This window comes from Enterobacter sp. 168J2, from assembly GCF_034107265.1.
Classification (GTDB): domain Bacteria; phylum Pseudomonadota; class Gammaproteobacteria; order Enterobacterales; family Enterobacteriaceae; genus Enterobacter; species Enterobacter nematophilus.
Genome location: NZ_JAWNEB010000010.1, coordinates 56,036 through 136,811, shown reverse-complemented (window position 1 = coordinate 136,811; position 80,776 = coordinate 56,036). Strand labels below are relative to the sequence as shown.

General features: G+C 57.3%; 73 protein-coding genes and 2 pseudogenes (1 of these 75 only partly in view). 58 read left to right on the top strand and 17 right to left on the bottom strand.

Going from position 1 to position 80,776, the window contains the following annotated elements; genetic code table 11:
* Positions 1-235: 235 nt before the first annotated feature.
* The 4 genes from metA (at position 236) to aceK (ending at position 6,253) form a co-directional block, all read left to right on the top strand.
* Positions 236-1,165: a homoserine O-acetyltransferase MetA gene (metA, locus tag USG84_RS20255; RefSeq protein WP_151413575.1), complete on the top strand. Its 930-nt coding sequence runs from the start codon at positions 236-238 to the stop codon at positions 1,163-1,165.
* Between the two features lie 270 nt (positions 1,166-1,435).
* Positions 1,436-3,037, top strand: a complete 1,602-nt coding sequence (aceB, locus tag USG84_RS20250) for a malate synthase A (RefSeq protein ID WP_151413576.1) — start codon at positions 1,436-1,438, stop codon at positions 3,035-3,037.
* A 31-nt stretch (positions 3,038-3,068) separates the two neighbouring features.
* A complete protein-coding gene (aceA, locus tag USG84_RS20245; protein WP_045328956.1) occupies positions 3,069-4,373 on the top strand; it encodes an isocitrate lyase in 1,305 nt (434 codons plus the stop codon).
* A gap of 116 nt (positions 4,374-4,489) precedes the next feature.
* Complete coding sequence (gene aceK, locus USG84_RS20240; RefSeq protein ID WP_151413577.1) at positions 4,490-6,253, top strand: bifunctional isocitrate dehydrogenase kinase/phosphatase; 1,764 nt, start codon at positions 4,490-4,492, stop codon at positions 6,251-6,253.
* Here aceK and iclR read toward each other — a convergent pair.
* Positions 6,207-7,034: a glyoxylate bypass operon transcriptional repressor IclR gene (gene iclR / locus USG84_RS20235; protein ID WP_072201792.1), complete on the bottom strand. Its 828-nt coding sequence runs from the start codon at positions 7,032-7,034 to the stop codon at positions 6,207-6,209. The two genes, aceK and iclR, sit on opposite strands and share 47 nt — an antisense overlap.
* 193 nt (positions 7,035-7,227) lie before the next feature.
* Here iclR and metH point away from each other — a divergent pair, with 193 nt between their 5' ends.
* From metH to rluF, 5 genes are all read left to right on the top strand, one after another.
* Complete coding sequence (gene metH / locus USG84_RS20230) at positions 7,228-10,911, top strand: methionine synthase (RefSeq protein WP_320738437.1); 3,684 nt, start codon at positions 7,228-7,230, stop codon at positions 10,909-10,911.
* 113 nt (positions 10,912-11,024) lie between these two features.
* Positions 11,025-12,656 carry a Na/Pi cotransporter family protein gene (locus tag USG84_RS20225; protein WP_320738436.1) on the top strand — a complete coding sequence of 544 codons (1,632 nt, stop codon included), beginning with the start codon at positions 11,025-11,027 and terminating at the stop codon, positions 12,654-12,656.
* A 95-nt stretch (positions 12,657-12,751) separates the two neighbouring features.
* Positions 12,752-13,045: a type II toxin-antitoxin system CcdA family antitoxin gene (locus USG84_RS20220; RefSeq protein WP_119916526.1), complete on the top strand. Its 294-nt coding sequence runs from the start codon at positions 12,752-12,754 to the stop codon at positions 13,043-13,045.
* Positions 13,045-13,362, top strand: a complete 318-nt coding sequence (locus tag USG84_RS20215) for a CcdB family protein (RefSeq protein ID WP_151413580.1) — start codon at positions 13,045-13,047, stop codon at positions 13,360-13,362. Before USG84_RS20220 ends, USG84_RS20215 begins: the two co-directional genes overlap by 1 nt.
* Positions 13,363-13,416: 54 nt before the next feature.
* Positions 13,417-14,289, top strand: a complete 873-nt coding sequence (gene rluF / locus USG84_RS20210; RefSeq protein ID WP_151413581.1) for a 23S rRNA pseudouridine(2604) synthase RluF — start codon at positions 13,417-13,419, stop codon at positions 14,287-14,289.
* On the opposite strand, the gene USG84_RS20205 is transcribed toward rluF, so the two are convergent.
* The 3 genes from USG84_RS20205 to lysC form a co-directional block, all read right to left on the bottom strand.
* On the bottom strand, positions 14,290-14,562 hold the full coding sequence (locus USG84_RS20205; RefSeq protein ID WP_003860346.1) for a DUF3811 domain-containing protein: 273 nt from the start codon (positions 14,560-14,562) through the stop codon (positions 14,290-14,292).
* A gap of 50 nt (positions 14,563-14,612) precedes the next feature.
* The gene (panS, locus tag USG84_RS20200; RefSeq protein WP_253540336.1) at positions 14,613-15,557 is read right to left on the bottom strand and encodes a ketopantoate/pantoate/pantothenate transporter PanS; all 945 of its coding nucleotides are present in this window, start codon (positions 15,555-15,557) and stop codon (positions 14,613-14,615) included.
* 93 nt (positions 15,558-15,650) lie between these two features.
* Positions 15,651-17,000, bottom strand: a complete 1,350-nt coding sequence (gene lysC / locus USG84_RS20195) for a lysine-sensitive aspartokinase 3 (protein ID WP_041911575.1) — start codon at positions 16,998-17,000, stop codon at positions 15,651-15,653.
* A gap of 374 nt (positions 17,001-17,374) precedes the next feature.
* On the opposite strand from lysC, the gene pgi reads away from it, so the two are divergent.
* The 6 genes from pgi to psiE all read left to right on the top strand — a co-directional run bounded on the left by pgi (position 17,375) and on the right by psiE (position 23,770).
* On the top strand, positions 17,375-19,024 hold the full coding sequence (gene pgi / locus USG84_RS20190) for a glucose-6-phosphate isomerase (protein WP_061099586.1): 1,650 nt from the start codon (positions 17,375-17,377) through the stop codon (positions 19,022-19,024).
* Between the two features lie 366 nt (positions 19,025-19,390).
* Positions 19,391-19,633: an exopolysaccharide production protein YjbE gene (yjbE, locus tag USG84_RS20185; protein WP_013095034.1), complete on the top strand. Its 243-nt coding sequence runs from the start codon at positions 19,391-19,393 to the stop codon at positions 19,631-19,633.
* Positions 19,634-19,696: 63 nt separating this feature from the next.
* Entirely contained in the window at positions 19,697-20,335 is a 639-nt protein-coding gene (locus tag USG84_RS20180) for a YjbF family lipoprotein (protein ID WP_151413582.1), read from the top strand.
* Positions 20,332-21,072 (top strand): capsule biosynthesis GfcC D2 domain-containing protein, encoded by a 741-nt coding sequence (locus USG84_RS20175; protein WP_080442042.1) that lies wholly within the window; start codon positions 20,332-20,334, stop codon positions 21,070-21,072. Before USG84_RS20180 ends, USG84_RS20175 begins: the two co-directional genes overlap by 4 nt.
* Positions 21,069-23,165, top strand: coding sequence for a YjbH domain-containing protein (locus tag USG84_RS20170; protein WP_151413583.1), 2,097 nt, complete (start codon positions 21,069-21,071; stop codon positions 23,163-23,165). The genes USG84_RS20175 and USG84_RS20170 overlap by 4 nt, the downstream gene beginning before the upstream one ends.
* A 194-nt stretch (positions 23,166-23,359) precedes the next feature.
* A complete protein-coding gene (gene psiE, locus USG84_RS20165; RefSeq protein ID WP_000202963.1) occupies positions 23,360-23,770 on the top strand; it encodes a phosphate-starvation-inducible protein PsiE in 411 nt (136 codons plus the stop codon).
* Positions 23,771-23,866: 96 nt separating this feature from the next.
* Here the strand turns inward: psiE and malG are convergent, their stop codons facing one another.
* The 3 genes from malG to malE form a co-directional block, all read right to left on the bottom strand.
* Positions 23,867-24,757 (bottom strand): maltose ABC transporter permease MalG, encoded by an 891-nt coding sequence (malG, locus tag USG84_RS20160; protein ID WP_006810496.1) that lies wholly within the window; start codon positions 24,755-24,757, stop codon positions 23,867-23,869.
* A 14-nt stretch (positions 24,758-24,771) separates the two neighbouring features.
* Positions 24,772-26,316 (bottom strand): maltose ABC transporter permease MalF, encoded by a 1,545-nt coding sequence (malF, locus tag USG84_RS20155; protein WP_061099582.1) that lies wholly within the window; start codon positions 26,314-26,316, stop codon positions 24,772-24,774.
* Between the two features lie 125 nt (positions 26,317-26,441).
* Positions 26,442-27,632, bottom strand: coding sequence for a maltose/maltodextrin ABC transporter substrate-binding protein MalE (gene malE, locus USG84_RS20150; RefSeq protein WP_032644952.1), 1,191 nt, complete (start codon positions 27,630-27,632; stop codon positions 26,442-26,444).
* Positions 27,633-28,002: 370 nt separating this feature from the next.
* Here malE and malK point away from each other — a divergent pair, with 370 nt between their 5' ends.
* The 8 genes from malK (at position 28,003) to USG84_RS20110 (ending at position 36,139) form a co-directional block, all read left to right on the top strand.
* Entirely contained in the window at positions 28,003-29,112 is a 1,110-nt protein-coding gene (malK, locus tag USG84_RS20145; RefSeq protein WP_028015130.1) for a maltose/maltodextrin ABC transporter ATP-binding protein MalK, read from the top strand.
* Positions 29,113-29,183: 71 nt separating this feature from the next.
* A complete protein-coding gene (locus USG84_RS20140; RefSeq protein ID WP_139784212.1) occupies positions 29,184-30,521 on the top strand; it encodes a maltoporin in 1,338 nt (445 codons plus the stop codon).
* Positions 30,522-30,634: 113 nt separating this feature from the next.
* Positions 30,635-31,588 (top strand): maltose operon protein MalM, encoded by a 954-nt coding sequence (malM, locus tag USG84_RS20135; RefSeq protein WP_061099580.1) that lies wholly within the window; start codon positions 30,635-30,637, stop codon positions 31,586-31,588.
* 180 nt (positions 31,589-31,768) lie between these two features.
* Entirely contained in the window at positions 31,769-32,266 is a 498-nt protein-coding gene (gene ubiC, locus USG84_RS20130) for a chorismate lyase (protein WP_014882105.1), read from the top strand.
* Between the two features lie 12 nt (positions 32,267-32,278).
* Positions 32,279-33,148, top strand: a complete 870-nt coding sequence (gene ubiA / locus USG84_RS20125; protein ID WP_080329933.1) for a 4-hydroxybenzoate octaprenyltransferase — start codon at positions 32,279-32,281, stop codon at positions 33,146-33,148.
* Positions 33,149-33,348: 200 nt separating this feature from the next.
* Positions 33,349-34,320, top strand: a complete 972-nt coding sequence (locus USG84_RS20120; protein ID WP_041911564.1) for a TRAP transporter substrate-binding protein — start codon at positions 33,349-33,351, stop codon at positions 34,318-34,320.
* Positions 34,321-34,332: 12 nt separating this feature from the next.
* Positions 34,333-34,842: a TRAP transporter small permease gene (locus tag USG84_RS20115; RefSeq protein WP_061099578.1), complete on the top strand. Its 510-nt coding sequence runs from the start codon at positions 34,333-34,335 to the stop codon at positions 34,840-34,842.
* Positions 34,843-34,852: 10 nt separating this feature from the next.
* Positions 34,853-36,139, top strand: coding sequence for a TRAP transporter large permease (locus USG84_RS20110; RefSeq protein ID WP_061099577.1), 1,287 nt, complete (start codon positions 34,853-34,855; stop codon positions 36,137-36,139).
* 83 nt (positions 36,140-36,222) lie between these two features.
* Here USG84_RS20110 and zntA read toward each other — a convergent pair whose 3' ends face one another.
* Both zntA and USG84_RS20100 read right to left on the bottom strand, forming a co-directional pair.
* A complete protein-coding gene (gene zntA, locus USG84_RS20105) occupies positions 36,223-38,394 on the bottom strand; it encodes a Zn(II)/Cd(II)/Pb(II) translocating P-type ATPase ZntA (RefSeq protein WP_253540338.1) in 2,172 nt (723 codons plus the stop codon).
* Between the two features lie 76 nt (positions 38,395-38,470).
* Positions 38,471-39,097, bottom strand: coding sequence for a lysoplasmalogenase (locus tag USG84_RS20100; protein WP_013099145.1), 627 nt, complete (start codon positions 39,095-39,097; stop codon positions 38,471-38,473).
* A gap of 129 nt (positions 39,098-39,226) precedes the next feature.
* Between USG84_RS20100 and USG84_RS20095 the strand changes: the two genes are divergently transcribed.
* On the top strand, positions 39,227-39,583 hold the full coding sequence (locus USG84_RS20095; protein WP_266179892.1) for a DUF2500 domain-containing protein: 357 nt from the start codon (positions 39,227-39,229) through the stop codon (positions 39,581-39,583).
* Positions 39,584-39,643: 60 nt separating this feature from the next.
* On the opposite strand, the gene USG84_RS20090 is transcribed toward USG84_RS20095, so the two are convergent.
* Positions 39,644-39,925, bottom strand: a complete 282-nt coding sequence (locus USG84_RS20090; RefSeq protein WP_014882110.1) for a DUF1145 family protein — start codon at positions 39,923-39,925, stop codon at positions 39,644-39,646.
* Positions 39,909-40,511 carry a 16S rRNA (guanine(966)-N(2))-methyltransferase gene (gene rsmD / locus USG84_RS20085; protein WP_253540343.1) on the bottom strand — a complete coding sequence of 201 codons (603 nt, stop codon included), beginning with the start codon at positions 40,509-40,511 and terminating at the stop codon, positions 39,909-39,911. Before rsmD ends, USG84_RS20090 begins: the two co-directional genes overlap by 17 nt.
* Positions 40,512-40,638: 127 nt before the next feature.
* On the opposite strand from rsmD, the gene ftsY reads away from it, so the two are divergent.
* From ftsY to livJ, 6 genes are all read left to right on the top strand, one after another.
* Entirely contained in the window at positions 40,639-42,099 is a 1,461-nt protein-coding gene (ftsY, locus tag USG84_RS20080; RefSeq protein ID WP_253540345.1) for a signal recognition particle-docking protein FtsY, read from the top strand.
* Between the two features lie 2 nt (positions 42,100-42,101).
* Positions 42,102-42,773 carry a cell division ATP-binding protein FtsE gene (ftsE, locus tag USG84_RS20075; protein ID WP_003861525.1) on the top strand — a complete coding sequence of 224 codons (672 nt, stop codon included), beginning with the start codon at positions 42,102-42,104 and terminating at the stop codon, positions 42,771-42,773.
* The gene (ftsX, locus tag USG84_RS20070; RefSeq protein WP_028015142.1) at positions 42,760-43,815 is read left to right on the top strand and encodes a permease-like cell division protein FtsX; all 1,056 of its coding nucleotides are present in this window, start codon (positions 42,760-42,762) and stop codon (positions 43,813-43,815) included. Before ftsE ends, ftsX begins: the two co-directional genes overlap by 14 nt.
* Before the next feature lie 251 nt (positions 43,816-44,066).
* Positions 44,067-44,924, top strand: a complete 858-nt coding sequence (rpoH, locus tag USG84_RS20065; RefSeq protein WP_253540347.1) for an RNA polymerase sigma factor RpoH — start codon at positions 44,067-44,069, stop codon at positions 44,922-44,924.
* Positions 44,925-45,060: 136 nt separating this feature from the next.
* Complete coding sequence (locus USG84_RS20060; RefSeq protein ID WP_253540351.1) at positions 45,061-46,326, top strand: 4-aminobutyrate--2-oxoglutarate transaminase; 1,266 nt, start codon at positions 45,061-45,063, stop codon at positions 46,324-46,326.
* Between the two features lie 197 nt (positions 46,327-46,523).
* Positions 46,524-47,624 (top strand): branched chain amino acid ABC transporter substrate-binding protein LivJ, encoded by a 1,101-nt coding sequence (gene livJ / locus USG84_RS20055; protein WP_151412697.1) that lies wholly within the window; start codon positions 46,524-46,526, stop codon positions 47,622-47,624.
* A 109-nt stretch (positions 47,625-47,733) separates the two neighbouring features.
* Here the strand turns inward: livJ and panM are convergent, their stop codons facing one another.
* Entirely contained in the window at positions 47,734-48,123 is a 390-nt protein-coding gene (gene panM, locus USG84_RS20050; protein ID WP_028015145.1) for an aspartate 1-decarboxylase autocleavage activator PanM, read from the bottom strand.
* Positions 48,124-48,547: 424 nt separating this feature from the next.
* On the opposite strand from panM, the gene livK reads away from it, so the two are divergent.
* The 10 genes and pseudogenes from livK (at position 48,548) to ugpQ (ending at position 58,610) form a co-directional block, all read left to right on the top strand.
* Positions 48,548-49,657, top strand: a complete 1,110-nt coding sequence (gene livK, locus USG84_RS20045; RefSeq protein ID WP_061099570.1) for a high-affinity branched-chain amino acid ABC transporter substrate-binding protein LivK — start codon at positions 48,548-48,550, stop codon at positions 49,655-49,657.
* A 46-nt stretch (positions 49,658-49,703) separates the two neighbouring features.
* Positions 49,704-50,630, top strand: coding sequence for a high-affinity branched-chain amino acid ABC transporter permease LivH (livH, locus tag USG84_RS20040; RefSeq protein ID WP_028015147.1), 927 nt, complete (start codon positions 49,704-49,706; stop codon positions 50,628-50,630).
* Positions 50,627-51,904: a high-affinity branched-chain amino acid ABC transporter permease LivM gene (locus USG84_RS20035; protein WP_061099569.1), complete on the top strand. Its 1,278-nt coding sequence runs from the start codon at positions 50,627-50,629 to the stop codon at positions 51,902-51,904. Before livH ends, USG84_RS20035 begins: the two co-directional genes overlap by 4 nt.
* A complete protein-coding gene (gene livG / locus USG84_RS20030; RefSeq protein ID WP_061099568.1) occupies positions 51,901-52,668 on the top strand; it encodes a high-affinity branched-chain amino acid ABC transporter ATP-binding protein LivG in 768 nt (255 codons plus the stop codon). The genes USG84_RS20035 and livG overlap by 4 nt, the downstream gene beginning before the upstream one ends.
* A 1-nt stretch (position 52,669) precedes the next feature.
* A complete protein-coding gene (gene livF / locus USG84_RS20025; RefSeq protein WP_061099567.1) occupies positions 52,670-53,383 on the top strand; it encodes a high-affinity branched-chain amino acid ABC transporter ATP-binding protein LivF in 714 nt (237 codons plus the stop codon).
* 250 nt (positions 53,384-53,633) lie between these two features.
* Positions 53,634-54,950: a sn-glycerol-3-phosphate ABC transporter substrate-binding protein UgpB gene (gene ugpB, locus USG84_RS20020; protein WP_023326491.1), complete on the top strand. Its 1,317-nt coding sequence runs from the start codon at positions 53,634-53,636 to the stop codon at positions 54,948-54,950.
* 115 nt (positions 54,951-55,065) lie between these two features.
* The gene (ugpA, locus tag USG84_RS20015) at positions 55,066-55,953 is read left to right on the top strand and encodes a sn-glycerol-3-phosphate ABC transporter permease UgpA (protein WP_151412698.1); all 888 of its coding nucleotides are present in this window, start codon (positions 55,066-55,068) and stop codon (positions 55,951-55,953) included.
* Positions 55,950-56,795 (top strand): annotated as a pseudogene (ugpE, locus tag USG84_RS20010) (sn-glycerol-3-phosphate ABC transporter permease UgpE). Before ugpA ends, ugpE begins: the two are co-directional and overlap by 4 nt.
* A gap of 1 nt (position 56,796) precedes the next feature.
* Positions 56,797-57,867 (top strand): sn-glycerol-3-phosphate import ATP-binding protein UgpC, encoded by a 1,071-nt coding sequence (locus USG84_RS20005; protein WP_047362620.1) that lies wholly within the window; start codon positions 56,797-56,799, stop codon positions 57,865-57,867.
* Entirely contained in the window at positions 57,864-58,610 is a 747-nt protein-coding gene (gene ugpQ / locus USG84_RS20000) for a glycerophosphodiester phosphodiesterase (protein WP_253540354.1), read from the top strand. The genes USG84_RS20005 and ugpQ overlap by 4 nt, the downstream gene beginning before the upstream one ends.
* Here ugpQ and USG84_RS19995 read toward each other — a convergent pair.
* The gene (locus tag USG84_RS19995; RefSeq protein WP_151412699.1) at positions 58,594-58,971 is read right to left on the bottom strand and encodes a DUF2756 family protein; all 378 of its coding nucleotides are present in this window, start codon (positions 58,969-58,971) and stop codon (positions 58,594-58,596) included. The two genes, ugpQ and USG84_RS19995, sit on opposite strands and share 17 nt — an antisense overlap.
* A gap of 123 nt (positions 58,972-59,094) precedes the next feature.
* Between USG84_RS19995 and ggt the strand changes: the two genes are divergently transcribed.
* A complete protein-coding gene (ggt, locus tag USG84_RS19990; RefSeq protein ID WP_320738435.1) occupies positions 59,095-60,840 on the top strand; it encodes a gamma-glutamyltransferase in 1,746 nt (581 codons plus the stop codon).
* Between the two features lie 93 nt (positions 60,841-60,933).
* On the opposite strand, the gene yhhY is transcribed toward ggt, so the two are convergent.
* On the bottom strand, positions 60,934-61,422 hold the full coding sequence (yhhY, locus tag USG84_RS19985; protein ID WP_253540360.1) for an N-acetyltransferase: 489 nt from the start codon (positions 61,420-61,422) through the stop codon (positions 60,934-60,936).
* Positions 61,423-61,677: 255 nt separating this feature from the next.
* Here yhhY and USG84_RS19980 point away from each other — a divergent pair, with 255 nt between their 5' ends.
* The 5 genes from USG84_RS19980 (at position 61,678) to gntU (ending at position 66,619) form a co-directional block, all read left to right on the top strand.
* Complete coding sequence (locus tag USG84_RS19980) at positions 61,678-62,715, top strand: oxidoreductase (protein WP_061099560.1); 1,038 nt, start codon at positions 61,678-61,680, stop codon at positions 62,713-62,715.
* Between the two features lie 123 nt (positions 62,716-62,838).
* The gene (locus USG84_RS19975) at positions 62,839-63,534 is read left to right on the top strand and encodes a pirin family protein (protein WP_003861565.1); all 696 of its coding nucleotides are present in this window, start codon (positions 62,839-62,841) and stop codon (positions 63,532-63,534) included.
* A 91-nt stretch (positions 63,535-63,625) separates the two neighbouring features.
* Positions 63,626-64,621, top strand: coding sequence for a gluconate operon transcriptional repressor GntR (gene gntR / locus USG84_RS19970; protein ID WP_014882133.1), 996 nt, complete (start codon positions 63,626-63,628; stop codon positions 64,619-64,621).
* Positions 64,622-64,747: 126 nt separating this feature from the next.
* A complete protein-coding gene (gene gntK, locus USG84_RS19965) occupies positions 64,748-65,275 on the top strand; it encodes a gluconokinase (RefSeq protein ID WP_008503362.1) in 528 nt (175 codons plus the stop codon).
* 3 nt (positions 65,276-65,278) lie between these two features.
* Complete coding sequence (gene gntU, locus USG84_RS19960) at positions 65,279-66,619, top strand: gluconate transporter (protein ID WP_151412700.1); 1,341 nt, start codon at positions 65,279-65,281, stop codon at positions 66,617-66,619.
* Positions 66,620-66,736: 117 nt separating this feature from the next.
* Here gntU and plsB read toward each other — a convergent pair whose 3' ends face one another.
* Entirely contained in the window at positions 66,737-69,157 is a 2,421-nt protein-coding gene (gene plsB / locus USG84_RS19955) for a glycerol-3-phosphate 1-O-acyltransferase PlsB (protein WP_028015161.1), read from the bottom strand.
* A gap of 154 nt (positions 69,158-69,311) precedes the next feature.
* On the opposite strand from plsB, the gene USG84_RS19950 reads away from it, so the two are divergent.
* The 5 genes and pseudogenes from USG84_RS19950 to USG84_RS19930 all read left to right on the top strand — a co-directional run bounded on the left by USG84_RS19950 (position 69,312) and on the right by USG84_RS19930 (position 72,128).
* Complete coding sequence (locus USG84_RS19950) at positions 69,312-69,680, top strand: diacylglycerol kinase (RefSeq protein WP_014830281.1); 369 nt, start codon at positions 69,312-69,314, stop codon at positions 69,678-69,680.
* Between the two features lie 108 nt (positions 69,681-69,788).
* The gene (gene lexA, locus USG84_RS19945; RefSeq protein ID WP_028015162.1) at positions 69,789-70,397 is read left to right on the top strand and encodes a transcriptional repressor LexA; all 609 of its coding nucleotides are present in this window, start codon (positions 69,789-69,791) and stop codon (positions 70,395-70,397) included.
* A 63-nt stretch (positions 70,398-70,460) separates the two neighbouring features.
* A complete protein-coding gene (dinF, locus tag USG84_RS19940; protein ID WP_151412701.1) occupies positions 70,461-71,798 on the top strand; it encodes an MATE family efflux transporter DinF in 1,338 nt (445 codons plus the stop codon).
* A pseudogene (locus USG84_RS19935) lies at positions 71,795-71,869 on the top strand (hypothetical protein); the annotation flags it as partial. The gene dinF and the pseudogene USG84_RS19935, both read left to right, overlap by 4 nt.
* 49 nt (positions 71,870-71,918) lie before the next feature.
* On the top strand, positions 71,919-72,128 hold the full coding sequence (locus USG84_RS19930; protein WP_003860314.1) for a CsbD family protein: 210 nt from the start codon (positions 71,919-71,921) through the stop codon (positions 72,126-72,128).
* Between the two features lie 48 nt (positions 72,129-72,176).
* On the opposite strand, the gene zur is transcribed toward USG84_RS19930, so the two are convergent.
* A complete protein-coding gene (gene zur, locus USG84_RS19925; protein ID WP_047345602.1) occupies positions 72,177-72,689 on the bottom strand; it encodes a zinc uptake transcriptional repressor Zur in 513 nt (170 codons plus the stop codon).
* A 115-nt stretch (positions 72,690-72,804) separates the two neighbouring features.
* Here zur and USG84_RS19920 point away from each other — a divergent pair, with 115 nt between their 5' ends.
* The 4 genes from USG84_RS19920 (at position 72,805) to pspG (ending at position 76,235) form a co-directional block, all read left to right on the top strand.
* Positions 72,805-73,293: a cupin domain-containing protein gene (locus tag USG84_RS19920; protein WP_061099557.1), complete on the top strand. Its 489-nt coding sequence runs from the start codon at positions 72,805-72,807 to the stop codon at positions 73,291-73,293.
* Positions 73,294-73,518: 225 nt separating this feature from the next.
* Positions 73,519-74,778 carry a conjugal transfer protein TraF gene (gene traF / locus USG84_RS19915; RefSeq protein ID WP_277614689.1) on the top strand — a complete coding sequence of 420 codons (1,260 nt, stop codon included), beginning with the start codon at positions 73,519-73,521 and terminating at the stop codon, positions 74,776-74,778.
* Positions 74,779-74,860: 82 nt separating this feature from the next.
* Entirely contained in the window at positions 74,861-75,856 is a 996-nt protein-coding gene (gene dusA, locus USG84_RS19910) for a tRNA dihydrouridine(20/20a) synthase DusA (RefSeq protein WP_151412703.1), read from the top strand.
* Positions 75,857-75,992: 136 nt separating this feature from the next.
* Positions 75,993-76,235 carry an envelope stress response protein PspG gene (gene pspG / locus USG84_RS19905; protein WP_028015168.1) on the top strand — a complete coding sequence of 81 codons (243 nt, stop codon included), beginning with the start codon at positions 75,993-75,995 and terminating at the stop codon, positions 76,233-76,235.
* Positions 76,236-76,419: 184 nt separating this feature from the next.
* Here pspG and USG84_RS19900 read toward each other — a convergent pair whose 3' ends face one another.
* Entirely contained in the window at positions 76,420-77,403 is a 984-nt protein-coding gene (locus USG84_RS19900) for a quinone oxidoreductase (RefSeq protein WP_151412704.1), read from the bottom strand.
* 66 nt (positions 77,404-77,469) lie between these two features.
* Between USG84_RS19900 and dnaB the strand changes: the two genes are divergently transcribed.
* The 3 genes from dnaB to tyrB form a co-directional block, all read left to right on the top strand.
* Positions 77,470-78,882, top strand: coding sequence for a replicative DNA helicase (gene dnaB / locus USG84_RS19895; RefSeq protein WP_008503375.1), 1,413 nt, complete (start codon positions 77,470-77,472; stop codon positions 78,880-78,882).
* Between the two features lie 16 nt (positions 78,883-78,898).
* Positions 78,899-79,978, top strand: coding sequence for an alanine racemase (gene alr, locus USG84_RS19890; protein WP_320738434.1), 1,080 nt, complete (start codon positions 78,899-78,901; stop codon positions 79,976-79,978).
* Between the two features lie 119 nt (positions 79,979-80,097).
* On the top strand, positions 80,098-80,776 hold the 5' portion of the coding sequence (tyrB, locus tag USG84_RS19885) for an aromatic amino acid transaminase (RefSeq protein ID WP_151412705.1). 515 nt of this gene lie beyond the right edge of the window; only the first 679 of its 1,194 coding nucleotides appear in the window; the start codon lies at positions 80,098-80,100; its stop codon lies beyond the right edge, outside the window.

The window sequence follows — 80,776 nt, the reverse complement described above, 5'->3', positions numbered from 1 at the left end:
ACGCCGTAGCGCCGATGGTAGTGTGGGGTCTCCCCATGTGAGAGTAGGGAACTGCCAGGCATTAATTAAGAAGAACCCCGTACCGTAAGGTGCGGGGTTTTTTGCTTTTGTTTTCTCCCTCACCCTGAAACTTTCTCACCTTCGACTTGCAGGCTCGACATTCATACCATTTCTGGGTATCGTTAGCTGTCTGGATGTCTAAACGTTTATACGTATACTGTGAGGAAGTAAGGTTATGCCGATTCGGGTGCAGGACGAGCTACCAGCCGTCAATTTCTTACGTGAAGAGAACGTCTTCGTGATGACGGCTTCACGCGCGACAGGTCAGGAAATTCGCCCGCTGAAGGTACTCATCCTCAACCTGATGCCGAAAAAGATCGAAACGGAGAATCAGTTCCTGCGTCTTCTGTCGAACTCACCGCTGCAGGTGGATATTCAGCTGCTGCGTATTGATGCCCGTGAGTCACGTAACACGCCCTCTGAGCATCTTAATAACTTCTACTGTAACTTCGAAGATATTCAGGGGGAAAACTTCGACGGACTGATTGTGACCGGCGCGCCGCTCGGTCTGGTTGAATTTAACGATGTTGCCTACTGGCCGCAGATCAAACAAGTGCTGGAGTGGGCAAAGGATCACGTCACGTCAACGCTGTTTGTCTGTTGGGCGGTACAGGCCGCACTCAACATTCTCTACGGTATTCCCAAGCAAACCCGCACTGAAAAGCTCTCCGGCGTATACGAACACCACATTCTTCATCCACACGCGCTGCTGACGCGTGGGTTTGACGACTCCTTCCTGGCCCCGCATTCTCGCTACGCCGATTTCCCGGCCCAGCTGATTCGTGATTACACCGATCTGGAGATCCTGGCTGAAACGGAAGATGGGGATGCCTACCTGTTTGCCAGCAAGGATAAACGCATTGCTTTTGTGACCGGGCATCCTGAGTACGATCCGCATACCCTCGCGTCAGAGTATTTCCGTGATGTCGAGGCGGGTCTTAATCCGGATGTACCGTACAACTATTTCCCGAAAGACGATCCGCAAAACAAACCGAGAGCGACCTGGCGCAGCCACGGCAATTTGCTTTTCACTAACTGGCTCAACTATTACGTCTACCAGATTACGCCGTACGATCTTCGCCACATGAATCCGACGCTGGAGTAATCTTCTGCATTAAACGATCCTAAAGCGTTTCAGCTATTCAGATAAGGCACCTTCGGGTGCCTTTTTTATTTCCGAAATTCCATTCAACACCCAATAAAACTTTAATCTCATAATAATCAAAAAGTTAACTGAACAAATTAAATAAAATGGAAATTGTTTTTGATTTTGGAAAAATTATAGATAGTCTTAATTCTGCTGAGCGAAAACTACACAACGATCTTTCGTTCGCATTGGGGGCGTGATTTTGGATCTTTGATGAGGAGCAGAAAGATGACTCAACAGGCAACAACGGTCGATGAGCTGACCTTTACCCAGCCGTATGGCGAGCAAGAGCTGCAAATTTTGACGGCGGAAGCGGTAGAATTTCTGACTGAACTGGTGACCCGCTTTACGCCGCAGCGTAATAAGCTGCTGGCGGCACGCATTCATCAGCAGCAGGAAATTGACGACGGCAAGTTGCCTGGATTTATTTCGGAAACCGCTTCCATTCGTCGCGGCGAGTGGAAAATCCGCGGCATCCCTGAAGATTTACAGGATCGTCGCGTTGAGATCACCGGTCCGGTCGAACGCAAAATGGTGATCAACGCCATGAACGCGAACGTTAAAGTCTTTATGGCCGATTTTGAAGACTCGCTGGCCCCGGACTGGAACAAAGTTATCGACGGGCAGATCAACCTGCGCGATGCCGTGAACGGTACTATCAGCTATACCAACGAAGCCGGGAAAATCTACCAGCTCAAACCGAATCCGGCGGTTCTGATCTGTCGCGTACGCGGTCTGCACCTGCCTGAAAAACATGTCACATGGCGTGGGGAAGCCATTCCGGGCAGCCTGTTTGATTTCGCACTCTATTTCTTACACAACTACAAGAACCTGCTGGCAAAAGGTAGCGGCCCCTATTTCTATCTGCCAAAAACGCAGGCCTGGCAGGAAGCCGCCTGGTGGAGTGAAGTATTCAGCTACGCGGAAGATCGTTTCAACCTGCCGCGCGGCACCATCAAGGCCACGCTGCTGATTGAAACGCTGCCCGCCGTGTTCCAGATGAATGAAATTCTGCATGCCCTGCGCGACCACGTTGTCGGGCTGAACTGCGGACGCTGGGACTATATCTTCAGCTACATCAAAACCCTGAAAAATTATCCCGACCGCGTGCTGCCGGATCGCCAGGTCGTGACCATGGATAAACCGTTCCTGAGCGCCTACTCGCGCCTGCTGATTAAAACCTGCCACAAGCGCGGTGCCTTTGCGATGGGCGGCATGGCGGCCTTTATCCCGAGCAAAGACGCGGAGCGCAACAATCAGGTGCTCAATAAGGTGAAAGCCGACAAAGAGCTTGAAGCCCGCAACGGTCACGACGGCACGTGGATTGCCCATCCGGGTCTGGCCGATACGGCGATGGAAGTCTTCAACCGCGTACTCGGCGATAACAAAAACCAGCTGTTTGTCACGCGCGAAGAAGATGCCCCAACGGCTGAAGAACAGCTGCTGGCTCCGTGCGCAGGTGAGCGTACGGAAGAGGGCATGCGCGCCAATATCCGCGTCGCGGTCCAGTACATCGAGGCGTGGATCTCCGGAAACGGCTGCGTGCCTATCTACGGCCTGATGGAAGATGCCGCCACGGCGGAAATCTCCCGCACCTCTATCTGGCAGTGGATCCACCATCAAAAAACGCTCAGCAACGGCAAGCCGGTGACAAAAGCGCTGTTCCGCCAGATGCTGGCCGAAGAGATGCGGGTGATCCAGGACGAGCTGGGCGAACACCGCTTCAGCAGCGGACGTTTTGACGACGCAGCGCGCCTGATGGAGCAAATCACCACCTCAGATGACTTAATCGACTTCCTGACCCTGCCGGGCTACCGCTTCCTGGCGTAACTCACCACATAACAATATGGAGCATCTGCACATGAAAACCCGTACCCAACAAATCGAAGAATTAAAAAAAGAGTGGACTCAACCGCGCTGGGAAGGCATCCGCCGTCCTTACAGCGCGGAGGAAGTGGTGAAATTACGCGGCTCGGTCAACCCGGAATGCACGCTGGCGCAAAATGGCGCGGCGAAAATGTGGAAGCTGCTGCACGGTGGTTCCAAAAAGGGTTATATCAACAGCCTCGGCGCGCTGACAGGCGGTCAGGCACTGCAGCAGGCAAAGGCCGGCATTGAAGCCATCTACCTTTCCGGCTGGCAGGTCGCGGCGGACGCCAACCTGGCCTCCAGCATGTACCCGGATCAGTCGCTCTATCCGGCTAACTCCGTGCCGTCGGTCGTGGATCGGATCAACAACACCTTCCGCCGTGCGGATCAGATCCAGTGGGCCGCCGGTATCGAACCTGACGATCCGCGCTTTATTGACTACTTCCTGCCGATCGTCGCGGATGCGGAGGCGGGATTCGGCGGCGTGCTGAACGCCTTCGAGCTGATGAAATCGATGATTGAGGCCGGTGCAGCGGCCGTTCACTTCGAAGACCAGCTGGCGTCAGTGAAGAAGTGCGGACACATGGGCGGTAAAGTGCTTGTTCCAACGCAGGAAGCCGTGCAGAAGCTGGTTGCCGCGCGTCTGGCTGCTGACGTGCTCGGCGTGCCGACGCTGGTGATTGCCCGTACCGATGCGGACGCGGCGGACCTGATTACCTCTGACTGTGACCCGTACGACAGCGAATTCATTACCGGCGAGCGCACCAGTGAAGGCTTCTACCGCACACATGCCGGCATTGAACAGGCGATCAGCCGCGGCCTGGCGTACGCGCCTTACGCGGACCTGGTCTGGTGTGAAACCTCCACGCCGGACCTGGCGCTGGCAAAACGGTTTGCAGATGCCATCCACGCGAAATACCCGGGCAAGCTGCTGGCCTACAACTGCTCGCCGTCCTTCAACTGGCAGAAAAAGCTGGATGACAAAACCATCGCCAGCTTCCAGCAGCAGCTGTCCGACATGGGCTACAAATACCAGTTCATTACCCTGGCGGGCATCCACAGCATGTGGTTCAACATGTTCGATCTGGCGCACGCCTACGCGCAGGGTGAGGGCATGAAGCACTACGTTGAGAAGGTCCAGCAGCCGGAATTTGCGGCGGGCAAAGACGGCTACACCTTCGTGTCTCACCAGCAGGAGGTAGGAACCGGCTACTTCGACAATGTGACCACGATTATTCAGGGCGGCACCTCCTCCGTCACCGCCTTAACGGGTTCAACCGAAGAAGCACAGTTCTAATTTTTTCCCCCTCACCCCGGCCCTCTCCCCGAAGGGGCGAGGGGGAAAAAAGATTCGCACCAGACCGTTCCCTCTCCCCTTGGGGAGAGGGCTAGGGTGAGGGGTAAGGGGAATATATGTCGCGTGGCCTGGAATTACTGATTGCCCAAACTATTTTGCAGGGCTTCGATGCCCAGTATGGCCGTTTTCTGGAAGTGACATCCGGCGCGCAGCAGCGCTTCGAACATGCAGACTGGCATGCGGTTCAGCAGGCCATGAAGCAGCGTATTCATCTCTACGACCACCATGTGGGTCTGGTGGTGGAACAGCTGCGCTGTATTACCGACGGTAAAAGCCCGGACGCGGAATTTTTACTGCGCGTGAAAGAGCATTACACCCATCTGTTACCCGACTATCCGCGCTTCGAGATTGCGGAGAGCTTTTTCAACTCCGTCTATTGCCGGTTATTTGACCACCGCTCATTATCTCCTGAGCGGTTATTTATCTTCAGCTCCCAGCCCGAGCGACGCTTTCGCACCATTCCGCGTCCGCTGGCGAAGGATTTCTTTCCCGATCGCGGATGGGACAAGCTCCTGCACCGCGTATTAACCGATTTGCCGCTGCGCCTGCCCTGGGAGAATAAAGTCCGGGACATCGGCTATATCCACGCGCATCTCAATGAAACCTTCGGCGCTGAGGTGCTCAGCCAAAGCCATTTGCAGGTTGCCAACGAGCTTTTCTACCGCAATAAGGCCGCCTGGCTGGTGGGAAAACTGGTTACGCCGACGGCCATCGTGCCGTTTCTGTTACCGATCCATCGAACCGACGACGGGGAACTGTTTGTTGATACCTGCCTGACTACCAGCGCCGAGGCCAGCATAGTGTTTGGCTTCGCCCGCTCCTATTTCATGGTGTACGCCCCGCTGCCTGCCGCCCTGGTGGAGTGGCTGCGCGAGATCCTGCCCGGTAAAACCACCGCCGAGCTGTATATGGCGATTGGCTGCCAGAAGCACGCCAAAACGGAAAGCTACCGGGAATACCTGCGCTATGTCACCACCGCCGATGAGCAGTTTATCGAGGCGCCCGGCATTCGCGGTATGGTGATGCTGGTCTTCACGCTGCCGGGCTTTGACCGGGTCTTTAAGGTGATAAAAGACAGATTCGCGCCGCAGAAAGAGATGACCGCCGCGCACGTCCGCGCCTGCTATCAGCTGGTTAAAGAGCACGACCGCGTCGGGCGCATGGCGGATACCCAGGAGTTTGAAAACTTTGTGCTGGATAAACAGCAGATCGACCCGGCGCTCATGGCGCTTTTAATGCAGGAAGCACCCGCCAAAATCACCGATCTTGGCGACAAAATAGCAATTAGCCATCTTTACATTGAACGCCGCATGGTGCCGCTGAATATCTGGCTGGAGCAGTCAGACGGTCAGGCTTTACGAGACGCCATTGAGGAGTACGGTAACGCGATTCGCCAGCTGGCCGCCGCCAATATTTTCCCGGGCGACATGCTGTTTAAAAACTTCGGCGTCACCCGTCACGGGCGGGTGGTGTTCTACGATTACGATGAAATTTGCTATATGACCGAAGTGAACTTCCGCGATATCCCGCCGCCCCGCTACCCGGAAGATGAGCTCTCCAGCGAGCCGTGGTACAGCGTTTCGCCGGGAGATGTGTTTCCTGAAGAGTTTCGCCACTGGCTGTGCGCCGACCCGCGTATCGGGCCGCTATTCGAAGAGATGCATGCCGATCTGTTCCGCGCCAGCTACTGGCGCGGGCTGCAAACGCGGATCAAAAACGGGCACGTGGAGGATGTGTACGCTTACCGCCGCAAGCAGCGGTTTTGTGTGCGGTTTAACGAATCCCACCATACGCCAGCGTCACCTCTTTCGCGGCCTTAATCACCAGCGCGCCCAGCTCGGTCACCCGGTCGTCGGTCATGCGTGAAATCGGCCCGGAGATGGAGATCGCGGCGAACGGCTCGCGGTGCTCGTCAAAAATGCAGGACGCCAGGCAGCGCAGGCCCAGCGCATGTTCTTCATCATCAAACGAATAGCCGCGCTTGCGGGTTAACGCCAGATCTTCTTTCAGATGCACCGGCGACACCAGCGTGGCGTGGGTGTAGGCGTGCAGCCCTTTTCGGTGCAGCAGCCCCGTCACCTGCTCTTCACTGAGCTGCGAGAGAAACGCTTTCCCCGCCCCGGAGGCGTGCATCGGCAGCTTGCCGCCAATCGGCGCGGACATACGCATCAGCTGCGTGCACTGCACCTGGTCAATGATAATCGCCTGGTGGTCGCTCTGGTCCAGCACCGCCAGGTTCACCGTCTCGCCGGACTCCTCCATCAGTTTGCGCAGAATAGGGTGCACAATCGCCAGCAGGTTACGGCTCTGCAGGAAGCTGCTGCCCACGATAAACGCGTGCGCGCCCACCGCCCAGTGACCCAGCTCGCCTACCTGGCGAACAAAGCCCAGCTGCTGCATGGTGGTCAACAGGCGGTGCGTGGTGGAGTTCGGCAGGCCAGCCTGCTGAGCCAGCTCCGTCAGGGCCACGCTGCCGTGCGACTCGGCTATCCACTCCAGCAGCTTCAGACCGCGCGTCAGGGATTGGACCTGTCCGCCGGGTTGTGCGGCGGCGGTGGCGGCAGGTTTTCTGCCGCGTTTGGCGGGAACGGTCGCGACCATGAAGATCTCCTTTTTCTGTATCGTGGAAATCATTTTCGTTTTATTTGGTGATTTTGCAACCGCTTTCCTGACTGATCGGAGGAGTGATGGTGAACATGTCTCATGTTACCGCGGTGTGACTTTTCCACCCCGCGAGATTGTGCCAGTATGGAACGCAGCCTTTTGGCCTTGTTGAGCGTTGTCGGGAGCAAGTGTGAGCAGCAAAGTAGAGCAACTTCGTGCGCAGTTAAATGAACGAATTCTGGTGCTGGACGGCGGCATGGGCACCATGATCCAGGGCTATCGCCTGAGTGAAGACGATTTCCGCGGCGAGCGCTTCGCCGACTGGCCCTGCGACCTGAAAGGCAACAACGACCTGCTGGTGCTCAGCAAGCCGTCCGTCATTAAGGATATCCACAACGCCTACTTCGAAGCGGGTGCGGATATCGTTGAAACCAACACCTTCAACTCGACAACCATCGCCATGGCGGATTACCAGATGGAATCCCTGTCGGCGGAAATCAACTTTGAAGCGGCCAAACTCGCCCGCGCCTGTGCCGACGAGTGGACGGCCCGCACGCCGGACAAGCCGCGCTACGTTGCCGGGGTGCTGGGCCCGACGAACCGCACCGCGTCGATTTCACCGGACGTCAACGACCCGGCGTTTCGCAATATCACCTTCGATCAGCTGGTCGCGGCCTACCGTGAATCGACCAAAGCGCTGGTGGAAGGCGGTTCCGACCTGATCCTGATTGAAACCGTCTTCGACACCCTCAACGCCAAGGCCGCGATTTACGCGGTGAAAGAGGAGTTCGAGGCGCTGGGCGTTGAGCTGCCTGTCATGATTTCCGGCACCATCACCGACGCCTCCGGCCGCACCCTGTCCGGCCAGACCACCGAAGCGTTTTATAACTCCCTGCGCCACGCTGAAGCGCTCTCCTTCGGTCTGAACTGCGCGCTGGGGCCGGACGAACTGCGCCAGTACGTGCAGGAACTTTCGCGCATCGCCGAATGCTACGTTACCGCGCACCCGAACGCCGGTCTGCCGAACGCGTTTGGTGAATACGATCTCGATGCTGACACCATGGCGGCGCAAATCCGCGAGTGGGCCGAGTCAGGCTTCCTGAACATCGTCGGCGGCTGCTGCGGCACCACGCCGGAGCACATCGCCGCCATGAGCAACGCCGTGGCCGGGCTTCCGCCGCGCAAGCTGCCAGAGCTTCCTGTTGCCTGCCGCCTCTCCGGCCTTGAGCCGTTGACCATCGGCGACGACAGCCTGTTTGTGAACGTGGGTGAGCGTACAAACGTTACCGGCTCCGCAAAGTTCAAGCGCCTGATCAAAGAAGAGAACTACAGCGAGGCGCTTGACGTTGCCCGCCAGCAGGTGGAAAACGGCGCGCAGATTATCGATATCAACATGGACGAGGGGATGCTTGACGCCGAAGCGGCGATGGTGCGTTTCCTCAACCTGATTGCCGGTGAGCCGGACATCGCCCGCGTGCCGATCATGATTGACTCCTCCAAGTGGGAAGTTATCGAAAAAGGGCTGAAGTGCATTCAGGGCAAAGGCATCGTTAACTCCATCTCGATGAAAGAGGGCGTGGATATCTTTATCCACCACGCGAAGATGGTGCGCCGCTACGGTGCCGCCGTGGTGGTGATGGCCTTCGATGAAGTGGGCCAGGCGGATACCCGCGAGCGTAAAATCGAGATTTGCCGCCGCGCGTACAAGATTTTGACCGAAGAGGTGGGCTTCCCGCCGGAAGACATCATCTTCGACCCGAACATCTTCGCCGTCGCGACCGGCATCGAAGAGCACAACAACTACGCCCAGGACTTTATCGGCGCGTGTGAAGACATCAAGCGCGAGCTGCCGCATGCGCTGATCTCCGGCGGCGTGTCGAACGTCTCGTTCTCGTTCCGCGGCAACGACCCGGTGCGTGAAGCGATCCACGCCGTGTTCCTCTACTACGCCATCCGCAACGGGATGGACATGGGGATCGTTAACGCCGGCCAGCTGGCAATTTATGACGATCTCCCTGCCGAGCTGCGCGATGCCGTAGAGGACGTGATCCTTAACCGCCGCGACGACGCCACCGAGCGCTTGCTGGACCTGGCGGAGAAATACCGCGGCAGCAAAGCGGATGAGTCGGCCAACGTTCAGCAGGCCGAGTGGCGTTCCTGGGACGTGAAAAAGCGTCTGGAATACTCGCTGGTAAAAGGCATTACCGAGTTCATCGAGCAGGATACAGAGGAAGCGCGCCAGCAGGCAGCCCGCCCGATTGAGGTGATTGAAGGCCCGCTGATGGACGGCATGAACGTGGTCGGCGATCTGTTCGGCGAAGGTAAGATGTTCCTGCCGCAGGTAGTAAAATCAGCCCGCGTTATGAAGCAGGCCGTGGCCTATCTGGAACCCTTCATCGAAGCCAGCAAAGAGAAAGGCTCCAGCAACGGCAAGATGGTCATCGCCACCGTGAAGGGCGACGTGCACGACATCGGCAAGAATATCGTCGGCGTGGTGCTGCAGTGTAATAACTACGAGATTATTGACCTCGGCGTGATGGTCCCGGCGGATAAAATCCTCAAGACCGCGCGCGAAGTGAACGCCGACCTGATCGGCCTCTCCGGGCTGATTACTCCGTCGCTGGACGAGATGGTCAACGTGGCTAAGGAGATGGAGCGTCAGGGCTTCACCATTCCGCTGCTGATTGGCGGGGCGACCACCTCGAAAGCGCACACGGCGGTGAAGATCGAGCAGAACTACAGCGGACCGACGGTTTACGTGCAGAACGCCTCGCGCACGGTGGGCGTGGTGTCCGCGCTGCTCTCCGAGACTCAGCGCGACGAATTTGTGGCGCGCACCCGTCAGGAGTACGAAACCGTCCGCATCCAGCACGGCCGTAAGAAACCGCGCACCCCGCCGGTTTCACTTCAGGCTGCGCGCGATAACGACCTGGCCTTTGACTGGTCCAGCTATACGCCGCCGGTCGCGCACCGTCTGGGCGTGCAGGACGTGACGGCCAGCATCGAAACGCTGCGTAACTACATCGACTGGACGCCGTTCTTTATGACCTGGTCGCTGGCGGGCAAATACCCGCGCATCCTGGAGGATGAGGTGGTAGGCGAGGAGGCGAAGCGCCTGTTTAAAGACGCCAACGATATGCTGGACACGCTGAGTGCAGAGAAAACCCTCAACCCGCGCGGCGTAGTGGGGCTGTTCCCGGCGAACCGCGTGGGTGACGACGTGGAAATCTACCGCGATGAAACCCGCACCCACGTGCTGGCGGTGAGCCACCACCTGCGGCAGCAAACCGAGAAAGTGGGCTTTGCCAACTACTGCCTGGCGGATTTCGTTGCGCCGAAGCTGAGCGGTAAGGCCGACTATATCGGCGCCTTTGCGGTTACCGGTGGTCTTGAAGAAGACGCCCTGGCGGACGCGTTCGAAGCGCAGCACGATGATTACAATAAGATCATGGTGAAAGCGATTGCTGACCGCCTGGCGGAAGCCTTTGCTGAATATCTCCACGAGCGCGTGCGCAAGGTGTACTGGGGCTACGCGGCGAATGAGAACCTCAGCAACGAGGAGCTGATCCGCGAAAATTACCAGGGCATTCGTCCGGCGCCGGGCTATCCGGCCTGTCCGGAACACACCGAAAAAGGCACCATCTGGAAACTGCTGGACGTGGAAACGCATACCGGCATGAAGCTCACCGAGTCGTTCGCCATGTGGCCGGGCGCGTCCGTGTCGGGCTGGTACTTCAGCCATCCGGACAGCAAGTACTTCGCCGTGGCGCAGCTGCAGCGCGATCAGATCGAAGATTACGCCCTGCGCAAAGGCATGAGCGTGTCAGAGGTCGAGCGCTGGCTGGCGCCGAATTTAGGCTACGACGCGGACTAACGTCACTTTTCCTTACAACAAACAGGGCACCTCAACGGTGCCCTGTCTCTTTCTTACGTTTAAACCCTTATACTCAATCATAAAATCTATAACGATAAGGAGAACCCACTTCCGTGCTGACGTTGTTACATTTGCTTTCGGCAGTCGCACTGCTCGTATGGGGCACCCATATTGTCCGCACCGGCGTGATGCGCGTGTTTGGCGCGCGCTTACGTACCGTTCTCAGCAGCAGCGTTGAGAAGAAGCCGCTCGCCTTCTGTGCGGGCATCGGCGTGACGGCGCTGGTGCAAAGCAGCAATGCCACCACCATGCTCGTCACCTCGTTTGTGGCGCAGGATCTGGTCGCGCTCGCCCCGGCGCTGGTGATCGTGCTGGGTGCCGACGTCGGCACCGCGCTGATGGCGCGTATCCTGACGTTCGATCTCTCATGGCTGTCGCCGCTGCTGATTTTCATCGGCGTGATCTTTTTCCTTGGCCGCAAGCAGACCCGGGCCGGGCAGCTTGGCCGCGTGGGCATTGGCCTCGGACTGATTCTGCTGGCGCTGGAGCTGATTGTGCAGGCGGTGACGCCTATTACCGAGGCCAACGGCGTGCAGGTCATCTTCGCCTCGCTGACCGGTGACATCATGCTGGATGCGCTGATCGGGGCAGTATTTGCCATCATCAGCTACTCCAGCCTGGCCGCCGTGCTGCTGACGGCCACGCTCACTGCCGCGGGCGCGATCTCCTTCCCGGTGGCGCTGTGTCTGGTGATCGGCGCTAACCTCGGCTCTGGCCTGCTGGCGATGCTCAACAACAGCGCGGCCAATGCCGCTGCCCGCCGCGTGGCGCTGGGGAGCCTGCTGTTTAAGCTGGTGGGCAGCCTGATTATTCTGCCGTTTGTCCATCCGCTGGCGAACCTGATGGACAACCTCCCGCTGCCGAAAGCGGAGCTGGTGATCTACTTCCACGTCTTCTACAACCTGGTGCGCTGTCTGGCTATGGTGCCGTTTGCCGCGCCGATGGCCCGCTTCTGCGAGCGTCTAATCCGTGATGAACCGGAGCTGGACGCGCGCCTTAAGCCGAAGCATCTGGATACTTCCGTGCTGGACACGCCGGCGCTGGCTATCGCCAACGCCGCCCGCGAAACGCTGCGCATGGGCGATGCGATGGAAACCATGCTTGAAGGCCTGCAGAAGGTGATGCACGGCGAGCCGCGCGAGGAAAAAGAGCTGCGCAGGCTGGCGGACGACATCAACGTACTGTACACCGCCATCAAGCTCTATCTGGCGCGTATCCCGCAGGACGAGCTGGCGGAGGAGGAATCCCGCCGCTGGGCGGAAATCATCGAGATGTCGCTTAACCTTGAGCAGGCCTCGGATATCGTCGAGCGTATGGGCAGCGAGATCGCCGATAAATCGCTGGCCGCGCGTCGGGCATTTTCTGTTGAAGGGTTAAAAGAGCTGGAAGCGCTCCACGAGCAGCTGATGAGCAACCTCAAGCTGGCGATGTCGGTCTTCTTCTCCAGCGACGTGCCGAGCGCCCGCCGCCTGCGCCGCAACAAGCATCGTTTCCGCATCCTCAACCGCCGATACTCGCATGCCCACGTTGAGCGTCTGCACCAGCAGAACGTGCAGAGCATCGAGACCAGCTCCCTGCACCTGGGGCTGCTGGGGGATATGAAACGTCTTAACTCCTTGTTCTGCGCGGTGGCCTATAGCGTGATGGAACAGCCGGATGAAGACGACGAGCGGGACGAGTATTAATCTCTGAAAGCGCCTCGCAAAACCGTTTTGCGAGGCGTGACACCTTATAAAGCAGCATTTACTCTTCAGACCTTACATTTTGAAGGGAATAGAAAATGCTCGTTTATTACGCTACACTTCGTCAATTCATGCGCATTCCGATGGGGGTTCTCATGCGCACTACTCCTGGCATTAAAAAATCAGTCAATGTGTCGTTAGCACCAGACATTCTTGAAGAGGCGCGACGGCTTAAACTTAATCTTTCCGCTGTGCTCACGGCTGCACTGCAGGAACAGTTTCGTGCGCATCAGCGCGCAGAGTGGTTAGCAGAAAATAAAGCTTCTATCGAGGCCATTAACCACTGGGTTGATGAAAACGGCTCCTTTAGTGATTTTCAGAGGTCGTTTTGATGGAGCAATATTTTGCTTATGAGAATGAAGGTAGGGGAAAAACTGCCTATCCCTGGCTAATCAATATGCAGCATCCCGTGGCTAATGTGATGAAGCATGTTCTGGTCGCCCCCGCAGTTGAGCTTAGCCACCTGGGAGGCATTCAGCCGCCTGCGAAAGTGTGCCCCGTCGTTGAGATAGCGGGTAAGCCCTGCGTGGTCATGATGCACATGATGGCTGGCATATCGCCAAGAGAGTTAGGTGAGCGTGTTGCCGATCTTACGCAAAACCGGGCTTCATTGCGGGATGCACTCGTTTTTTTAATCAACGGTTACTAACACTTTTTTGTCAGCCGCAAGGTAAGGTATATTTCGCCCTTCACAGGAGAAACTATGCTGCCAACTCAATCAACCCGATTAAACAAATACATTAGCGAGAGCGGGATCTGCTCACGTCGCGAGGCGGACCGTTACATTGAACAAGGTAACGTGTTCCTCAACGGCAAACGCGCCACTATCGGTGACCAGGTGGTCCCTGGCGATGTGGTTAAAGTGAATGGTCAGCTCATCGAACCGCGCGATGCAGAAGACCTGGTGTTTATCGCGTTGAACAAGCCGGTTGGGATTGTCAGCACCACGGAAGATGGCGAGCGGGACAACATCGTTGATTTCGTGAACCACAGCAGCCGCATCTTCCCGATTGGCCGTCTGGATAAAGACTCTCAGGGGCTGATTTTCCTCACTAACCACGGCGATCTGGTCAACAAAATCCTGCGTGCCGGTAATGACCACGAGAAAGAGTACATTGTGACGGTAAATAAGCCGGTCACGGACGAATTTATTCGCGGCATGGGAGCCGGTGTGCCGATCCTCGGCACCGTCACGAAGAAGTGTAAGGTCAAGAAAGAGGCGCCATTCGCGTTCCGCATTACGCTGGTGCAGGGCCTGAACCGTCAAATCCGCCGCATGTGCGAACACTTCGGCTATGAAGTGACGAAGCTGGAACGCACGCGCATCATGAACGTTAGCCTGTCCGGGATCCCGCTGGGCGAGTGGCGTGACTTAACGGATGACGAGCTGATTGAGCTGTTCAAGCTTATCGAGAACTCGTCGTCAGAAGCGAAGCCGAAGGCCAAAGCAAAACCGAAAACCCAGGCGATTAAGCGTCCGGTCGTGAAGGCGCCGCAGGCGGAAGAGAAAGGACGAGGCAAGCCGGGCAACGGAAAACGCTTTACCCAGCCGGGGCGCAAAAAGAAAGGGCGCTGATTAGCGCCTTCCACGGGTTGATGTATTGGCGGACCAGGAAAAGGTCGCCTCTGCATCCGGCTTATAAGCCTGCTCTTTTTTCAGCTTGCGGGCTTTTTTCGCCGCAGCCTCACGTTGCGCCATCAGCTTATCGATGTACTCTTTTTTAACCTGATTGGTTTCGGCGTTCGTCAGCGTGCGGCCATGCGCGATGCGGGCGCGGTCGAGTAGCGTTTTCAGTTCACGCTGCTCGGCTTCCGTCATGTCTTTCTGGGTCAAACGTGGTGTAGCCATTGCTGAAGCCTCCTGATGGGGAGGCTTCAGTGTAAAGCAAGCCGCGTAAATTAACCCTGCTTCACCGCATCTTTTTTCGTTTGTTCATCAATCGGTTTACCGGACCAGTAGCCCGCCAGCAGCGAGCCGGACAGGTTGTGCCAGACGGAGAACAGCGCGCCCGGCAGGGCCGCTAGCGGCGAGAAGTAGATTTTACCCAGCGCCGCGGCCAGGCCCGAGTTCTGCATGCCCACTTCGATTGCCAGCGTGCGGCAGGTGGACTCGTCAAAGCCAAACAGCTTCCCGCCCCAGTAGCCGCCCAGCAGGCCAATGGTGTTATGCAACACTATCGCGATGATCACTACAAATCCCACGGAGGCAATGTGCGACGCGGAACCGGCCACCACGGCGCTGATGATCGCCAGGATGCAGAGCATCGAAAACGCGGGCAGGTACGGCTCAACCGCTTTCACCACGCGCGGGAAAAGATGGTGAATGACCAGCCCCAGCGCAATCGGGATCACCACGATTTGCAGAATGCTGAGCAGCATGCCCATCACGTCCACCTGAATATGCGCGTCCACGTACAGGCGGGTTAGCAGCGGTGTGGCAATGACGCCAACCAGCGTGGAAACGGAAGAGATGGTCACGGAGAGCGCCACGTCGCCTTTCGCCAGATAGATCATCACGTTAGATGCCGTACCGCTGGCGACGCTGCCCACCAGCACCATCCCGGCGGAGAGGTCGGGCGGCATCTTAAAGGCCATTGCCAGCAGCCAGGCCGCGAGCGGCATCACCAGGTAGTGCAGGAAGATCCCTGCGGCCACCGGCGCCGGGCGCGACAGCACGCGTTTAAAATCGTCGATTTTCAGGTGCACGCCCATGCCGAACATAATCAGCATCAGCAGCGTGGTGACCCACGGACCAATACCGGTGAACGTGGTGGGCGTGTAATACGCGAGTATGGAGAGCAGCAGCGCCCATAGCGGGAACAGCCGGGTGATAGCGGATAACATAATGAATTCCTTGCAGTATTGTCGTGTTGTTTAGTTATGAAAAAGCCGGGTCTGTGCCCGGCTTATAGGTATTGTTTATCGTGCTAACGAATTTTATTCAAACAAATTCTGATGAAGTTTCTGCACTACCTGCTCGGCCTGATCGGCAGGGACCAGGAAGCAGAGGTTATAGCTGGAGGCTCCGTAGCAGATCATGCGGATGTTGAACGGGTCAAGCACGCCAAACACCTCTTTGCCCACGCCGCAGGCGCGAGACAGCTTGTTACCGATGATGGCCACCAGCGCCAGGTCTTCTTCCACCTCCACGCGGCACAGCTCAGACAGCTCAATCAGCAGCGATTGCGTCAGCAGGGTGTCGCCGGTGGAGGTGGAGCCGGTGGTGTCCAGCGTCAGCGCAATGCTCACTTCGGAGGTGGTAATCAAATCTACAGAAATGTTATGGCGCGCGAGGATGCCAAACACTTCCGCCAGGAAGCCGCGGGAGTGGAGCATATTATGGCTGTGCAGCGTCACCAGCGTCTGGCGGCGGCGCAAGGCCAGCGCGCGGAACAGCGGCGGGTTCTCGGTTTTCTTGCAGACCAGCGTGCCGCCCGCTTTTGGATCTTTACTGGAGCCAACGAAGACCGGAATATCGCTGCGCACGGCAGGCAGCAGCGTTGCCGGATGCAGCACTTTCGCGCCGAAGGTGGCCATTTCCGCCGCTTCTTCAAACGCAATCACATCAATGCGTTTTGCCGCGGAAACGACGCGCGGATCGGTGGTGTAAATACCCGGCACGTCAGTCCAGATATCCACGCGCGTTGCGTGCAGGGCTTCGCCCAGCAGCGCGGCGGTGTAGTCGCTGCCGCCACGGCCAAGCGTTGTCGTGCGTCCTTTTGCTTCGCTGCCGATAAAGCCCTGGGTGATCACCATGCCTTCTGCCAGGCGCGGCGCCAGCTGCTGGTTGGTGAGCTCGGCCAGCATCTCAACGTCCGGTTCGGCGCGCCCAAAACGATCGCTGGTGCGCATCACTTTACGCACGTCAAACCACTGCGCCTGAACGTTACGCTCGCGCATAATTTCAACGAACAGCAGGGTAGACATCAATTCACCGTGGCTGACCAGTTCATCGGTCAGGGCGGTAGAGGTGGCCAGAGACGCCGCTTCTGCCAGGGTGGTGATATTTTCCAGCAAGCGCTCCACTTCTTCGCGGATCACGTTTGGATTTTGCAGACGTTCAAGAATGTCGAACTGAATTTTGCGCAGTGCATCCAGCTTCACGAAACGTTCTGTCGCTTCCAGTCCTTCAGACAGAGAAACCAGCAGGTTCGTCACGCCGGCGGATGCAGAGAGCACCACCAGGCGGGTATTCGGATCGGCCAGCACCACATCGGCGCTGCGGTTCATGGCATCGTAATCGGCCACACTGGTGCCGCCAAACTTGGCGACCACAAAACTCGTCATAACAACCTCGTGTCAGGGAATGAATAAGCGACCTTGGCACAAGAATGAAACGAAAACAGGTGCAGGCGCAAAATACGGCCCTATAAATAAAATGCGGGGGAGGTCCTGTCAATGCTGGGATTATGCGGATTTTTTATGGGGGGGTACCCCTGAGAAACAGGACTTATAACAGGGCCATATTTTATGCTCCATTTTACCCTGTTTTGACCGACATTTCGCCGCCCCGGGAGGGCTCTTCAGCAGCTATACTTTTCGGGTCTTTTCACCTGTGTTTGATACAGGCCAGGGCAATGGCATAAAAACCATCACAATTTTTATTTGCAGGCGCTACAATCGACCGCAGTCACAATTCTCAAATCAGAAGAGTATTGCTAATGAAAAACATCAACCCAACGCAGACCGCTGCCTGGCAGGCACTACAGAAACATTTTGATGAAATGAAAGACGTCACCATCGCGGATCTGTTCGCGAAAGATGCCGATCGTTTCACTAAGTTCTCCGCGACCTTCGATGACCTGATGCTGGTGGATTTCTCCAAGAACCGCATTACCGAAGAGACGCTGGCAAAACTGCAGGACCTGGCGAAAGAGACCGAGCTGGCCGACGCCATCAAATCCATGTTCTCCGGCGAGAAGATCAACCGCACCGAAGACCGTGCCGTGCTGCATGTGGCCCTGCGTAACCGTAGCAATACGCCAATCATCGTTGACGGCAAAGATGTGATGCCGGAAGTGAATGCGGTGCTGGAAAAGATGAAAGCTTTCTCCGAAGCGATCATCTCAGGCCAGTGGAAAGGCTACACCGGCAAACCAATTACGGATGTTGTTAACATCGGTATCGGCGGCTCTGACCTCGGTCCGTTCATGGTGACCGAAGCGCTGCGTCCGTATAAAAACCACCTCAACATGCACTTTGTCTCTAACGTCGACGGTACCCACATCGCCGAAGTGCTGAAGAACGTAAACCCGGAAACCACCCTGTTCCTGGTGGCGTCCAAAACCTTCACCACCCAGGAAACCATGACCAACGCCCACAGCGCGCGCGACTGGTTCCTGAAAACCGCTGGCGACAACAAGCACGTGGCGAAACACTTTGCGGCGCTGTCCACCAACGGTAAAGCCGTCAGCGAGTTCGGTATCGACACCGCGAACATGTTCGAGTTCTGGGACTGGGTTGGCGGCCGCTACTCTCTGTGGTCTGCAATCGGTCTGTCCATCATCCTGTCCGTGGGCTTCGACAACTTCGTTGAGCTGCTCTCCGGCGCGCACGCGATGGATAAACACTTCTCCACCACCGCACCAGAGAAAAACCTGCCGGTGCTGCTGGCGCTGATTGGGATCTGGTACAACAACTTCTTCGGCGCTGAAACCGAAGCTATCCTGCCTTACGACCAGTACATGCACCGCTTTGCGGCCTACTTCCAGCAGGGCAACATGGAATCCAACGGTAAGTACGTTGACCGTAACGGCAACGCGGTGGATTACCAGACCGGCCCAATCATTTGGGGCGAGCCGGGCACCAACGGCCAGCACGCGTTCTACCAGCTGATTCACCAGGGCACTAAAATGGTACCGTGCGATTTCATCGCGCCGGCAATCACGCACAACCCGCTGTCCGACCACCATCCGAAGCTGCTGTCCAACTTCTTCGCGCAGACCGAAGCGCTGGCGTTCGGTAAATCCCGCGAGGTGGTAGAGCAGGAATACCGTGACCAGGGTAAAGATCCGGCCACGCTGGACCACGTTGTGCCGTTCAAAGTGTTCGAAGGCAACCGTCCAACCAACTCCATCCTGCTGCGCGAAATCACCCCGTTCAGCCTGGGCGCGCTGATTGCGCTGTACGAGCACAAGATCTTCACTCAGGGCGCTATCCTGAACATCTTCACCTTTGACCAGTGGGGCGTAGAGCTGGGCAAACAGCTGGCAAACCGCATTCTGCCAGAGCTGGGTGACGATAAAGCGATCGACAGCCACGACAGTTCTACAAACGGTTTGATTAACCGTTATAAAGCATGGCGTGCGTAATTAATATGTCATGAAAAATGCCGGCGATATGCCGGCATTTTTTTATCGGATAATTCCTGATGTCTGTTAGTTAACTCAAATTCTGACTCTGAGTTTAATCTGAAAAAGGCGGTTAACCTGCTAATTGCTGCGGTTTATTTTAAGAAAATACGTAGAAGTAAGATAAAGAGATCATATTATAAATATTTGATTTTATTTGTTTATTTATTTTAATTTTTTATTTTTCATTTCCTTTTTATCCATTAGTCCGAAAACCATCACCCTATTTCCCCCCACGGTAAACCCTCTGCTGTAGTTGTGTATACTCGATTCCGCCTGAATTTCTTTTCGGGCAAATCTCCATTCATTCATTGAAGGGAAATTGTTATGAAGAAAGTACTGTATGGCATTTTTGCCATATCTGCACTTGCGGCGACGTCTGTCTATGCAGCTCCGGTCCAGGTCGGAGAAGCAGCAGGGTCGGCAGCGACGTCTGCGTCTGCGGGAAGTTCTACCGCAGCCAGTACCAGCACCGTAAGTTCAGCCGTGGGTGTCGCGCTGGCGGCAACCGGTGGCGGTGATGGCTCCAATACCGGAACCACGACCACTACGACAACCAGCACCCAGTAATACCGGGTGTTTTAATCATAACCACACTTCGGTGTGGTTATTTCGCCCCTTCGGAGAAGAGTCGTGAAGCGACCTGCAATCATTCTGATTTGCCTGCTGTTGCAGGCGTGCTCAGCCACCACCAAAGGGCTGGGACATTCACTGTGGGACAGCCTGTTCGGCACGCCGGGCGTACACCTGACCGATGACGAACTTCAGAACATGCCGTACGCCAGCCAGTACATGCAGCTTAATGATGGCCCGCAACTGTTTGTGGTGCTCGCTTTCGATGAAAACGGGCAGCAGAAATGGGTGACGCAGGATCAGGCCACCATCGTGACGCAGCATGGACGAATAGTGAAAACGCTGCTCGGCGGCGATAACTTGCTCGAGGTGAATAATCTCGCCGAAGACCCGCTCAACAAGCCAAATCAGATCGTCGACGGCGCAAGCTGGACGCGCACGATGGGCTGGACCGAGCACAAGCAGGTGCGCTATGCCACGGCCCGCTCCACCTTCCGCTGGGACGGTACGGACAGCGTGAAGGTCGGCAGCGACGAAACCCAGGTGCGCGTGCTGGATGAGAAGGTGACAACCGACCAGGCCACCTGGCATAACCGCTTCTGGATCGACGAGGAAGGGCAGATCCGTCAGTCCTTGCAGTATCTCGGTGCCGGTTTCTTCCCGGTGAAAACCACCCTGATCAAGGCGGCGAAATCATGAAAATGCTCATCCACGCTGCGCTTCTCGCCAGCCTTGCCGCACCGCTGGCATGGTCCGCAGGAACGGTAAAGGTCTACACGCCGGACAGTGAAAAACCCAAAACCTTAACTAATGCCGAGCATCTTCTCGATCTCGTCGGGCAGCCAAGGCTTGCCAACAGCTGGTGGCCGGGAGCGGTGATCGGCGAGCGTCAGGCGACGGTTAAGGCGGAGCAGGAACACCTTGCCCTGCTGGCCCGCCTGACGGGTCTGGCGGAGCAGGAAGACGGCGACGATGCCGCAGCCATTAACAGCGTTCGCCAGCAGCTTCAGGCGCTGAAGGTGACAGGCCGCCAGAAAGTCAATCTCGATCCAGATGAAGTGCGCGTCACGGAAAAGGGCAACCCCACGCTTGAAGGGGAGTACACCCTCTGGCTTCCGGCGAAGCCGACGACGGTGACCGTGATGGGGCTTATCAGTAGCCCCGGTAAAAAGCCCTTTACGCCCGGTCGTGACGTGGCGAGCTATCTCGACGAACAAAGCCTGCTGAGCGGCGCGGATAACAGCTACGCATGGATTATTTATCCAGACGGGCATACGCAAAAAGCGCCGGTGGCGTACTGGAATAAACGCCATGTCGAACCCATGCCGGGCAGCATCATTTTTGTCGGTTTTGCCGACCATTTCTGGACGAAGGCATATGACGGGCTTAACGCCGATATCCTTCACTCCCTGACACAGCGGATACCGGAAGAATGAAAAAAACCTATCTCTACAGCATGCTGGCGCTCTGCGTAAGCGCTGCCTGCCACGCAGAAACGTATCCGGCTCCTGTTGGCCCGTCTCAGTCAGACTTCGGCGGCGTCGGTTTACTGCAAACACCCACCGCGCGCATGGCGCGTGAAGGGGAAATTAGCCTGAACTACCGCGATAACGACCAGTATCGCTACTATTCCGCCTCCGTACAGCTTTTCCCGTGGCTCGAAACCACGCTGCGTTACACCGACGTGCGTACGAAACAGTACAGCAGCGTCGACGCCTTCTCCGGCGATCAGACCTACAAAGATAAAGCCTTCGACGTCAAACTGCGCCTGTGGGAAGAGAGCTACTGGATGCCGCAGGTCTCCGTGGGGGCAAAAGATATCGGCGGGACCGGCCTGTTCGACGCGGAATACATTGTGGCCAGCAAGGCCTGGGGACCGTTTGATTTTTCTCTCGGTCTTGGCTGGGGCTATCTCGGCACCAGCGGCAACGTCAAAAACCCGTTCTGTACCTACAGCGACAAATACTGCTACCGCGATAACAGCTACAAGAAAGCGGGCTCCATCAACGGCGACCAGATGTTCCACGGCCCGGCCTCGCTGTTCGGCGGCGTGGAATACCAGACGCCGTGGCAGCCGCTGCGCCTGAAGCTGGAGTACGAAGGAAACGACTACTCCCAGGATTTCGCCGGGAAGATTGAGCAGAAGAGCAAGTTTAACGTCGGCGCCATTTATCGCGTCACCGACTGGGCCGACGTTAACCTCAGCTACGAGCGCGGCAACACGGTGATGTTTGGCTTCACGCTGCGCACTAACTTTAACGACATGCGGCCGCACTACAACGACAACGCGCGGCCTGCCTACCGGCCGGAGCCGCAGGATGCGATTCTGCAGCACTCCGTGGTGGCAAACCAGCTGACGCTGTTGAAATACAATGCCGGCCTGGCCGATCCGAAAATTCAGGTGAAAGGCGATACGCTGTACGTCACCGGCGAGCAGGTGAAATACCGCGACTCGCGGGAAGGGATCGAACGCGCCAACCGGATCGTGATGAACGATCTCCCGGACGGGATCCGCACGATCCGCGTGACGGAGAACCGCCTGAATCTGCCCCAGGTCACAACCGAAACCGATGTCGCCAGCCTTAAGCGCCATCTTGAAGGCGAACCGCTCGGGCATGAAACCGAGCTGGTGCAAAAACGCGTAGAGCCGATCGTGCCGGAAACCACCGAGCAGGGCTGGTATATCGATAAATCGCGCTTTGATTTCCATATCGATCCGGTGCTGAACCAGTCCGTCGGCGGGCCGGAAAACTTCTACATGTATCAGCTGGGTGCGATGGCGACGGCGGATCTGTGGGTCACTGACCATCTGTTGACCACCGGCAGCCTGTTCGGCAACATCGCGAACAACTACGACAAGTTTAACTACACCAACCCGCCAAACGACTCGAAGCTGCCGCGCGTGCGTACCCGCGTGCGTGAATACGTGCAGAACGATGTCTACGTGAACAACCTGCAGGCCAACTACTTCCAGTACTTCGGCAACGGCTTCTACGGCCAGGTTTACGGGGGCTATCTGGAAACTATGTTCGGCGGCGCGGGGGCGGAGGTGCTGTATCGTCCCGTCGACAGCAGCTGGGCGTTCGGGATTGATGCCAACTACGTTAAGCAGCGTGACTGGCGCAGCGCGCAGGACATGATGAAGTTCACCGACTACAGCGTCAAAACTGGCCACCTGACCGCCTACTGGACGCCGTCGTTCGCGCAGGACGTGCTGGTGAAAGCCAGCGTCGGCCAGTATCTGGCGGGCGATAAGGGCGGCACGCTGGATATCTCCAAACACTTCGACAGCGGCGTCGTGGTGGGCGGCTACGCCACCATCACCAACGTCTCGCCGGACGAGTACGGGGAAGGGGACTTCACCAAAGGGGTTTACGTGTCGATTCCGCTGGATCTGTTCTCGTCAGGCCCAACCCGCAGCCGCGCGGCTGTGGGCTGGACGCCGCTGACGCGTGACGGCGGCCAGCAGCTTGGGCGTAAGTTCCAGCTGTATGACATGACGAGCGATAAGACCATTAACTTCCGCTGATGCCCCTCACCCTAACCCTCTCCCCAAAGGGGAGAGGGGATCGCTCGGCGCTGTCTTTTCCCCCTCGCCCCTTTGGGGAGAGGGCCGGGGTGAGGGGTAATCCTCACCATTGCGCCAAACATAAACAAAAAATATAGATCCCCGTCACATTTTTGCGTTATACAGGAATCTCGCCCTGGAGAATGAGGTGCTGTATGACATCCCTGACTCGCCCGCGCGTTGAGTTTATCTCAACCATCCTCCAGACCGTGCTGAACCTCGGTCTGCTGAGCCTTGGCCTGATCCTGGTCGTCTTTCTCGGTAAAGAGACGGTGCATCTGGCGGATGTGCTGTTTGCCCCTGAGCAAACCAGCAAATATGCGCTGGTGGAAGGCCTGGTGGTCTACTTTCTCTACTTTGAATTTATCGCCCTGATTGTGAAGTACTTTCAGTCCGGCTTTCACTTCCCGCTGCGCTATTTCGTCTACATTGGCATCACCGCCATTGTGCGGCTGATCATCGTCGATCATAAATCCCCGCTCGACGTGCTGATCTACTCGGCGGCGATCCTGCTGCTGGTGATCACCCTCTGGCTGTGCAACTCAAAGCGGCTGAAACGGGAATAAAAAAATGGCGCTCCGAAGAGCGCCTAATAACAGTCACAAGTTGGGTCAATACAATACGTCTAAAGTTGAGGGTTGCAGTGGCATAACAGATGAAACTTAACCTTTCACGCCGCCCGCCGTCAGGCCGTTAACCAGCCAGCGCTGGGCCAGCAGGAACACCACGGTAATCGGGATGGCGGAGAGTACGGCCGCCGCGGCAAAGTCGCCCCACAGGTAGTTTTGCGGGTTGAGGTATTGCTGCATACCCACGGCCAGGGTGTAGCTGTTCACATCGCGCAGTAACAGTGAGGCAACCGGTACTTCGGTGATCGCCGCAATAAACGACAGGATAAACACCACCGCCAGAATCGGCACGGACAGCGGCAGCAGCACCAGACGGAACGCCTGCCACGGGGTAGCGCCGTCCAGCGACGCCGCCTCTTCCAGCGAGCCGTCGATGGTTTCGAAATAGCCTTTGATGGTCCACACGTGCAGGGCAATACCGCCGAGATAGGCGAAGATCACGCCGCCGTGGGTGTTCAGGCCGATAAACGGCACGTACTGGCCGAGACGGTCAAACAGGGCATACAACGCGACCAGAGATAGCACGGCCGGGAACATCTGGAAAATCAGCATGCCTTTCAGCAGCGTTGCTTTACCCGGGAAGCGCATACGGGCAAAGGCGTAGGCACAGGTGGTGGAGAGCGTCACGATGCCGATCGCCGTGATGGTCGCCACTTTCACCGAGTTCCACAGCCACAGCAGCACCGGGAACGGCGGCGGGGTGACGCGGCCATCCGCGTGCTCCACGCTGAAGCCCAGCGCGAGCTTCCAGTGCTCCCAGGAGATTTCATCCGGGATCAGGCTCCCCGTCGCAAAGTTACCCGAACGCAGGGAGATGGCGATGACCATCAGCAGCGGGAACATGATCGCCGCGATGAAAATCAGCAGGCCTAAGTGCGTCGCCAGAAGGCGCAGTTTCTGAGATTTGGGTTGTACCATTGCCATGTTCAGTGCCCTCCTTAGTCAAATTTCATTCGTGTGGCTTTCAGGTTCACAATCGCCAGGGCGCCAACCAGCAGGAAGATCAGGGTGGCTATCGCCGCCGCCAGGCCGAAGTCCTGACCGCCGCCGCCCTCGAAGGCGATACGGTAGGTGTAGCTCACGAGCAGGTCGGTATAGCCTGCCGGCGTGGTGGTGCCGAGACGGTCCGGGCCACCGTTGGTCAACAGCTGAATCAGCACGAAGTTGTTAAAGTTAAAGGCGAAGCTGGCAATCATCAGCGGCGTCAGCGGCTTAATGAGCAGCGGCAGCGTAATTTTAAAGAAGTTCTGGAACGGACCCGCGCCGTCCATCGCCGAGGCTTCGTACAGATCGTCCGGGATAGCCTTCAGCAGGCCCATGCACAGGATCATCATGTACGGATAACCCAGCCAGGTGTTGACGATGATAATCATCGAGCGGGCGGTGGTCGGGTCGCTGAACCAGGCCGGTTTGATACCGAACAGCGCGCTCAGCATCATGTTGATTTCACCGAAGCTCTGGTTAAACAGCCCTTTGAAAATCAGAATCGAGATAAACGACGGCACGGCGTACGGCAGAATCAGCAGCACGCGGTAAATCGCTTTGCCTTTCAGGGACTCCCACTGCACGAGACAGGCCAGCACCATGCCCACGGCCACGGTCAGGATCACCGTCAGCACCGAGAAGACCACCGTCCAGACGAAGATGGCAAAGAACGGTTTCTGAATGCCTTCGTCGGTAAACACGCGGGTAAAGTTGTCCCAGCCGATGGTGACGGTATAGCCCGGGCTGAGCTTGTCATCACCCCATTTTCCGTCGGCGGTAATGGACTGATAGAAACCAATGTCGTTATTCGGACGGTACTTAACGCCGCTCTGGTTGTTGGTCAGCGTGCCGTCGTCCGCCAGAGTATAAAGCGGCTGCGTGCCGGAGAACTGGCGCAGCGAGCTCATGGTCACTTTGCTGTCATCGGGCAGTACGGCGGTGAGCTGGGTCAGCGCCTGGCGGTTCTGGGTGATGATACGCAGGTTGGCGCGTTCACCTTCCGGCAGGGCCGCGGCCTCTTTTAAGGCCAGCTTCTGCTCGCCGCCAAATTTGAACGCGTCGGAAATATAGTTTTTGCCGCTCTCACCGTCAGTAAGCGCTAACTTCCACTCGTCACCCGCAGGATACAGGCCGAAGTTAAAGGTTTTACCCGCCTGATAAGAGCGATCCAGAAGCACCTGAGTGGCGCGCTCCTGCGCAAGCTGGTTGGTGCTGCTGTAGTTGGTGAACGCAATGGCGATGGTGCAGATCAGCGGGAACAGGACAAACAGCCCCATCCCGGCGACGCCCGGGTAGACATAGCGCCAGGCATAGGCTTTACGGTTGGCGAAAATATACAGGCCAGCAGAGCTTAAGATCAGCGTCATGATGGCAAACAGATATTCCCCTTGTACGTACATTAAAACAACAAGGTAACCCACCAGCAGACACAGCAGGCCGATCGCTGACCACTTCAGCGCGTCGCTTTGCCACCAGTGCTTCTTTTTAATGACATCCATGGGGTTCTTCCTCTACAACGTTTGATCTTTTCTCCCTCTCCTGGGGGAGAGGGCCGGGGTGAGGGCGTGCGGATAGCGACAACCCTCACCCTAACCCTCTCCCGGAGGGAGAGGGGACTACGGCATTACTTGGTAATACGACCCTGCGCATCCTTCAGCGCGGCATCGACAGTCTGACGACCGCTTGCAGCGTTGATGACCGCAGTACGGGTGGCGTACCAGAACGCAGCCATCTGTGGGATGTTCGGCATGATTTCGCCTTTCTGGGCGTTATCCATGGTCGCCGCGATGCGTGGGTCTTTCGCCAGCTGATCCTGGAAGGATTTCAGCGCCACGGCGCCCAGCGGTTTGTCCTTGTTCACTTCACCCAGACCCTGATCGGTCAGCAGGTAGTTTTCCAGGAACTCTTTCGCCAGCTCTTTGTTCGGGCTGGCGGCGTTGATGCCCGCGCTCAGCACGCCCACGAACGGTTTAGACGGCTTGCCGTTGAAGGTTGGCAGCAGCGTCACGCCGTAGTTGATTTTGCTCTTGTCGATGTTGGTCCAGGCCCACGGACCGTTGATGGTCATCGCGGTTTCGCCTTTGTTGAACGCCGCTTCCGCGATGGAGTAGTCGGTATCCGCGTTCATGTGTTTGTTCTTAATCAGGTCAACCAGGAAGGTCAGGCCTTTTTTCGCACCCGCGTTATCCACGCCCACGTCTTTCACGTCATATTTGCCGTTTTCAAACTTGAACGCGTAACCGCCGTCGGCAGCAATCAGCGGCCAGGTGAAGTACGGCTCTTGCAGGTTGAACATCAGGGCGGATTTACCCTTCGCCTTCAGTTCTTTATCCAGTTTCGGGATCTCTTCCCAGGTTTTCGGCGGGTTTGGCACCAGGTCTTTGTTGTAAATCAGAGACAGGGCTTCAACTGCGATTGGGTAAGCAATGAGCTTGCCGTTATAGCGAACGGCGTCCCAGGTGAACGGGAACAGCTTGTCCTGGAAAGCTTTGTCCGGGGTGACTTCAGCCAGCAGGCCAGACTGCGCGTAACCACCGAAACGGTCGTGCGCCCAGAAGATGATGTCCGGACCGTCGCCGGTTGCTGCAACCTGCGGGAACTTCTCTTCCAGTTTGTCCGGGTGTTCTACGGTGACTTTGATACCGGTGTCTTTTTCGAATTTTTTGCCCACTTCGGCCAGGCCGTTATAGCCCTTGTCGCCGTTAATCCAGATAACCAGCTTGCCTTCTTCAATTTTGGCGAGCGCTGGGGCGGAAACCATCATTGCTGCAAGGGCGGACAATGCGAAAACGCGTGCGCCAGTCTTGATATTCATATCTGCCATCCTTTTTGGTGATGTGCTCGTGGATACATAAGGTGGTTCAACGTGACTCAGTCTCCTTATTTGACATCCTCTTTCCATCCTCCCAACCCCTACGCCCCACCCCCCGTTTGTGTGATCTCCGTTGCATAAATTTAAGTTATGAGTGCTGGCGCACATAAAAACCCACCGAATTTTGCAGGCCGCTTCACGAATTTCGCCTCAGCCCCCCGGCTGCGGTCGCAGAGCCTGCTCTCTCATCCTCCCGCCTCCTCCCCCATAAAAAAGCCGGGGGGTGGAGGATTCACGAAAGTAATGGATACCCCATAGTGAACTTATCTTGAATGTTTCTGTCGGTGACAGGTTGTAACGAAGGGAGAAGGGCATGGCGAGCGTACAGCTGCGTAATGTAACGAAAGCCTGGGGCGACGTAGTGGTGTCGAAAGACATCAATCTGGACATCACTGAAGGCGAGTTTGTGGTGTTTGTGGGCCCATCAGGCTGTGGTAAATCTACTCTGCTGCGTATGATTGCCGGTCTTGAAACCATCACCAGCGGCGATTTGCTGATCGGTGATACCCGAATGAACGACATCCCGCCAGCCGAACGCGGCGTAGGCATGGTGTTCCAGTCTTATGCGCTTTATCCCCATCTTTCCGTTGCCGAGAACATGTCCTTTGGCCTGAAGCTGGCCGGGGCGAAAAAAGAGGTCATTAACCAGCGCGTCACGCAGGTGGCGGAAGTGTTGCAGCTGGCGCACCTGCTGGAGCGTAAACCGAAAGCGCTTTCCGGTGGTCAGCGTCAGCGTGTGGCGATTGGCCGTACGCTGGTGGCCGAGCCGCGCGTGTTCCTGCTCGATGAACCTCTCTCTAACCTGGATGCCGCCCTGCGCGTCCAGATGCGTATCGAAATCTCCCGTCTGCACAAGCGCCTTGGCCGCACGATGATTTACGTCACCCACGATCAGGTCGAAGCGATGACCCTGGCCGACAAGATCGTGGTGCTGGACGCCGGTCGCGTGGCGCAGGTGGGCAAACCGCTGGAGCTCTATCACTACCCGGCAGACCGCTTTGTTGCGGGCTTCATTGGCTCGCCAAAGATGAACTTCTTGCCCGTCAAAGTGACGGCGACAGCCATTGAACAGGTACAGGTGGAGCTGCCAAACCGCCAGCAAGTCTGGCTGCCGGTGGACAGCGCCAACGTACAGGTAGGGGCAAATATGTCCCTCGGTATCCGTCCTGAGCATCTACTGCCAAGCCACATTGCGGATGTGACGCTGGAAGGTGAAGTTCAGGTCGTTGAACAGCTTGGTCACGAAACACAGATTCATATCCAGATCCCCGCCATCCGTCAGAACCTGGTCTACCGCCAGAATGACGTGGTGTTGGTAGAAGAGGGTGCCACATTCGCTATCGGCTTGCCGCCAGAGCGTTGCCATCTGTTCCGTGAGGATGGCACAGCATGTCGTCGGCTGCATAAAGAGCCAGGCGTTTAAGCAATCCCAAAAGAAGACACGAAACCGACAGGTGAAGTGTTCAAAGAAAAGCAATGATCTCAGGAGATAGAATGATGATTACTCTGCGCAAACTTCCTCTGGCAGTTGCCGTCGCAGCGGGCGTAATGTCTGCTCAGGCGCTGGCCGTGGATTTCCATGGTTATGCTCGTTCCGGTATCGGCTGGACGGGTAGTGGCGGCGAACAGCAGTGCTTCCAGGCAACCGGTGCCCAAAGTAAATACCGTCTTGGTAACGAATGTGAAACCTATGCGGAACTGAAGCTGGGCCAGGAAGTGTGGAAAGAAGGTGACAAGAGCTTCTACTTCGACACCAACGTAGCGTACTCCGTGGCGCAGCAGAACGACTGGGAAGCCACTGACCCGGCGTTCCGTGAAGCTAACGTGCAGGGTAAAAACCTGATCGAATGGCTGCCAGGTTCCACCATCTGGGCCGGTAAGCGCTTCTATCAGCGTCATGACGTCCACATGATCGACTTCTACTACTGGGATATTTCAGGTCCTGGTGCGGGTCTGGAAAACATTGACGTCGGTTTCGGTAAGCTCTCTCTGGCTGCAACCCGTTCTTCTGAAGCAGGCGGTTCTTCATCCTTCGCCAGCAACAGCATCTATGATTACACCACCCGCACAGCGAACGATGTCTTTGACGTCCGTTTAGCGCAGATGGAGATCAACCCAGGCGGTACGCTGGAGCTTGGCGTTGACTACGGTCGCGCAAACCCACGTGATGATTATCATCTGATCGATGGTGCATCCAAAGATGGCTGGATGTTCACCGCTGAACACACGCAGAGCATGCTGAAAGGCTACAACAAGTTCGTTCTGCAATATGCAACTGACTCTATGACCTCTCAGGGCAAAGGTTTGTCGCAGGGTTCGAACATCGGTACCTCCGACGATATCAACTACGGCATCAACAACAACGGTCACCTGTGGCGCGTACTTGACCACGGTGCTATCTCTCTGGGCGATAGCTGGGACCTGATGTATGTCGGTATGTACCAGGATATCAACTGGGATAACAACAACGGTACCAAATGGTGGACCGTGGGCGTTCGTCCTATGTACAAATGGACGCCAATCATGAGCACCCTGCTGGAAGTGGGTTATGACAACGTCAAATCCCAGGAAACCGGCGAAACCAACGACCAGTATAAAATTACCCTGGCCCAGCAGTGGCAGGCAGGCGACAGCATCTGGTCACGTCCGGCAATCCGCGTATTCGCAACCTATGCGAAGTGGGATGAGAAGTGGGGCTATGCGCCAACCGGTAAAAACTCCGTTGCGGGTTACACCCCAGGCATGGCCTATAGCGATACCACTGCGAAAAGCTTCAGCCGCGGCGACAACGACGAGTGGTCCTTCGGCGCCCAGATGGAAATCTGGTGGTAATCCCGTCTTAACCTGACGTAATGACCAAACTGAGGGGCGCAAGCCCCTCAATCCTTGGGACGGCGCGCTATTGCCTGGCTACCGCTGAACCTGTGCATTTTGAGGTGATAACAATGAAAATGAACAAAACTCTCCTTGCCCTTTGTTTGTCCGCAGGACTGCTGGCAAGCGCGCCTGCCGTAACGCTCGCTAACGTCAACTTCGTTCCGCAAAACACAACATCTGCGCCTGCTATTCCAACAGCGGCACTGCAACAGCTTGTCTGGACGCCTGTCGATCAGTCTAAAACCCAGACCACCCAGCTCTCAACGGGCGGCCAGTCGCTTAATGTTCCAGGAATTACCGGCCCGGTCGCTGCGTATAGCGTACCCGCCAATATCGGTGAGCTGGCCATTACCCTGACCAGTGAAGTCAACAAGCAGACGAGCGTATTTGCGCCTAACGTGCTGATTCTCGATCAGAACATGACGCCATCTGCCTTTTTCCCAAGCGAATACTTTACCTACCAGGAGCCTGGCGTGATGAGCGCCGATCGCCTGGAAGGCGTCATGCGCCTGACGCCTGCGCTGGGCCAGCAAAAACTCTACGTTCTGGTCTTTACCACCGAGCAGGATCTCCAGAAGACCACCACGCTGCTCGATCCGGCTAAGGCCTACGCAAAAGGCACCGGTAACGCGGTTCCGGATATTCCGGACCCGATCGCCCGTCACGTCACCGACGGAACGTTAAAGCTGAAGGTGAAGACGAACAGCGGTTCCAGCGTGCTGGTCGGCCCGCTGTTTGGCTCCTCCGGTAACGGCCCTGTTACCGTGGGCAATACGGCTGCACCTGCTTACGCTGCGCCTGCTGCCACGGCAGCCGCACCGGTCGCCGCCGCAGCGCCAGCCCCGGCGAAGAAAGCCGAGCCCGTGCTGAACGACACCGAAGAATACTTCAACAACGCCATTAAGCAGGCGGTGAAGCGCGGCGATGTCGATAAAGCGCTGAAACTGCTTGATGAAGCCGAACGTTTAGGTTCAACCACTGCCCGTTCCACCTTTATCAGCAGTGTAAAAGGCAAGGGGTAACCGTTCCCCACAGTGCTGATTTGTTAGTAGTTTAGTGCGCCTGAGTGGGCGCACTTTTTTTCGTATTCGCCAGGCTGTTGCGCCCATGTTGCGATAGTGATCGTTAAATAACGTTTGGCCCCCCCTCATTGCCCGTTTCTGCGATACAATGCCATTACGTTATGTATCGGAGAGTCTGGCATGTCACACCCCGCGCTAACGCAACTGCGTGCGCTGCGCTATTTCGACCAAATACCTGCGCTTGATCCGCAGCAGCTGGACTGGTTGCTGCTGGAAGATTCCATGACGAAACGTTTTGAACAACAGGGTAAAACGGTCACGGTGACCCTGATACAGGAAGGGTTTGTCTCCGGTGATGAGATCGCCAGCGAGCTGCCGCTGTTGCCGCAAGAGGAACGCTACTGGCTGCGCGAAATTTTGCTCTGTGCCGATGGCGAACCCTGGCTTGCCGGGCGCACGGTGGTGCCCGAATCTACCCTTTCCGGGCCCGAGCTGGCGCTGCAGCGGCTGGGGAAAACGCCGCTGGGACGCTATCTTTTCACCTCGTCTGAGCTGACCAGGGATTTCATTGAGATTGGGCGTGATGCCGAACTGTGGGGGCGCCGTTCCCGCCTTCGCCTGAGCGGTAAGCCGTTAATCCTGACGGAGCTATTTTTACCGGCATCACCGTTGTACTAAGAGGAAGAAAAAATGGAGTGGAGCCTGACGCAGAATAAGCTGCTGGCGTATCACCGCTTAATGCGTACCGATAAACCCATTGGCGCGTTGCTGCTGCTGTGGCCGACCTTATGGGCGCTGTGGGTGGCTACGCCGGGCGTGCCGCCGCTGTGGATCCTGGGCGTGTTTGTTGCCGGCGTCTGGCTGATGCGCGCGGCGGGCTGCGTGGTGAATGACTATGCCGATCGTAAATTTGACGGCCACGTAAAGCGTACTGCCAACCGTCCGCTACCCAGCGGCCAGGTGACCGGAAAAGAAGCCCGCGTGCTGTTCATCGTTCTGGTGCTGCTCTCTTTCCTGCTGGTGTTAACCCTGAACACCATGACGATTCTGCTGTCCGTCGCGGCGCTCGCTCTGGCCTGGGTTTACCCCTTTATGAAGCGCTATACCCATCTGCCTCAGGTGGTGCTGGGGGCGGCGTTTGGCTGGTCGATTCCGATGGCGTTTGCAGCAGTTAGTGAGTCCTTACCGCTTAGCTGCTGGCTGATGTTCCTGGCGAACATCCTCTGGGCCGTGGCGTATGACACGCAATATGCGATGGTTGACCGCGACGACGACCTGAAAATTGGCATTAAATCCACCGCCATTCTCTTTGGACGCCAGGACAAACTTATCATTGGCATTCTGCAGGTTGCGGTACTGGCGCTGATGGTCGCGATTGCGCGCCTAAACGGACTGAACTGGGAATTTTACTGGTCGATACTGGTGGCCGGGCTGCTGTTTGCCTACCAGCAGAAGCTGATTGCAAAACGCGAACGCGAAGCCTGCTTTAAAGCGTTTATGAACAATAACTATGTCGGTCTGGTGCTGTTTTTAGGGCTGGTCATGAGCTATTTTTCCTGATTGACGCGCGGTCATGCCCCGCCGGGTATGACCGCATCGTTACCCGGCACTACCGCCCTCACAAATTTAAACCATCGTTTCATAAATTCGCGCTTTTGTGAGGCGCTTCACCTACGCTTCTCCCGGGCTAGTCTATTTTCTAAGCGTAAAAAAATAAAACACTGTTTTAACGCTGACATCACTACCCTGGAGCTGACTCAATGAAAACGACCCTCAAGCCGTTACTGGCCGCGCTGTGCCTGTCTGCTTTTGCCTGCACCGTTTCTGCCCAAACCATCAAAGCTGCCGATGTGCATCCTGAAGGCTACCCGAACGTGGTCGCGGTTCAGCACATGGGTGAAAAACTCAAACAGCAAACCGACGGCAAGCTGGAGATTAAGGTCTTCCCCGGCGGCGTGCTGGGGGATGAAAAGCAGATGATTGAGCAGGCGCAGATGGGGGCGATTGACATGATCCGCGTCTCTATGGCGCCGGTTGCCGCCATCCTGCCGGATATCGAAGTCTTCACGCTGCCGTACGTTTTTCGCGATGAGGACCACATGCACAAGGTGATCGACGGGGATATCGGCAAGCAGATCGGCGACAAGCTGACCGCGAACCCGAAATCCCGCCTGGTGTTCCTCGGCTGGATGGATTCCGGCACCCGTAACCTCATCACCAAAGAGCCGATCGTGAAGCCGGAAGATCTGAAAGGGAAGAAAATCCGCGTGCAGGGCAGCCCGGTGGCGCTCGCCACGCTGAAGGACATGGGGGCGAACTCGGTGGCGATGGGCGTTAGCGAGGTTTACAGCGGCATGCAGACCGGCGTGATTGACGGCGCGGAGAACAACCCGCCCACCTTTATCGCCCACAACTACATGCCGGTTGCTAAAAACTACACCCTCAGCGGTCACTTTATCACCCCGGAAATGCTGCTCTATTCAAAAGTGAAATGGGACAAACTGAGCGCTGATGAACAGCAAAAAATCCTGACCCTGGCCCGCGAAGCGCAGTTTGAACAGCGCAAGCTGTGGAATGCGTATAACGACCAGGCGCTGGCGAAAATGAAGGCGGGCGGCGTGCAGTTCCACGATATCGATAAGACGGTATTCATCAAGGCCACAGAGCCGGTGCGCGCCCAGTATGGCGACAAGCATCAGGATCTGATGAAAGCCATTGCTGACGTCCAGTAAGCCGGAGCACGTATGTCCGAACTCTACCTGAAGTGGATGGACCGTCTGTACCTGCTCGCCATGGCGGTGGCGGGTATTTCGCTGCTGGTGATGACGATTGTCATCCCCATCGGCATCTTTTCACGCTACGTGCTCAATCGCGGCGAATCCTGGCCGGAACCGATCGCCATTATCTGCATGGTGACGTTCACCTTCATCGGCGCGGCGGTGAGCTACCGCGCCGGGTCGCACATTGCGGTTAATATGCTCACCGACCGTCTGCCCGCGTCGCTGCAACGACTTTGCGCGCGGGTGGTGGATCTGCTGATGCTGCTGATCTCCGGCCTGATGTGCTGGTACAGCTACTGGCTGTGCGTCGAGCTCTGGGAGCAGCCGGTAGCGGAGTTCCCGATCCTGACCTCCGGCGAAAGCTACCTGCCGCTGCCGATCGGGTCGGCGATTTTGATCCTGTTTGTGCTTGAACGCCTGCTGTTTGGCTCGCAGGAAAACCGTCCGGTCGTGCTGATCGGCAATCACAGTTAAGGGGTGAACGATGGATGCTTTTGTTTTGTTATTCACCCTCGCCATTTTGCTGGCGCTGGGGATGCCGGTGGCCTTTGCCGTCGGCCTGAGCGCCGTGGCGGGGGCATTGTGGATTGACCTGCCGCTGGAAGCGCTGATGATCCAGATAACCAGCGGGGTGAACAAATTTACCCTGCTGGCGATCCCGTTCTTCATTCTCGCCGGGGCGATCATGGCGGAAGGGGGCATTGCCCGGCGGCTGGTGAATTTCGCCTACGTGTTTGTCGGCTTCATTCGCGGCGGGCTGTCGCTGGTGAACATCGTCGCCTCAACCTTCTTCGGCGCGATTTCCGGCTCGTCGGTGGCGGATACGGCGTCCATCGGCAGCGTGATGATCCCGGAGATGGAGAAGAAGGGCTATCCGCGCGAATACGCGGCGGCGGTCACGGCCAGCGGGTCGGTGCAGGCGATTCTGATCCCGCCCAGCCATAACTCGGTGATTTACTCCCTGGCGGCGGGGGGCACGGTCTCCATCGCCACGCTGTTTATCGCGGGCGTGCTGCCGGGCCTGCTGTTGGGTATGGGGTTGATGGCGCTCTGCCTGTGCTTCGCCCGCAAGCGCGGCTATCCAAAAGGGGAGCGAATTCCGTTAAGGCAGGCGCTGAAAATCATGCTCGACGCGCTGTGGGGACTGATGACGGTGGTGATTATCCTCGGCGGGATCCTGTCCGGGATATTTACCGCCACCGAATCCGCCGCCGTGGCCTGCCTGTGGGCGTTCTTCGTCACCATGTTTATCTACCGCGACTACAAGTGGAATGAACTGCCGAAGCTGATGTGCCGCACGGTCAAAACGGTCACCATCGTGATGATTTTGATTGGCTTTGCCGCGGCGTTTGGCGCGGTGATGACCTACATGCAGCTGCCGATGCGCATCACCGAGTTCTTCACGTCGCTCTCAGATAACAAGTACGTGATCCTGATGTACCTCAACATCATGCTGCTGCTGATCGGCACCCTGATGGACATGGCGCCGATCATCCTGATCCTGACCCCGGTTCTGCTGCCGGTGACCAACTCGCTGGGGATCGACCCGGTGCATTTCGGGATGATCATGATGGTTAACCTGGGGATCGGGCTGATCACCCCGCCGGTCGGGTCGGTGCTGTTCGTGGCAAGTGCGGTGAGCAAGCAGAAGATCGAGCACGTTGTGCGGGCGATGCTGCCGTTTTACGGCATGTTGCTCCTGATCCTGGGAATGATTACGTATATTCCGGCGATCTCATTATGGTTGCCGGGGGTTTTAGGGATGCAGTGACGCCGCCCTTCTCCCTCTCCCCGTGGGAGAGGGAGAAGGGTGAGGGCATCAGGCCGCACCCCGACCCAACCTGCCCGGCGTTTTTACCGACGGCGCAATAATCGCAGCGCGTTCGCCGTCACCAGCACCGTCGCCCCGGTATCTGCCAGCACCGCCAGCCACAGCCCGGTCAAACCGAGCAGCGTGGTGACGAGAAATATCCCCTTCAGACCCAGCGCAATGCCGATGTTCTGGCGAATATTGGCGCGCGTCGCCCGCGCAAGATCTATCATCTGCGCCAGCCCGGTCAGGCGGTTGTGCGTCAGCGCCGCATCCGCCGTCTCCAGCGCTACGTCGGTGCCGCTGCCCATCGCAATGCCGATGGTTGCGGCCTTCATCGCCGGGGCATCGTTAATCCCGTCACCGACCATCGCCAGCGGCGCGCGGCTGTTCAGTTCGGTTACCGCGCTGACCTTATCCGCTGGCAACAATCCAGCCTTAAACTCCAGCTCAAGCTCGCCGGCAATCGCCGCCGCCGCGCGCGGGTTATCGCCGGTGAGGATCACGCCCTGTACGCCCAGCTGATGCAGCGCCGCTACCGCGTCTTTGGCGTCATCGCGCAGGGTGTCGCGCAGTGCCAGCATGCCCTTCGCCACGTCGTCCTTCATCACGGCAACGACCGTCTGCCCGGCCTGCTCTAACGCCTCAACCTGTGGATGGGAGGACGTGCCCGCCGCGACAATCAGCACCTTTTTGCCGTCGACGACGGCCTCAATCCCAGACCCGACCAGCGCCCGCTGGGCGGTTGCCGAAGGGATAGCCAGCCCGCGCCCCTGCGCTTCACGCACTATCGCCTGCGCCAGCGGGTGAGTTGAACCCTGCTCAACGGCGGCGGCCATTATCAGCAGTTCGTCTTCACTGATGTCCTGCGGATAGACGCCGGTGACCTGCGGCTTGCCAACCGTCAGCGTGCCGGTTTTATCGAAGGCGATGTGCTGAACCTGGCTCAGCTGTTCCAGCGCCGCGCCGCCCTTAATCAGCGCCCCGCGACGTGCCGCCGCCGCCAGCCCCGAGGTAATCGCCGCGGGCGTGGAGATCACCAGCGCGCACGGGCAGCCGATCAGCAGCAGGGTCAGCCCTTTATAAATCCAACCCTCCCACGGCGCGCCGAAAAACAGCGGTGGAATCACGGTAACCAGCAGGGCAACCAGCATGATGGCGGGGGTGTAAATCCGGCTGAAGCGATCGATAAAGCGTTCGACCGGCGCGCGGCGCTCTTCGGCTTCTTCGATCAGCTTCAGGATGCGGTCGATGGCGCTGTCGCCCGGCTCGGACAGGACTTTGAGCTGCACCAGGCGGTCAACGCTGGTGGCACCGGCAGGGACTTTTTCGCCTGCCGCACGCTCCACCGGAATGGATTCCCCGGTCAGGGCGCTTTCGTCAAAGCTCGCGGTGGCGGTAACGAGAGCCCCATCGGCAGGCAGACGCCCGCCCGCGGCAACTTCAATCACGTCGCCCGGTCGCAGCGTGCTGATGGCGACCGTTTCACGTTTGCCTTCATTAACCCGCGTGGCGGTTTCAGGCTTCAGCGCCATCAGCGCGCTCACCCCTTTGCGTGCCCGGCTCGCCGCCCAGCCCTCAAGCCGTTCGCCAATCAGGAACAGCAGCAGCACCATCGCTGCTTCCGCCGTCGCGCCAATGAACAGCGCGCCAATGGCCGCCACGCTCATCAGCGTTTCAATGGCGAACCAGCTGCCGCTTCTTATCAGGCGCAGCGCCTGGCGGGCAATCGGGAACAGCCCGACCAGCGTGGTGGCGATAAACGCCAGATTGCCGAACGGGTGGTTAATCTGCTCCAGCCCCCAGCTCAGGGCCATCATGATGATGAGGGTAATAAGCGGCAGGTTTTCCTTCAGGGGAGAGGTTTTTTCGGCAGGGGCCGTTTCGCTGCGCAGGGCATAGCCCGCCTTGCTGACGGCGGCTTCAACCTGTTTGCTGACGTCGTTATCGGCGCTGACCAACAGCTTTTCGGTGGCGAACAGCACCTGAACGTGGTTTACGCCCGGCACCTGCTTCACCGCGTTTTCCACTTTGCGGGCGCAGGCCGCGCAGTCCATGCCGTTGACGACCCAGCTGTAGCGGTTGCCGTTTTCAGGCAGCGATTCGACCTGCGTTTCGCACGCGCCCTCGCAGCAGCAGTCGTCTTTCGGCGGAACCGGGGTGAGCTTAAGTGCCGAGAACTGTGGGATTTTTTTTGGTGTTTCTGGAGTCGACATGGCAGTCTCCGGTAATGATAATTTTCTCATTAACCGCAGCATACACTCTGGAGTCGACTCCAGAGTCAAGCGTTATTTAGATATACAATGAACGCACGATCAGGAAGTGCCCGGCAAAGTAGCAGGCGGACGCAATCGCGTTATCGGCGCGGAAGCGGCGGCGATAGTGGCTGCCCAGCCAGACGATATTGCCGATTAACAGGAGCGCCGCCCCGAAGAACGCGGACATCGCCTGAGATGTTGGACGGAAGAACCACAGCTCCCCGGCCAGCCACACCATCACCAGCGTCATGGCGATAAACGTGCATACCGGCAGACGCATCTCTTCCAGACGCGACCAGATCACCGCAATCAGCAGCGCGCCAATCACCAGCAGCACCAGCGGCAGCGGCCAGAAGAAGGAGAGCGTCATCTGGCTGGCAAAGTAGATGGTATACAGCAGATGGGAAAGGAAGAATGCCCCCACGGCATACAGCAGGCGCTGACGCGGCAGCAGGGTTAAGGCATCACCAATCAGGGAGGCACACAGCCCGGCGAGCACCAGATAGCTGATGGCGTTAAACATCGGGGCCTGCCAGGCGAGCAGCAGAAGCAACAGCAGCGTGACGGGTTTAAACAACCAGCGCTGCCAGGCTGGACCGCGATAGGACGCATCGACATAAAGCCATGCGGAAAAACAGACAGCGATAAATGACCAAAGCATATTAACTCCCTGTAACTGTTGAGGCTGAATAATCAGTTTCTGATCCAGTGTAGTGACGCGGGCAGGCGTTTGGCAATGCCTGGGCAGGCGAGGTATCCTGAATTCCGCATAATCTGATGGGATGTTTCAATGAGCAAGATGCCGCTGTTTTTCATTATCGTGGTGGCGATTATCGTCATTGCCGCCTCGTTTCGCTTCGTGCAGCAGCGCCGCGAAAAGGCGGACAACGACGCCGCGCCGCTGGTGCAAAAGCGTGTGGTCGTAACGAACAAGCGCGAGAAGCCGCTTAACGATCGCCGCTCGCGCCAGCAGCAGGTAACGCCTGCGGGATCCGGTATGCGCTATGAAGCGAGCTTTAAGCCAGAAACGGGCGGCCTGGAGATGACCTTCCGCCTGGAGGCGCAGCAGTACCACCAGCTGACGGTAGGGGAGAAAGGAACCCTGAGCTATAAAGGGTCGCGGTTTGAAGGGTTCAGGACGGAATAATGCACGAACGGTTCCCTCTCCCCGTGGGAGAGGGTTAGGGTGAGGGCATCAGGCCGCACCTTACTTCTTCACCTGCGCCTTAAACTTCTTCATCCACACCAGCAGTTCAAACACGCCGAAAATAAACACCCGCAGCTGCTGCCAGCCGGTCATCGGCGGGCCATCTTTCGGCAGGCCGTTTTTCAGCATCACCATCTGCAGAGCGTGCATGAACGAGGTGAAAATCAGCGCCACGTTAACGAAAATATTCAACGGGCGCGGGAACGGGTGCACCAGATTCAAAATCAAAAATGCCCAGACGCCCAGCATCAGCAAGCGTCCCAGGTTAATCAGTACCGGCATCGGATCCTCCTTGTGCCTGACGGTGATAAAGACGATAAGCCACCTGGCCTGCAACCTTTTCGCGGTGCAGATCCCAGTGAACGGGAACGGGTGGCAGGCCGTTTTCCACTTCGCTTTCTACATAAATTAGCGCGTCATCCGCCAGCCAGCCATTGTGCTCCAGCAGGGTTAGCGTCTCTTCCAGCAGCCCCTTGCGGAACGGCGGGTCGACAAAGACCACGTTATGCGGCGTGCCCTGCTGCGCGAGGAAGCTCAGCGTATTGGTATTTACCACTTTCGCATTCGTCGCCTTCAGCGTCGCCAGATTTTGCTGCAGAGTCTGTGCGACGCCGCGCTCCATCTCCAGCAGCGTGGCGCTGGCAGCATAGCGCGACAGCGCCTCCAGACCTAAGGCACCGCTTCCGGCGAAGCAGTCCAGGCAGTGGGCGTCTACCATTGACGGGGCAAGCCAGTTAAACAGCGTCTCGCGAACGCGGTCGGTGGTGGGGCGTAAACCGGGGCTGTCCGGCACCGGTAATTTCCGGCCTCGCCACTGGCCGCCGATAATGCGAATTTGACCGGCCGGGGCGCGGGTGGGTTTCTTCATCTCAGGAAAGCTCTGTTAACCATAGCCCTGCGATTGCGGGCGGTGATGTCAATTAAGTAAAGTGTTAGACTATTTCATCATTTTTTTAGCTTCCCTGTATATAGCGCCGCGAGGAGTGTAGTCGCAGATGGCAAAACAAAAAAAACGTGGCTTCTTTTCCTGGTTGGGTTTCGGTGAAAAAGAGCAAGAAACAGAACAGAAAACCGAAGAACAACAGGTTGCAGAAGAGCAGTCACAGCCTGAAACGCCAGTAGAAACCGCTGCGGTTGTCGAAGCGGAAGAGCCTGCCCACAGCAAAGAAGAGATCGAGTCCTTTGCTGAAGAGGTGGTTGAGGTCACTGAGCAGGTTCAGGAGAGCGAGAAGCCAGAACCTGTCGTCATCGAAGCCGTTACCGAGGCGCCGCAGGCTGTAATCGAACACGAAGAGCTGCCGCTGCCGGAAGAGGTCAACGCCGAAGAGGTGTCTGCCGAAGAGTGGCAGGCCGAAGCGGAAACCGTTGAAATCGTTGAGGCGGTGGAAGAAGAAGCGGCACTTGAGCCAGAGCTGACCGACGAAGAGCTGGAAGCCCAGGCGCTGGCGGCGGAAGCGGCTGAAGAAGCGGTAATCGTCGTGCCGGTGGAAGAGCAGGCCGAAGAAGAGATCGTGCAGGAGCAGGAAAAACCGACCAAAGAAGGTTTCTTCGCGCGCCTGAAGCGCAGCCTGCTCAAAACCAAAGAAAACTTAGGTTCCGGATTTATCAGTCTGTTCCGCGGCAAGAAGATCGACGACGATCTCTTTGAAGAGCTGGAAGAACAGCTGCTGATTGCGGACGTCGGCGTGGAGACCACCCGTAAGATCATTGCCAACCTGACCGAAGGGGCGAGCCGCAAGCAGCTGCGCGACGCCGAGGCGCTGTACGGCCTGCTGAAAGACGAGATGGGCGAAATTCTCGCAAAAGTTGACGAACCGCTTAATATTGAAGGCAAAACGCCATTTGTTATTCTGATGGTTGGCGTCAACGGCGTGGGTAAAACCACCACCATCGGCAAGCTGGCGCGCCAGTTTGAGCAGCAGGGTAAATCGGTGATGCTGGCGGCGGGCGATACCTTCCGTGCGGCAGCGGTTGAGCAGCTCCAGGTATGGGGCCAGCGCAACAACATTCCGGTGATTGCCCAGCACACTGGCGCGGATTCCGCGTCCGTGATTTTCGACGCCATCCAGGCGGCGAAGTCGCGCAACGTGGACGTGCTGATTGCCGACACCGCAGGGCGTTTGCAGAACAAATCGCACCTGATGGAAGAGCTGAAGAAAATCGTTCGCGTCATGAAGAAGCTGGACGAAGATGCACCGCATGAAATTATGCTGACTATCGACGCCAGCACCGGGCAGAACGCCATTAGCCAGGCGAAGCTGTTCCATGAAGCGGTAGGGCTGACGGGGATCGCGCTGACCAAGCTGGACGGCACCGCGAAAGGCGGGGTGATCTTCTCCGTGGCCGACCAGTTCGGCATTCCTATCCGCTACATCGGTGTGGGCGAGCGTATTGAGGATTTGCGTCCGTTTAAGGCGGACGACTTTATTGAGGCATTATTTGCCCGAGAGGACTAACAATGATTCGCTTTGAACACGTCAGCAAGGCCTATCTCGGTGGGAGACAAGCGCTGCAGGGGGTGACGTTCCACCTGCAGCCAGGCGAGATGGCATTCCTGACCGGCCATTCCGGCGCGGGGAAAAGTACCCTGCTCAAGCTTATCTGTGGGATCGAACGGCCAAGCGCCGGGAAAATCTGGTTCAGCGGCCACGAAATTAGCCGTCTGAAAAACCGTGAAGTGCCGTTTCTGCGTCGTCAGATCGGCATGATTTTCCAGGATCACCACCTGCTGATGGATCGCACCGTTTTCGATAACGTGGCGATCCCGCTGATTATTGCCGGCGCCAGCTATGACGATATCCGCCGTCGCGTCTCTGCGGCGCTGGACAAGGTCGGGCTGCTGGACAAAGCGAAAAACTTCCCGATCCAGCTTTCCGGCGGTGAACAGCAGCGCGTGGGCATCGCCCGCGCGGTGGTGAACAAGCCTGCCGTACTGCTGGCGGATGAACCGACCGGTAACCTGGACGATGCCCTGTCCGAAGGGATTTTGCGTCTGTTTGAGGAATTCAACCGCGTAGGGGTAACGGTACTGATGGCGACGCACGATATGGGGCTGATTTCCCGACGTTCGTACCGCATGCTGACCCTGAGCGACGGGCATTTGCACGGAGGCCACGGTGAACAAGCGTGATGCAATGAACCAGATTCGGCAGTTCGGGAACCGGTTTGACCGTTTCCGTAAGCCGCAGGGCGGCGGTGACGGCAATCGTAATGCGCCTAAGCGCCAGAAAGCGGCGCCGAAGCCGGCTTCCCGCAAGACCAACGTGTTTAACGAGCAGGTGCGCTACGCCTTCCACGGCGCGCTGCAGGACCTGAAAAGCAAGCCGCTGGCGACGTTCCTGACGGTGATGGTGATTGCCATCTCCCTGACGCTGCCAAGCGTCTGCTACATGGTCTATAAGAACGTCAACCAGGCGGCGTCGCAGTATTATCCGTCACCGCAGATCACCGTTTATCTGGATAAAGCGCTCGACGATAACGCGGCGGCGCAGGTGGTCGGGCAAATCCAGGCCGAGCAGGGCGTGGAAAAGGTCAATTATCTCTCCCGTGAAGAAGCGCTGGGCGAATTCCGTAACTGGTCAGGCTTTGGCGGCGCGCTAGATATGCTCGAAGAGAACCCGCTGCCCGCCGTGGCGGTGGTGATCCCGAAGCTTGATTTCCAGGGAACCGATTCGCTGAATACCCTGCGCGACCGCATCACCCGCATCAACGGGATCGATGAAGTGCGCATGGACGACAGCTGGTTCGCCCGTCTTGCGGCGCTGACCGGGCTGGTGGGGCGCGTGTCGGCGATGATCGGCGTGCTGATGGTGGCGGCGGTGTTCCTCGTCATCGGTAACAGCGTGCGTCTGAGCATCTTCGCGCGTCGCGATACCATCAACGTGCAGAAACTGATTGGCGCAACGGATGGTTTCATCCTGCGTCCGTTCCTTTACGGTGGCGCACTGCTCGGTTTCTCCGGCGCATTTCTTTCACTGATATTGTCAGAAATTTTGGTGATGCGGCTTTCATCTGCCGTCACTGAAGTGGCACAGGTTTTCGGAACTAAGTTTGATATCAGTGGGTTAGGCTTCGATGAGTGCCTGCTGTTGCTGCTGGTGTGCTCCATGATCGGCTGGATTGCCGCATGGCTGGCAACGGTTCAACATTTACGCCACTTTACTCCCGACTAATAAAAGCGTGATATAATCTTTCCCTGCACCGAGATGTTCGCTCTGCAGGGAAAGCGTCCCTGTTGTCTCTTCCCCTGTTATCATCTCCATGTCACATTTTGTGCGTAATTTATTCACCGTTGCACCTGGAACTTGTGGATAAAATCACTGTCTGATAAAAGAGTGAATGCTAATCTCGTTGCTCAAACGCTTTGGCATGGTTGTTGCCTGACGGGGACAGCCTGGACCAGAAGAAACATTGAGAGGAATGAATGACCAAAGAAATGCAAACTTTAGCTTTAGCCCCTGTTGGTAACCTGGAATCTTATATCCGGGCTGCGAACACCTGGCCGATGTTAACGGCCGAGGAAGAAAAGGAGCTTGCTGAAAAGCTGCATTACCAGGGCGATCTGGAAGCAGCGAAAAAGCTGATCCTGTCTCACCTGCGCTTTGTTGTTCACATTGCTCGTAACTATGCGGGCTATGGCCTGCCGCAGGCGGACTTGATTCAGGAAGGTAACATCGGCCTGATGAAGGCTGTACGTCGCTTTAACCCGGAAGTGGGCGTGCGACTGGTCTCCTTCGCCGTGCACTGGATCAAAGCAGAAATTCATGAATACGTGCTGCGCAACTGGCGTATCGTGAAGGTCGCCACGACAAAAGCGCAACGTAAGCTGTTCTTCAACCTGCGTAAAACCAAGCAGCGTCTGGGCTGGTTCAATCAGGATGAAGTGGAAATGGTGGCGCGCGAGCTGGGTGTATCCAGTAAAGACGTCCGTGAGATGGAATCCCGTATGGCCGCGCAGGACATGACCTTTGATATGTCCTCCGACGACGACGCATCCGACAGCCAGCCGATGGCACCGGTTCTGTATCTACAGGATAAAACCTCTAACTTTGCCGAGGGCATTGAAGAGGACAACTGGGAAGATCAGGCCGCGAACAAGCTGACCCATGCGATGGAAGGTCTCGACGAACGTAGCCAGGACATTATCCGCGCCCGCTGGTTGGATGAAGACAACAAGTCCACGCTGCAGGAGCTGGCCGACCGCTACGGCGTTTCTGCGGAACGTGTCCGTCAGCTTGAGAAGAACGCCATGAAAAAACTTCGCGCCGCTATCGAAGCGTAATTACCGCGAAGTACACCGAGAACCCCTGGATGCGAGTCCGGGGGTTTTGTTTTTTTAGCGCCCGCTCTGGCGAATTCCCTCCCCCTGGCAAACACTTACTGATGCGCTAAGCAGGCGACTTTCTCAGGGGGACAGGGTGAAAAATACCGAACTGAACGACCGGCGTTTACAGGCGACGCCGCGCGGCATCGGCGTGATGTGTAACTTCTATGCCGACAAAGCCGAAAACGCCACGGTGTGGGACGTGGAAGGCAATGAGTATATCGACTTCGCCGCCGGGATCGCGGTGCTGAATACCGGCCATCGCCATCCCAAAGTCATCTCCGCTATTGAAAAACAGCTCCACGCGTTTACCCACACGGCCTACCAGATTGTGCCGTACGAAGGCTATGTCGCGCTTGCCGAGCGCATCAACCAGCGCGTTCCGATTGACGGCCCTGCCAAAACCGCCTTCTTCTCCACGGGCGCTGAAGCGGTCGAAAACGCGGTCAAAATTGCCCGCGCGTACACCAGACGCCCAGGCCTGATCGCCTTTGGCGGCGCGTTCCACGGGCGTACCTTTATGACCATGGCGCTGACCGGTAAGGTCGCGCCGTACAAGCTGGGCTTCGGCCCGTTCCCCGGCTCTGTGTATCACGCGCAGTATCCGAACGAACTGCACGGCGTCAGCACGGCGGAAGCATTAAAAAGCCTGGAACGCATCTTTAAAGCGGATATCGCCCCAGACCAGGTGGCGGCCATTATTCTCGAACCGGTTCAGGGGGAGGGCGGTTTCAACATCGCGCCCGCTGATTTTATGCAGGCTCTGCGCGCCCTGTGCGATACCCACGGTATCTTGCTGATTGCCGACGAGGTGCAAAGCGGCTTCGCCCGCACCGGCAAGCTGTTCTCGATGGAGCACCACTGCGTGAAGCCGGACCTGATCACCATGGCGAAAAGCCTCGCGGGCGGGATGCCGCTCTCAGCGGTATCGGGCCGCGCCGAGGTGATGGACGCGCCCGCGCCTGGCGGACTGGGCGGTACCTACGCGGGTAACCCGCTGGCGATTGCCGCGGCCCACGCGGTGCTGGACGTGATTGACGAGGAAGATCTCTGCACGCGCTCGGCGCATCTCGGCCATCATCTGGTAGAAGTGCTCAACAAAGCGAAGGAACACTGCCCGTTCATCGCCGACATCCGTGCCCAGGGCTCGATGGTGGCGGTAGAGTTTAACGATCCGCAATCCGGACAACCGTCGCCGGAATTCACCCGGCAGGTGCAGGAACGCGCGTTGAACGAAGGGCTGCTGCTCCTGAGCTGCGGCGTTTACGGCAACGTGATCCGCTTCCTTTATCCGCTTACCATCCCCGAAGCGCAGTTCCGTAAAGCGCTGGACATTATCTTCGCGTCGCTGACACGTTAAAGCCGCCAGCCCGGCGTTAAATCCTGTCGGGCTTATCATATTTTCATTTCAAATTAGCTATTCCAAAATCATAAAAATGGGGTATGTTTTAGCAGAGTATGCTGAAAAAGCGCGAACAGCACACCAATAACTGAAATAAAGCGCTGCACAACAACATCACAACAATCGTAATAACCATAATAATGGGGAATCTCAGGATGAACATGAAGGGTAAAGCGTTACTGGCAGGATGTATCGCGTTGGCATTCAGCACCATGGCGCAGGCAGATATTAAAGTGGCCGTGGTGGGCGCAATGTCCGGTCCGGTAGCACAGTACGGCGACCAGGAATTTACGGGCGCTGAACAGGCGGTTGCAGACATTAATGCCAAGGGCGGCATCAAGGGCGAAAAACTGCAGATCGTAAAATACGATGATGCCTGTGACCCGAAGCAAGCGGTCGCGGTGGCGAACAAAGTGGTCAACGACGGGATCAAATACGTTATCGGTCACCTGTGCTCCTCTTCCACTCAGCCAGCGTCTGACATCTACGAAGACGAAGGCATTCTGATGATCACCCCGGCCGCAACTGCACCAGAGCTGACCGCGCGCGGCTATAAGCTGACCCTGCGCACCACCGGTCTGGATTCCGATCAGGGCCCAACGGCGGCTAAGTACATTCTGGATAAAGTGAAGCCGCAGCGTATCGCGATTGTTCACGACAAACAGCAATATGGCGAAGGTCTGGCCCGTGCGGTGCAGGACGGTCTGAAGAAAGGCAATGCCAACGTGGTCTTCTTTGACGGGATCACCGCCGGTGAGAAAGACTTCTCCACGCTGGTGGCGCGTCTGAAGAAAGAGAATATCGATTTCGTTTACTACGGCGGCTACCACCCGGAAATGGGCCAGATCCTGCGCCAGGCGCGTGCGGCGGGTCTGAAAACCCAGTTCATGGGACCGGAAGGCGTGGCGAACGTTTCCCTGTCTAACATCGCGGGTGAATCTGCTGAAGGTCTGTTGGTGACCAAGCCGAAGAACTACGACCAGGTCCCTGCGAACAAACCAATCGTAGATGCCATCAAGGCGAAGAAACAGGATCCAAGCGGCGCGTTCGTCTGGACCACCTACGCTGCGCTGCAGTCTCTGCAGGCGGGTCTGAACCAGTCAGCCGATCCGGCTGAGATTGCCACCTGGCTGAAAGCGAACACGGTCGAAACCGTCATGGGGCCGCTGTCCTGGGACGCGAAGGGCGACCTGAAGGGCTTCGAATTCGGCGTGTTTGACTGGCATGCTAACGGTACTGCTACTGACGCAAAATAAAAGCAAATGGCAACCGTAAGGTTGCCATTTTAGTGTTTGCACCCTCTCCCCGTGGGAGAGGGCCGGGGTGAGGGCATCAGGCCGCACCGCACACATCACCCCGCACAAATCACCCCAAACGCTTCTCCCACCCGCTCTCCTGCGCCGTAAACCCTAACGCCTGCATAAACGCCGCCATCACGCCGCGGTCTTCCACGCCCACGTCGGCCATCCACCATGAGTTCACGTTCGGGTTTTCGCGGATCACTTCTTCAATTAAATACTGTCCTACACCGCGACGACGGGTCACGTCACGCACGCGCAGCGAATCCAGCGCTCCCTCCGTGCCGCTCAGGGTCACGCGAACCGCGGCCAGCAGGCGCTCGTTGAAGCGCGCGGCATAAATGCGGTGGTTCTCGTCAACATGCAGCGACGAAGGGGAATATTCCGGCCAGATCTTGCCCAGGTCGATATGATCCTGGTCGCTAAAGGTCACCAGACGCACGATAGTCAGTTTCATTAGCAGCTTGTCCAAATCAAATTGAGTAGAGGCAGTGTACTCAATTTATTCACTCAGCGGCTTCCTCTTTTTATTCTCATTAACCAGGTGATTAGTTTTTTAGCAATGCAATGGGCAGTGTGAAAACACATGGATCGAAAAATAAGCAGAATTTTAACCTGAATGGCAGCGATTTATTCGGCGCTTTGTACCGTTATTTTATGCTGCAAACTGCACTTTTATTTGTTTATCTCTGCCTGATTTCAGAATATTATCTTTCCTTAATCGCCTGAAAAATAGAGATTTTAGTCTGGTTTTTGACAAAAAACTGCGCTAAACCATTAAAGGCACTGGTAAAAATAGCGTTGTTCATTAAAAGTACAGAATGCTTTTTAACCATAATAAAACAAAATATAAACACGACATCACGAATGGGGATTCTGAGATGAAAAGGAACGCGAAGACATTTATCGCGGGAATGGTTGCACTGGCGATCTCGCATGCGGCCATGGCGGAAGAGATTAAAGTGGCGGTAGTCGGTGCGATGTCCGGCCCTGTTGCCCAGTGGGGTGACATGGAGTTTAACGGCGCGCGTCAGGCCATCAAAGACATCAACGCCAAAGGCGGCATCAAGGGCGACAAGCTGGTGGGCGTGGAGTATGACGACGCCTGCGATCCGAAACAGGCCGTTGCGGTCGCCAACAAAATCGTCAACGACGGCATCCAGTACGTCATCGGTCACCTGTGCTCATCCTCCACCCAGCCCGCGTCCGATATCTACGAAGACGAAGGTATTTTGATGATCACTCCGGGTGCCACCAACCCGGAGCTGACCCAGCGCGGCTATCAGCACATCATGCGTACCGCCGGTTTGGACTCCTCGCAGGGGCCAACCGCAGCGAAATACATCCTCGACACCGTTAAGCCAAAGCGTATTGCCATCATTCATGACAAACAGCAGTACGGCGAGGGCCTGGCGCGTTCCGTGCAGGACGGTCTGAAAAAAGGGGGCGCGAACATCGTCTTCTTCGACGGCATTACCGCCGGTGAGAAAGACTTCTCCGCGCTGATCGCCCGTCTGCAAAAAGAGAACATCGACTTCGTCTACTACGGCGGCTACTACCCGGAAATGGGGCAAATGCTGCGCCAGGCGCGCGCCACCGGTCTGAAAACCCAGTTTATGGGGCCAGAGGGCGTGGGCAACGCCTCCCTGTCAAACATCGCGGGGGATTCTGCCGAAGGCATGCTGGTAACGATGCCAAAACGCTATGACCAGGATCCGGCCAACAAGGCTATCGTGGATGCGCTCAAGGCGCAGAAGAAAGATCCGAGCGGTCCATACGTCTGGATCACCTACGCGGCCGTGCAGTCTCTGGCGACGGCCCTGGATCGTACCGGCAGCAAAGAACCGCTGGATCTGGTGAAAGATTTAAAAGCGCACGGGGCGAACACCGTGATTGGGCCGCTGAACTGGGATGAGAAAGGCGATCTGAAGGGATTTGAGTTTGGTGTCTTTAAGTGGCACGCCGACGGTTCGTCCTCGGTCGCCAAATAATTATCCCACCGCCCGGCTCACCGGGCGGGTATAAAAAGGTTTGCATATGTCCGAGCAGTTTCTCTATTTCCTGCAGCAGATGTTTAACGGCGTCACGCTGGGAAGCACCTACGCGCTGATCGCCATCGGCTACACGATGGTTTACGGCATTATCGGCATGATCAACTTCGCCCACGGCGAGGTGTACATGATCGGTAGCTACGTCTCCTTTATGATTATCGCCGCGCTGATGATGATGGGCATCGACAGCAGCTGGCTGCTGGTCGCCGCCGGGTTTGTCGGCGCGATTGTAATTGCCAGCGCCTACGGCTGGAGCATTGAGCGTGTGGCCTACCGGCCGGTGCGCAGCTCCAAGCGACTGATTGCCCTGATCTCCGCCATCGGGATGTCCATCTTCCTGCAAAACTACGTCAGCCTGACCGAAGGTTCGCGCGACGTGGCGCTGCCAAGCCTGTTTAACGGCCAGTGGATTGTGGGCGCCAGCGAAAACTTTTCTGCCTCTATTACCACTATGCAACTGGTGATCTGGGTCGTGACCTTTGTCGCCATGCTCGCCCTGACGCTGTTCATTCGCTACTCCCGCATGGGACGCGCCTGCCGCGCGTGCGCGGAAGACCTGAAGATGGCGAGCCTGCTCGGTATCAACACCGACCGCGTAATTGCGCTCACCTTCGTGATCGGCGCGGCGATGGCTGCCGTCGCAGGTGTGCTGCTCGGCCAGTTCTACGGCGTAATCAACCCGTACATCGGCTTTATGGCCGGGATGAAAGCCTTCACCGCGGCGGTTCTGGGCGGCATCGGCAGCATTCCGGGCGCGATGATCGGCGGCCTGATCCTGGGCGTGGCGGAAGCGCTCTCCTCGGCGTACCTGAGTACGGAATATAAAGACGTGGTGTCGTTTGCCCTGCTGATTCTGGTTCTGCTGGTTATGCCTACCGGTATTCTGGGCCGTCCGGAGGTAGAGAAAGTATGAAACCGATGCATTTTGCAATGGCGCTGCTCTCTGCTGCCATGTTCTTCGTGCTGGCCAGCGTCTTTATGGGCGTCCAGCTTGAGCTGAATGGCACCAAGCTCGTTGTCGATACTGCAGCTGATATTCGCTGGCAATGGGTATTTATCGGCACCGCCGTGGTGTTCCTGTTCCAGCTGCTGCGCCCGCTGTTCCAGAAGACGCTGAAAAATGTCTCCGGACCGAAATTCGTCCTGCCGGCGATCGACGGTTCTACCGTTAAGCAGAAGCTGTTCCTCGTGGCGCTGCTGGTGGCCGCCGTGGCGTGGCCGTTTATGGTGTCGCGCGGCACGGTGGATATCGCCACCCTGACCATGATTTACGTGATCCTCGGCCTGGGTCTGAACGTGGTAGTGGGGCTGTCTGGCCTGCTGGTACTGGGCTACGGCGGTTTCTACGCCATCGGCGCCTACACCTTCGCGCTGCTAAACCACTACTACGGCCTCGGCTTCTGGACCTGCCTGCCGCTGGCGGGGCTGGTCTCTGCCGCCGCGGGCTTCCTGCTCGGCTTCCCGGTGCTGCGCCTGCGCGGTGACTACCTGGCGATTGTGACCCTGGGCTTCGGCGAAATCGTCCGTATCCTGCTGCTGAATAACACCGAAGTGACCGGCGGCCCGAACGGCATCAGCCAGATCCCGAAGCCGACCTTCTTCGGCCTGGAGTTCAGCCGTACCGCCCGCGAAGGCGGCTGGGATACCTTCAGCAACTTCTTCGGCATCAAATATGACCCATCTGACCGCGTGATCTGGCTCTACCTGGTGGCGCTGCTGCTGGTGGTGATTACCCTGTTCGTGATCAACCGCCTGCTGCGCATGCCGCTGGGCCGCGCGTGGGAAGCGCTGCGCGAAGATGAGATCGCCTGCCGCTCGCTGGGCCTGAACCCGACCCGCATCAAGCTGACCGCGTTTACCATCAGCGCCGCGTTTGCCGGTTTCGCCGGAACGCTGTTTGCCGCGCGTCAGGGCTTCGTCAGCCCGGAATCGTTCACCTTTGCCGAATCCGCCTTTGTGCTGGCGATTGTGGTGCTCGGCGGGATGGGATCGCAGTTCGCCGTTATCCTCGCGGCCATCCTGCTGGTGGTCTCCCGCGAGCTGATGCGCGACTTTAACGAATACAGCATGCTGATGCTGGGTGGTTTGATGGTGCTGATGATGATCTGGCGTCCGCAGGGTCTGCTGCCGATGACGCGTCCACAGCTGAAGCTTAAGAGTGCGGAAGCGAAAGGAGAGCAGGCATGAGTCAGCCATTATTATCCGTTAACGGTCTGATGATGCGTTTTGGCGGCCTGCTGGCGGTCAACAACGTGAATCTGGATCTGCACAAGAAAGAGATTGTCTCCCTGATTGGCCCGAACGGGGCGGGGAAAACCACGGTCTTTAACTGCCTGACCGGCTTCTACAAGCCGACCGGCGGCACCATCATGCTGCGCGACCAGCATCTTGAGGGGCTGCCGGGCCAGCAGATTGCCCGCATGGGCGTGGTGCGTACCTTCCAGCACGTGCGTCTGTTCCGCGAGATGACGGTAATTGAGAACCTGCTGGTGGCTCAGCATCAGCAGCTTAAAACCGGCCTGTTCTCCGGCCTGCTGAAAACCCCGGCCTTCCGCCGCACGCAGGAGGAGGCGCTCGACCGCGCCGCCACCTGGCTCGACCGCATCGGCCTGCTGCAGCACGCCAACCGTCAGGCGAGCAACCTGGCCTACGGCGACCAGCGTCGCCTGGAGATTGTGCGCTGCATGGTGACCCAGCCGGAAATCCTGATGCTCGACGAACCGGCGGCGGGCCTCAACCCGAAAGAGACCAAAGAGCTGGACGAGCTGATTGCCGAGCTGCGCGATAGTCACGACACCACTATCCTGCTGATTGAACACGACATGAAGCTGGTGATGGGCATTTCGGACCGTATCTACGTGGTAAACCAGGGCACGCCGCTGGCAAACGGCACGCCGGAAGAGATCCGCAATAACCCGGACGTGATCCGCGCATACCTTGGTGAGGCATAAGATGGAAAAAGCGATGTTAACGTTCGACAAGGTCAACGCGCACTACGGCAAGATCCAAGCGCTGCACGACGTAAGCCTGCACATCAATCAGGGTGAAATCGTCACCCTGATTGGCGCCAACGGCGCGGGCAAAACCACGCTGCTCGGCACCCTGTGCGGAGACCCGCGCGCCACCAGCGGGCGGATTGTGTTTGATGATAAAGACATTACCGACTGGCAGACCGCAAAAATCATGCGCGAGGCGGTGGCGATTGTCCCGGAAGGGCGCCGCGTCTTCTCCCGCATGACGGTGGAAGAGAACCTGGCGATGGGCGGCTTCTTTGCTCACCGGGATGAATACCAGACCCGCATAAAATGGGTATACGAACTCTTTCCGCGCCTGTGGGAGCGCCGCATCCAGCGCGCCGGCACCATGTCCGGCGGTGAGCAGCAGATGCTGGCGATTGGCCGCGCGCTGATGAGCCAGCCGCGCCTGCTGCTGCTGGATGAACCGTCGCTCGGCCTGGCGCCGATCATCATCCAGCAGATTTTCGACACCATCGAGCAGCTGCGTAAAGAGGGAATGACTATCTTCCTCGTCGAGCAGAACGCCAACCAGGCGCTGAAGCTCGCTGACCGCGGCTACGTGCTGGAGAACGGCCGCGTGGTGCTGGAGGATACCGGCGATGCGCTGCTGGCGAACGAAGCGGTGCGGAGCGCGTATTTGGGCGGATAGGTAAAAACAAAAAGGCAACGAAAGTTGCCTTTTTTAGTGTTTGCTCCCTCTCCCTGTGGGAGAGGGACGGGGTGAGAGCACCCAACCGCACCCAACCAAAAACCCCTTCACACAACCATCATCCCCCTGACGCCTGGCTGTCACTTATCTGTAAGCAAACAGTTATTTTTCTGTCATTCGAGCATGTCATGTTACCTCGCGAGCATAAAACGCGTGATATCGCGCATCCGGCACAATAAGAGAGATGACAATGACATCGTTACGACACACAGCTTTGGGTCTGGCACTGGGTCTGGCTTTTGCGACGAACGCAATGGCTGTGACCACCATTCCGTTCTGGCATTCCATGGAAGGGGAGTTGGGTAAAGAGGTTGACTCCCTGGCGCAGCGTTTCAACGACACCCACCCGGATTACAAAATTGTGCCGGTGTACAAAGGTAACTACGAGCAGAGCCTGAGTGCGGGCATCGCTGCCTTCCGTACCGGCAACGCGCCGGCGCTGTTACAGGTTTATGAAGTGGGCACCGCCACCATGATGGCCTCCAAAGCCATCAAGCCGGTGTATGAAGTGTTCAAAGAGGCGGGCATCAACTTCGACGAGTCGCAATTCGTGCCGACCGTCGCGGGTTACTACACCGATTCCAAAACCGGCCACCTGCTGTCCCAGCCGTTTAACAGCTCCACGCCGGTGCTGTACTACAACAAAGACGCCTTCAAAAAAGCCGGCTTAGATCCGGAGCAGCCGCCAAAAACCTGGCAGGACCTGGCCGAATACACCGCGAAGCTGAAAGCCGCGGGCATGAAGTGCGGCTACGCCAGCGGCTGGCAGGGCTGGATCCAGATTGAAAACTTCAGCGCCTGGCACGGCCTGCCGGTTGCGACTAAAAACAACGGCTTCGACGGCACCGACGCGGTACTGGAGTTCAACAAGCCGGAGCAGGTGAAGCACATCGCGCTGCTGGAAGCACTGAACAAGAAGGGCGACTTCAGCTACTTCGGGCGTAAAGACGAATCCACCGAGAAGTTCTACAACGGCGACTGCGCCATAACCACCGCCTCGTCCGGCTCGCTGGCGGATATCCGTCACTACGCCAAATTCAACTACGGCGTGGGCATGATGCCGTATGACGCCGACGTGAAGGGCGCGCCGCAGAACGCCATCATCGGCGGGGCGAGCCTGTGGGTGATGCAGGGTAAAGACAAGGGCACCTACAAAGGCGTCGCCGAGTTCCTCGACTTCCTGGCCAAGCCGGAAAACGCCGCCGAATGGCATCAGAAGACCGGCTACCTGCCGATCACCAAAGCCGCGTACGACCTGACCCGCGAGCAGGGCTTCTACAGCAAGAACCCAGGGGCAGATATCGCGACGCGTCAGATGCTGAACAAGCCACCGCTGCCGTTCACCAAAGGCCTGCGTCTGGGCAACATGCCGCAGATCCGCACCATCGTGGATGAAGAGCTGGAAAGCGTCTGGACCGGGAAGAAAACGCCTCAGCAAGCGCTGGACTCCGCGGTAGAGCGCGGGAATCAGCTGCTGCGCCGCTTTGAGCAGTCGACGAAGTCGTAATTCAAACTAATCCCCTCACCCTAACCCTCTCCCCAAAGGGGAGAGGGGACGATTACACCCTCGCCCCTTTGGGGAGAGGGCCGGGGTGAGGGGGGTATACCTACAGAGCAAACCTATGTCCTCATCCCGTCCGGTGTTCCGTTCCCGCTGGCTGCCTTATCTTCTGGTCGCGCCGCAGCTGGTCATCACCGTTATCTTCTTTATCTGGCCTGCGGGCGAAGCGCTTTGGTACTCGGTACAAAGCGTCGATCCGTTCGGGCTTTCCAGCCAGTTTGTCGGGCTGGACAACTTCACCGCGCTGTTCCACGACAGCTACTACCTGGACTCCTTCTGGACGACGATGAAGTTCAGCGCGCTGGTGACCGTCAGCGGGCTGGTCGCGTCGCTGTTCTTCGCCGCGCTGGTAGATTACGTGGTGCGCGGCAGCCGTCTGTACCAGACCCTGATGCTGCTGCCCTACGCCGTGGCGCCAGCCGTCGCCGCCGTGCTGTGGATCTTCCTGTTTAACCCGGGGCGCGGGCTGATTACCCACTTCCTGGCAGAGTTCGGCGTTGAGTGGAACCACGCCCAGAACAGCGGTCAGGCGATGTTCCTGGTGGTGTTCGCCTCGGTGTGGAAGCAGATCAGCTACAACTTCCTGTTCTTCTTTGCCGCGCTGCAGTCCATTCCGCGCTCGCTGGTGGAGGCCGCGGCAATTGACGGCGCAGGGCCAGTTCGTCGCTTTTTCAGGCTGTCGCTGCCGCTGATTGCCCCGGTGAGCTTCTTCCTGCTGGTGGTAAACCTCGTGTACGCCTTCTTCGATACTTTCCCGGTGATCGATGCGGCCACCGCAGGCGGCCCGGTGCAGGCGACCACCACGCTGATTTACAAAATCTACCGCGAAGGCTTTGCGGGGCTGGATCTCTCCGCTTCTGCCGCCCAGTCCGTCGTGCTGATGTTCCTCGTCATCATCCTCACGGTGGTGCAGTTCCGCTATGTTGAAAGTAAGGTGCGCTACCAATGATTGAGAACCGTCGCGGGCTGACGATTTTCAGCCATACCATGCTGATTTTAGGGATTATCGTCATCCTGTTCCCGCTGTACGTGGCGTTTGTCGCCGCCACGCTGGACACCAAAGCGGTGTTCGACACGCCGATGACGCTGATCCCAGGCGGGCATCTCTTCGAAAACATGAAGACCATCTGGACCCAGGGCGTGGGCACCAACAGCGCGCCGTTCTAGCTGATGATGCTCAACAGCTTCATCATGGCGTTCGGCATCACCGTTGGCAAAATTACGGTGTCGATGCTCTCGGCCTTCGCCATCGTCTGGTTCCGCTTTCCGCTGCGTAACCTGTTCTTCTGGATGATTTTTATTACCCTGATGCTGCCGGTGGAAGTGCGTATCTTCCCGACGGTGGAGGTGATCGCCAACCTGAAGATGCTCGACAGCTACGCGGGCTTAACCCTGCCGCTGATGGCCTCGGCGACCGCCACCTTCCTGTTCCGCCAGTTCTTTATGACTCTGCCGGACGAGCTGATTGAAGCCGCGCGCATCGACGGTGCCTCCCCGATGCGCTTCTTCCGCGACATCGTGCTGCCGCTGTCGAAAACCAACCTCGCGGCGCTGTTTGTGATCACCTTTATCTACGGCTGGAACCAGTACCTGTGGCCGCTGCTGATTATTCAGGACGTCAATCTCGGCACCGCCGTGGCGGGCATTAAGGGCATGATCGCCACCGGCGAAGGCACCACCCTCTGGAACCAGGTGATGGCGGCGATGCTGCTCACACTTATCCCCCCGGTCGTTATCGTTTTAGCCATGCAGCGTGCGTTTGTGCGTGGTTTAGTGGACAGTGAGAAATAAGATGGCAGGTTTAAAATTACAGGCAGTAACCAAAAGCTGGGACGGCAAAACCCAGGTGATTCAGCCGCTGACGCTCGACGTGGCGGACGGGGAATTCATCGTGATGGTCGGCCCGTCCGGCTGCGGAAAATCCACCCTGCTGCGCATGGTGGCGGGGCTGGAGCGCGTGACGTCCGGGGATATCTGGATTGACCGCCAGCGCGTCACCGAGATGGAGCCGAAAGACAGAGGCATCGCGATGGTGTTCCAGAACTATGCGCTCTATCCGCACATGAGCGTGGAGGAGAACATGGCCTGGGGGCTGAAAATTCGCGGCATGGGCAAAGGCCATATCGACGAGCGGGTGAAAGAGGCGGCGCGCATTCTGGAACTCGACGGCCTGCTGAAGCGCCGCCCGCGCGAGCTCTCCGGCGGCCAGCGCCAGCGCGTGGCGATGGGGCGCGCTATCGTGCGCGATCCGGCGGTATTCCTCTTCGACGAGCCGCTCTCAAACCTCGACGCCAAGCTGCGCGTCCAGATGCGTCTTGAGCTGCAGCAGCTGCACCGTCGTCTCAAAACCACCTCCCTGTACGTGACCCACGATCAGGTTGAAGCCATGACCCTCGCCCAGCGCGTAATGGTGATGAACAAAGGCGTTGCCGAGCAGATTGGCACCCCGGTGGAAGTGTACGAAAAACCGGCCACCCGCTTTGTGGCGAGCTTTATCGGCAGCCCGGCGATGAACCTGCTGGAAGGGCGCATCAGCAGCGCGGGCACGCATTTTGAGCTGGAAAGCGGGATGGCGCTGCCGATCAACTGGTACTATCGTGGCTACGCCGGGCGTAAGATGACGCTCGGTATCCGCCCCGAGCATATTGGTTTAACCTCTCAGGCGGACGGCGGCGTGCCGCTGGTGATGGACACGCTGGAGATGTTGGGTGCAGATAACCTGGCGCACGGGCGCTGGGGCGAGCAAAAAATGGTGGTGCGTCTGGCGCATCAGGAGCGCCCGAAAGCGGGCAGCACGCTGTGGCTGCACCTGCCGGAAAACCATCTGCACCTTTTTGACGGTGAAACAGGACAACGAGTATGAGCAACTGGCCTTATCCCCACGTCGTCGCCCACCGCGGCGGCGGTAAGCTGGCCCCGGAAAACACCCTGGCGGCGATTGATGTCGGCGCGCGCTACGGCCACACGATGATCGAGTTCGACGCCAAGCTGTCAAAGGACGGCGAAATTTTCCTGCTGCATGACGACAACCTCGAACGCACCAGCAACGGCTGGGGCGTGGCGGGTGAACTGCCGTGGCGCGATCTGCTGAAGGTGGACGCCGGAAGCTGGTACAGCGGTGAATTTAAAGGCGAACCGCTGCCCCTGCTGGCGGAAGTGGCCGATCGCTGTCGCCAGCACGGCATGATGGCCAACATCGAAATAAAACCGACCACCGGCACCGGGCCGCTGACGGGCAAAGTGATTGCCCTTGCCGCGCGCGAGCTGTGGGAAGGGATGACCGCGCCGCTGCTGTCGTCCTTTGACGTCGACGCGCTGGAGGCCGCACAGGCGGCCGTGCCTGAGCTACCGCGCGGGCTGTTGCTGGACGAATGGCGCGAGGACTGGCGCGAGCTAACGACGCGCCTGGGCTGCGTCTCGATCCATCTGAACCACAAGCTGCTGGATGCGGCGCGGGTGAAAATGCTGAAAGACGCGGGTATGCATATTCTGGTTTACACCGTTAACAAACCCCAGCGTGCAGCCGAACTGCTGCGCTGGGGCGTGGACAGTATCTGTACCGATGCAATCGACCTGATCGGCCCGGACTTTAATTCTGCGGATTAAGCATTCTGCCATTCGACTGCGGCGGCAGCATGTGCTGCTGTCCGCTGCCTGTAGACGTCATGCCACCTAACATCCCGCCGTTTTTATTCGGCAGCGGCTGCTCGCGCACCTGCCCCTGCTGCACGCGCTGGGTGTTGGCGTTCATCTGGTTTTGCAGGCTTTGCTGCTGCATCTGGGTCTGCGTTCTCAGCTGCTGATTCAGCATCCCTTTTTGCTGTTGCTGCTGGCTCATCATCTCCGTCTGCATACGCTGCTGGCTCGGGATAACGTAACCCTGCTGGTTCGGGTTGTTCATGGTGTTGAGTGGCTGTGCGAGCGCGGCAAACGGGATCAGCGCCGTAAGAATCATCAAGCGTTTCATTGTCATTTCCTCCTCTTGAGGCCTCTCTTAAGTTTACCCTGATTTCACCATGACGATGATTTTTTAGGAGTTGTGAACCAGGCTTAAGCGGGGAATATGGATCCCTTCACCTGGAGAACAATAATGATGAAACCAACCTTCTTGCGCTGGGTCGCCATCGCCGCGCTGATGGCAGGCGGTACATTTAGCGTGGCGGCCAACTCGCCGGCGGCTCCTCCGGTCTCTTACGGCGTGGAGGAAGATGTTTTTCATCCCGTGCGGGCAACCCATGGCATGGTGGCATCGGTGGATGCGCTGGCAACCCGCGTGGGCGTCGATATTCTCAAGCAGGGCGGTAACGCGGTGGATGCGGCGGTCGCTGTCGGCTATGCGCTGGCGGTGACGCACCCGCAGGCGGGGAACCTGGGCGGCGGCGGCTTTATGATGCTGCGCACCAAAGACGGGAAAACTACCGCCATCGACTTCCGTGAAATGGCGCCTTCGCAGGCGTCCCGCGATATGTTCCTCGACGACCAGGGCAACCCGGACAGCAAAAAATCTCTCACCTCGCATCTTGCCTCCGGCACGCCGGGCACCGTTGCGGGCTTCTCGCTGGCGCTGGAAAAATACGGCACGATGCCGCTGAACAAGGTGGTGCAGCCTGCCATCAAGCTGGCGCGGGAAGGTTTTGTGGTGAATGACGCCCTGGCGGACGACCTCAAAACCTACGGCAGCGAAGTGATTCCAAACCATGAAAACAGCAAGGCCATCTTCTGGAAAGACGGCGAGCCGCTGAAGAAGGGCGATAGGCTGGTGCAGAAGAACCTCGCCAAAAGCCTGGAGCTGATTGCGGAGCATGGTCCGGATGCGTTCTACAAAGGAGCGATTGCCGACCAGATTGCGCAGGAGATGCAAAAGAACGGCGGGCTCATCACCAAAGCGGATCTGGCGGAATACAGGGCGGTGGAGCGCGAGCCGATTAGCGGCACCTACCGCGGCTACGAGGTCTTCTCCATGCCGCCGCCGTCCTCCGGCGGGATCCACATCGTGCAGATCCTCAACATTCTTGAAAACTTCGATATGCACAAGTTCGGCTTCGGCAGCGCGGATGCCATGCAGGTGATGGCGGAAGCGGAAAAACGCGCCTACGCTGACCGCTCTGAATACCTCGGCGATCCGGACTTCGTGAAGGTGCCGTGGCAGGCGCTGACCAACAAGGCGTATGCCAAATCCATTGCCGATCAGATCGACATCAACAAGGCTAAGCCGTCGAGCGAGATCCGCCCCGGCAAGCTGGCGCCGTATGAAAGCAACCAGACGACGCACTTCTCGGTGGTGGATAAAGAAGGCAATGCGGTGGCGGTAACCTACACGCTCAACACCACCTTCGGTACCGGGATTGTGGCGGGCAACAGCGGCATTCTGCTGAACAACGAGATGGACGACTTCTCCGCCAAGCCGGGCGTGCCGAACGTCTACGGGCTGGTCGGCGGCGATGCGAATGCGGTAGGGCCGAAGAAGCGTCCTCTGTCGTCCATGTCGCCCACCATCGTGGTGAAAGACGGGAAAACCTGGCTGGTGACCGGTAGCCCGGGTGGGAGCCGTATTATCACCACCGTGCTGCAGATGGTGGTCAACAGCATCGACTTTGGGATGAACGTCGCCGAAGCCACCAACGCCCCGCGTTTCCACCACCAGTGGCTGCCGGACGAGCTGCGCGTGGAGAAGGGCTTTAGCCCGGACACCATCAAGCTGCTGGAGCAGCGCGGGCAGAAGGTGGCGGTGAAAGAGGCGATGGGCAGCACCCAGAGCATTATGGTCGGGCCGGACGGCGCGCTGTTTGGGGCGTCGGACCCGCGTTCGGTGGATGATTTAACGGCGGGATATTGAACATCCCCCTCACCCCGGCCCTCTCCCCAAAGGGGAGAGGGTGTAATCGTTCCCTCTCCCCTTTGGGGAGAGGGTTAGGGTGAGGGGTCTATGTCACTTCATTCTCGCCATATAATACGCATCCACATACTCGCCGTTGCGCAGGCCGTAGCGCTTGCCGGTGCCTTCAATCTCAAACCCATGCTTTTTGTACACCGCGATAGCCGGTTCGTTATCCACAAACACCGTTAACTCGATGCGGTCGACGCGCAGCCAGTTGTCGCACATATCAATCATGGTTCGCATCAGCGCGCTGGCAACGCCCCGATTTTGCCACTGCGCACCCACACAAATACCGAAATCGGCAACGTGGCTGCGGCGCGGGCGTTGTGCGACGGCAATGCACAAATGCCCGGCGACGGTATCGTCGATGCAGGCGACCAGCTGCTTGATGCCGGGCTGGTCGGTTAGCCGGTCATGCCACATCTGCTCTGAGGGATGAGGAACCTGTAGCGTGTTGTGGTACACCTCCGGCTGGGCGTGGATCTGACGAATGGCGTCGTAATCTCTCGGTTCAGCGTGGCGTATCACTATCTCACTCATTCCTTGTTCCTCAGTCGGTTAAAAGTCCCCTCCAACATCAATGACTTTAAAATTTGAGTCAACCGCTATTTTTTGCAAAAAGTATTGGACAAGTGCGAATGAGAATGATTATTATTGCTTTGCATTCAGGAAGACCCCTACGGGAACCTGAAAGCACGACATTGCTCACATTGCTTCCAGTATTACTTTAGCCAGCTTCTCGCTGGCTTTTTTTTTGTTATGGTTAGACTCAGTAACCTTAAAAAGGACTGAGCCATGACACTACATTGCGCATTTATTGGATTTGGCAAAAGCACCACGCGTTACCACCTTCCATATGTCCTCCACCGTAAAGACACCTGGCACGTCGCCCACATCTACCGCCGCAGCGCGAAGCCGGAAGAGCAGTCTCCGCAGTATTCCCACATTCACTTCACCAGCGATCTTAATGAAGTATTGAATGACCCGCAGGTAAAGCTGGTGGTCGTCTGCACCCACGCCGACAGCCACTTCGACTACGCGAAGCGCGCGCTCGAAGCGGGTAAAAACGTGCTGGTCGAAAAGCCGTTCACTCCGACCATTGCCGAAGCGAAGGAATTGTTCGCGCTGGCGAAAAGCAAAGGGTTGACCGTCACCCCGTATCAGAACCGTCGCTTTGATAGCTGCTTCCTGACGGCGAAAAAGGCGATTGAGAGCGGCAGGCTGGGCGACATCGTGGAAATTGAAAGCCACTTCGATTACTACCGCCCGGTGGCGGAAACCCAGCCCGGTCTGCCGCAGGACGGCTCGTTCTACGGCCTGGGCGTACATACCATGGACCAGATCATCTCCCTGTTTGGCCGCCCGGACCACGTGGCGTATGACATCCGCAGCCTGCGCAATAAAGCCAACCCGGACGATACCTTTGAAGCGCAGCTGTTCTACGGCGACCTTAAAGCCATCGTCAAAACCAGCCATCTGGTAAAAATCGACTACCCGAAATTTATCGTTCACGGCACCAAAGGCTCGTTCATTAAGTACGGCATTGACCAGCAGGAGACCAGCCTGAAGGCCAACATCATGCCGGGCGAGCCGGGCTTTGCAGCTGACGATTCCGTGGGCGTGCTGGAGTATGTGAACGATGAGGGCGTTACGGTCAAAGAAGAGCTGAAACCGGAAACCGGCGACTATGGCCGCGTCTACGATGCGCTGTATGAAACCCTCACCAGCGGCGCGCCGAATTACGTCAAGGAATCTGACGTTCTGACCAACCTTGAAATCCTTGAGCGGGCCTTCGAGCAGGCTTCTCCTGCCACGGTAACCCTCGCGAAATAAGCAAAAACGGCTCCTCTGCGCTTGTTCATAATTTTTGAACAGAGGAGTCAATTTTCACCCTCTATGATCCCCGACCGTTTGAGTCCACACTTACTCCATCGAAACGAACTGAGGGTGAAAACAATGATCTACTTACGCAAAGCAAACGAACGTGGTCACGCAAATCATGGCTGGCTGGACTCATGGCATTCATTCTCGTTTGCCGACTACTACGACCCGAACTTCATGGGCTTCTCCGCACTGCGCGTGATTAACGACGACGTGATTGATGCAGGCCAGGGCTTCGGTACTCACCCGCACAAAGACATGGAAATCCTGACCTATGTGCTGGAAGGGGCGGTTGAGCACCAGGACAGCATGGGCAACAAAGAGCAGGTTCCGGCGGGCGAGTTCCAGATTATGAGCGCGGGTACCGGGGTGCGTCACTCCGAGTACAACCCGAGCAAAACGGAAAAACTGCACCTGTATCAAATCTGGATCATTCCAGAAGAGACCGGCATCACGCCACGCTACGAGCAGCGCCGCTTCGACGCGAAACAGGGCAAACAGCTGGTGCTGTCCCCGGACGCGCGTGAAGGTTCTCTGAAAGTGCATCAGGATATGGAGCTGTACCGCTGGGCGCTGGCGAAAGACGAACAGTCAGTGCACCAGATTGCCGCTAATCGCCGCGTCTGGATCCAGGTGGTGAAAGGTGAAGTGTCTATTAACGGCACCAAAGCCACCACCGCCGATGGTCTGGCCGTCTGGGATGAGCAGGCGCTCTCCGTGCATGCCGACAGCGAAAGCGAAATCCTGCTGTTTGACCTGCCTCCGGTCTAAATAATTTCTCAACCTTCCCTTTAAACGGGGAAGGTTGAGCTTTGTCCGTGATAAACTGAGCAAATCTCTCACTTCAAGATTTCTCAGGACGATGAAAAAGAAACGCCCCGTACTTCAGGATGTCGCCGATCGCGTCGGTGTGACCAAAATGACGGTCAGCCGTTTTTTACGTAACCCGGAACAGGTTTCCGTGGCGTTGCGTGGCAAGATTGCTGCCGCCCTTGATGAACTGGGTTATATTCCCAACCGCGCACCCGATATTCTCTCCAATGCGACCAGCCGTGCGGTGGGCGTCCTGCTTCCTTCCCTGACCAACCAGGTTTTCGCTGAAGTTCTGCGCGGCATTGAAAGCGTCACCGATGCTTTTGGCTACCAGACCATGCTCGCTCACTATGGGTACAAGCCGGAACTGGAAGAGGAACGTCTTGAATCAATGCTTTCCTGGAACATTGACGGCCTGATTTTAACCGAACGTACCCACACTGCCCGCACGCTCAAAATGATTGAAGTCGCCGGTATTCCGGTGGTGGAGCTCATGGACAGCCAGTCGCCGTGCCTCGACATCGCCGTTGGGTTCGATAACTTTGAAGCCGCTCGTCAGATGACGGCGGCCATCATTGCCCGCGGTCATCGTCATATTGCCTATCTGGGTGCGCGTCTTGATGAACGTACTATCATCAAACAGAAGGGATACGAGCAGGCGATGCTCGACGCGAACTTAACCCCGTACAGCGTGATGGTGGAGCAGTCCTCATCTTACACCTCGGGTATTGAGCTGATGCGCCAGGCACGACGCGAGTATCCGCAACTGGACGGTATTTTCTGTACCAACGATGACCTTGCGGTCGGTGCAGCGTTCGAATGCCAGCGTCTGGGGCTGAAGATCCCTGAGGATATGGCAATTGCCGGCTTCCACGGCCACGATATTGGTCAGGTGATGGAGCCGCGTCTGGCGAGCGTTCTGACACCGCGTGAACGCATGGGCCGCATTGGCGCAGAACGCCTGCTGGCGCGCATTCGTGGAGAGACGGTTACCCCTAAAATGTTAGATTTAGGTTTCACCTTGTCACCGGGTGGATCTATTTGAACTGACAAATTTGAAGTAGCTCACACTTATTCACTTCGCGCACGTTTGGATATTGCTTCTCTTTTGCCCCAGCAGGACAATGTTACCGATAACTGTTACCCGTAACAATTGACTGAGGGACACCCTTTGAGCACGACTAATCACGATCACCACGTTTACGTCCTGATGGGCGTGTCCGGTAGCGGTAAATCTGCCGTGGCGAGCGAAGTGGCGCATCAACTTCAGGCTGCGTTTCTTGATGGTGACTTCCTCCATCCGCGCAGCAACATCATGAAAATGGCCTCCGGCGAGCCGCTGAACGATGACGACCGCAAACCGTGGTTGCAGGCGCTGAATGACGCCGCGTTCGCGATGCAGCGCACCAATAAAGTTTCCCTGATCGTCTGCTCCGCGCTGAAAAAAACCTACCGCGACCTGCTGCGCGACGGCAATCCGAACCTCTCCTTCATCTATCTGAAGGGCGATTTCGAGGTCATTGAAAGCCGTCTGAAGGCGCGTAAAGGCCACTTCTTTAAAACCCAGATGCTGGTGACGCAGTTTGAAGCGCTTCAGGAGCCGGGTGAAGATGAAAAAGACGTCTTAGTGGTTGATATCGATCAGTCACTGGAGGGTGTTGTAGCCAGCACCATCGAGGTCATTAACAAAAGGCAGTAAGTTTTGAGTACATTAACGCTAGTTTTGACAGCAGTGGGTTCGGTATTGCTGCTGCTGTTTTTAGTGATGAAGGCGCGTATGCACGCTTTCGTTGCTTTGATGGTGGTTTCTATTGGTGCAGGTCTCTTTTCCGGCATGCCGCTCGACAAGATCGCCGCGACGATGGAAAAAGGGATGGGAGGCACGCTGGGCTTCCTGGCGATTGTGGTCGCGCTGGGCGCGATGTTTGGCAAGATCCTGCATGAGACGGGCGCGGTCGACCAGATTGCCGTCAAGATGCTCAAATCCTTCGGTCACAGCCGCGCGCACTACGCGATTGGCCTGGCCGGTCTGATTTGCGCGCTGCCGCTGTTCTTCGAAGTGGCGGTGGTGCTGCTCATCAGCGTCGCGTTCTCCATGGCGCGCCATACCGGCACTAACCTCGTGAAGCTGGTTATTCCGCTGTTTGCGGGCGTGGCGGCGGCTGCGGCGTTTCTGCTGCCCGGGCCAGCGCCGATGCTGCTGGCCTCCCAGATGCACGCCGATTTTGGCTGGATGATCCTGATTGGCCTGTGCGCCGCTATCCCCGGGATGATAATCGCCGGTCCGCTGTGGGGCAATTTCATCAGCCGTTACGTTGAGCTGCATATTCCGGACGACATCACCGAGCCGCATCTGGGCGAAGGTAAAATGCCGTCCTTCGGCTTTAGCCTTTCTTTGATCCTGCTCCCGCTGGTGCTGGTGGGCCTGAAAACCATCGCCGCGCGCTTTGTGCCGGTCGGCTCTACCGCGTACGAATGGTTTGAGTTCATTGGTCACCCGTTCACGGCGATTCTGGTGGCGTGTCTGGTAGCGATTTACGGCCTGGCGATGCGCCAGGGAATGCCGAAAGACCGCGTGATGGAGATCTGCGGTGCGGCGCTGCAGCCTGCGGGGATTATCCTGCTGGTGATCGGTGCCGGCGGCGTGTTCAAGCAGGTGCTGGTGGATTCCGGCGTGGGCCCGGCTCTGGGTGAAGCGCTGACCGGGATGGGCCTGCCGATTGCGGTAACCTGCTTCGTGCTGGCTGCGGCGGTGCGTATCATTCAGGGTTCTGCAACCGTGGCGTGCTTAACCGCCGTAGGTCTGGTGATGCCGGTAATTGAACAGCTCAACTACACCGGTGCGCAGATGGCCGCGCTGTCTATCTGCATTGCGGGCGGTTCGATTGTCGTCTCGCACGTTAACGACGCCGGCTTCTGGCTGTTCGGTAAGTTTACCGGCGCGACCGAAGCGCAAACCCTGAAAACCTGGACGCTGATGGAAACCATCCTCGGCACCACCGGGGCCATTGTCGGGATGATTGCCTTTACGCTGCTGAGCTAAATGCGGTGATTTAACAAGGCTCAAAAATAAGGCCCGGTAGCGTTAGCGCTTACCGGGCCTTTTTATTATGCAGAACGTCAGGCCGGGCAAGGTGAAGCACTACCCGGCTTTTTTACATCACTCGCCCTGCGTCGCGCTCTCAATCGTCAGGCGCACATCCGACGTAATCAGTTCAGCCAGCATCTGGTAAACCTTGAGCGTCTCTTCCGGCTCGGCATCGCCCGTATCGCTGATGAAGCCTTCGTCACGCAGCGTCAGCACCAGCGAGCTGAAGACCGCCTTGTCGAAGAATTCAGGGGCGTTAATGCCGTGCAGAACGGACAGACGCTGCGCCAGCGTCCGGCTCTCTTTCTCCAGCGTGCCGCGGTTGATCGACGGGTTCGCGCTCAGTAGCCAGAACGTAATGGCGTAGCGCTGCAGCGTTTCGCGCGCGCCGGCCGCGAGCAGTTGCAGGGTGCGGGAGCGTGACGGATTGATGTGCAGCTCGTCGTTCGCAACGGTGATCAGCCCCTGACGGCGCAGCTCTTCCGTCAGTTTATCCAGCTCAACGGCCAGCTCTTCCTTGCTCCAGCGCAGGAACAGCTCCGCTTTCAGCATCGGGTAGAGCGTCTCAACGTGGCGCAACAGCTCCTGACGTGAGATGCGGCGATGCTGGGTAATAATGGCCGCCATGAGCGACGGCAGCATCAGCATATGAGCGATGTTGTTGCGGTAGTACGTCATCAGCACCGCCTGCTCGCGCGGCAGAATGATGATGTCGCCGATCGTGTCTTTCTCGACTTCGAACTTGTTCATCTGCAGCGCGTGATCGATAAGCTCGCTGGCGGTAGCAGAAGGGGCTGTCGAATCAACCGAGTACGGCACGTTACGCATCATGTCCAGGTAGCAGTCCAACTGCTCCGTGAGCTGTTCACGGGTCAGGGAACGCTGACGGGAAGCCAGCAGCGCCGTACAGCACAGGTTCATGGCATTGGCCGCACCGGCGTTGTTAATGCGCACCATCAGCTCGGACGCGATGCCGTTCACCGTTGGCGTCAGCCAGGCCGGACGAACCGCTTCGATAGGGTCGATGGATTCGCGCCAATCCGGAACATGATGGTTCAGATACGTCATCAGCGGCATCGGCTCGCCAAAGTTTACGTAGCCCTGACCCAGGTTGCGTAACTTGCTCAGGCCGCGCAGCATCTGCGGCAGGCTCTCTTTCTCTTTGGTCGCACCACGCAGCTCTTTGGCGTACGTGCCCACTTCCATCACGTGCTCATAGCCAATGTAAATTGGCACCAGCGTGATTGGACGGGTTCCTCCGCGCAGCATCGCCTGAATGGTCATCGACAGCGTGCCGGTCTTCGGATCGAGCAGACGACCGGTACGGGAACGACCGCCCTCCACGAAGTACTCCACTGAATAGCCGCGGCTGAACAGTTCGCCGAGATACTCGCGGAAGACGGTGGAGTAGAGCTTGTTGCCCTTAAAGGTACGACGAATAAAGAACGCACCCAGGCGGCGGAAGATCGGGCCTGCTGGCCAGAAGTTCAGGTTAATACCGGCGGCAATGTGCGGCGGTACCAGCCCCTGATGATAGAGCACGTAGGAGAGAAGCAGGTAGTCCATGTGGCTGCGGTGGCAGGGGACATAGACAATCTCATGGCCGTCGTGCGCCAGCTGCCGCACACGTTCGGCGTTATGCACGTTGATGCCCTGATAAAGGCGGTTCCAGGTAAATCCGAGAATACGATCGGACAGGCGAATCATCTCATAAGAGAAGTTCGCTGCGATCTCTTCCATCAGCGCAATGGCGTTCTGCTGGGCTTTCTCATGGGAAATTTTCTTGCTGCGCGCTTCGTCTTCAACGGCGCGAGCAATCGCTTTAGAGGCCAGCAGCTTGTTGAACAGGTCCTGACGCGCAGGGAGACGCGGTCCTACGGCCGCCAGGCGCTGACGGGCGAAGTGCATACGCGCCACGCGCGCCAGTTTTTGCGCGATGATCTTGTCCGTGCCGTGCTCGTCCGCCATTCGGCGAAGGGAGACGGAAGGGGAGAAGCGCACAAAGCTGTCGCGTCCCAGCCAGGAGACCGCGAAGAACTTCTGGATGCCGTTAAGCATGCGCAGCGGCGGGTTCTCTTCGCCTTTTTCGCGGCCCGGACGGCGACCAAACATCACCGATACTGGCACCATCTGCACATCCAGGTCAGGATTGCTGCGGTGCAGGTCGAGATAGTCGTGGAACAGTTTGATGGACTCTTCTTTCGGCGTGTAATAGGTAAACACGCGCGGCCCGCCGTGGATGAACACGTAGCGCGGCAGCAAAGTGCCGTCAACTTCCAGCGGTTCAAGCGGGTCGGGTAAATCATGCGCCAGACACTGGGCGCGAAGCGTTAGCAGGTCTGCCTTCGAGTTATAAGGCAAAACGTACATAATAGGGCGCGACGTATCGAGCCCCAGTTCCAGCGCGGGTTCTGCTGGGATAGACTTGCTTTTTACCAGTATGCTTAATGGTAAATTAAGTAATTTGTAGTAAATTCGTGGCCAGCCGGACATAAACGATGTAAAGCCTCTGGTTAATAATGCAATTGCGGCGCAAGGATAACAGAAAGCGCGCAAAATTTCTGTTGTTACCCGTCATACTTCAGGCGGCAGCGAAACGCGCTGCAGCTCCTGTTACTGACGCTCTTTTTTAAAAAAGGTTCTTTTAATGGCCAATAATACCACTGGGTTAACGCGTATCATCAAAGCTGCCGGCTATTCGTGGAAAGGTTTCCGTGCCGCCTGGGTTAATGAAGCTGCTTTTCGCCAGGAAGGTGTCGCCGCTATCGTCGCGGTTATCATCGCCTGTTTCCTTGATGTAGATGCCATTACCCGCGTGCTTCTCATCGGTTCCGTACTTCTGGTGATGATAGTGGAAATTCTCAATAGCGCTATTGAGGCCGTGGTCGACCGGATCGGCTCTGATTTCCACGAGCTTTCTGGCCGCGCGAAAGATATGGGCTCCGCCGCTGTCCTGCTGGCGATTATCACAGCAGCCATTACCTGGGTCACTCTGCTTTGGTCACATTTCCGATGAGCCTCGAGGAATAATTAAGTCCCTGGTTTTTTGTGCAGTTTTTGGTTCCAAAATCGCCTTTGACTGTATATACTCACAGCATAACTGTATATACACCCAGGGGGCGGAATGAAAGCATTAACGACCAGGCAGCAAGAGGTGTTTGATCTCATTCGGGATCATATCGGCCAGACGGGTATGCCACCCACGCGTGCGGAAATCGCGCAGCGTCTGGGCTTCCGTTCTCCGAATGCTGCCGAGGAACACCTGAAAGCGCTGGCGCGTAAGGGTGTAATTGAGATTGTGTCAGGCGCGTCGCGTGGTATCCGCCTGCTGGTGGAAGAAGAGACGGGCATTCCGCTGATTGGCCGCGTTGCCGCAGGTGAACCGCTGCTGGCACAACAGCATATTGAAGGTCATTACCAGGTCGATCCTGGTATGTTCAAGCCGAGTGCTGATTTCCTGCTGCGCGTTAGCGGGATGTCGATGAAAGACATCGGCATTCTTGATGGCGACCTGCTGGCCGTTCACAAAACGCAGGATGTGCGAAACGGCCAAGTGGTGGTTGCGCGCATTGATGACGAAGTGACCGTTAAGCGCCTGAAAAAACAGGGTAACACCGTTCAGCTGTTGCCTGAAAACAACGAGTTCACCCCGATTGTGGTCGACCTCCGCGAACAGAGCTTCTCTATTGAAGGTCTGGCGGTTGGCGTGATTCGCAACGGCGAATGGCTGTAATCTCTTCCTGACAGGCTACGCTTCCGCTGTAGCCTGCTTCATTTTCCATTCCCGGTATTTCTCATGTCACTGCTGACGGCATCTGATAAGGCATTGTGGCGTCTTGCCCTGCCGATGATTTTCTCCAATATCACCGTGCCCTTGCTGGGTCTGGTCGATACGGCCGTTATTGGTCATCTCGATTCCCCTGTTTATCTTGGCGGCGTGGCGATTGGCGCGACGGCAACCAGCTTCCTGTTTATGCTGCTGCTGTTTTTACGTATGAGCACTACCGGGCTCACGGCACAGGCGTATGGTGCGAAAGACCCGTTACGTCTGGCGCGTGCGCTGGTGCAGCCGCTGATCCTGGCGCTAGGCGCGGGGATGTTGATTGTTTTACTGCGCACGCCCCTGATTGACCTTGCGCTCCATGTTGTTGGCGGTAGTGAGGCGGTACTGGAGCAGGCGCGTCGCTTCCTGGAAATCCGCTGGCTCAGCGCGCCCGCTTCGCTGGCAAACCTGGTTCTGCTGGGGTGGCTACTGGGCGTGCAGTACGCCCGTGCGCCAGTGATTTTGCTGGTCGTGGGAAACCTGCTCAACATTGCGCTCGATCTCTGGCTGGTGATGGGTCTGCATATGGACGTACGCGGGGCGGCACTGGCGACGGCGATTGCCGAATACGGAACCTTTTTCATTGGTTTGTGGATGGTCTGGCGCGTGCTGGCGATGCGCGGGATCTCCCTTGCGTTGCTCAAAAACGCATGGCGCGGCAATATCCGTAAACTGCTGGCGCTTAACCGTGACATCATGCTGCGCTCGCTTCTGCTACAGCTCTGTTTTGGCGCGCTGACGGTTTTTGGTGCCCGCCTTGGGCCTGAGATCGTCGCGGTGAATGCGGTCCTGATGACATTACTGACCTTTACCGCCTACGCGCTGGACGGCTTCGCCTACGCCGTTGAGGCGCATTCCGGGCAGGCGTACGGCGCGCGGGAAGGTGGGCAGCTTCGGGATGTCTGGCGGGCAGCCTGTAGACAAGCGGGACTGGTCGCGCTGGCGTTCGCACTGATTTACGCCTGTTTTGGCCGTGACATTATTGCATTACTCACTTCGTTACCGGCTTTACGCGAATTGGCGGACCGCTACATCGTCTGGCAGGTGATCTTGCCGGTGGTGGGCGTCTGGTGCTATCTGCTGGACGGCATGTTTATTGGTGCAACGCGCGGGGCGGAAATGCGTAACAGTATGGCGGTTGCGGCGGCGGGGTTTGGTTTGACGCTGCTGACGCTTCCCTGGCTGGGTAATCACGGTTTGTGGCTGGCGCTTGCGGTCTTCCTCTCCCTGCGCGGCCTGTCGCTTGCCTTTATCTGGCATCGGCACTGGCAAAATAATACCTGGCTTCCTTCCCGTCACGATATATCGTGACGGTTAAAGATTCCGAATATGAAATTAACCGCCGAATCCTTAGCTACAATTATTATCACGTCCAGCAGAAAAGAACGTAACGGACGTTACGACCCGACGCTTAACTAAGAGGACACGATGATGAATAAAGACGAAATCGGCGGCAACTGGAAGCAGTTCAAAGGTAAAGCGAAAGAACAGTGGGGTAAGCTGACTGATGACGATATGACCGTCATTGAAGGCAAACGCGATCAGCTTGTCGGTAAAATTCAGGAACGTTACGGCTACGAGAAAGATCAGGCGGAAAACGAAGTCAAAGACTGGGAAACCCGTAACGACTACCGCTGGTAACGCTGAATAACCCACACAGGCGGCTCTAAGCCGCCTTTTCTTTTGCCCTTAACGCGGCTTTTTCTTCACCAGAATAGAGTGGTCGTGCTGACACGCATCCTGATGCCGACAGGCTTCAACCTCAACGCATGCTGAACACAACCCGTGTGCTTCAATCACGTTATGGCGCAGGGCAAAACCCATTTTTGCCGCCAGCGAATGCATGATGTCTTCCACGCCTTCCGCACCCTCTTCTTTTACCACGCCGCAACGATCGCAGATAAACATGGCCGATGTGTGCGTTGGCTGATCGAAAAGATGGCACAGGACATAGCTGTTTGTGGATTCAACCTTATGCACAAACCCTTGTTCCAGCAGGAAATCCAGCGCGCGATACACCGTCGGCGGTTTAGCCTGCGGCTCGCTTTCGCGGAGCAGGTCGAGCAGATCGTAGGCGCTGATCGCCCCCTGTTGCAGGCTCATCAGGCGTAAGACTTCAAGGCGCTGCGGGGTCAGGCGCACATTGCGTTGCGCGCACAGCTTTTCGGCCTGCGCTAACAGCTCTTTTGTGGACTTATCCATTTAGCACCTCGGACGTTCTGGGACGTAAAACCCTCACTTTATCATGTTCTGGCAAAAACACCGATATCCGCCAGGCTGTGCTATACCTGACGCATCGCAAACCGGGAATGTAACCATGAAAAAACCAGACTGTATCAAGCACTGGCGCGACGTAGAAGGGCCAGATGACGCCACCTACCCCGACAGTAATGAGCTTTTTTCCATCGGTGCACCGCTGGCGCGCAGGCTGGGCCTCAGGCGCATAGGCATTCATCATGAGCGTTTACCGCCGGGGCGTCGAACGTCCTATCCCCATGCGGAAAGTGACGAAGAAGAGTTTATCTACGTGCTTGAGGGCTATCCTGAAGCCTGGATTAATGGCTATTTGTGGAAGCTTGAACCCGGCGACAGCGTGGGCTTTCCCGCCGGAACGGGCGTGTGCCACACCTTTATCAACAATACGGACGAAGAGGTGCGGTTACTGGTGGTGGGTGAGGCCAACAAGAAGCAAAACCGCATCTACTATCCGCTTAATCCGGTCTATGCCGCCACGCGAGAGGACCGCTGGGTAGATCATCCCCCTCAATTTTTCGGGCCACATGATGGAAAACCTGTGAAAAAATAATTTCCTCTTCTATAAATATTGAGGGCCGTCACAAATTACAACAGGCCGTAAGGAAGTTTTACTTAGGGAATGAATTAGCGGGTCTTTTTATCTTTATTCACAGCAATAGTTCGCGCCTGTTTGGGAGATAACAGACAGGGGTTATTTCATAACAGACTATAAGACGGGCATACTGTGAAAAAACATTTTAAATTTTCGGTGGTTAGCATCGCTGTCTCCTTGTTTATGGCAAATCAGGCGGGAGCAGCCAATACCTGGACAGAATCACGTAGCGACGCGATGGGGGGGACCGGCGTTGCTTCGGGCAGCTATGGTAGCGGGGCGTTAATCAACCCCGCGCTGCTGGCAAAGGCAAAACCGGACGATGATGTGACGGTCATTTTGCCGTCCGTTGGCGTACAGGTGACGGATGAGGACAATCTTCAGGACGAGATTGATACCATCAACGACAAAATCAATCATTATAAGGATGTGGTTGATAACCTTACGCCAGTTGAGGTCATCACCAATCCGCTAGGCTCGATTAACCAGTTCCAGGGCGCGGCCAAAGATCTGGCCGATGAGCTGGACTATCTCAAGGGTAAAACCGCACGCGCGACGGCAGGGGCAGGGCTTGCCGTGAGTATCCCTAACGATGTGCTTTCCGTGGCTTTTATGGCGAAAGGGTATGCCCATGGTCGGGTGAGTTCGTCTATCGACCAGCAGGATATTGATTATCTGCGCGGTATTCAAAGAAGCAATCTGGTGGCTGCCGGCGTTGCTCTGGACGCTGCGCTGAACGGCACGGACCAGATCACTAAAAACCTCAACTCAACGGCGTCCGGTCGGGCGGCGATTGTCTCCGACTACGGTATTGCCGTTGCGCGTCAGTTTGACCTGGGCGGCGTTCCGGTTTCCGTGGGCGTGACGCCAAAACTGCAAAAATCCTGGATCTATAACTACACCACCTCAATCTACGATTACGACAGTAATAAGTGGAACGACAGCCGCTACCGTACAGACGATACCGGCTTTAACGTCGATGCCGGTATTGCCGCTGATTTTGGCGAAAACTGGACGGTCGGCGTGAGCGGGCAAAACCTGATGTCGCGCGATATCGACACCAAAGATATCCGCATCCGCAACGGGCGTACGGGGGAAGTGGTGAGCTATAAAGACACCTACCAGATCCGTCCGCTGGTGACCGCGGGCGCGGCCTGGCACAACGATCTGGTGACGCTGACCGCCGATGGCGATCTGACCGAAACCAAAGGCTTCAAGAGCGAAGATACGTCGCAGTATGTTGGGGTCGGTGCTGAAGTGACTCCGCTGAGCTGGCTGGCGGTACGCGCCGGTTATCGCGCGGACATGAAAGGGAACGACAGCAACGTCTTTACCGGCGGTGTCGGTTTCGCGCCGTTTAATACCGTGCATGTTGACCTGATGGGCCTGTATGGCGAGGACGAAACCTGGGGCGCAGGGGCTCAGCTGAGCATGACGTTCTAAAGTGCACCGGAGGCGCTGCGCCTCCGGCTTTTCTTTGTGCTATAGTAGCGCCCCTTTTCCACCAGATGCTTAAAACTTCGCCATGTTGTCAGAACACCAGACCGCTTTTCCTGCACACCGTTTCTCCATTGCGCCGATGCTCGACTGGACGGACAGACACTGTCGCTATTTCCTGCGCCAGCTCTCCCGCCATACGCTGCTGTACACCGAAATGGTGACCACGGGCGCAATTATTCACGGGAAGGGCGACTACCTGGCATACAGCGAAGAAGAGCATCCGGTTGCCCTGCAGCTGGGGGGGAGCGATCCGGCCGCGCTGGCGCAGTGTGCAAAGCTGGCGGAAGAACGCGGCTACGATGAGATCAACCTCAACGTTGGCTGCCCTTCCGACCGCGTGCAAAACGGCATGTTTGGTGCCTGCCTGATGGGCAACGCACAGCTGGTGGCGGACTGCATCAAAGCGATGCGCGATGTGGTCTCCATTCCGGTGACGGTCAAAACCCGTATCGGCATTGACGACCAGGACAGCTACGAATTCCTGTGCGATTTCATCAACACGGTTTCAGGGAAAGGCGAGTGCGAGATGTTTATCATCCACGCCCGCAAAGCCTGGCTTTCAGGCCTGAGCCCGAAAGAGAACCGTGAGATCCCGCCGCTGGACTACCCGCGCGTGTATCAACTGAAGCGTGATTTCCCGCACCTGACGATGTCGATCAACGGCGGTATCAAGTCGCTGGAGGAGGCGAAGGCGCACCTTGAGCATATGGATGGCGTGATGGTCGGCCGCGAGGCGTATCAGAACCCGGGCATTCTGGCGACGGTCGACCGCGACATCTTTGGCGCAGCAGGCGCAGAAGCCGATCCGGTCGCCGTCGTGCGCGCCATGTACCCCTACATTGAGCGCGAGCTGAGCAGCGGCACGTATCTTGGCCACATCACTCGCCATATGCTTGGCCTGTTCCAGGGGATTCCGGGCGCGCGCCAGTGGCGTCGCTACCTCAGCGAGAACGCGCATAAAGCCGGTGCCGATATTGAGGTACTTGAACATGCGCTGCGGCTGGTGGCGGATAAGCGATAATTTTCGCTAAAAGATCGTCAAATTCACCACGCCCTGCGAATTCTCGCGGGGCGTTTTGCTTTAAGAACAATACGTTAGCTTTGGCATGATTCTTGTAATGATCGCAGCATCATTCGGGAACTTGTGGGAGAGCACCATGCTTGAACTACTTTTTGTGATTGGCTTTTTTGTCATGCTGATGGTCACGGGCGTGTCGCTGCTCGGCATTCTGGCCGCGCTCGTTGTGGCCACGGTGGTAATGTTCATTGGCGGATTGTTTGCCCTGACGATCAAACTGCTGCCGTGGCTGCTGCTGGCTATCGCCGTGGTGTGGGTAATACGGGCGATTAAAGCGCCAAAACTGCCGACTTATCAGCGCAATAACCGCTTCCGTTACTAAGGTATTGAGGGGTTCGTCACATACTTGTAACTTTTCCGGCAGCATGGCTTAGAACAGAATAGGATTTACTTATCGAATCTGTCACTATGACTGCCGCTACAGAATTCATCGAGCTGTACCCTACATACAGCCGAACTAAAAAAAGAAAGGGCTTCCCACGGGAAGCCCAATTTCTTTTTAGGGCTCAGGGAATTAGCAAACTTGAACCCTGCGTCGCCCGGCTTTCCAGCACCTCATGCGCACGCTGCGCATCGGTTAGCGGGTATTTTTGCGCATCCGCCACATCCACCTTAATCACGCCGCTGGCGATCAGCGAGAACAGCTCGTTGCTGGCTTCCTCCAGTTCTTCACGGTTGGTGATGTAACCCTGCAAAGAAGGGCGCGTCACGTACAGAGATCCTTTCTGGTTCAGAATGCCCAGATTAACGCCGGTTACAGCGCCTGAGGCGTTACCGAAGCTCACCATCAGCCCGCGACGCTGCAGGCAGTCCAGCGACGCCTCCCAGGTATCTTTCCCCACCGAGTCATACACGACGCGTACTTTTTTGCCGCCAGTAATCTCTTTTAGCCGCTCGACGATGCTCTCTTCCCGGTAGTTGATCACCTGCCACGCGCCCGCGTCCAGCGCCCGCTGCGCTTTTTGCGCACTGCCTGTGGTGCCGATGAGCTTCGCGCCTAAGGCTTTCGCCCACTGGCAGGCAATCAGCCCCACGCCACCGGCGGCAGCGTGGAACAGGAACTGCTCATCGGGCTTAATTTCGTAGGTTTTGCGCAGCAGGTAATAGACCGTCAGCCCTTTCAGGAATGAGGCGGCCGCCTGCTCAAAGGAGATGGCGTTCGGCAGCAGGGCGGCTTTGTCCGCCGGGACGTTGTGGACGGAACTGTAAGCGCCCAGGGCAGACTGTGCATACACCACACGATCGCCTTCTTTGATGTGCTTAACCGCACTGCCCACTTTACTGACAATGCCGGCCGCTTCGGTGCCCAGGCCGCTCGGCATTGACGGAGGCGGGTAGAGGCCGCCGCGAATATAGGTATCAATGTAGTTAATGCCGATAGCTTTGTTTTCAACCTGAATTTCGTTCTCGCCAGGCGCAGCGGGGGAAAACTCCACCGCTTTCAGCACTTCAGGACCGCCGTGTTTCTGGAACTCAATGCGCGTTGCCATGCTCCCTCCGTAAGAAAAATATGGTAATCTTTCGACCCACTCTTTATCTCGGTAACTCCATTCACTATGGCAGGAAACAAACCCTTCAACAAACAGACTGAACCTCGCGAGCGTGATTTCCAGGTCGCAGGGTTAAAAGTCCCGCCGCACTCGATTGAAGCGGAACAGTCGGTGTTGGGCGGTTTAATGCTGGATAACGAACGCTGGGACGACGTCGCCGAGCGCGTGGTGTCTGAAGATTTCTACACCCGCCCGCACCGCCATATCTTTACCGAAATGGCGCGCCTGCAGGAGTCGGGCAGCCCGATTGACCTGATCACGCTCGCGGAATCGCTGGAGCGTCAGGGTCAGCTGGACAGCGTCGGTGGCTTTGCCTATCTGGCAGAACTGTCAAAAAACACGCCAAGCGCGGCGAACATCAGCGCTTACGCCGACATCGTGCGCGAACGTGCCGTTGTTCGCGAGATGATCTCGGTGGCGAATGAGATTGCCGAGGCCGGATTCGACCCGCAGGGCCGCACCAGCGAAGACCTGCTCGATCTTGCCGAGTCCCGCGTCTTTAAAATCGCCGAAAGCCGTGCGAACAAAGACGAAGGCCCGAAAAACATCGCCGACGTGCTTGACGCCACCGTGGCGCGTATCGAACAGCTGTTCCAGCAGCCGCACGATGGTGTCACCGGGGTGAACACCGGCTATGACGATTTGAACAAGAAAACCGCCGGTTTACAGCCCTCGGATTTGATCATCGTCGCGGCGCGTCCGTCGATGGGTAAAACGACATTTGCGATGAACCTCGTCGAAAATGCGGCGATGCTGCAGGATAAGCCCGTGCTGATTTTCAGCCTTGAGATGCCCTCCGAGCAGATCATGATGCGTTCTCTGGCGTCGCTGTCGCGCGTGGATCAGACCCGCATTCGTACCGGCCAGCTCGACGATGAGGACTGGGCGCGCATCTCCGGCACCATGGGCATTCTGCTGGAAAAACGGAACATCTACATTGATGACTCCTCCGGCCTGACGCCGACGGAGGTCCGTTCCCGCGCGCGCCGTATCGCCCGCGAGCACGGCGGCATCGGCCTTATCATGATCGACTACCTTCAGCTGATGCGCGTCCCGTCGCTATCGGACAACCGTACGCTGGAAATTGCAGAGATCTCCCGCTCGCTCAAGGCGTTAGCTAAAGAGCTGCACGTGCCGGTGGTGGCGCTGTCGCAGCTGAACCGCTCTTTGGAACAACGCGCCGACAAGCGCCCGGTCAACTCCGACCTGCGTGAGTCCGGCTCCATCGAGCAGGATGCCGACTTAATCATGTTTATCTACCGTGATGAGGTTTATCACGAGAACAGCGACCTGAAGGGGATCGCCGAAATTATTATTGGTAAGCAACGTAACGGCCCAATCGGTACGGTGCGACTGACCTTTAACGGACAGTGGTCGCGTTTCGACAACTATGCCGGTCCTCAATATGATGATGAGTAATTTCTAAGGAATTCAAATGCAAGCGGCAACTGTTGTAATTAACCGCCGCGCTCTGCGACACAACCTGCAACGTCTGCGTGAACTGGCGCCCGCCAGCAGGCTCGTTGCAGTCGTGAAAGCGAACGCTTACGGACACGGTCTTCTTGAGACCGCGCGAACGCTCCCCGATGCCGACGCCTTTGGCGTCGCCCGTCTCGAAGAAGCTCTCCGCCTGCGCGCAGGCGGCATTACTCAACCAATTCTGCTCCTCGAAGGCTTTTTTGAAGCCAGCGATCTGCCGACCATTGCCGACCAGCGTCTGCACACGGCGGTGCACAACGAAGAGCAGCTGGCCGCGCTGGAATCCGCCGAGCTGAGCGAGCCGGTGACCGTCTGGATGAAGCTCGACACGGGCATGCACAGGCTGGGCGTGCGTCCGGAAAACGCGGAAGCGTTTTATCTGCGTCTGAGCCAGTGCAAAAACGTGCGCCAGCCGGTGAACATCGTCAGCCATTTTGCCCGTGCCGATGAGCCCGAGTGCGGAGCAACCGAACAGCAGCTCGATATCTTCAACACCTTCTGCGAAGGCAAGCCGGGGATGCGCTCGATTGCGGCCTCCGGCGGGATCCTGCTGTGGCCGCAGTCCCACTTCGACTGGGCGCGTCCAGGCATCATCCTTTATGGCGTTTCCCCTCTGGAGAACAAACCCTGGGGGCCGGACTTAGGCTTTAAGCCGGTGATGTCGCTGGTTTCAAAGCTGATTGCCGTGCGTGAGCACAAAGCGGGAGAGCCGGTGGGTTATGGCGGTACCTGGACCAGCGAGCGCGACACGCGGCTCGGCGTGGTGGCGATGGGCTACGGCGACGGCTATCCGCGCGCGGCGCCAACGGGTACGCCGGTGCTGGTTAACGGTCGTGAAGTGAAAATTGTCGGCCGCGTGGCGATGGACATGATTTGCGTTGATCTGGGGCCTGAAGCCCAGGATAAAGCGGGCGACGATGTGGTGATGTGGGGCGAAGGTCTGCCCGTTGAACGCATTGCTGAAATAACGAAAGTAAGTGCTTACGAACTTATCACGCGCCTGACGTCGCGGGTGGCGATGCAATACATTGATTGAACCGTCGGTGAAGTGAGGTAATTAACCTCACTTCAACTTTACTAACATCCTCTCGACCTTCTTCCACTTCCGGTTTATTGTTGAAATTCCTGCCTCATCGAATTCCGGAGAACCATCGCGTGTTTCAGAAAGTTGACGCCTATGCCGGCGACCCTATTCTCTCCTTAATGGAGCGTTTCAAAGAAGATCCTCGCAGCGACAAAGTGAACCTCAGCATTGGCCTGTATTACAACGAGGATGGCATCATCCCGCAATTAAAAGCCGTTGCCGAAGCCGAAGCGCGCCTTAACGCTGTTCCACACGGTGCGTCTCTTTATCTGCCGATGGAAGGGCTAAACACCTACCGCAATACCATCGCGCCTCTGCTGTTTGGGGCCAATCACGCGGTACTCGCGCAGAAACGCGTGGCGACCATCCAGACGCTGGGCGGCTCAGGGGCGCTGAAAGTCGGTGCTGACTTCCTGAAAAAGTATTTCCCGGATTCCGGCGTGTGGGTCAGCGACCCGACGTGGGAAAACCACGTTGCGATCTTCGAGGGGGCAGGCTTCAAGGTCGAGACCTATCCGTGGTTCGACAGCGAAACTAACGGCGTGCGCGTTGAAGCGCTGCTGGAAAAACTGAACACGCTGCCGGAGCGCAGTATCGTATTGCTGCATCCGTGCTGCCATAACCCAACGGGTGCGGACCTCACCAATGCCCAGTGGGATGCGGTGATCGAGGTGCTGAAGGCACGTAATTTGATCCCGTTCCTCGACATCGCCTATCAGGGCTTTGGCGCAGGCATGGAAGAAGATGCTT

What these genes read in the sequence shown, in the direction of transcription:
- USG84_RS20120 (WP_041911564.1), top strand. Translation starts at nt 33,349, where the DNA reads ATGAAAACGACCCTCAAGCCGTTACTGGCCGCGCTGTGCCTGTCTGCT.
- ggt (WP_320738435.1), top strand. Translation starts at nt 59,095, where the DNA reads ATGATGAAACCAACCTTCTTGCGCTGGGTCGCCATCGCCGCGCTGATG.
- USG84_RS20035 (WP_061099569.1), top strand. Translation starts at nt 50,627, where the DNA reads ATGAAACCGATGCATTTTGCAATGGCGCTGCTCTCTGCTGCCATGTTC.
- malE (WP_032644952.1), bottom strand. Translation starts at nt 27,632, where the DNA reads ATGAATATCAAGACTGGCGCACGCGTTTTCGCATTGTCCGCCCTTGCA.
- lysC (WP_041911575.1), bottom strand. Translation starts at nt 17,000, where the DNA reads ATGACGAGTTTTGTGGTCGCCAAGTTTGGCGGCACCAGTGTGGCCGAT.
- USG84_RS20100 (WP_013099145.1), bottom strand. Translation starts at nt 39,097, where the DNA reads ATGCTTTGGTCATTTATCGCTGTCTGTTTTTCCGCATGGCTTTATGTC.
- psiE (WP_000202963.1), top strand. Translation starts at nt 23,360, where the DNA reads ATGACATCCCTGACTCGCCCGCGCGTTGAGTTTATCTCAACCATCCTC.
- USG84_RS20220 (WP_119916526.1), top strand. Translation starts at nt 12,752, where the DNA reads ATGCTCGTTTATTACGCTACACTTCGTCAATTCATGCGCATTCCGATG.
- USG84_RS19975 (WP_003861565.1), top strand. Translation starts at nt 62,839, where the DNA reads ATGATCTACTTACGCAAAGCAAACGAACGTGGTCACGCAAATCATGGC.
- dinF (WP_151412701.1), top strand. Translation starts at nt 70,461, where the DNA reads ATGTCACTGCTGACGGCATCTGATAAGGCATTGTGGCGTCTTGCCCTG.
- ubiA (WP_080329933.1), top strand. Translation starts at nt 32,279, where the DNA reads ATGGAGTGGAGCCTGACGCAGAATAAGCTGCTGGCGTATCACCGCTTA.
- aceB (WP_151413576.1), top strand. Translation starts at nt 1,436, where the DNA reads ATGACTCAACAGGCAACAACGGTCGATGAGCTGACCTTTACCCAGCCG.
- ugpA (WP_151412698.1), top strand. Translation starts at nt 55,066, where the DNA reads ATGTCCTCATCCCGTCCGGTGTTCCGTTCCCGCTGGCTGCCTTATCTT.
- livJ (WP_151412697.1), top strand. Translation starts at nt 46,524, where the DNA reads ATGAACATGAAGGGTAAAGCGTTACTGGCAGGATGTATCGCGTTGGCA.
- lexA (WP_028015162.1), top strand. Translation starts at nt 69,789, where the DNA reads ATGAAAGCATTAACGACCAGGCAGCAAGAGGTGTTTGATCTCATTCGG.
- pgi (WP_061099586.1), top strand. Translation starts at nt 17,375, where the DNA reads ATGAAAAACATCAACCCAACGCAGACCGCTGCCTGGCAGGCACTACAG.
- USG84_RS19920 (WP_061099557.1), top strand. Translation starts at nt 72,805, where the DNA reads ATGAAAAAACCAGACTGTATCAAGCACTGGCGCGACGTAGAAGGGCCA.
- zntA (WP_253540338.1), bottom strand. Translation starts at nt 38,394, where the DNA reads ATGTCGACTCCAGAAACACCAAAAAAAATCCCACAGTTCTCGGCACTT.
- USG84_RS19930 (WP_003860314.1), top strand. Translation starts at nt 71,919, where the DNA reads ATGAATAAAGACGAAATCGGCGGCAACTGGAAGCAGTTCAAAGGTAAA.
- traF (WP_277614689.1), top strand. Translation starts at nt 73,519, where the DNA reads ATGGCAAATCAGGCGGGAGCAGCCAATACCTGGACAGAATCACGTAGC.
- USG84_RS19995 (WP_151412699.1), bottom strand. Translation starts at nt 58,971, where the DNA reads ATGAAACGCTTGATGATTCTTACGGCGCTGATCCCGTTTGCCGCGCTC.
- malK (WP_028015130.1), top strand. Translation starts at nt 28,003, where the DNA reads ATGGCGAGCGTACAGCTGCGTAATGTAACGAAAGCCTGGGGCGACGTA.
- livF (WP_061099567.1), top strand. Translation starts at nt 52,670, where the DNA reads ATGGAAAAAGCGATGTTAACGTTCGACAAGGTCAACGCGCACTACGGC.
- gntR (WP_014882133.1), top strand. Translation starts at nt 63,626, where the DNA reads ATGAAAAAGAAACGCCCCGTACTTCAGGATGTCGCCGATCGCGTCGGT.
- dusA (WP_151412703.1), top strand. Translation starts at nt 74,861, where the DNA reads ATGTTGTCAGAACACCAGACCGCTTTTCCTGCACACCGTTTCTCCATT.
- metA (WP_151413575.1), top strand. Translation starts at nt 236, where the DNA reads ATGCCGATTCGGGTGCAGGACGAGCTACCAGCCGTCAATTTCTTACGT.
- USG84_RS20205 (WP_003860346.1), bottom strand. Translation starts at nt 14,562, where the DNA reads ATGGCTACACCACGTTTGACCCAGAAAGACATGACGGAAGCCGAGCAG.
- USG84_RS20140 (WP_139784212.1), top strand. Translation starts at nt 29,184, where the DNA reads ATGATGATTACTCTGCGCAAACTTCCTCTGGCAGTTGCCGTCGCAGCG.
- ugpQ (WP_253540354.1), top strand. Translation starts at nt 57,864, where the DNA reads ATGAGCAACTGGCCTTATCCCCACGTCGTCGCCCACCGCGGCGGCGGT.
- livH (WP_028015147.1), top strand. Translation starts at nt 49,704, where the DNA reads ATGTCCGAGCAGTTTCTCTATTTCCTGCAGCAGATGTTTAACGGCGTC.
- yhhY (WP_253540360.1), bottom strand. Translation starts at nt 61,422, where the DNA reads ATGAGTGAGATAGTGATACGCCACGCTGAACCGAGAGATTACGACGCC.
- USG84_RS20115 (WP_061099578.1), top strand. Translation starts at nt 34,333, where the DNA reads ATGTCCGAACTCTACCTGAAGTGGATGGACCGTCTGTACCTGCTCGCC.
- ubiC (WP_014882105.1), top strand. Translation starts at nt 31,769, where the DNA reads ATGTCACACCCCGCGCTAACGCAACTGCGTGCGCTGCGCTATTTCGAC.
- ftsY (WP_253540345.1), top strand. Translation starts at nt 40,639, where the DNA reads ATGGCAAAACAAAAAAAACGTGGCTTCTTTTCCTGGTTGGGTTTCGGT.
- panM (WP_028015145.1), bottom strand. Translation starts at nt 48,123, where the DNA reads ATGAAACTGACTATCGTGCGTCTGGTGACCTTTAGCGACCAGGATCAT.
- yjbE (WP_013095034.1), top strand. Translation starts at nt 19,391, where the DNA reads ATGAAGAAAGTACTGTATGGCATTTTTGCCATATCTGCACTTGCGGCG.
- aceK (WP_151413577.1), top strand. Translation starts at nt 4,490, where the DNA reads ATGTCGCGTGGCCTGGAATTACTGATTGCCCAAACTATTTTGCAGGGC.
- USG84_RS20095 (WP_266179892.1), top strand. Translation starts at nt 39,227, where the DNA reads ATGAGCAAGATGCCGCTGTTTTTCATTATCGTGGTGGCGATTATCGTC.
- USG84_RS20175 (WP_080442042.1), top strand. Translation starts at nt 20,332, where the DNA reads ATGAAAATGCTCATCCACGCTGCGCTTCTCGCCAGCCTTGCCGCACCG.
- ftsE (WP_003861525.1), top strand. Translation starts at nt 42,102, where the DNA reads ATGATTCGCTTTGAACACGTCAGCAAGGCCTATCTCGGTGGGAGACAA.
- dnaB (WP_008503375.1), top strand. Translation starts at nt 77,470, where the DNA reads ATGGCAGGAAACAAACCCTTCAACAAACAGACTGAACCTCGCGAGCGT.
- malF (WP_061099582.1), bottom strand. Translation starts at nt 26,316, where the DNA reads ATGGATGTCATTAAAAAGAAGCACTGGTGGCAAAGCGACGCGCTGAAG.
- USG84_RS20005 (WP_047362620.1), top strand. Translation starts at nt 56,797, where the DNA reads ATGGCAGGTTTAAAATTACAGGCAGTAACCAAAAGCTGGGACGGCAAA.
- USG84_RS20170 (WP_151413583.1), top strand. Translation starts at nt 21,069, where the DNA reads ATGAAAAAAACCTATCTCTACAGCATGCTGGCGCTCTGCGTAAGCGCT.
- iclR (WP_072201792.1), bottom strand. Translation starts at nt 7,034, where the DNA reads ATGGTCGCGACCGTTCCCGCCAAACGCGGCAGAAAACCTGCCGCCACC.
- ugpB (WP_023326491.1), top strand. Translation starts at nt 53,634, where the DNA reads ATGACATCGTTACGACACACAGCTTTGGGTCTGGCACTGGGTCTGGCT.
- livG (WP_061099568.1), top strand. Translation starts at nt 51,901, where the DNA reads ATGAGTCAGCCATTATTATCCGTTAACGGTCTGATGATGCGTTTTGGC.
- USG84_RS19980 (WP_061099560.1), top strand. Translation starts at nt 61,678, where the DNA reads ATGACACTACATTGCGCATTTATTGGATTTGGCAAAAGCACCACGCGT.
- rsmD (WP_253540343.1), bottom strand. Translation starts at nt 40,511, where the DNA reads ATGAAGAAACCCACCCGCGCCCCGGCCGGTCAAATTCGCATTATCGGC.
- USG84_RS19900 (WP_151412704.1), bottom strand. Translation starts at nt 77,403, where the DNA reads ATGGCAACGCGCATTGAGTTCCAGAAACACGGCGGTCCTGAAGTGCTG.
- USG84_RS19950 (WP_014830281.1), top strand. Translation starts at nt 69,312, where the DNA reads ATGGCCAATAATACCACTGGGTTAACGCGTATCATCAAAGCTGCCGGC.
- plsB (WP_028015161.1), bottom strand. Translation starts at nt 69,157, where the DNA reads ATGTCCGGCTGGCCACGAATTTACTACAAATTACTTAATTTACCATTA.
- USG84_RS20215 (WP_151413580.1), top strand. Translation starts at nt 13,045, where the DNA reads ATGGAGCAATATTTTGCTTATGAGAATGAAGGTAGGGGAAAAACTGCC.
- zur (WP_047345602.1), bottom strand. Translation starts at nt 72,689, where the DNA reads ATGGATAAGTCCACAAAAGAGCTGTTAGCGCAGGCCGAAAAGCTGTGC.
- USG84_RS20090 (WP_014882110.1), bottom strand. Translation starts at nt 39,925, where the DNA reads ATGCCGGTACTGATTAACCTGGGACGCTTGCTGATGCTGGGCGTCTGG.
- malG (WP_006810496.1), bottom strand. Translation starts at nt 24,757, where the DNA reads ATGGCAATGGTACAACCCAAATCTCAGAAACTGCGCCTTCTGGCGACG.
- rluF (WP_151413581.1), top strand. Translation starts at nt 13,417, where the DNA reads ATGCTGCCAACTCAATCAACCCGATTAAACAAATACATTAGCGAGAGC.
- alr (WP_320738434.1), top strand. Translation starts at nt 78,899, where the DNA reads ATGCAAGCGGCAACTGTTGTAATTAACCGCCGCGCTCTGCGACACAAC.
- aceA (WP_045328956.1), top strand. Translation starts at nt 3,069, where the DNA reads ATGAAAACCCGTACCCAACAAATCGAAGAATTAAAAAAAGAGTGGACT.
- USG84_RS20110 (WP_061099577.1), top strand. Translation starts at nt 34,853, where the DNA reads ATGGATGCTTTTGTTTTGTTATTCACCCTCGCCATTTTGCTGGCGCTG.
- malM (WP_061099580.1), top strand. Translation starts at nt 30,635, where the DNA reads ATGAAAATGAACAAAACTCTCCTTGCCCTTTGTTTGTCCGCAGGACTG.
- panS (WP_253540336.1), bottom strand. Translation starts at nt 15,557, where the DNA reads ATGTTATCCGCTATCACCCGGCTGTTCCCGCTATGGGCGCTGCTGCTC.
- livK (WP_061099570.1), top strand. Translation starts at nt 48,548, where the DNA reads ATGAAAAGGAACGCGAAGACATTTATCGCGGGAATGGTTGCACTGGCG.
- rpoH (WP_253540347.1), top strand. Translation starts at nt 44,067, where the DNA reads ATGACCAAAGAAATGCAAACTTTAGCTTTAGCCCCTGTTGGTAACCTG.
- pspG (WP_028015168.1), top strand. Translation starts at nt 75,993, where the DNA reads ATGCTTGAACTACTTTTTGTGATTGGCTTTTTTGTCATGCTGATGGTC.